Source organism: Azospirillum sp. TSO5, from assembly GCF_003116065.1.
In the GTDB taxonomy this organism is placed as follows: domain Bacteria; phylum Pseudomonadota; class Alphaproteobacteria; order Azospirillales; family Azospirillaceae; genus Azospirillum.
This window is the reverse complement of record NZ_LGQY01000029.1, coordinates 1-92,947: the sequence shown is the minus strand read 5'-3', so window position 1 is coordinate 92,947 and position 92,947 is coordinate 1. Positions and strand designations below refer to the sequence as shown.

The 92,947-nt window shown below is 67.4% G+C and carries 85 protein-coding genes, 1 other RNA gene and 1 pseudogene; 40 read left to right on the top strand and 47 right to left on the bottom strand.

Features of this window, described 5'->3' with window-relative positions; translation table 11 throughout:
- Window positions 1-183: 183 nt before the first annotated feature.
- Complete coding sequence (locus TSO5_RS08840; RefSeq protein ID WP_109151238.1) at window positions 184-3,879, bottom strand: hydantoinase B/oxoprolinase family protein; 3,696 nt, start codon at window positions 3,877-3,879, stop codon at window positions 184-186.
- A gap of 159 nt (window positions 3,880-4,038) precedes the next feature.
- A complete protein-coding gene (locus tag TSO5_RS08835) occupies window positions 4,039-4,620 on the bottom strand; it encodes a GNAT family N-acetyltransferase (RefSeq protein ID WP_109151237.1) in 582 nt (193 codons plus the stop codon).
- Window positions 4,621-4,906: 286 nt separating this feature from the next.
- Here TSO5_RS08835 and TSO5_RS08830 point away from each other — a divergent pair, with 286 nt between their 5' ends.
- The 24 genes from TSO5_RS08830 (at window position 4,907) to lpxC (ending at window position 32,967) form a co-directional block, all read left to right on the top strand.
- On the top strand, window positions 4,907-5,689 hold the full coding sequence (locus TSO5_RS08830) for a TerB family tellurite resistance protein (RefSeq protein ID WP_109151236.1): 783 nt from the start codon (window positions 4,907-4,909) through the stop codon (window positions 5,687-5,689).
- 124 nt (window positions 5,690-5,813) lie between these two features.
- The gene (locus TSO5_RS08825) at window positions 5,814-6,980 is read left to right on the top strand and encodes a hypothetical protein (protein ID WP_109151235.1); all 1,167 of its coding nucleotides are present in this window, start codon (window positions 5,814-5,816) and stop codon (window positions 6,978-6,980) included.
- 117 nt (window positions 6,981-7,097) lie between these two features.
- Complete coding sequence (locus TSO5_RS08820) at window positions 7,098-8,927, top strand: ATP-binding cassette domain-containing protein (protein ID WP_109151234.1); 1,830 nt, start codon at window positions 7,098-7,100, stop codon at window positions 8,925-8,927.
- On the top strand, window positions 8,924-9,802 hold the full coding sequence (locus TSO5_RS08815; RefSeq protein ID WP_109151233.1) for an EamA family transporter: 879 nt from the start codon (window positions 8,924-8,926) through the stop codon (window positions 9,800-9,802). Before TSO5_RS08820 ends, TSO5_RS08815 begins: the two co-directional genes overlap by 4 nt.
- Window positions 9,803-9,829: 27 nt before the next feature.
- On the top strand, window positions 9,830-10,522 hold the full coding sequence (locus tag TSO5_RS08810; protein ID WP_109151232.1) for an N-acetylmuramoyl-L-alanine amidase: 693 nt from the start codon (window positions 9,830-9,832) through the stop codon (window positions 10,520-10,522).
- A 61-nt stretch (window positions 10,523-10,583) separates the two neighbouring features.
- Window positions 10,584-10,985: RNase P RNA component class A (gene rnpB, locus TSO5_RS08805), an RNA gene on the top strand.
- Window positions 10,986-11,754: 769 nt separating this feature from the next.
- Window positions 11,755-12,201: an MraZ family transcriptional regulator gene (locus tag TSO5_RS08800; protein WP_014248340.1), complete on the top strand. Its 447-nt coding sequence runs from the start codon at window positions 11,755-11,757 to the stop codon at window positions 12,199-12,201.
- Complete coding sequence (gene rsmH, locus TSO5_RS08795) at window positions 12,201-13,175, top strand: 16S rRNA (cytosine(1402)-N(4))-methyltransferase RsmH (RefSeq protein ID WP_109151231.1); 975 nt, start codon at window positions 12,201-12,203, stop codon at window positions 13,173-13,175. Before TSO5_RS08800 ends, rsmH begins: the two co-directional genes overlap by 1 nt.
- On the top strand, window positions 13,172-13,963 hold the full coding sequence (locus TSO5_RS08790; RefSeq protein WP_109151230.1) for a hypothetical protein: 792 nt from the start codon (window positions 13,172-13,174) through the stop codon (window positions 13,961-13,963). The genes rsmH and TSO5_RS08790 overlap by 4 nt, the downstream gene beginning before the upstream one ends.
- The gene (locus TSO5_RS08785; RefSeq protein ID WP_109151229.1) at window positions 13,960-15,831 is read left to right on the top strand and encodes a penicillin-binding protein 2; all 1,872 of its coding nucleotides are present in this window, start codon (window positions 13,960-13,962) and stop codon (window positions 15,829-15,831) included. Before TSO5_RS08790 ends, TSO5_RS08785 begins: the two co-directional genes overlap by 4 nt.
- Entirely contained in the window at window positions 15,797-17,284 is a 1,488-nt protein-coding gene (locus TSO5_RS08780) for a UDP-N-acetylmuramoyl-L-alanyl-D-glutamate--2,6-diaminopimelate ligase (RefSeq protein WP_109151228.1), read from the top strand. The genes TSO5_RS08785 and TSO5_RS08780 overlap by 35 nt, the downstream gene beginning before the upstream one ends.
- Window positions 17,281-18,780, top strand: a complete 1,500-nt coding sequence (locus TSO5_RS08775; protein WP_109151227.1) for a UDP-N-acetylmuramoylalanyl-D-glutamyl-2,6-diaminopimelate--D-alanyl-D-alanine ligase — start codon at window positions 17,281-17,283, stop codon at window positions 18,778-18,780. The genes TSO5_RS08780 and TSO5_RS08775 overlap by 4 nt, the downstream gene beginning before the upstream one ends.
- Before the next feature lie 9 nt (window positions 18,781-18,789).
- A complete protein-coding gene (mraY, locus tag TSO5_RS08770; protein WP_109073941.1) occupies window positions 18,790-19,875 on the top strand; it encodes a phospho-N-acetylmuramoyl-pentapeptide-transferase in 1,086 nt (361 codons plus the stop codon).
- A 13-nt stretch (window positions 19,876-19,888) separates the two neighbouring features.
- Entirely contained in the window at window positions 19,889-21,310 is a 1,422-nt protein-coding gene (gene murD / locus TSO5_RS08765) for a UDP-N-acetylmuramoyl-L-alanine--D-glutamate ligase (RefSeq protein ID WP_109151226.1), read from the top strand.
- Window positions 21,307-22,428, top strand: a complete 1,122-nt coding sequence (locus TSO5_RS08760; RefSeq protein ID WP_109073943.1) for a putative peptidoglycan glycosyltransferase FtsW — start codon at window positions 21,307-21,309, stop codon at window positions 22,426-22,428. The genes murD and TSO5_RS08760 overlap by 4 nt, the downstream gene beginning before the upstream one ends.
- Window positions 22,425-23,678 carry an undecaprenyldiphospho-muramoylpentapeptide beta-N-acetylglucosaminyltransferase gene (gene murG, locus TSO5_RS08755; RefSeq protein WP_109151225.1) on the top strand — a complete coding sequence of 418 codons (1,254 nt, stop codon included), beginning with the start codon at window positions 22,425-22,427 and terminating at the stop codon, window positions 23,676-23,678. Before TSO5_RS08760 ends, murG begins: the two co-directional genes overlap by 4 nt.
- Before the next feature lie 59 nt (window positions 23,679-23,737).
- Complete coding sequence (locus TSO5_RS08750; RefSeq protein WP_247870655.1) at window positions 23,738-23,923, top strand: hypothetical protein; 186 nt, start codon at window positions 23,738-23,740, stop codon at window positions 23,921-23,923.
- A gap of 7 nt (window positions 23,924-23,930) precedes the next feature.
- Complete coding sequence (murC, locus tag TSO5_RS08745) at window positions 23,931-25,349, top strand: UDP-N-acetylmuramate--L-alanine ligase (RefSeq protein WP_109151224.1); 1,419 nt, start codon at window positions 23,931-23,933, stop codon at window positions 25,347-25,349.
- A complete protein-coding gene (gene murB / locus TSO5_RS08740) occupies window positions 25,346-26,308 on the top strand; it encodes a UDP-N-acetylmuramate dehydrogenase (protein WP_109151223.1) in 963 nt (320 codons plus the stop codon). Before murC ends, murB begins: the two co-directional genes overlap by 4 nt.
- The gene (locus tag TSO5_RS08735) at window positions 26,305-27,252 is read left to right on the top strand and encodes a D-alanine--D-alanine ligase (RefSeq protein ID WP_109151222.1); all 948 of its coding nucleotides are present in this window, start codon (window positions 26,305-26,307) and stop codon (window positions 27,250-27,252) included. Before murB ends, TSO5_RS08735 begins: the two co-directional genes overlap by 4 nt.
- Entirely contained in the window at window positions 27,237-28,199 is a 963-nt protein-coding gene (locus tag TSO5_RS08730; RefSeq protein WP_109151221.1) for a cell division protein FtsQ/DivIB, read from the top strand. Before TSO5_RS08735 ends, TSO5_RS08730 begins: the two co-directional genes overlap by 16 nt.
- An 85-nt stretch (window positions 28,200-28,284) precedes the next feature.
- Window positions 28,285-29,559 carry a cell division protein FtsA gene (gene ftsA / locus TSO5_RS08725; protein WP_109151242.1) on the top strand — a complete coding sequence of 425 codons (1,275 nt, stop codon included), beginning with the start codon at window positions 28,285-28,287 and terminating at the stop codon, window positions 29,557-29,559.
- 125 nt (window positions 29,560-29,684) lie between these two features.
- Window positions 29,685-31,625: a cell division protein FtsZ gene (gene ftsZ / locus TSO5_RS08720; RefSeq protein ID WP_109151220.1), complete on the top strand. Its 1,941-nt coding sequence runs from the start codon at window positions 29,685-29,687 to the stop codon at window positions 31,623-31,625.
- Window positions 31,626-32,031: 406 nt separating this feature from the next.
- Entirely contained in the window at window positions 32,032-32,967 is a 936-nt protein-coding gene (gene lpxC, locus TSO5_RS08715; RefSeq protein ID WP_109151219.1) for a UDP-3-O-acyl-N-acetylglucosamine deacetylase, read from the top strand.
- 242 nt (window positions 32,968-33,209) lie between these two features.
- Here lpxC and TSO5_RS08710 read toward each other — a convergent pair whose 3' ends face one another.
- Window positions 33,210-33,629: a bacteriohemerythrin gene (locus TSO5_RS08710; protein ID WP_109151218.1), complete on the bottom strand. Its 420-nt coding sequence runs from the start codon at window positions 33,627-33,629 to the stop codon at window positions 33,210-33,212.
- 216 nt (window positions 33,630-33,845) lie between these two features.
- Window positions 33,846-36,227: an NAD-dependent DNA ligase LigA gene (gene ligA, locus TSO5_RS08705; protein WP_109151217.1), complete on the bottom strand. Its 2,382-nt coding sequence runs from the start codon at window positions 36,225-36,227 to the stop codon at window positions 33,846-33,848.
- A 121-nt stretch (window positions 36,228-36,348) separates the two neighbouring features.
- Between ligA and TSO5_RS08700 the strand changes: the two genes are divergently transcribed.
- Complete coding sequence (locus TSO5_RS08700; protein ID WP_109151216.1) at window positions 36,349-36,885, top strand: hypothetical protein; 537 nt, start codon at window positions 36,349-36,351, stop codon at window positions 36,883-36,885.
- 174 nt (window positions 36,886-37,059) lie between these two features.
- Here TSO5_RS08700 and guaB read toward each other — a convergent pair whose 3' ends face one another.
- From guaB to TSO5_RS08680, 4 genes are all read right to left on the bottom strand, one after another.
- A complete protein-coding gene (gene guaB, locus TSO5_RS08695) occupies window positions 37,060-38,538 on the bottom strand; it encodes an IMP dehydrogenase (RefSeq protein WP_109151215.1) in 1,479 nt (492 codons plus the stop codon).
- A gap of 132 nt (window positions 38,539-38,670) precedes the next feature.
- Complete coding sequence (locus tag TSO5_RS08690; protein ID WP_109073956.1) at window positions 38,671-39,378, bottom strand: RlmE family RNA methyltransferase; 708 nt, start codon at window positions 39,376-39,378, stop codon at window positions 38,671-38,673.
- Window positions 39,379-39,463: 85 nt separating this feature from the next.
- Complete coding sequence (locus TSO5_RS08685) at window positions 39,464-40,474, bottom strand: Ppx/GppA phosphatase family protein (RefSeq protein ID WP_247870654.1); 1,011 nt, start codon at window positions 40,472-40,474, stop codon at window positions 39,464-39,466.
- A gap of 145 nt (window positions 40,475-40,619) precedes the next feature.
- Window positions 40,620-41,843 (bottom strand): ABC transporter substrate-binding protein, encoded by a 1,224-nt coding sequence (locus TSO5_RS08680; protein WP_109151213.1) that lies wholly within the window; start codon window positions 41,841-41,843, stop codon window positions 40,620-40,622.
- A gap of 565 nt (window positions 41,844-42,408) precedes the next feature.
- Here TSO5_RS08680 and TSO5_RS08675 point away from each other — a divergent pair.
- The 9 genes and pseudogenes from TSO5_RS08675 (at window position 42,409) to TSO5_RS08640 (ending at window position 51,876) form a co-directional block, all read left to right on the top strand.
- Entirely contained in the window at window positions 42,409-43,755 is a 1,347-nt protein-coding gene (locus TSO5_RS08675; protein WP_109151212.1) for an AarF/UbiB family protein, read from the top strand.
- Window positions 43,756-43,948: 193 nt separating this feature from the next.
- Entirely contained in the window at window positions 43,949-44,977 is a 1,029-nt protein-coding gene (queA, locus tag TSO5_RS08670; RefSeq protein WP_109151211.1) for a tRNA preQ1(34) S-adenosylmethionine ribosyltransferase-isomerase QueA, read from the top strand.
- Window positions 44,974-46,215, top strand: a complete 1,242-nt coding sequence (gene tgt / locus TSO5_RS08665) for a tRNA guanosine(34) transglycosylase Tgt (RefSeq protein WP_109151210.1) — start codon at window positions 44,974-44,976, stop codon at window positions 46,213-46,215. The genes queA and tgt overlap by 4 nt, the downstream gene beginning before the upstream one ends.
- Window positions 46,208-46,672 (top strand): preQ(1) synthase, encoded by a 465-nt coding sequence (gene queF / locus TSO5_RS08660; RefSeq protein ID WP_109073962.1) that lies wholly within the window; start codon window positions 46,208-46,210, stop codon window positions 46,670-46,672. The genes tgt and queF overlap by 8 nt, the downstream gene beginning before the upstream one ends.
- Complete coding sequence (queG, locus tag TSO5_RS08655; RefSeq protein ID WP_247870653.1) at window positions 46,659-47,747, top strand: tRNA epoxyqueuosine(34) reductase QueG; 1,089 nt, start codon at window positions 46,659-46,661, stop codon at window positions 47,745-47,747. Before queF ends, queG begins: the two co-directional genes overlap by 14 nt.
- 84 nt (window positions 47,748-47,831) lie before the next feature.
- The gene (locus TSO5_RS08650; protein ID WP_109151209.1) at window positions 47,832-48,158 is read left to right on the top strand and encodes a hypothetical protein; all 327 of its coding nucleotides are present in this window, start codon (window positions 47,832-47,834) and stop codon (window positions 48,156-48,158) included.
- A 58-nt stretch (window positions 48,159-48,216) separates the two neighbouring features.
- Window positions 48,217-48,561, top strand: a pseudogene (locus tag TSO5_RS33635) (GNAT family N-acetyltransferase); the annotation flags it as partial.
- A gap of 48 nt (window positions 48,562-48,609) precedes the next feature.
- Window positions 48,610-49,350 (top strand): sterol carrier protein domain-containing protein, encoded by a 741-nt coding sequence (locus TSO5_RS33780; RefSeq protein WP_348981053.1) that lies wholly within the window; start codon window positions 48,610-48,612, stop codon window positions 49,348-49,350.
- 120 nt (window positions 49,351-49,470) lie between these two features.
- Window positions 49,471-51,876, top strand: a complete 2,406-nt coding sequence (locus TSO5_RS08640; RefSeq protein WP_109151208.1) for a HAMP domain-containing methyl-accepting chemotaxis protein — start codon at window positions 49,471-49,473, stop codon at window positions 51,874-51,876.
- 65 nt (window positions 51,877-51,941) lie between these two features.
- Here the strand turns inward: TSO5_RS08640 and TSO5_RS08635 are convergent, their stop codons facing one another.
- On the bottom strand, window positions 51,942-52,421 hold the full coding sequence (locus TSO5_RS08635; RefSeq protein WP_109151207.1) for a CYTH domain-containing protein: 480 nt from the start codon (window positions 52,419-52,421) through the stop codon (window positions 51,942-51,944).
- Between the two features lie 160 nt (window positions 52,422-52,581).
- Here TSO5_RS08635 and TSO5_RS08630 point away from each other — a divergent pair, with 160 nt between their 5' ends.
- Window positions 52,582-52,827: a hypothetical protein gene (locus tag TSO5_RS08630; protein WP_109151206.1), complete on the top strand. Its 246-nt coding sequence runs from the start codon at window positions 52,582-52,584 to the stop codon at window positions 52,825-52,827.
- Window positions 52,828-52,849: 22 nt separating this feature from the next.
- Here the strand turns inward: TSO5_RS08630 and TSO5_RS08625 are convergent, their stop codons facing one another.
- Complete coding sequence (locus TSO5_RS08625; protein WP_109151205.1) at window positions 52,850-53,005, bottom strand: DUF3309 family protein; 156 nt, start codon at window positions 53,003-53,005, stop codon at window positions 52,850-52,852.
- A 325-nt stretch (window positions 53,006-53,330) separates the two neighbouring features.
- Between TSO5_RS08625 and TSO5_RS08620 the strand changes: the two genes are divergently transcribed.
- Complete coding sequence (locus tag TSO5_RS08620; RefSeq protein ID WP_109151204.1) at window positions 53,331-53,678, top strand: hypothetical protein; 348 nt, start codon at window positions 53,331-53,333, stop codon at window positions 53,676-53,678.
- A gap of 16 nt (window positions 53,679-53,694) precedes the next feature.
- Here TSO5_RS08620 and TSO5_RS08615 read toward each other — a convergent pair whose 3' ends face one another.
- Window positions 53,695-54,615: a phosphatidylcholine/phosphatidylserine synthase gene (locus TSO5_RS08615; protein WP_109151203.1), complete on the bottom strand. Its 921-nt coding sequence runs from the start codon at window positions 54,613-54,615 to the stop codon at window positions 53,695-53,697.
- On the bottom strand, window positions 54,612-55,310 hold the full coding sequence (locus TSO5_RS08610) for a phosphatidylserine decarboxylase (protein ID WP_244560841.1): 699 nt from the start codon (window positions 55,308-55,310) through the stop codon (window positions 54,612-54,614). The genes TSO5_RS08615 and TSO5_RS08610 overlap by 4 nt, the downstream gene beginning before the upstream one ends.
- 131 nt (window positions 55,311-55,441) lie before the next feature.
- Between TSO5_RS08610 and TSO5_RS08605 the strand changes: the two genes are divergently transcribed.
- On the top strand, window positions 55,442-55,927 hold the full coding sequence (locus TSO5_RS08605) for a hypothetical protein (protein ID WP_109151202.1): 486 nt from the start codon (window positions 55,442-55,444) through the stop codon (window positions 55,925-55,927).
- A gap of 26 nt (window positions 55,928-55,953) precedes the next feature.
- Here TSO5_RS08605 and TSO5_RS08600 read toward each other — a convergent pair whose 3' ends face one another.
- The 5 genes from TSO5_RS08600 to TSO5_RS08580 form a co-directional block, all read right to left on the bottom strand.
- Window positions 55,954-56,394: a DUF29 domain-containing protein gene (locus TSO5_RS08600; protein WP_109151201.1), complete on the bottom strand. Its 441-nt coding sequence runs from the start codon at window positions 56,392-56,394 to the stop codon at window positions 55,954-55,956.
- A gap of 80 nt (window positions 56,395-56,474) precedes the next feature.
- A complete protein-coding gene (locus TSO5_RS08595; protein ID WP_109151200.1) occupies window positions 56,475-57,551 on the bottom strand; it encodes a BMP family ABC transporter substrate-binding protein in 1,077 nt (358 codons plus the stop codon).
- 79 nt (window positions 57,552-57,630) lie between these two features.
- Window positions 57,631-58,560 (bottom strand): ABC transporter permease, encoded by a 930-nt coding sequence (locus TSO5_RS08590; RefSeq protein WP_109151199.1) that lies wholly within the window; start codon window positions 58,558-58,560, stop codon window positions 57,631-57,633.
- A complete protein-coding gene (locus TSO5_RS08585) occupies window positions 58,557-59,633 on the bottom strand; it encodes an ABC transporter permease (protein WP_109151198.1) in 1,077 nt (358 codons plus the stop codon). Before TSO5_RS08585 ends, TSO5_RS08590 begins: the two co-directional genes overlap by 4 nt.
- A gap of 27 nt (window positions 59,634-59,660) precedes the next feature.
- Window positions 59,661-61,238 (bottom strand): ABC transporter ATP-binding protein, encoded by a 1,578-nt coding sequence (locus TSO5_RS08580; protein WP_109151197.1) that lies wholly within the window; start codon window positions 61,236-61,238, stop codon window positions 59,661-59,663.
- 251 nt (window positions 61,239-61,489) lie between these two features.
- On the opposite strand from TSO5_RS08580, the gene TSO5_RS08575 reads away from it, so the two are divergent.
- Window positions 61,490-62,404 (top strand): folate-binding protein YgfZ, encoded by a 915-nt coding sequence (locus TSO5_RS08575; RefSeq protein WP_109151196.1) that lies wholly within the window; start codon window positions 61,490-61,492, stop codon window positions 62,402-62,404.
- 117 nt (window positions 62,405-62,521) lie between these two features.
- Entirely contained in the window at window positions 62,522-63,151 is a 630-nt protein-coding gene (locus TSO5_RS08570; protein ID WP_109151195.1) for a PRC-barrel domain-containing protein, read from the top strand.
- Window positions 63,152-63,190: 39 nt separating this feature from the next.
- Here TSO5_RS08570 and TSO5_RS08565 read toward each other — a convergent pair whose 3' ends face one another.
- The 4 genes from TSO5_RS08565 to crcB are packed head-to-tail and all read right to left on the bottom strand — an operon-like array spanning window position 63,191 to window position 66,029.
- Complete coding sequence (locus TSO5_RS08565; protein ID WP_109151194.1) at window positions 63,191-63,886, bottom strand: ATP12 family protein; 696 nt, start codon at window positions 63,884-63,886, stop codon at window positions 63,191-63,193.
- A 3-nt stretch (window positions 63,887-63,889) separates the two neighbouring features.
- Entirely contained in the window at window positions 63,890-64,576 is a 687-nt protein-coding gene (locus TSO5_RS08560) for an HAD-IA family hydrolase (RefSeq protein ID WP_109151193.1), read from the bottom strand.
- Window positions 64,576-65,628, bottom strand: coding sequence for an RluA family pseudouridine synthase (locus TSO5_RS08555; protein ID WP_109151192.1), 1,053 nt, complete (start codon window positions 65,626-65,628; stop codon window positions 64,576-64,578). Before TSO5_RS08555 ends, TSO5_RS08560 begins: the two co-directional genes overlap by 1 nt.
- Window positions 65,628-66,029 (bottom strand): fluoride efflux transporter CrcB, encoded by a 402-nt coding sequence (gene crcB, locus TSO5_RS08550; protein ID WP_109151191.1) that lies wholly within the window; start codon window positions 66,027-66,029, stop codon window positions 65,628-65,630. The genes TSO5_RS08555 and crcB overlap by 1 nt, the downstream gene beginning before the upstream one ends.
- Before the next feature lie 109 nt (window positions 66,030-66,138).
- Here crcB and TSO5_RS08545 point away from each other — a divergent pair, with 109 nt between their 5' ends.
- Window positions 66,139-66,714, top strand: coding sequence for a cysteine hydrolase family protein (locus TSO5_RS08545; RefSeq protein ID WP_109151240.1), 576 nt, complete (start codon window positions 66,139-66,141; stop codon window positions 66,712-66,714).
- 116 nt (window positions 66,715-66,830) lie between these two features.
- Here the strand turns inward: TSO5_RS08545 and TSO5_RS08540 are convergent, their stop codons facing one another.
- The 26 genes from TSO5_RS08540 to TSO5_RS08415 all read right to left on the bottom strand — a co-directional run bounded on the left by TSO5_RS08540 (window position 66,831) and on the right by TSO5_RS08415 (window position 92,557).
- Window positions 66,831-67,688, bottom strand: a complete 858-nt coding sequence (locus TSO5_RS08540) for a dienelactone hydrolase family protein (RefSeq protein WP_109151190.1) — start codon at window positions 67,686-67,688, stop codon at window positions 66,831-66,833.
- Between the two features lie 120 nt (window positions 67,689-67,808).
- The gene (locus TSO5_RS08535) at window positions 67,809-68,549 is read right to left on the bottom strand and encodes an ABC transporter ATP-binding protein (protein ID WP_109151189.1); all 741 of its coding nucleotides are present in this window, start codon (window positions 68,547-68,549) and stop codon (window positions 67,809-67,811) included.
- Complete coding sequence (locus TSO5_RS08530; RefSeq protein ID WP_109151188.1) at window positions 68,542-69,789, bottom strand: lipoprotein-releasing ABC transporter permease subunit; 1,248 nt, start codon at window positions 69,787-69,789, stop codon at window positions 68,542-68,544. The genes TSO5_RS08535 and TSO5_RS08530 overlap by 8 nt, the downstream gene beginning before the upstream one ends.
- Before the next feature lie 137 nt (window positions 69,790-69,926).
- Entirely contained in the window at window positions 69,927-71,240 is a 1,314-nt protein-coding gene (proS, locus tag TSO5_RS08525) for a proline--tRNA ligase (RefSeq protein ID WP_109151187.1), read from the bottom strand.
- A 145-nt stretch (window positions 71,241-71,385) separates the two neighbouring features.
- A complete protein-coding gene (locus TSO5_RS08520) occupies window positions 71,386-71,853 on the bottom strand; it encodes a hypothetical protein (RefSeq protein ID WP_109151186.1) in 468 nt (155 codons plus the stop codon).
- On the bottom strand, window positions 71,850-72,770 hold the full coding sequence (locus TSO5_RS08515; RefSeq protein WP_109151185.1) for a hypothetical protein: 921 nt from the start codon (window positions 72,768-72,770) through the stop codon (window positions 71,850-71,852). Before TSO5_RS08515 ends, TSO5_RS08520 begins: the two co-directional genes overlap by 4 nt.
- 481 nt (window positions 72,771-73,251) lie before the next feature.
- A complete protein-coding gene (locus TSO5_RS08510; RefSeq protein WP_109151184.1) occupies window positions 73,252-73,827 on the bottom strand; it encodes a DNA-3-methyladenine glycosylase I in 576 nt (191 codons plus the stop codon).
- A gap of 37 nt (window positions 73,828-73,864) precedes the next feature.
- On the bottom strand, window positions 73,865-74,119 hold the full coding sequence (locus tag TSO5_RS08505) for a DUF1467 family protein (protein WP_109151183.1): 255 nt from the start codon (window positions 74,117-74,119) through the stop codon (window positions 73,865-73,867).
- Between the two features lie 24 nt (window positions 74,120-74,143).
- Window positions 74,144-74,548 carry a methylmalonyl-CoA epimerase gene (gene mce, locus TSO5_RS08500; protein ID WP_085089939.1) on the bottom strand — a complete coding sequence of 135 codons (405 nt, stop codon included), beginning with the start codon at window positions 74,546-74,548 and terminating at the stop codon, window positions 74,144-74,146.
- Between the two features lie 82 nt (window positions 74,549-74,630).
- The gene (locus TSO5_RS08495) at window positions 74,631-76,346 is read right to left on the bottom strand and encodes a ribonuclease J (protein WP_109151182.1); all 1,716 of its coding nucleotides are present in this window, start codon (window positions 76,344-76,346) and stop codon (window positions 74,631-74,633) included.
- The gene (locus tag TSO5_RS08490) at window positions 76,343-77,116 is read right to left on the bottom strand and encodes a type III pantothenate kinase (RefSeq protein ID WP_109151181.1); all 774 of its coding nucleotides are present in this window, start codon (window positions 77,114-77,116) and stop codon (window positions 76,343-76,345) included. Before TSO5_RS08490 ends, TSO5_RS08495 begins: the two co-directional genes overlap by 4 nt.
- Before the next feature lie 45 nt (window positions 77,117-77,161).
- Entirely contained in the window at window positions 77,162-77,956 is a 795-nt protein-coding gene (locus TSO5_RS08485) for a biotin--[acetyl-CoA-carboxylase] ligase (protein ID WP_109151239.1), read from the bottom strand.
- A 10-nt stretch (window positions 77,957-77,966) separates the two neighbouring features.
- Complete coding sequence (gene nuoN / locus TSO5_RS08480; RefSeq protein ID WP_109151180.1) at window positions 77,967-79,415, bottom strand: NADH-quinone oxidoreductase subunit NuoN; 1,449 nt, start codon at window positions 79,413-79,415, stop codon at window positions 77,967-77,969.
- Window positions 79,416-79,428: 13 nt separating this feature from the next.
- Window positions 79,429-80,955, bottom strand: coding sequence for an NADH-quinone oxidoreductase subunit M (locus tag TSO5_RS08475; RefSeq protein WP_109073993.1), 1,527 nt, complete (start codon window positions 80,953-80,955; stop codon window positions 79,429-79,431).
- Window positions 80,956-80,980: 25 nt separating this feature from the next.
- Window positions 80,981-83,095 (bottom strand): NADH-quinone oxidoreductase subunit L, encoded by a 2,115-nt coding sequence (gene nuoL / locus TSO5_RS08470; RefSeq protein WP_109151179.1) that lies wholly within the window; start codon window positions 83,093-83,095, stop codon window positions 80,981-80,983.
- Between the two features lie 9 nt (window positions 83,096-83,104).
- Window positions 83,105-83,413: an NADH-quinone oxidoreductase subunit NuoK gene (nuoK, locus tag TSO5_RS08465; RefSeq protein ID WP_014248409.1), complete on the bottom strand. Its 309-nt coding sequence runs from the start codon at window positions 83,411-83,413 to the stop codon at window positions 83,105-83,107.
- A gap of 2 nt (window positions 83,414-83,415) precedes the next feature.
- Entirely contained in the window at window positions 83,416-84,030 is a 615-nt protein-coding gene (locus TSO5_RS08460; RefSeq protein ID WP_109151178.1) for an NADH-quinone oxidoreductase subunit J, read from the bottom strand.
- Window positions 84,031-84,048: 18 nt separating this feature from the next.
- Window positions 84,049-84,537, bottom strand: a complete 489-nt coding sequence (gene nuoI / locus TSO5_RS08455; protein ID WP_014248411.1) for an NADH-quinone oxidoreductase subunit NuoI — start codon at window positions 84,535-84,537, stop codon at window positions 84,049-84,051.
- Between the two features lie 107 nt (window positions 84,538-84,644).
- Window positions 84,645-85,655: an NADH-quinone oxidoreductase subunit NuoH gene (gene nuoH / locus TSO5_RS08450; protein WP_109073996.1), complete on the bottom strand. Its 1,011-nt coding sequence runs from the start codon at window positions 85,653-85,655 to the stop codon at window positions 84,645-84,647.
- On the bottom strand, window positions 85,648-87,711 hold the full coding sequence (gene nuoG, locus TSO5_RS08445; protein WP_109151177.1) for an NADH-quinone oxidoreductase subunit NuoG: 2,064 nt from the start codon (window positions 87,709-87,711) through the stop codon (window positions 85,648-85,650). Before nuoG ends, nuoH begins: the two co-directional genes overlap by 8 nt.
- A gap of 15 nt (window positions 87,712-87,726) precedes the next feature.
- Entirely contained in the window at window positions 87,727-89,016 is a 1,290-nt protein-coding gene (gene nuoF / locus TSO5_RS08440) for an NADH-quinone oxidoreductase subunit NuoF (RefSeq protein ID WP_109151176.1), read from the bottom strand.
- A gap of 16 nt (window positions 89,017-89,032) precedes the next feature.
- Window positions 89,033-89,659 carry an NADH-quinone oxidoreductase subunit NuoE gene (gene nuoE / locus TSO5_RS08435; protein WP_109151175.1) on the bottom strand — a complete coding sequence of 209 codons (627 nt, stop codon included), beginning with the start codon at window positions 89,657-89,659 and terminating at the stop codon, window positions 89,033-89,035.
- Window positions 89,656-90,873, bottom strand: coding sequence for an NADH-quinone oxidoreductase subunit D (locus tag TSO5_RS08430; protein ID WP_174757381.1), 1,218 nt, complete (start codon window positions 90,871-90,873; stop codon window positions 89,656-89,658). Before TSO5_RS08430 ends, nuoE begins: the two co-directional genes overlap by 4 nt.
- Window positions 90,874-90,926: 53 nt before the next feature.
- Window positions 90,927-91,556, bottom strand: coding sequence for an NADH-quinone oxidoreductase subunit C (locus TSO5_RS08425; RefSeq protein WP_109074000.1), 630 nt, complete (start codon window positions 91,554-91,556; stop codon window positions 90,927-90,929).
- Between the two features lie 96 nt (window positions 91,557-91,652).
- The gene (locus TSO5_RS08420; protein WP_174470176.1) at window positions 91,653-92,198 is read right to left on the bottom strand and encodes an NADH-quinone oxidoreductase subunit B; all 546 of its coding nucleotides are present in this window, start codon (window positions 92,196-92,198) and stop codon (window positions 91,653-91,655) included.
- Window positions 92,189-92,557, bottom strand: coding sequence for an NADH-quinone oxidoreductase subunit A (locus TSO5_RS08415; RefSeq protein ID WP_045580751.1), 369 nt, complete (start codon window positions 92,555-92,557; stop codon window positions 92,189-92,191). The genes TSO5_RS08420 and TSO5_RS08415 overlap by 10 nt, the downstream gene beginning before the upstream one ends.
- Window positions 92,558-92,947 lie beyond the last annotated feature (390 nt).

Sequence of the window (92,947 nt, the reverse complement as noted above, 5' to 3'; positions counted from 1 at the left end):
CCCGCTCTCAGCGGACCTATGGTCCGCCTGTCGCGTCAGCACAAAGCAAAGCTTTGTGCGAGAGCTTCGCGGGAGAGGGGGGTAGGAGCTTTGCGAAAGTGTTGCAAAGGAGCGGCGGCAGTCCCCTCTCCCGCCATAGCGGGGGAGGGTTAGGGAGGGGGCATCACGCCCAAAAACGCCCCCTTACCCCACAGCCCCGAATCCGCCGCCGCCCGGCGTCTCAACCACCAGGGCATCGCCCGGCCGCATCGCCGTGCTGTCCTGGGAGGCCAGTTCCTGAACGCTGCCGTCGGTGCGCTGGACCCAGGTGCGGCCTACCGCACCGTCCGCACCGCCCTTCAGGCCGAACGGGGCGATCTTGCGGTGGTTGGCGAGGATGGCGGCGGTCATCGGCTCCAGGAAGCGCAGGCGGCGGATCACGCCGTCGCCGCCGCGCCAGCGCCCTGCCCCGCCGGAACCGCGGCGGATGCGGAAGCTCTCCACCAGCACCGGGAAGCGCCATTCCAGCACCTCCGGATCGGTCAGGCGCGAGTTGGTCATGTGGGTCTGCACCGCGTCGGTGCCGTCGAAGCCGTTGCCGGCACCGGACCCGCCGCAGACCGTCTCGTAATACTGGTGCCACTCGTTGCCGAAGGTGGTGTTGTTCATCGTCCCCTGGGCCGACGCCATCACCCCCAGCGCGCCGAACAGCGCATCGACGATGCATTGGCTGGTCTCCACGTTGCCGGCCACCACCGCGGCCGGCGGGTTGGGCGACAGCATGGAACCGGGCGGAATGACGATCTCGATCGGGCGCAGGCAGCCCTCGTTCATCGGGATCTCGTCGTCCACCAGACAGCGGAAGACATAGAGCACCGCCGCCCGGCAGACCGCCGACGGGGCGTTGAAGTTGTTGGTCAGTTGCGTGCTGGTGCCTGAGAAATCGACGATCGCCGAGCGGGCGGCATGGTCGATCGACACCCGCAGCTTGATGACCGCGCCATTGTCCAACGTCACCGCGAAATCGCCGTCGCTCAGCACGCCGATGGCGCGGCGGACCTGCTCCTCGGCATTGTCCTGAACGTGGCGCATATAGGCGATGACGGTGGACAGGCCGTGCAGGCGGACGACGCGGTGCAACTCGCGGGTGCCCTGCTCGTTGGCGGCAACCTGCGCCTTGAGGTCGCCGATGTTCTGCGCCGGGTTGCGCGCCGGATGCGGGCCGGAGCGCAGAAGCTCCACCATGGCCTCCTCGCGGAACTGGCCGTTCTCCACCACCGGCACGCAATCCAGCAGCACGCCCTCGTCGGCGATGGTCTTGCTGTCCGGCGGCATCGAGCCGGGGGTGATGCCGCCGACATCGGCGTGATGCCCGCGCGAGGCGACGAAGAACAGCAGGTCCTTGCCGGCCTCGTCGAACACCGGCGAGACGACGGTGATGTCCGGCAGATGGGTGCCGCCATGGTAGGGATCGTTCAGCGCAAAGCTCTCGCCGGCGGTGAAGCTGCCGCCACGCCGCTCAATGACCGCGCGCACGCTCTCGCCCATCGATCCCAGATGAACCGGCATGTGCGGGGCGTTGGCGATCAGCCCGCCTTCGCGGTCGAACAGGGCGCAGGAGAAGTCCAGCCGCTCCTTGATGTTCACCGAGCGGGCGGTCTTCTCCAAGGTCACGCCCATCCGCTCGGCGATGGACATGAACAGGTTGTTGAAGACCTCCAGCGTCACCGGATCGACCTTCGCCCCGCCCTTGACCCCGCCCTTCACCCCGATGGCCTGACGCTGGGTCGCCGGCTCCAGCCGGGTCAGCACCAGATGGTTCTTGCGGGTGACCTCCGCCATCCAGCCGGGCTCGACCACGGTGGTGGAGACGGCTTCGGCCAGGATCGCCGGGCCGACGACGCGGTTGCCGGGCTGAAGCTGGCGGCGGTCGTAGAGCGGCGCCTCGCGGCGCTGGCCGCCGATATGCATCGCGACGGTGGCGAGCCGGCGCGGCAGCACCGCGGTGGTGACGGGAAGCTCCGGGTCCTCCAGAACGTCGGTCAGGCCGACGGCCTCCAGCGTCACCGACTCAACCTCCAGCGCGGTGCCGGGGGTGAGGAAGCCGTAGCGGCGGCGGTGCGCCTCCTCGAAGGACTTGGTCATCGCCACCTTCGACCCGAAGGCGACGGTCAGCGTGGTGTCGGAGCCGGCGGCCTTCAGGTGGACGCGGCGGTTGATCGCCTGCCGGTCGGCGGCGACGCCCTGGCGGGTCAGCTCCGCCCGCCCCTCGGTCTCCAGGTCGGTGAACAGCATGGTCAGGCGATCGACCACGGCGTCGCTCAGCGGACCTTCCACCGCGCGCTCGCGGATGGCGACGGTGTCGGCCAGCCCGATGCCGTAGGCCGACAGCACACCGGCCTGCGGATGCAGGAACACCCGCGTCATGCCCAGAGCATCGGCGACGGCGCAGACATGCTGGCCCGCCGCCCCGCCGAAGCCGTTCAGCGTGTAGCCGGTGACGTCATAGCCGCGTTCAACGGAAATCTTCTTGATGGCGTTGGCCATGTTGTCGACGGCGATGCGCAGGAAACCTTCGGCGACCTCCTGCGGGGTCATCGTCGTGCCGAGCTTGGCGTTGACGGTGGCGGCCAGTTCGGTGAAGCGGGCCTTCACCACCTCGGCATCCAGCGGCTGGTCGCCGTTCGGGCCGAAGACATGCGGGAAGAAGCGCGGCTGGATCTTGCCGACCATGACGTTGCAGTCGGTGACGGTCAGCGGCCCGCCGCGGCGGTAGCAGGCAGGACCCGGATTGGCGCCGGCACTGTCCGGCCCGACACGGAAGCGGGTGCCGTCGAAGACGCAGAGCGAGCCGCCGCCGGCCGCCACCGTGTGGATGTGCATCATCGGCGCGCGCACCCGCACGCCGGCCACCACCGCGTCGAAGGCGCGCTCATACTCGCCGGCATAATGCGACACGTCGGTGGAGGTGCCGCCCATGTCGAAGCCGATGACACGGTCGAAGCCGGCCATCCCGGCGGTGCGCACCGCACCGACCACGCCGCCGGCCGGGCCGGACAGGATGGCGTCCTTGCCCTGGAAGCGGCGGGCGTCGGTCAGGCCGCCGTTGGACTGCATGAACATCAGCGGCACCGGCATGCCGTCGACGCTGAGGTCGTTGGCGACCCGGTCGACATAGCGTCGCAGCACGGGGGAGAGATAGGCGTCGGCCACCGTGGTGTCGCCGCGGCCGACCAGCTTCATCAGCGGGCTGACCAGATGGCTGACGGAGACCTGGGTGAAGCCGACCGCGCGGGCCAGCGAGGCGACCTGCCGCTCATGCTCCGGATAGCGGTAGCCGTGCATCAGCGCGATGGCGGCGGCGCGGAAGCCCTGGCGGTAGGCCTCCTCCAGCCCGCGGCGGACGGCGTGCAGGTCGACCGGCTTCAGCACCCGGCCGTCGGCCATCACCCGCTCCGGCACCTCCACCACATGGGAATAGAGCTGGTCGGGCAGATGGATGTGGCGGGCGAAGATCTTCGGCCGGGCCTGATGGCCGATGCGCAGCTGGTCGCCCAGACCTTCGGTGATCAACAGGACGGTCGGCTCGCCCTTGCGTTCCAGCAGGGCGTTGGTGGCGACGGTGGTGCCCATCTTCACCACCTCCACCGTGTCCGGCGGAATCGGCTGTCCCGGCTTCAGGCCCAGCAGCTCGCGGATGCCCTGGACGGCGGCGTCGGCATAGCGCTCCGGATTTTCCGACAGCAGCTTGTGGGTCACGACCGACCCGTCCGGCCGGCGGCCGACGATGTCGGTGAAGGTGCCGCCGCGATCCACCCAGAACTGCCACCGGGCCGGCTTGGTTTCCGCCGCTCCGGCCACCGTCCCTCCGGCCACCGTCGCGTTCTCCGTCTCACCCATCGTCGCACCCGCCGATTTCCATGCGCGGCAACCGCACCGCGCGTGGGCCGGAGTTTCGCGATCCGGCAGCGAATTTCAACCGCTTGAGTGGCCCGTCCCCATCAGGAGGCAGGGAAGCGGCGGAAAGAACACAGGATCACCGATGAAGAGCCCTGCCGCTCAGGCGGCCAGCCGCTGCGGCGACGGGGTGGGCAGACGGCCAAGAATGGCGTTGCCGGACAGGATGCTGTTGAAGGCGCCGGTGCCATCCTCCAGCGCTTCCAGGGCGAGGGAGAACTGGTTGGGCGGCGGCAGCTCGAACCGCGAGGTGATCTCGCCGCTGTCCAGCGCCAGCCGGCCACCGAAGCGGCGGGCCAGCGCACGCATGCGGACATTCTCCGACAGGCACATCATGTGGACATGGCGGATGCCGCGGTTGCGGGCGACATTCAGGATGCGGCGGACCAGCGTGCTGCCGACCCCCTTGCCCTGCAGCACCGATTCGACGCTGATGCCGAACTCCGCCTGTTGCGGCCAGAGGATGCGGTCGCCGCACAGTTCCACCGCGCCGCGCAGCACGCCGTCCTCGAACGCGCCGAGGATGACCGTCCGGCCCCAGTCGATGGCCGCGCAATGCCGCTCGACCGCCTCGTCCGACAGGGTGCCGGTGAAGCGGGCATAGCGGTCCGTCCGGTCAAGGCGGAGAAGATGTGCCCGGTACTGGGGCAGTTCGGTCGGCAGGATCTTGCGGATGATAGGCATGGCTCTGCTCACGGTTCTCGAAAATCCGAAAACGCATTCGCGCAGAACGTTTTTCCCCAGGCTCCGGCGCCGCCACCGGCGGACACCGCTTTTGTCACGGCCGGCGCTCTCTGCGGCGCCCTTTGTTGCATTGCAACATGGCGTGGCTGATGGGAATCGCAAGCGCTTATTAGAACTTTGCAATGCGAACAATGCTGGCCTGTTGCCGGTGCGCCACAGTTGGCCCGCCCTGTTCCGGCCGCTATGCTGCCCCCGGTTGGGGAGCCTGCGGACATAAGGGCGTAGCATGAGCATTTGGGGCAAGATCCTGGGCGGCGCGGCCGGCCTGTTCACCGGCGGGCCGATCGGCGCCCTGCTGGGCGGTCTGGCCGGGCATGCGGTCGACCTGTGGTCGCCCTGCGGCCCGGACGACCAGCCGCGCCGGGGCATGAGCGATGCCGATGCCGAAGCGGCCAAGCAGACCGTCGCCTTCACCATCGGCGTGATCGCGCTGGCCGCCAAGATGGCGCGGGCCGACGGCGTGGTGAAGCGGGTGGAGGTCGATACCTTCAAGCGGCTGTTCCGCGTCCCGCCGGAGGAGTTGGGCAATGTCGGCCGCGTCTTCGACCTCGCCCGCCGCGACACCCGCGGGTTCGAGGAATATGCCCGCCAGATCGCCAAGCTGTTCGAGGACAAGCATGCGGTGCTGGAGGAGTTGCTCGACAGCCTGCTGATGATCGCCGAAGCCGACGATGAGCTGCACGAGACGGAGGTGGAGTATCTGCATGCCGTCGCCACGATCTTCGGCTTCGACGAGGCCGACTTCCGCCGCATCGTCGCCGGTCACCATCTGGCCGGCAGCCCGACGGAGACCGACCCCTACGCCGTGCTGGGCGTGTCGCGCCACGCGGATGACGACGCGGTGAAAACCGCCCACCGGGCGCTGGTGCGCGAACACCACCCGGATCGGCTGATCGCCCAGGGCATGCCGCAGGAGTTCATCGACCTCGCCACCCAGAAGCTCGCGCTGATCAATGCCGCCTACGACCGCATTCGCCGGCAACGGGAGGGAGCCGCGGCCTTGTCCTGACATGTCGCGATTCGTCACAGCTTTTGATGATTTGAAATTGCTTTGCCATAGGCTTTATCCCGTTTCCTGACGTATCGTTCCCGGCGGGGCGGGCGATCGGTTGCCCGCGCGCTTTGGGGGCGACATGACGATGCAACGCACGATCATCCGGACGATCTTCGCTGCGGTTTTGGGAACGACGATTGCAACGGGCGGCGCCGCGCAGGCGCAGATACCGGCGGCAGCCGCCGACGCGACGGTGGTGCCGGGGGTGGTGCCGGGGGTGGTGCCGGGGGTGGTGCTGGGACAGCCGCTGACGCTGAACCTGGGAGTGCCGCCGGCCGGCACCGACTGCGCCACGCAGGCCGCGACGCTGAACGCGCAAGCCCTGGTCCTGGTCGCCAACGGCCAGACCATCCCCGGCGCCCGCGCCAGCTTCGGCTGCTCGGCCAAGGGTGAGCTGGTGGGCACCGCTTCCACCTCCATCTCCGGCAACGGCGACGACGCGGCCCAACGGCGGGCGTCATGGCAGACCGCCTTCAGCGGCTTCTTCAACCTCGCCGGCGCCAAGACCCTGCCGGTCGCCTTCGGCCCGGCCACAGGCGGCATGACCACCGCGCCGAAGATGGTCTCCATCCAGGGCGCCAGCGACCGCGACCTGGGACTGGCCGCCGTCTGGTTCGCCCTGGTGGCGGCGCTGTTCCTGTTCGCCTTCTTCCGCCATTTCGGCCGCACCGACGCCATCACGCCGATCGCCGGCGTGCCGATGCCGGCCAACTACCGGGCGCCCTACAGCCTCGCCCGCTTCCAGCTTCTGTGGTGGAGCGGGATCGTCACCGCCTCCTATGTCGCTATCCTGACCATCACCGGGTCAATGGACACCATCACCACCGGCACCATGGCGCTGATGGGGATCGTCGGCGGCACCTCCGTCCTGGCCGCCTTCCAGGATCGCCGGCCGAGCGACGACGACACCCGGCGCCACCAGCATGCCGCCGCCTACCTCGCCGCCGCCGCGGCCAACCCGCCCGACCAGACCGCGATGGCCGCCAGCCTGGCCGAGGTCTATCCGCCGTCCCAAGGGTTGCTGCCCGATCTGCTGAGCGACGCCGCCGGCTACAACATCCACCGCCTGCAGCTTCTGGCCTGGACCGGCGTGCTGGGCATCACCTTCCTCTACGAGGTCACCCGCACGCTGGGCATGCCGGAGATGTCGGCCAACCTGCTGGCGCTGACCGGCATCAGCAACGGCACCTATTTCGGCTTCAAGATGCAGGAACAGCAGGTACCGACGCCGACCGGGACCGCGTAACCGGCCGGCAATCGCGGGGGACGCAACCCGCCCAACCGTTTTTCCGGGTCGCGGCGGAGGGGGATGGCACGCTATAACCCATCCCCTCCCCTCGATTTTCCGGCGCACGAACGGTCCATGGCTCCTCCCGCACCCATCACGGCGCTCCAGGGCGTCACCGTCACCTTCGGCGGCCGTCCGCTGTTCGACGGCATCGACCTGTCCATCGGCCGCGGCGACCGCGCCTGTCTGGTCGGGCGCAACGGGTCGGGCAAGTCGACGCTGATGAAGGTGTTGGCCGGGATGATCCACCCCGACGGCGGCACCGTCTTCGTGCAGCCGGGCGCCCGCCTTGCCTATCTGCCGCAGGAGCCGGACTTCACGGGCTGCGCCACCGTCCACGACTATGTCGTGCAGGGCCTGCCCGCCGACGAGCAGGACGAGGCGCACCGCGTCGATGCGGTGCTCGACCGGCTGCAGGTGGACGGCAATCGCGATCCACGCACCCTGTCGGGCGGCGAATCGCGCCGCACCGCGCTGGCCCGCACGCTGGTCGGCAATCCCGACGTCATGCTGCTGGACGAGCCGACCAACCACCTCGACCTCCCCACCATCGAGTGGCTGGAGGAGGAGTTGCTGGCCTTCCGCGGCGGGCTGCTGCTGATCTCGCACGATCGCGCCTTCCTGAACCGGTTGGCCAAGCGGACGCTGTGGCTCGACCGCGGCACGGTGCGCGCCACCGACCGCGGCTTCGCCGAGTTCGAGACCTGGCAGGCCGAGGTGTTCGAGGCGGAGGAGGCCGCGGCCCACAAGCTGGACCGCAAGATCGAAAGCGAAATGAAGTGGCTGCGCGAGGGCATCTCCGCCCGGCGCACCCGCAACATGGGGCGCGTCCGCAACCTGCTGGACCTGCGCGCCGGTCGCGCGGAGCAGATCAAGGGCGGCCAGCAGGCCAAGCTCGCCATCGCGGAAGCCGAGCGCGGCGGCCGGCTGGTGATCGAGGCGACCGGCATCTCCAAGGGCTTCGACACGCCCGAGGGCCGCAAGACCATCGTGAAGAACTTCTCCACCCGCATCCTGCGCGGCGACCGGGTGGGGTTGATCGGGCCGAACGGCGCCGGCAAATCCACCCTGCTGAAGATGCTGACCGGCCAGTTGAACCCCGACGAGGGCACGGTGAAGCTGGGCACCAGCCTCGACACCGCCTATTTCGACCAGCGGCGCGAGGGGCTGGACCCGGAAGACACCATCCGCAAGGTGCTGTGCCCCTTCGGCGGCGACGCGGTGATGGTCAACGGCGTGTCGCGCCATGTCGCTGGCTATATCAAGGACTTCCTGTTCGACACCCGGCAGCTGGACAGCCCGGTCAAGGCACTGTCGGGCGGCGAGCGCAACCGGCTGCTGCTGGCCCGGCTGTTCGCCAAGCCCAGCAACATGATGATCCTCGACGAGCCGACCAACGACCTCGACATGGACACGCTGGACCTGCTGGAGGACGTGCTGGGCGACTATCAGGGCACGCTGCTGCTGGTCAGCCACGACCGTGACTTCCTCGACCGGCTGGTGACCGCCACCATCGCGCTGGAGGGCGACGGCACCGCCACCGAATATGCCGGCGGCTATTCCGACTATCTGGTGCAGCGCCCGGCCAAGGCGGCGCCCGCCGCTGCCGCCAAGCCAAAGCCGGCGGCCGTGGCCCCGGCCGCAGCAGCCAAGCCGCGCGGCAAACTGAGCTACAAGGATCAGCGCGAACTGGACGAGCTGCCGGCCCGCATGGACGGGCTCGGCACCGAGATCGCCAAGCTGGAGAAGGCGCTGACCGACCCCGACCTGTTCAGCCGCGACCCCGCCAAGTTCCAGAAGACCAGCGAACAGTTGCACGCCAAGCAGGCGGCGCTCGCCGCGGCGGAGGAGCGCTGGCTGGAGTTGGAGGCGATGCGCGAGGAACTGGAAGGTGGGCGGGCATGACATTCGCCCACACGCTCCAGGCGCTGGTGGTGATGGCGCTTTGGGGTCTGAACTTCGTCGTGGCGAAATGGGCGCTGGCCGAATTCCCGCCGCTGTTCGTGATGTTCCTGCGCTTCGCCCTGGTGGCGGTGCTGATCATCCCCTTCTTCCGCGTGCCGCGCGACAAGCTGTGGAAGATCGCGCTTCTGTCGGTGACGTTGGGCAGCATCCATTTCCCGATGATGTTCAGCGGGCTCAACGGGATCGACGCCGCCACCGCTTCGCTGGCGGCACAGGTGCAGGTGCCCTTCTCCTCCTTGCTGGCGGCGCTGGTGTTCAAGGACAAGCTGGGCTGGCGCCGCGGCATCGGCATGGCCGCCGCCTTCGCCGGCGTGGCGGTGATCGCGGGCGAGCCACGGCTGGGCGAGTCGCTCTATTCGCTGCTGCTGATCCTGGCGGCGAGCTTCGCCTTCGCGGTGGCGAGCGTGCAGATGAAGCTGATCGGGGCGGTGAACGGCTTCGCCGTCAACGGCTGGATGGCGCTGTTCGCCATGCCGCAATTGCTGGTCCTGTCGCTGCTGCTGGAGCATGGGCAGATGGCGGCACTGGCGAACTCGACCTGGGTCGGCTGGGCATCCATCGCCTATATGGCCGTCGCCGTCACCATCATCGCCTATGGGCTGTGGTATCCCTTGCTGGGACGCTATTCCGTCAACCAGACCATGCCCTATCTGCTGACCGTGCCGGTCTTCGGCGTCGCCAGCGGCGTGCTGCTGATGGGCGACCCGGTGACGATCAACCTCGCCATCGGCGGGCTGCTGACCATCGGCGGAGTCGCGGTGATCGTCCGGCGCGGGCCGAAGGCGGTCAACCAGACGGTCACCAATCCAACCTGATCCGGCCCGACCTGATAAGATGCCGACATGAGCGCCTTCCGCCGGATCGACCGCCCCTCCCCCAACCACGGCCCACGGGCCGATGGTTCACGGGTGGAGTTGCTGATCCTGCACTATACCGGCATGCCCACCGCCGCCCATGCGCTGGAGCGGCTGTGCGACCCGGCGGCCCAGGTCAGCGCCCATTACACGGTGGACGAGGACGGCACCATCTACGCCCACGTTCCGGAGGACCGGCGCGCCTGGCATGCCGGCCGGTCGGGCTGGCGCGGCGCCGGGGACGTCAACAGCCGCTCCATCGGCGTCGAGATCGTCAATCCGGGCCACGAGTTCGGCTATCGCCCTTTTCCGCCGGCGCAGATGGCGGCGGTGGCCGAGCTATGCCAGGGCATCGTGAAGCGCCACGGGATCGCCCCCGCCGACGTGCTGGGCCATAGCGACGTGGCTCCCGCCCGCAAGGAGGATCCGGGCGAGCTGTTCGACTGGCCGGGCCTCGCCGCCCAGGGAATCGGGATTTGGCCCACGCCGTCCCAGGCCGACTATGGCCCCTTCACCGATGCGGAGGTCGCCGCCCTGCTGGGACGCTATGGGTACGACCCGGCCGAACCGCGGGCTCTGCTGGCCTTCCAGCGCCATTTCCATCCCGAATGCCTGACCGGCATCCCGAATGCCGAATCGGTGCGGCGCCTGCGCGCGCTGCTGCAGCTGACCGGACGGTAAGGGCTTGAACCGGCGATTTGGGATTTGCCCCCACGGCCGCTTCCCTATATGAACGACCGCGCCAGATGGCCGGATGGCCGCCTTCGGTTTCGACCGGGGGAGGAAAGTCCGGGCTCCACGGAAACACGGTGCCGGCTAACGGCCGGCGGGGGCGACCCTAGGGAAAGTGCCACAGAAAGCAAACCGCCGGCGTTTCGACGCAGGTAAGGGTGAAAGGGTGCGGTAAGAGCGCACCGCGGACCCGGCAACGGGGACGGCACGGTAAACCCCACCGGGAGCAAGACCGAATAGGAGCGGCCCGACCACCGTCCCCGCAACGGGATGGGCGTGGGTCAAGCGCGTTTCCGCGCCGCCGCTCGGGTTGGTCGCGCGAGGCGTCCGGGCAACCGGCGTCCCAGACGAATGGCCATCGCCTGCCCTTCGGGGCGGGATACAGAACCCGGCTTACAGGCCATCTGGCGCTTTTCCCATACCTTTTGCCCATTCCATCCCAGAACGGATCCCCCGTCAGGGCGCTCAATCCCATGACGCCCCATGGTGGCACCCGTTTGCCCCCGCCCCGCCCGATCGGATGGTCCGGCCTGGGACGGCATGGGCGGCTGTCCGCGTCATCCACAGGGCGGACGCCCCTTCTCCCCACGCTCCCCCCGCGGTTCGCCGGGCTTTTCCGCGGCCATCCCCAGGATGTGCACGGTCCCATCCACATTTTCCCCAGACTAATCCACAGCCGGTGGATAACTGTGGGGCGATTTCCCATGCCGTCCCATGCCGGACCCGCCTTTCCCACCCAAGGTCCTATGCCGTCCGAGGGGGTCGATTCGGCCGGATGACAAACCATGGATGGATCACATTTTCTTAAAACTTTGGAACGTTCGACGAACGCATGTGGATAACTTTATCCACATCGCAGGAGTCCAGCGAAATACTGCGAAGATTCTGAAAATTCGTACACCAACTTGCCCGGATGCCACAGCCTGACCCAAAAGTCTTGACACCCCCGTCTGAATACTCGGGGGGCCGTTGACGCCCATGCCGTCCCATGCTATCCCAAGAATGCCCATTTAAGGGGGGCTTCTACCCATTTTGGTTAACACCTGGGGGCGGGAGCTGAATGGGCCAAGCGGGGCTAGCGCGGGGCACCCGACCGCGAATGGGGGATAGCAGGGGGGACCACCGGGCCTATGGCCGTTTTCCTGTCCACATACGTCAACAAAGTTGACAGGAAAGGGCGTGTGTCCATCCCGGCACAGTTCAGGCAGTCGCTTGCCAAGACGTCGGCTCCCAGCACCGTCTACCTCTGGCCTTCGCTGAACCACCAGGCGCTGGAAGGCGCCGACCAGGACTATCTCGACGTCCTCTCCGAGAGCCTCGAATCCCCTGACCTCGATGCCGACGAGCGCGACATGATCGAGACCTTCATCTTCGGAAAGCTGATCCCCGTCTCCTCCGACGCCGAAGGCCGCATCGTCCTGCCCAAGGAGCTGGCGGAGTTCGCCGGCATCACCGAGGAGGCCGCCTTCATCGGCCGCCGCAAGACCTTCCAGATCTGGGAACCCGACGCGCTGAAGGCCCACGAGGCCGCGCTTCGCGAGCAGGTCGTGCGCAAGGACATCTCGCTCAGCCAGATCGTCGCCAAGGCCTCCCGCGGCGCCGCCAGCCGGAGCGGGGAGGGCGCCTGATGACCGACACCCGCATCCATATTCCCGTCCTGCTGGACGAGGTGATCGCCGCGCTGTCCCCGCGCGACGGCGGTCTCTATGTCGACGGCACCTTCGGCGCCGGCGGCTACAGCCGCGCCCTGCTGCGGTCGGCCTCCTGCCGCGTGATCGGCATCGACCGCGACCCCGCGGCGATCGAGCGCGGCCGTGCCCTGGCCCAGGAATTCCCCGGCCGGCTCGAGGTGATCGAGGGCCGCTTCGGCGACATGGACACGCTGCTGGCGGACCATGGCGTCGACAAGGTCGACGGCGTGGCGCTCGACGTCGGCGTCTCCTCCCCCCAGATCGACGAGCCGGAGCGCGGATTCTCCTTCCGCTTCGACGGCCCGCTCGACATGCGGATGGGACGGAATGGGCCGACCGCCGCCGACGTGGTCAACAGCGCCGACGAGGCCGAACTGGCCGACATCATCTATCACCTGGGTGAGGAACGGATGGCGCGCCGCGTCGCCCGCGCCATCGTCGCCGCCCGCCGCGAGGCGCCGATCGAGCGCACGGCGCGGCTGGCCGACATCATCCGCTCGGTGGTGCCGAAGGGGAAGGGCGACGGAATCGACCCGGCGACCAGGACCTTCCAGGCGCTACGCATCCATGTGAACGACGAATTGGGCGAGTTGCGGCGCGGCCTGTCCGCCGCCGAGTCGCTGCTGGCGCCCGGCGGGCGTCTGGCCGTCGTCTCCTTCCATTCGCTGGAGGACCGCGAGGTCAAGTCGTTCCTGCGGGAACGCTCCTCGCCGCCGCCCTCCCCGTCCCGCCATACGCCCGTGACCGCGGTCGCGGCGCATCATCCATCCTTCCGCCTGCTCTCCCGGAAACCCGTGGACCCGAGCGAGGCCGAAGCCCGCAACAACCCCCGCGCCCGGTCCGCCCGGCTGCGCGCGGCTGAACGTACCGAGGCGGCCGCGTTCCCGGCGCCCGGCAAGGAGGCAGCATGAAAGGCAAGACCTGGCTGTTCTGGGGCGGCCTGATCGCGGCCGCCGGTGGCGTGCTGTTCCAGACCAGCTACGACGTCCAGGATCTTGAGGAGAAGCTCGCCGGGCTGAACCGCAAGATCATTCAGGAACAGGAGTCCATCCAGGTCCTGAAGGCCGAGTGGAGCTATCTGAACGACCCCACCAAGCTGGAACAGATGGCGCAGGCCTATCTGGCGCTGCAGCCGAGCGAGCCGCGCCAGTACATGGCGATGGACATGATCCCCATGCGTCCGGGCGATGCCGTCCAACCGCCTGCCCAGACCAACCCTGCCCCGCTGCCGCCGATGGTGCGCGCGCCCGGCACCGGCGCCCCGCAGGTCGCCGCCGCCCGCATCCCCGCCGCTCCCAACAACAATGCCGCCGGCGGAATTGTTCCGGTCAGCCTGCCGGCCGGTGCGGCGCTGGCGAAGCCGCTGCCGATGGACAAGGCGCTGGAACGCGCGCCGGTCGTCGTGCCCGCCTCCCTGCCCTCCTCCGGCGGTCTGGCCGACCCGTTGCGCGGCGCCCGGATCAAGCCCGCCGCCCTGGTGCCCGGCTCCGCCCGCGCGCCGGCGGAGAAGGCGCCCGACCGCGCCGCCGGCAAGCTTGCGCCCAACGCGCCGACCGCGCGCCCGACCGAACTCGCGGCCCGCCCGACTCCGCCGGCACCGGCCCCTAAGGCTGCGGCGGTTGCGGCCCAGCAGCCCTACCAGCCCAAGCCGACCGACAGCCTCGGGCTGCTCGTTGCGCGCCTGGGGGCCAATCGATGAACGGTCACGACCACGGCGGCCCGGCCGGCTACGGCCAGCCCGGCGCCAGCACCGGCAGCACCTATGTGCCGCCGCCGGCGCCCTCGCCCTTTCCGCCGTCGCCCCAGCAGCAGTCCGCCAAGCCGCGGACCTCGCTGGCGGTTGCGCTGGAACAGAGCCGTTACCGCCTGATGGTGACGGCTGCCGTGGTCACGACCGTCTTCACCGCGATCAGCGTCAAGCTGGCGATGGCCACCCTGTTCGCGGGCGGCGGCGAGCCGCGCCAGCATGTGGCGCTGGAACTGGACAACACCACCACCAACCGTGCCGACATCCTCGACCGCAACGGCACACTGCTGGCAACCTCGCTGGTCACCCAGTCGCTCTACGCCGACCCCAAGCTGGTGTCGCGCCCGGAAGAGGCCGCGCAGAAGCTGGTCAGCGCCCTGCCGGAGTTGGACTACAAGGATGTCCTCGGCAAGCTGGTCGGTGACCGCCGGTTCGTCTGGCTGAAGCGCAACCTGACCCCGAAGCAGCAGGCCGCCGTCCATCGGCTCGGCATTCCCGGCATCGCCTTCGAGCGGGAGGAGCGCCGCTTCTACCCCGCCGGCCCACTGACCTCGCATGTCGTCGGCTTCACCGGCATCGACAACAACGGCCTCGCCGGCATGGAGCAGGGCTTCAACAAGCGGCTGACCGAGGATCCAGGAACGCCGCTGCAGCTCTCTATCGATCTGCGGCTGCAGCATGTCCTGAAGAAGGAATTGGCCGCCACGGTGCAGGAGTTCAGCGCCATCGGCGCCGCCGGCATCGTCTTCGACGTGCGCAACGGCGAAGTGCTGGCGATGGTTTCGCTGCCCGATTTCGACCCGCAGGACCCGACCGGCCTGAACCCCGACACGCTGTTCAACCGGGCGACCCTCGGCGTCTACGAAATGGGTTCGACCTTCAAGATTTTCAACTCCGCGTTGGCCTTCGACAGCGGCAAGATCCGGGTGTCGGACATGTTCGACGCGGCCCATCCGATCAAGATCGGCCGCTTCACCATCAACGACTACCACAACCTGCACCGCGCCCTGACGGTGGCGGAAGTGTTCCAGCACTCCTCCAACCTCGGCTCCGTGCGCATGGTGCAGCAAGTGGGCGTGGCGGCGCAGAAGGCCTTCATGACCAAGATGGGCTTCACCAAGCCCACCGGTCTGGAGCTGCCGGAAAACGGCTGGCCGCTGGTGCCGAATCCTTGGCGCGAGGTCAACAGCTACACCATCTCCTTCGGCCACGGCATCTCGGTCAGCCCGATGCACACGGTGGCCGCCGCGGCGTCCGTCATCAACGGCGGTCTCTTCCACAAGCCGACGCTGCTGAAGCGCAAGGCGGGCGACGAGATTCCGACCGAACAGGTGGTGTCGCGCCAGACCTCCGACATGATGCGGCGCATGTTCCGCTTCGTGGTCACCGAAGGCACCGGCAAGTCGGCGGAAGTCAAAGGCTATGTCGTCGGCGGAAAAACCGGCACCGCCGACAAGCAGAAGGGGCGGCATTACCAGAAGAACTCGCGCATGTCGTCGTTCCTGGGCGCCTTCCCGATGAATGATCCGCGCTACATCGTCTATGTGCTGGTGGATGAACCCAAGGCCACGGCCAAGACCTACGGCTACGCCACCGGCGGCTGGGTCGCCGCCCCGGCGGTGGGCCGCATCGTCAAGCAGATCGGCCCGCTGCTGAACACGCCGATGGTGGACGAGAACGCACCGGAAATCCTGAACTCCACCTACCTGAACGCCGCCGGTTCCACCAACTGGCAGCAGACCATGCCCTCCGTTACCGCCCCACCCCCGTCGAAGGGAAGCACCGTTGCGTCTTTCCCAACTCAGACCAAACCACGCTGACGCCACCGCCGGCGCCGCCGATCCCGACATCGCCGGGCTGACCGCCGACAGCCGCGTGGTCAGGCCCGGCTTTGTCTTTGCCGCCCTGCCCGGCGTGAAGGCCGACGGCCGCGCCTTCATCGCCGACGCGCTCGCCAAGGGCGCCGTCGCCGTGCTGGCGCCCGAGGGCGCCGAGCTGCCCACCGGCTCCACCGCCGTCCTGCTGACCGACCCCCAACCCCGCCTCGCCTTCGCGCGCATGGCCGCCGCCTTCCATGGCGGGCGCCAGCCGGAGACGGTGGTGGCGGTGACCGGCACCAACGGCAAGACCTCCACCGTTCAGTTCGCCGCCCAGATCTGGACCAGGCTCGGCCTGCCCGCCGGCAGCCTGGGCACGCTGGGCCTGCTCGGCCCCGGCCTGCACGGTTATGGCGGGATGACGACTCCGGACCCGGTGTCGCTGCACCGCGACCTCGCCGCCGCCAAGGATGCCGGCATCGACCATCTGGCGATGGAGGCGTCGAGCCACGGGCTGGAGCAGTTCCGGCTGGACGGCGTGGCGATCAAGGCCGCCGGCTTCACCAACCTGACGCTCGACCATCTGGACTATCACGGCACGATGGAGGCGTATCGCGACGCCAAGGCGATGCTGTTCGACCGCGTCCTGCCGCCGGGCGCCGTCGCGGTGCTGAACGCCGACTCTCCGGAATTTCAACATTTTGCCACCATTTGTAACCACCGTGGACACCGCGTCCTGTCCTATGGTCTGGCCGGAACCGAGCTTCGGGTGACCGGGGTGGAGCCGCTGGCCCATGGCCAGCGGCTCGCCCTGTCCGTGCTCGGCCGCGACGTGACGGTGGACCTGCCGCTGGCGGGTCGTTTCCAGGCCTGGAACGTGCTCTGCGCGCTGGGTCTGGTCATCGGATCCTGTGGCGGTTCCGGCTTTGAGGCCGGGCGGGCGCTGGCCACGCTTTCCTCCCTGGAAGGCGTGCCGGGCCGGCTGCAGCATGTCGCGACCCACCCCAACGGGGCGACGGTCTACGTCGATTACGCCCACACGCCCGACGCGCTGGAAACGGTGCTGCGGGCGCTGAAGCCGCATGCCGCGCGCCATTTGGTGACGGCGTTCGGCTGCGGCGGCGACCGCGACCGCAGCAAGCGGCCGGTGATGGGGGCGTTGGCGGCCAGACTGGCCGACCGCGCCATCGTCACCGACGACAACCCGCGCACCGAGGATCCCGCCTTCGTGCGGAGCGAGGTGCTGGCCGGGGCCACCGGGGAACTGGCCGGCCGGCTGGAGGAGATCGGCGACCGGGCCGAGGCGATCCGCACCGCGGTGCGGCAGCTTCAGCCCGGCGACGTGCTGGTCATCGCCGGCAAAGGCCACGAACAGGGACAAACGATCGGCACCGAGGTGCGTCCGTTCGACGATGCGGACGAGGCCCGGAAAGCCGTAGCGGAGGTTGGAGCATGAGTGCGGAGAAGACGGTCCTCTGGACTGCGGCGGACGCGGCGGACGCCACCGGCGGGCGTCTGGCCGGCCCGTCCGCCTGGACCGCCACCGGCGTCACCATCGACAGCCGCAAGGTGGCGCCGGGCGACCTGTTCGTCGCCATCCGCGGACCGAACTTCGACGGCCACGCCTTCGTCGGCGCCGCGCTGGCCGCCGGGGCCGCTGCGGCGCTGGTCGACCATCTGCCCGACGGTTTGCCGGCGGACGCGCCGCTGCTGATCGCCCCGGTCGATACGCTGGAGGCGATGGCGGCGCTGGGTCAGGTCGCGCGGGCGCGCTGCGGCGCGCGCTTCGTCGGCGTCACCGGCTCGGTCGGCAAGACCGGCACCAAGGAGACGCTACGCCACGTCCTGTCAGCGCAAGGGTCGACCTATGCCACCGAAGGCAGCCTGAACAACCATTGGGGCGTGCCGTTGTCGCTCGCCCGCCTGCCCGCCGATTGCGCCTATGGCGTGTTCGAGTTGGGGATGAACCACGCCGGCGAACTCGGGCCCTTGTCCCAACAGGTCAAGCCGCATGTCGCCATCATCACCACGGTCGAGGCGGCGCATCTGGAATTCTTCTCCGGCGTCGAGGCCATCGCCGACGCCAAGGCCGAGATCTTCGAAGGGCTGGACGCGGACGGCGTCGCCGTGCTGAACCGCGACAATGGACAATATGCCCGGCTGGCCGCCGCCGCCCGCCGCCACGGCCTGACCAATATCTGGAGCTTCGGCGCCCATGAGGAGGCCGACGCCCGGCTGGTCGACTGTTCGCTGCACGCCACCTGCAGCGCGGTGACCGCGGTCATCCGCGGCGAGCGGCTGCAATATTGCCTGTCGCTGCCGGGCAAGCATTGGGTGATGAACAGCTTGGCGGTGCTGCTGGCGGTGAAGGCGCTGGGCGCCGATGTGGCCGCCGCCGCCCGGTCGCTGTCCAGCCTGCAGCCGGTCAAGGGCCGCGGCACCCGCAAGCGCATCCAGCTGCCGCAGGGCGCCTTCACCCTGATCGACGAAAGCTACAACGCCAGCCCGGCCGCCATTACCGCGACGCTGGAGGTGCTGGGCAAGATCGACCCCGGCGCCGGCGGCCGGCGCATTGCCGTGCTGGGTGACATGCGCGAGCTGGGCGACCGCGCCGACGCGCTGCACATCGCGCTGGCCGAGCCGCTGCGCGCCGCGCAGGTGGATGCCGTCTATGCCTGCGGGCCGCACATGAAGGCGCTGTTCGACCGACTGCCGGCGGCGATGCGCGGCGCCTGGACCGAGACCAGCGTGGAGCTGGCCCCCATCGTGACCGGGACCGTAAAAGGCGGCGACGTTATCATGGTCAAGGGGTCCTTGGGCAGTCGTACAGGTCTGATCGTCGATGCGCTCGCGGCACTCGACAGCGGGCGCGAAAGCGAGGACAAAGCCGCCTCCCGAACCACCAACCAGCCACAGGCGGCGGCGCAGTCCGCGCAGGCGCCGCGAGGCTGACGGACCCAAATGCTCTACAACCTCCTCTTCGGTCTGGCCGACGTCTTCACGCCGTTCAACCTGTTCCGGTATCTCACCTTCCGGACCGGCGGCGCCGTGCTGACGTCGCTGGTCATGAGTTTCGTGTTCTTTCCGCGCCTGATCGCCTGGCTGAAGCGCAAACAGGGCGAAGGCCAGCCCATCCGCGCCGATGGTCCGGAGACCCACTTCAAGAAGAAGGGCACGCCCACCATGGGCGGCCTGATGATCCTGATCGCGATGACGGTCAGCACCCTGCTGTGGGCCGACCTGACCAACGCCTACATCTGGATCGTCCTGCTGGTGACCATCGGCTATGGCCTGATTGGTTTCGGCGACGATTACCTGAAGCTGACCAAGCGCAACACCAAGGGCCTGTCGGGCCGTTTCCGCCTGGGCTGGGAGATCACCATCGGGCTGGTCGCCTCGGCGCTGATCATGTGGGTGTCGGCCCCGCCGCTGTCGGGCGGCGTCGCGGTGCCCTTCGTCAAGGATTTCCTGATCCAGCTGTCCTGGTTCTTCGTGCCTTTCGGTGCCTTCATCATGGTCGGCGCCTCGAACTCGGTGAACCTGACCGACGGCCTGGACGGGCTGGCCATCGTGCCGACAATGATCGCGGCCGGCTGCTTCGCCCTGATCTCCTACCTTTCCGGCAACGCCATCTTCGCCAACTACCTGCAGATCCATCATGTGCCGGGCTCCGGCGAACTGACGATCTTCTGCGGCGCGTTGATCGGCGCCGGCATCGGCTTCCTCTGGTACAACGCCCCGCCGGCGATGGTCTTCATGGGCGACACCGGGTCGCTGTCGCTGGGCGGTGCGCTGGGTGCGGTCAGCGTGGTGACCAAGCACGAGATCGTTCTCGCCATCATCGGCGGCCTGTTCGTGCTGGAGACGGTGTCGGTGATCGTGCAGGTCGCCTCCTTCAAGCTGACCGGCAAGCGGGTCTTCCGCATGGCCCCGCTGCACCATCACTTCGAGAAGAAAGGCTGGGCCGAACCGACGGTGGTGATCCGCTTCTGGATCATCGCCTCGATTCTGGCGCTGGTCGGCCTGTCCACGCTGAAGCTGCGCTGAGGGGGGACCGGCGATGATCGACCTGTTCTATATGCAGGAGTTGCCCGTCGCGGTGATGGGGCTGGGCAAGTCCGGTCTCGCCACCGCCCGCGCATTGCGCGACAGCGGCGCCGAGGTGCGGGTATGGGACGACAATCCCGCTTCCCGCGCCGCGGCGGAGGCGGAGGGCTTCGCCGTCGTCGATCTCGCCACCGCCGACCTGTCGGACCTGACCACCATCGTCTGGTCGCCCGGCATCCCCCACACCTTCCCCAAGCCGCACCCGGTGGCGGAGCGCGCCCGCGCGCTGGGGATCGAGCTGATCTGCGACATCGAGCTGCTGGGCCGGGCGGAGCGTGACTGCGCCTTCATCGGCATCACCGGCACCAACGGCAAATCGACCACCACCACGCTGGTCGGCCACATCCTGGCCGCCGCCGGGCGCAAGGCCGCCGTGGGCGGCAACCTCGGCACGCCGGTGCTGACCTTCGACCCCATCGGGTCGGGCAACACCTGCGTGCTGGAGATGTCGAGCTACCAGCTGGAGCTGACCCACTCCATCACCTTCGACATTGCGGTCCTGCTGAATATCACGCCCGACCATCTCGCCCGCCATGGCGGGATGGAGGGCTATGTCGCCGCCAAGAAGCTGATCTTCCACCGCCAGACCTGGCCGCGCACCGCAGTGATCGGGGTGGACGACGAGCATTGCCGGACGATCCACGCCGGCCTCGTCGCCGCTGGCGACCAGCGCGTGTGGCCGATCTCGGCCCGGGGGCCGGTGGCGGGCGGCGTCTATGCCGCCGACGGCTGGCTGGTCGACGATACCGATGGCGAGGCGGTGCGCGTGGCGGAACTGTCGGCGCTGCCGACCCTGCTGGGCGCCCACAACTGGCAGAATGCCGCCGCCGCCTTCGCCACCTGCAAGGCCGCCGGCCTGCCGGTGCCGGCCATCGTCGCGGCGATGGCGACCTTCCCCGGCCTCGCCCACCGGCAGCAGCTGGTCGGCACGCTGGAGGGTGTGCGCTTCGTCAACGACAGCAAGGCGACCAACGCCGACGCCACGGAAAAGGCGCTGGCGACCTTCGATCCGATCTATTGGATCCTCGGCGGACAGGCCAAGGACACCGGGCTGAACGGGCTGGAGGGCTATATGGGCCGCGTGCGCCACGCCTTCCTGATCGGCGAGGCGCAGGAACAATTCGCCGCATGGCTCGATGCGCAGGGCGTTGCCTATACACGCTGCGGAACGCTGGATGTAGCGACCGCGAAGGCGGCCGGAATGGCGCTGGCGGAGCGGCTGGCGGGCGCCTGCGTGCTGCTGTCGCCGGCCTGCGCGTCGTGGGACCAGTTCGCCAATTTCGAGAAGCGCGGCGACGCCTTCGCGACCTATGTCGCGAACATCGTTTCCGCGCATGAGAACACCGGGACCGGTACCAGCGGAGGCGTTGCATGATCACCTTCGACCGCACCGACCAATCGATCTTCGGCCGCTGGTGGTGGACCGTCGACCGCTGGCAGCTGGGCGCCGTCGCCCTGCTGATGTTCCTCGGCACGGTCTTGATCACCGCGGCCAGCCCGCCGGTGGCCGAGCGCATCGGCATCCAGGACACCTTCTATTTCGTCGAACGCCACGTGATGATGCTGATCCCGGCGATCATCATCATGGTCGGCGTCTCGCTGCTCAGCCCGCGCGGTGTGCGGCGGGTGGCGCTGGGGGTGTTCCTGATCTCGGTGGTGCTGGTCTACGCCACCCTGGTGGTCGGCGTGGAGATCAAGGGCGCCCGCCGCTGGATCCATGTCCCCGGCCTGTCGATCCAGCCGTCGGAGTTCGTGAAGCCGGCCTTCGCGGTGGTCGCGGCCTGGCTGTTCTCGCTGTCGCGCACCAATCCGGGCTTCCCCGGCGCGCTGGTGTCGATGGTGCTGTACGGCGTCACCATGGTCGGCCTGATCCTGCAGCCCGATTTGGGCATGACCTTCGTCGTCTCCGCCGTCTGGTTCACCCAGTTCTTCCTGGCGGGGCTGAACCTCGTGCTGGTGATGGGGCTGGGCGGCTTGGGTATCGTCGGGCTCGTCGGCGCCTATTACACGCTGCCGCACGTCACCAGCCGCATCGACCGCTTCCTCGACCCGCATGCCGGCGACAATTACCAAGTCAACCGCTCGCTGGAGGCCTTCGCCAACGGCGGTCTGATGGGGACCGGCCCCGGCCAGGGCACGGTCAAGTTCTACCTGCCCGACAGCCACGCCGACTTCATCTTCGCCGTCGCAGGCGAAGAGCTGGGGTTGATTTTCTGCTTAGGCTTGGTGGTGCTGTTCGCCTTTGTCGTGCTGCGTGGATTCGCCCGCATCTTCAACGACAACAACTACTTCGTCCTGCTGGCCGCCGCCGGTCTTCTGATCCAGTTCGGGCTTCAGGCGGCGATCAACATGGGTTCGTCCTTGCATCTTATGCCGACCAAGGGCATGACCCTGCCGTTCATCTCTTACGGCGGCTCCTCGCTGCTCGCTCTCGGGTTCGGCATGGGCATGGTTCTGGCTTTGACACGCAAACGCTTCGGCCCCCTGGAATGAGGAGGCCGACGGACTTGAGCGCGACGACCCTCGACGCGAACGCCAACAAAGTGATCGTGCTGGCCGCCGGCGGCACCGGCGGACACATGTTCCCGGCCGAAGCGCTGGCGCGCGAGCTGCTGTCCCGCGGCCGCGCCGTGACGCTGGTCACCGACAAGCGCGGCCATGCCTTCGGCGAGAATCTGCCGGAGGTGCCGGTTCACCGCATCCGCGCCGCCTCGCCCGGCGCCGGCATCGTCGGCAAGCTGAAGGCCGCCCTGCAGATGGGTCTCGGCCTGCTGGAAGCGCGGGCGCTGATGCGCCGGCTCGACCCCGCCGCGGTTGTCGGCTTCGGCGGCTACCCGTCCGTGCCCACCGTCTATGCCGCCATCCAGTCGAAGCTGCCGGCCCTGCTGCACGAACAGAACGCCGTGCTGGGCCGCGCCAACCGGATGCTGATCGCCGGGGCCAGCCGCATCGCCGTCGCCTTTTCCGACATCGAGAAGCTGGGCGAGGCGCAGCGCGCCAAGATCGTCCGCACCGGCAACCCCGTCCGTCCGGCGGTCGCCGCCCGCCGCCTCTCCCCCTACGAGGCGCCCGGCGCCGCCGGCCCGATCCGCCTGCTGGTGATGGGCGGCAGCCAGGGTGCCCGCGTCTTTTCCGAGGTGATCCCCGCGGCGCTCGCCCTGCTGCCGGAGGAGATGCGCGCCCGCATCCATCTGGCGCAGCAGTGCCGCCCGGAAGACCTGGAAGCCACCCGCGACGCGCTGGAACCGCTGGGCCTCGCCCGGCTGGAGCTGCAGACCTTCTTCCGCGACGTGCCGGAACGGCTGGCCGCCTGCCACCTCGCCGTCACCCGCGCCGGCGCCTCCACGATTGCCGAGCTGACCTGCGTCGGCCGTCCGGCGATCCTGGTGCCCTACCCGCACGCCACCGACGACCACCAGACCGCCAACGCCCGCCATCTGGCCGAGGCCGGCGCCGCCTGGCTGGTGCCGCAGCCCTCCTTCACCGCCCAGGCCCTGGCCGAGCGGCTGTCCTCCCTGCTGGCCGACCCGCAGGCGCTCGCAGCATCGGCGCGGGCCGCCCACGGCTGGGGCACCGCCGACGCCGCCACCGCGCTGGCTGACGCCGTGCTGGCGATGCTGGACGGCGGCCCGGCCGGCCGCACCAATTCCTTCAACACCGATCCAAGCCTGACCGACCACGACCAATCCCACAACGCCCGGCGGTCCGCCGCCGGCGCCAGCGCCAAGGGGGCCGCGGAATGATCAAAGCCAGGACTCTGACCCGACCGACGCCCCGTCCGCTGCAGGACTGGCCGGCGGACATGACTCGGACCGAGGGCGGCTGGTACAACCGTCCGGGCTGCCCGCTGGTGCCGCGCTTCCTCGCCGAAGGCGGCTTCCTGCGTGACCGCCTGTCGATGATCCACGGATCGCAGCCCCTCCCCGACGACCTGTCCGATGAGGCGGTCGACGCCACCCTTCGCCTGATGCTTCGCCGCGGAAAGTAAGCCTGACATGCGCGCCCTCCCCCTCTCGATCGGCACCATCCACTTCGTCGGCATCGGCGGCATCGGCATGAGCGGCATCGCCGAGGTGCTGCGGAACCTGGGCTATACCGTCCAGGGCTCCGACCTCGCCGAGAACGCCAACGTCAAGCGCCTGCGCGAGCTGGGCATCAAGGTGTTCGTCGGCCATCGCGGCGAGAACATCGCCGGCGCCGCCGTGGTCGTCGTCTCCTCCGCCGTTAAGCGCGACAATCCGGAGGTGGTGGCCGCCCGCGCCGCCCTGGTGCCGGTGGTCCGCCGCGCCGAGATGCTGGGCGAGCTGATGCGCCTGAAATGGGCCATCGCCATCGGCGGCACCCATGGCAAGACCACGACCACCTCGATGGTCGGCCATATGCTGGAGCACGCCAACCTCGACCCCACGGTCATCAACGGCGGCATCATCAACGCCTACGGCTCCAACACCCGGCTCGGCACCGGCGACTGGATGGTGGTGGAGGCGGACGAGAGCGACGGCACCTTCGTGAAGCTGCCGGCCTGCATCGCCGTCGTCACCAACATGGATCCGGAGCATCTGGACTTCTACGGCACCTTCGACAACGCGCGGGCCGCCTTCGACAGCTTCGTCCAGAACATCCCCTTCTACGGCTTCGCCGCGCTCTGCATCGACCATCCCGAGGTGCAGGCGATGATCCCCCGCGTGTCGGATCGCCGCATCGTCACTTACGGCTTCTCGCCGCAGGCCGACATCCGCGCGGTCAACGTGGAGCTGGGTCCCGACGGCGCCAAGTACGACGTGCTGATCTATGACCGCCACACCGGAGAGAGCCGCGCCATCGCCGGCGTGCGCCTGCCGATGTACGGGCCGCACAATGTCCAGAACTCGCTGGCCTGCTTCGCGGTCGGCAACGAGATGGGCCTGCCCGACGTGGTGATGCGCGACAGCATGGCCAAGTTCCAGGGCGTGAAGCGCCGCTTCACCAAGACCGGCGAGGCCAACGGCATCACCGTCATCGACGATTACGGCCACCACCCGGTGGAGATCGCCGCAGTGCTGAAGGCCGCGCGCACCGCCGGCACCGGCCGCACCATCGCCGTGGTCCAGCCGCACCGCTATTCCCGCCTCGCCGCCCTGTTCGAGGAGTTCTGCACCTGCTTCAACGACGCCGACGCCGTGATCGTCGCCGACGTCTATGCCGCCGGTGAGACGCCGATCGAAGGCGTCAGCCGCGACAGCCTGGTGGAGGGCCTGCGCATGCACGGCCACCGCCATGTCGTCGCCCTGCAGAACCAGCAGGAACTGGCGCAGGTCGTGCGCGAGATGGCGCGGCCCGGCGACTTCGTCGTCTGCCTGGGCGCCGGCAACATCACCCAGTGGGCGAACGCCCTGCCGGGCGAGCTGTCGTCGCTCTATGGCGCGACCCGATGACGGCAGCGCCCCGCATGAGCCCGGCTGACGGCCACCTGCCCAACGGCCATCTGATGTCACGGATGCCCGCCGTGCGCGGCCGGCTGACCGCCGACGCTTCGCTGGCGCCGGTGACGTGGTTCCGCGTCGGCGGCCCGGCCGAGGTGATGTTCCGCCCGGCCGACGCCGACGACCTCGCCGACTTCCTGGCCGCCCTGCCGGCCGAGGTGCCGGTGACGGTGATCGGCGTCGCCTCCAACCTGCTGGTGCGGGACGGCGGCGTGCCGGGCGTCACCATCCGGCTCGGTCGGGGCTTCACCGACATCGCGGCAAATGAGATGACGCTGACCGCCGGTGCGGCGGCGCTCGACCTGAATGTCGCCATGGTCGCCCGCGACGCCGGGATCGCCGGGCTGGAGTTCCTCTCCGGCATTCCCGGCACCATCGGCGGCGCCCTGCGCATGAACGGCGGCGCCTATGGCCGCGAGCTGGCCGACGTGCTGGTCTCCGCCACCGCTGTGGCGCACGACGGCCGGCGGCTGGAGTTCAGCCATGCCGGCATGGGCTTCACCTACCGCCACAGCGCGGTACCGGAAGACTGCATCTTCACCGGCGCCGTCCTGCGCGGCGAGCCCGGCAACCCGCTGGAGATCGCGCGCCGCATGGCCGAGATCTCCGACAAGCGCGCCGACAGCCAGCCCGTCCGCTCCCGCACCGGCGGTTCGACCTTCAAGAATCCGGAAGGCCATAAAGCCTGGGAGTTGATCGACAGGGCCGGCTGCCGAGGTCTGTCCATCGGCGACGCCCAGGTGTCGGAAAAGCACTGCAACTTCCTGATCAACAACGGCACGGCCACCGCCGCCCAGCTGGAAGCGCTGGGCGAGGAGGTCCGCCGCCGCGTGTTCGAGACCAGCGGCGTGACGCTGGAGTGGGAAATCAAGCGCATCGGCGTTCCCGCCGCCGAAGGAGCCGCCCAATGACCGAAGCCCTGCTCCACGCCCACAAGAAGCATGTCGCCGTCCTGATGGGCGGCTGGTCGGCCGAGCGCGAGGTGTCGCTGGTCAGCGGGGCCGGCGTCGCCAGGGCGCTGGAGGAGGAAGGCTACCGCGTCACCGCCGTCGACGTGCAGCGCGACCTGGGCGGGTTGATGCAGGCCCTGAGCAACCCGCGCCCCGACGTGGTGTTCAACGCCCTGCACGGCCGCGGCGGCGAGGACGGGACGATCCAGGGCGTGCTGGAGTTCCTCGGCCTGCCCTACACCCATTCGGGCGTCCAGGCCGCCGCCATCGCCATGGACAAGGCGATGACCAAGCGGGTGCTGGACACCGTCGGCATCCGCTCCCCCAAAGGCATGGTCCTGTCCCGCGGGGAGATCACCGGCGGCACCCACCCCATGCCGGCGCCCTATATCGTCAAGCCTGTGGACGAAGGCTCGACCGTTGGCGTAACCCTGGTCCGCGAGGGGCAGAACAGCCCGGTCGGTGATGCGTGGACCTTTGGCGAACGTGCACTGATCGAGGAGTTCATCCCCGGTCGCGAGCTGACCGTGGGCGTCATGGGTGACCGCGCTTTGGCGGTGACCGAGATCGTCTTTCAGGCTCAGGTCTACGACTACACCGCGAAATACAGCACCGGCCACGCCGTCCACACCATCCCCGCCGCGGTTCCCGAGGCGGTGGCGGAGGAGGCGAAGCGGCTGGCGGTGCTTGCGCACCACACCCTGGGCTGCCGGGGCGTGTCGCGCAGCGACTTCCGCTGGGATGACAGCCGGCCGGGAACGGACGGTCTGTACTTCCTGGAGATCAACAACCAGCCGGGCATGACGCCCCTGTCGCTGGTGCCCGAACAGGCCGCGCATGTGGGGATCACCTACGGCGCGCTGGTCGGCTGGCTCGTGGAGAACGCCGCATGTCAGCTCGCCTGATGGCCGACCCGGATTTTCGCGCCGCCGCCGCCGGTGCGCGCGCCCGGGACGAGATGCCGACCCCGCCGCGCGCCATGGCTGCGTCGGCGCAGAAAGGCAAGCGGCGCCGCGCCTGGCCGCGCTGGACCCGCTCCGCCGTCAAGGCGGCGCTGCTGCTGGTGCCGGTGCTGGGGCTGACCGCCGCCGCCGGCTCCGCCTGGAAGCGCGGCACTCTGGCCGACACGCTGGAGGCGGCGCAGGACAGCGTCATCCGGCTGACCGGCGACCTGGGCTTCCGCCTGTCGGAGATCCTGGTGGTCGGCCGCAGCGAGACGGAACGCGACGCCGTGCTCGACGCGCTGGGCATGCGCCGGGGCGAGCCGATCCTGTCGATCGATCTGGCCGACGCCAAGCAGCGGCTGGAGGAGCTGCCCTGGGTGTCGTCGGCCTCCATCGAGCGGCGTCTGCCCGGTTTCCTCTATATCCAGCTTTCCGAACGCCAGCCGATGGCGATCTGGCAGCATGACCGCCAGTTCACCGTCATCGACCGCGCCGGCCGCCCGCTGGCCGACGCGGCGGAACTGGCGCGCCGCGGCAACCAGCGGATCGAGACGCTGCCGCAGGTGATCGGCGCCAACGCCCCGCAGCAGGTCCACACCCTGCTGTCGGCGCTGGACGGTGCGCCGACCATCGCGCCGATGCTGTCCTCGGCCAGCTGGATCAGCGACCGCCGCTGGAACCTGCAGCTCAGCAACGGCGTGACGGTGAAGCTGCCGGAAGGCACCGCCGACTTGCGCCGCGCCCTGCGCCAGCTGGAGCAGATGCAGACGGCCAGCCGGGTGCTGGACCGCGACATCGTCGCCATCGACATGCGCCTGCAGGACCGCGCTGCGATCCAGACCTCGTCCACCGCCCAGCTTCCGGGCTGGGACGATGATACGAAGAAGAAGAACGGCAAGAAGTCATAAGGCCGGTCGGCGGCAAGCTCTTGTGGGGAAGTGCTTATCGCCGGCAGACAAGGGTAGAGGGTAAGTCTTGGGGGGCATGTTCGGGATGGGATTCAACGGTGCCAAGAAGCCGAAGCGGCCGGCCCGTGGCGGGATCGTCACGGCGCTGGACGTCGGCTCGACGAAGGTGTGCTGCGTCATCGCGCGGATGGAGGAACCCGGCTCCCTCCGCGTGATCGGCGTCGGCCACCAGATCGCCACGGGCATCCGCGCCGGGACCATCATCGACATGGAGGCGGCGGAGACCTCGATCGGCGCCGCCGTGCATGCCGCCGAACAGATGGCCGGCGAGACGGTGCACGACGTCGTCGTCAACCTGTCGATGGGCAACCCCCGCTCCCACGCCTTCACCGCCACCGTCCCCGTTTCGGGCCAGGAGGTGACGGAAGGCGACATCCGCCGTGCCATGGCCCACGCCCGCACCCTGCAGGCCGGCCCCGATCAGGCGCTGATCCACACCATCCCGCTGAGCTTCACCCTGGACGGCATCCGCGGCATCCGCGATCCCAAGGGGATGAGCGGCCATACGCTGGGCACCCAGCTGCATGTGGTCACGGCGGCCAAGGGCGCCATTCTCACGCTGGGCGCCTGCGTCGCCCGCTGCCACCTGAACATCGAATCCGTCGTGGTCAGCCCCTTCGCCTCGGGCCTCGCCTGTCTGGTGGAGGACGAGATGGAGATGGGAGCCGCCTGCGTCGACATCGGCGGCGGCGGCACCACAATCTCGATCTTCGCCGAGGGCAATCTGGTGTGGACCGGCTTCGTGCCGCTCGGCGGACGCCACGTCACCAACGACATCGCCCACGGCCTGACCACGCCGCTGTCCCATGCCGAACGGCTGAAGGTGCTCTACGGCAGCGCCCGGGTGAACCCGGCCGACGAGCGCGAGATGATCGAGGTGCCGCAGATCGGTGAGGACGAGCGCAGCGGCAGCGGCACCGCCAGCCACCCGCGCTCCTTCCTGGTCAGCATCATCCAGGCCCGGATGGAAGAGATCTTCGAAGAGGTGCGCAGCGCCATCGAGCAGTCGGGCCATTCCAAGCTGGTCGGTCGGCGCGTCGTGCTGACCGGCGGCGCCAGCCAGCTGCCCAACACGCGCGACATGGCCGCCCCCATCCTGGACAAGCAGGTCCGCATCGCCCGTCCCACCCGGATCGCCGGCCTCAACGAGGCGCATGGCGGACCGGCCTTCTCGACGGTGGCGGGCCTTCTCCTACATGCCGTCCGCAATCCGACGGAGCTGATGGTGACCGGCCAAGAGGCGGTCGCGTCAACCGGGCTCCTCGGCCGCGTTGGCCTGTGGCTGCGGGAGAATCTGTAGATGACTCTCCCCGCCGCCGCCATTCACCGATTCCCGATCGGACAGACACCGGACACAACCGGGCGCCGGTCGCGGCATATCAAACATCAAACCCAACGAAAACAGGTTGTGGAGGCCTGAATAGAATGATCAACGTGACCATCCCCCAGATTGAGCCCGAGTTGAAGCCGCGCATCACCGTGTTCGGCGTCGGCGGCGCCGGCGGCAATGCCGTCAACAACATGATCAAGTCGAACCTGGAAGGCGTTGACTTCGTCGTCGGCAACACCGACGCGCAGGCGCTGAAGGGTTCCTTGTGCGAGAAGCGCATCCAGCTCGGCACCGGCACCACCCGCGGCCTGGGCGCCGGCTCCAAGCCGGATGTCGGCCGCGCGTCGGCCGAGGAGCAGATCGACGAGATCGTCCAGTATCTCGAAGGCTCCAACATGGTGTTCATCACCGCCGGCATGGGCGGCGGCACCGGCACCGGTGCGGCACCGGTCATCGCGCGCGCGGCCCGCGAGCGCGGCATCCTGACCGTCGGCGTCGTCACCAAGCCCTTCCATTTCGAGGGTGGTCACCGCATGCGGCTGGCGGAAGGCGGCATCGCCGAACTGCAGCAGTATGTCGACACCCTCATCATCATCCCGAACCAGAACCTGTTCCGCATCGCCAACGAGAAGACGACCTTCGCGGACGCCTTCAAGATGGCCGACGACGTTCTGCATTCGGGCGTGCGCGGCGTCACCGACCTGATGGTGATGCCCGGCCTGATCAACCTGGATTTCGCCGACATCCGGTCCGTGATGACCGAGATGGGCAAGGCGATGATGGGCACCGGCGAGGCCGGCGGCGAGCGCCGCGCCATCGAGGCCGCCGAGGCCGCCATCTCCAACCCGCTGCTGGACGACGTGTCGATGAAGGGTGCCCGCGGCGTCCTCATCAACATCACCGGCGGCTACGACATGACCCTGTTCGAGGTCGACGAGGCGGCCAACCGCGTCCGTGACGAGGTCGATCCCGACGCCAACATCATCTTCGGCTCGACCTTCGACAGCTCGCTGGACGGCGTGATGCGCGTGTCGGTCGTCGCCACCGGCATCGACGCCGCGGCGATGAGCAACCCGCGCACCCTGCATCCGGTCAACCTGTCGCTGGTCCCCGGCGACCGCGCCAAGAAGCCGGCCGCTCCCGGCAACCTGACCGGCGCCCCGGCTGCCCCGGCCGGCGCGCCCGGTTCGCCCATTCCCAGCGCCGCCATCGGTCTGCGCACCCCGCAGCCGGTCACCGCCGGTGCCGCCGCCATCCAGCACGACCCGGCCCAGCAGCAGCCGGCCCACCCGCAGGCCGCCCAGCAGCATGCGGAGGCGCCGAAGCCGTCGGCCGGTCCGCTGCATGGCGAGAACCAGGGCGGCCACTTCTTCGCCCCAAAGCCGGCCGATGCCCCGCGCCAGCCGATGACCGTCGGCGCCGCGCCGCTGTCGACCCCGCAGCAGCCGGCTCCCCAGCAGCACGCCCCCCAGGCGCCGCAGATGCAGGGTCACCAGCAGCCGCAGCAGCATCAGCCGCAGCAGCCCGCGCCGATGGCCGCGCCGCAGCACCACCATGCCCCGCAGGGTCATCAGCAGCACCCGGGTGGCCTGTCCGTCGGTCCGGCCCCGGCCCCCGCGCCGGAACCGGCGCCGGCCCGCAAGGGCAACTTCCTGTTCGGTCTGGTGACCGGCCTCGGCCGCAAGTCCGAACCGGCGCACCCGCCGGCGCCCCAGCCCGTGCATCAGCCGGCCCCCCAGGCCTACCAGCCGCAGCAGGCTCCGCAGGCCTATCAGCCCGCGCCCCAGAGCTATCCGCAGCAGCAGCCGGCCTATCCGCAGCAGCCGCAGGCTCCCCACCAGGGCTACCCGGCAGGCCAGTATCCCGCGGCCCCGCAGCAGCAGCCGGTCTACCCGCCGCAGCAGAGCGCTCCGCAGCAGGCTCCGGGCTATCCGGCCGCTCCGCAGCCGCAGGCTCCGGCCCCGCGTGTGGATGCCAAGCCGGGTGAGCAGGAGGAGCTGGACATCCCGGCCTTCCTGCGCCGTCAGGCCAACTGAGCGGACGGACCCGCCCGGACGTGAACCGATCTTGGCCGCCGGACCCTTTCCGGCGGCCGGCCGATCCCGGCGAAAGCCGGAGATAACCGCCGTCGCCGCAGTTTCCTAATCGCGGCGCCGGCGGCTCCACAACCTGACCGAACCTTTCGGACCCCGGCGGCGCCCTCGTGCGTCTCCGGGGATTTTTTGTTGCCTCTTTCACGTAGGGCCAAGCTGATTGCTTGTATTGCGCACCACTTTTGCCCTGCAACAAACGGTAACAATGAGTGATTTGCCGATTTCCAACCTCGGGTGTTACCTATCAGCATGGTCGAAAGCGAACGCCGCCGACGTGATGATCTTCAAAGATCTTGCGGCGCGGCATTGCTGGGAACCTCTCCTTCACGACCAAGATGGAAAAGACATCGTGGCCAACAATCGCAGCAACGCGGACGGAATGTTCCAGCAGACCCTGAAGAAGTCGGTGACCATCGCCGGCGTCGGGCTGCATTCGGGCGTCATCGTCACGCTGACGATTTCGCCGGCCGATGCGAATTCCGGGATCACCTTCCTGCGTACCGATCTTCGTGGCGCCGCCGCCGTCATTCCGGCGCGCTGGGACACGGTGGTCGACACCCGCCTGTGCACCGTGATCGGCAACGAGCATGGCACCACCGTCGGCACGATCGAGCATCTGATGTCCGCGCTGGCCGGCTGCGGCATCGACAACGCCATCGTGTCGCTGGACGGCATCGAGGTGCCGATCATGGACGGCAGTGCCGCCCCCTTCGTCGCCGCCATCGAGCAGGCCGGCATCGCCGTGCAGAAGTCGCCCCGCCGCATCATCCGCATCCTGAAGCCGGTCGTCATCGGCGACGGCGTCAAGAGCGCCTCCTTCACGCCCGACGACGCCACCAGCTACAGCTTCGAGATCGACTTCGACAGCGCCGCCATTTCCCGTCAGGCCCGCGCGCTGGAGATCGACCCGGAGAGCTTCAAGGACGAGATCAGCCGCGCCCGCACTTTCGGCTTCCTGCACGAGGTCGAGGGGCTGCGCAAGATGGGCCTCGCCCGCGGCGGCTCGCTGGACAACGCGGTGGTCATCTCCGGCGACACGGTGATGAACGCCGAGGGGCTGCGCTTCAAGGACGAGTTCGTCCGCCACAAGATCCTGGACGCCGTCGGCGACCTGTATCTGGCCGGTGCGCCGATCGTCGGTCATTTCCACGGCGTGCGCTCCGGCCACGCGCTGAACAACCAGCTGCTGCGCGCTCTGTTCGCCGACCGCAGCGCCTGGCGTTACGAGACGGCGGTGTCGCTGCCGGTCGCACGCCGCGGCCTGGAGCAACTGGCTGTCGCCTGATCGCCACCGTCTTTCCTGAATGTCTGCCCCTGCCCTCCCCCACCGGGGAGGGCTTTTTCTTTGCACGCAACTCCCCTCCCCTGCCGACATGGTGAGTCACGCAAAAGAAAAGCGCCCTCCCCTCTCGGAGCGGGCGCCGCGCGCAATTTCGGATGGCCTGCAGGAATTGTGAGTTGTTTCAGTATTTTAGGTAATTTTCTTTACCTAAAACCTTAGGCGGATGGGATACGGACCATTCTCCCCTACTCCGCCACCGCCATCTCCGCCTCATTGCCGGCATACTCGCCGAAGCGGGTGTCTTCCTTCAGGATGTGCTTGCCCAGCCAGTCGGAGCAGAACAGGAACACCTCCTCGCCACTGATCCGGCCGCCATCGGCGCGGAAATCGTCGCGGTAGCTTTCGACCTGTTGGGTCAGCCGGTCGTGCAGGGCCTTGTGCGCGGCGAAGGTCGGATAGTTCCGCCGCTCCATCTGCGCCTCCTCCTCCGCGAAATGATGACGGGTGTAGGCGATCAGTTCGTTGAGGATGGCTTCGATGAGGGCGGGGTCCTGGCGGTTGGCCTCGTCATACAGCTTGTTGACGATGGCGATCAGGACGCGGTGATCCTCGTCCAACGCGTCGTTGCCCACGCTCATCCAGCGCGACCACTGAATTGGCCCCATGGCGTTTCCTTCGTCCCCCGTTTGCTCGGCGCCGGGTGGGCGGGTGCGGGCGTTGACCGCCCGTCGGCACCGCCCTCCGCTGGAGGGTCGGGCCACCTGCCCGGCAGGTTTCGCTTTTCCTATAAGCGTTGTCTGATTTCACTCCCCCCATCCCCGTCCGTCAATCCGACCGAACGGGGATGCGACATTTTGGCGAACGTGGGACTCGGGATCAGGTCAGCCGCCGATCCTGGCCAGCCATTCGTCCTCGGTCAGGATCTCGACGCCCAGGTCCTTGGCCTTGGCCGCCTTGCTGCCGGCGTCGGCTCCGGCGACCAGATAGTCGGTCTTGCCGGAGACGGAGCCCGCCACCTTGGCGCCCAGCGACTCGGCGCGCGCCTTCGCCTCCGACCGGGTCATCCGCTCCAGCGTCCCGGTGAAGACCACCGTCTTGCCGGCGATGGGGGAGTTGCTGGCCTTCGGCACCTCGGCCTCCAGCACGGTCAGTCTTTCCATCAGGCCGTGGACGATGGCGAGGTTGCGCTCTTCGGCGAAGAAGCCGGCCAGTTCCTCCGCCGCGACCTCGCCCACATCGGGAGTGGCGACCAGATCGAGCCAGGGCTGACCCGGCGCCTGCCCGGCCGCACGCTCCATCGCCGCCCGCCACTCGGCCAAGGTGCCGTAGCGTTCAGCGAGCGCCTGTGCCGCCGGCTTCTTGACGCCCTTGATCCCCAACGAGGCGATGATGGTCTCCAGCCGAAGCGCATCGTTGCCGGCCCCATCTTTGCCAGCATAGAAGTCCAGCTTCGCGCCGCATTCCGGATCGGCAAACCAGCCGATGATGGCGTCGGCGGTGGCGCGGCCAACGCCCTTCAATTCGTGCAGGTCGCGCCAGTCCTGGCCGGGCATCGCCCGTTCCGCGGCCAGCATGCCATCGACCCAGCCTGGCATGGTCTTGTACTGGCGGGCCAGAGACTTGGCCGTTACTTCGCCGACATGGCGGATGCCGAGCGCGTAGATCAGCCGGTGCAGGTCGATGCCGTTTCGGCGCTGCTCGATCGCCTTGAACAGGTTCTGGACCGACTTCTCCTTCCAGCCCGGCCGGCCGATCAGTTCGACACGGCCCTCCAGGGTGAAAATATCCACCGGCGACTTGATGAAGCCCTCGTCCCAGAACTCCTCGATGATCTTTTCGCCCAACCCTTCGATGTCGAAGGCGTCGCGCGAGACGAAATGGCGGAGTCGCTCCTTGGCCTGGGCGGCACAGATCAGGCCGCCGGTGCAGCGGCGCACCACCTCACCCGCCTCGCGGATGGCGAGGCTGCCGCAGACCGGGCAGGTCTCCGGCGCGACATAGGGGACGGAGTCGGCCGGGCGCTGGGACAGCACCACCTCCACCACCTGCGGAATGACGTCGCCGGCCCGTTGGACCACCACGAGGTCGCCGACGCGGATGTCCTTGCGGGCGATCTCGTCCTCGTTGTGCAGGGTGGCGCGGCTGACGACGACGCCGCCGACGGTGATGTCCTCCAACTCGGCCACCGGAGTAAGCGCGCCGGTGCGACCGACCTGAATGGTGATGGCTTTCAGCCGGGTCTGAGCCTGCTCGGCCGGGAACTTGTGGGCGATGGCCCAGCGCGGCGCCCGGCTGACGAAGCCAAGCCGCTGCTGGAGTTCCAGGCTGTCGACCTTGTACACGACGCCGTCGATGTCGAAGGGAAGGCCGGCACGCCGCCGGCCGATGCCCTCGTAATAGGCCAGCAGCTTGTCCTTGCCGTCGCACAGCTCCGCCGGCCGGTTCAGCTGGAAGCCCCAGCCCTTCAGCCGCTCGCGAATGCCCCATTGAGTCTCTGCGATCGGTTCCGACACCTCGCCCAGCGCATAGCCGAAGAAGCAGAGCGGTCGGGACGCGGTGATGGAAGGGTCAAGCTGGCGCAGGCTGCCGGCCGCCGCGTTGCGCGGGTTGGCGAACAGCTGCTCGCCCTTCTCCGCACGGGCGGCGTTCATCGCCAGGAAGTCGTCGCGGCTCATATAGACCTCGCCGCGGACCTCCAGCACATCGGGGAAGGGCACCGGCAGGCGGTGCGGCACGTCGCGGATGGTGCGGACGTTGGCGGTGACGTTCTCGCCCTCCGCCCCGTCGCCGCGGGTGGCGGCCAGCACCAGTTCGCCCCTCTCGTAGCGCAGCGAGCAGGACAGGCCGTCGATCTTCGGTTCCGCGACGAAGGTCAGCGGCGCATCGTCGGACAGGCCGAGGAAGCGGCGGACGCGGGCATCGAACTCCGCCACATCCTCCGGCGCGAAGGCGTTTCCCAGCGACAGCATCGGGACAGCGTGACGGACCTTGCCGAAGCCGGCGGCCGGGGCGGCGCCGACGCGCAGGCTGGGCGAATCGGCACGCCGCAAGTCTGGAAAACGCGCTTCGACGGCGAGGTTGCGGCGGACCAGCGCGTCATAGTCGGCGTCGGAGATCTCCGGCTGGTCCTGCTGGTGGTAGAGCCGGTCATGATGGGCGATCTCGGCGGCCAGTGCCGCCAGCTCCGCCGCGGCCTGGTCCGGCGTCAGCGCATCGACGGCGATGCTGCGGGGATCGGGCGGCGTGTCGAACAGGTCCTGCATGGCGCGTCTCATGACGAATCGGGGTCTTCCGAAGAAGGGCCGCGCAGGATAGCGCATCGGGCGACTGCGAGGGCAAGTCCCTATATACTGACGGGCACACCCTTCGGAGTCCGCTGGCCTAATGAGCAAAGCCTATCTGCCGGACCTGCGCATCGACGACCGCATGATCGTCGCCGCCGCGCTGGACCGCATCCTCTACGACGACCCCGACCATTTCGCGGCCGAGGACGCGCGCACCGTGCGCCGGCTGATCCCGCACAGCCGCTCGGCGTGGCTGCGGCTGGGCTTCCGTGCCGAGCGGCAGGGGCCGTCGATGAAGGGCGAGGCCGCCGGGATCGGCGACGTGCGGATGGAGGGCGACAAGAAGGTGGTGGAGGGCAGCGTCGGCGAATCGGCGACCTGGCGCTGCGGCCAGTACAAGATCACCAACCACGGCAGCGACCTGGAAATCTGGCAGGTGATGAGCGACGAGTACGCGCCCGAGCCGAAGGGCGCCCGGCTGGAGTTCGACGAGAAGGGGGAGCCGGAACGGCTGACCTTCTTCCAGCCGCGGGATATCGAGCTACGGATTCCCTTCACCAGCCTCGCCGTCGGCGTGCGGCTGGGCGGGTGGCAGCCTTGGAAGCTGGTGGCGGAGGGAGTTGGCGCGGCAGGGTGAGTTGCTGCGTGGGTTGCCCCCTCCCCATCCCTCCCCCGCTTTTCAGCGGTGGAGGGGGTAGAACGCTTGTCAGCGTGATTTGATTCGCGAAGTCGCGGCAGTCCCCTCTCCCGCGAGGCGGGGGAGGGTTAGGGAGGGGGCATTCGTCAGCCGACGCCTACCCCCAACTTCACCTCACCCCTGCCGGTAGTTCGGCGACTCGTTGGTGATGGTGATGTCGTGGACGTGGCTTTCGCGCAGACCCGCGTTGGTGATGCGGACGAACTGGCACTTCTCGCGCATCTCGGCGATGGAGGCGCTGCCGGTGTAGCCCATGGCCGCGCGCAGGCCGCCGACCAGCTGGTGGATGACCGCCGACACCGGACCCTTGTAGGGAACGCGGCCTTCGACGCCTTCCGGCACCAGCTTCATGGTCGAAACCTCCTGCTGGAAGTAACGGTCCGCCGAACCGCGCGCCATGGCGCCGACCGAGCCCATGCCGCGATAGCTCTTGTAGGAGCGGCCCTGGAACAGGATGACCTCGCCCGGGCTTTCGTCGGTGCCGGCGAACAGGCTGCCCAGCATGGCGACGCTGGCGCCGCCGGCGATGGCCTTGGCCAGATCGCCCGAATACTTGATGCCGCCGTCGGCGATCACCGGGATGCCATGCTTCTCGCACTCGTCCACCACATCCATGACCGCGGTCAGCTGCGGCACTCCGACGCCGGCGATGATGCGGGTGGTGCAGATGGAGCCCGGACCGATGCCGACCTTGACGGCGTCCACACCGGCGTCGATCAGCGCCTTGGCCGCTTCCGCGGTGGCGACGTTGCCGGCGATGACCTGGGTGTAGCTCGACATGGCGCGGGCGGCGCGGACCTGCTCCAGCACCTTGGCGGAGTGGCCGTGCGCGGTGTCGACCACCAGCACGTCTACGCCGGCATCGAACAGAGCCTCCGCACGAGCCAGACCGTCATTGCCGGTACCGGTGGCGGCGGCGACGCGCAGGCGGCCCTTGCCGTCCTTGCAGGCGTTCGGATAGGCCTGCGCCTTCTCGATGTCCTTGACGGTGACGAGGCCGATGCAGCGGTAATCCTCGTCGACGACCAGCAGCTTCTCGATGCGGTGCTGGTGGAGCAGGCGCTTGCCTTCCTCCTGGCTGACGCCCTCGCGGACGGTCACCAGCTCCTTGGTCATCAGCTCGCTGACCGGCTGCTTGGGATCGGTGGCGAAGCGGACGTCGCGGTTGGTCAGCATGCCGACCAGCTTGCCGCTGCCGAGCTGGTCGCGGCTTTCCACCACCGGGATGCCGGAGATGCGATAGTCGGCCATCAGCTGCAGGGCGTCGGCCAGCGTCGCGTTCGGCGTGATGGTGATCGGGTTGACGACCATGCCCGACTCGAACCGCTTGACCTTGCGGACCTCTTCGGCCTGCTGCTCGATGGTCAGGTTGCGGTGGACGACGCCGATGCCGCCGGCCTGGGCCATGGCGATGGCGAGACGGCTCTCGGTCACCGTGTCCATCGCCGAGGACATCAGCGGGATGCCCAGCTCGATGGTCTTAGTCAATCTTGTCCGGGTGTCCACGTCGTTCGGCAGGACCGAGCTTTCGGCCGGAACCAGCAGCACGTCGTCGAAGGTCAGGGCTTCGCGGATTTTGGTGTCGCGCGCCATGTGTGAATCTCCCGGAAGATAAACGTGGCGCACTTATACACAAGACCATGGGCTTGTGAACCCGTGCGCACACAGCATCTGTTATGCAAGTGCGAAAAGAGGTCCCCTCCCGCTTCGGGAGGGTGAAATGGATCAGTCCTCGGCCTTGCCGCCGCGGAAGCCGGTGGCGACCACATAGGTCTCCGACGATTCGGCGCGGCTGGCCGGCGGCTTGGCGTGCTTGACCACGGCGAAGTCGCGCCGCAGCCGGTCGAGCAGCGAGCGTTCCGCCCCGCCCTGGAACAGCTTGGCGACGAAGGCGCCGCCGGGGGCCAGCACCTCCTCGGCGAAATCGTAAGCAGCCTCGGCCAGACCCATGATGCGAAGATGGTCGGTCTGCTGGTGCCCGGTGGTGGGGGCGGCCATGTCGCTCAACACCAGATCGGCCGGGCCGCCCAGCGCTTCCTTCAACGCCTCGGCGGCGCCTTCCTCCAGGAAGTCGGCCTGCATGGTGGTGGCGCCGGGGACCGGGTCCATCGGCAGGATGTCCAGCCCGACGACCTTCCAGCCATCCTTGGCGGTCTGCACCTTCTCCACCGCGATCTGGGTCCAGCCGCCGGGGGCGGCACCCAGATCGACCACACGCTTGCCGGGGCCGAGCAGGCGGAACTTCTCGTCCAGCTGCAGCAGCTTGAACGCAGCGCGCGAGCGGTAGCCGCGCTTGGTCGCTTCGGCCACATAGGGGTCGTTCAGGTGGCGCTCCAGCCAGCGCTTGGAGGATTCCGTGCGCTTGCCGGCGGTCTTCACACGGACCGTGGCACGGCGCCCACCCGGGCGCGTCGACGGAGTCTTTTCGGTCATGATCGCTGCAGTTCCTCGGTCATCCGGCGCAGGCGGGGAGCCTTTCCCCTCCTGCCCGATCATCTATCCGGTCGCGTCGACCGGTTTATTCGCCGGCGGCCCCGATCAGGTCCACCAGAATTCCTTCGCGCAAGCCGCGGTCGGCGATGCGCAGCCGCTCCACCGGCCAGACGTCGCACAGCGCGTCCAGAACGGCGCAGCCGGCGACCACCAGATCGGCGCGGTCCTGGCCGATGCAGGGATGGCGGGCGCGGCCGTCGAAATCCTGGGCGACCAGATGGTCGATCACCGCGCGGGCATGGTCCACCCGCAGATAGCTGCCGTCCACCGCCCGCCGGTCATAACGGCAGAGCCCCAGATGCACGCCGGCCAGCGTCGTCACCGTGCCGGAGGTGCCGAGCATCTGCACCTTGCCGGCGGCAACGCGGCTCTGGATGCGGTTGCGCGCCTCGAACGGGGCGATGGCGTCGGCCACCGCCTCCACCATCTGGGTGTAGTTGACGCGGGTGACGTCGGGGCCGCCATATTCCTCGGTCAGCCCGATGACGCCGCAGCGGATCGAGGTCTGGTCGAGCAGGCGCGGCGCCCTGCCCTTCTCCACCTGCAGCCACATCAGTTCGGTGGAGCCGCCGCCGATGTCGAAGACGATGGCATAGGGATGGGTCGGCTCCAGCAGCGCGGCGCAGCCGGCCAGCGCCAGCCGACCCTCTTCCTGGCTGGAGATGATTTCCAGCGGGATGCCGGTCTCGCGCTCCACCGCCTCGACGAAAGCGGCGCCGTTGGCGGCGCGGCGGCAGGCCTCGGTCCCGACGGCGCGCACGGCGGTGCAGCCGCGACGCTCGATCTTGGAGCCGCAGACGCGAAGCGCCGCGATGGTGCGCTCCATCGCAGGCTCCGACAGGTGGTCGTTGCGGCTCAGGCCTTCACCCAGGCGGACGATGCGGGAAAAGGCGTCGATGACGCGGAAGCCGCCCGGCGCCGATTTGGCGATCAGCAGGCGGCAATTGTTGGTGCCGAGGTCCAGCGCGGCGAAGACCGGGCGCACCAGCGCCGACGAACGCAACCGTCCGGTGTCGTTCTGCCGTTCGCTTTGCACCTGTAGATCCACGTACCGTCCCCGCCGTGCCTAAAGAGCGGAGTGTAACCCGGATCGCCGTCCGGCGGGAACCCTTCTCGACTCGGATTCCGCCGGCGGCGACCCGCAGGTCACATCTGCGCCAATCACTTGGCTTTCACAAACCTCACTTGGCCTTCACGAAGGGACAGGTGCTGGACTCGATCGGCAGGAAGGCCTCCGATGCCGGGATGCTGCGGACCTGCTTGTAATAGTCCCACGGCGCCTTGCTCTCCGCCGGGGCCTTCACCTGATACAACTCCAGATCGTACAGCACACGGCCGTCCTTACGGATGCTGCCGGGGGTGCCGAAATAATCGGTCGGCATCGCCTTCATAGCGGCGGTGACCGCCTCGGCATCGGTGGTGCCCGCCGCCTTGACGCCCTTCAGCCAATGCAGGGTGGCGAGGTAGGTATTGGCCTGCTCCTTGGTCGGCATCTTGCCGTGACGGTCGAAGAAGCGCTTGGCCCAGGCCCGCGTCTGGTCATTCTTGTCCCAATAGAAGCCGCTGGTGACATACAGCCCCTTGGCGAGGTCGAGACCCAGCGAGTGGATGTCGGTGATGAAGACGATGTAGCCGACCAGCCGCTGGCCGGACTGGGTCAGACCGAACTCGCCGGCCTGCTTGATGGTGCCGATGGTCTCCGCGCCGACATTGGCGAGCGCCACCACCTTGGCGCCGCTGCCCTGGGCGCTGAGCAGGTAGGAGCCGAAATCGCTGGTGCCCATCGGGTGACGCACGCCGCCGACCACGGTGCCGCCAGCCTGTTTGATCGCCTCGGTCGCCGCCTTCTCCATGGCGGATCCGAAGGCGAAATCGGCGGTGATGAAGTACCAGCTGGTGCCGCCCGACTGCACCACCGCCTTGGTGGTGCCGACCGCCAGCGACGCGGTATCGTCGGCCCAATGGATGCTGTAGGGGGAGCACTGGGCGTTGGTCAGCTCGGTCGTCGTCGCGGCGCTGATCATCAGCACCTTTTTCTTCTCGCGCGCGACAGCCTGCACCGCCAGCGCGACCGAGGAGACCGGGATGTCGGTCACCATGTCGACGCCTTCGCGGTCGAACCAGCTGCGCACGATGTTGGACGCCACGTCCGGCTTGTTCTGCATGTCGGCGGACAGCACCTCCACCGGCCGGCCGAGCACGCTGCCGCCGAAATCCTCCACCGCCATCCGGGTGGCGAGCACCGCGCCCGCGCCGCCGATGTCGGACGCGAAGCCCGCCTCATCCGCCAGCACGCCGATGCGCACCGGCTGGGTGGTCTGCGCCTGTGCGGAATGTGCCGCCGCTGACAACGCCGTCGTGGCAAGCAAGGCCGCCAGCGTGAAAGGCCTTAGAAAACGCCCCATGCGATCCTCCCCATCCCCGATTTTGCGTAACGGGTGCGTGCGCCGGGCTGCGACGTCCTGCCGCACCGTTCGTGTCCGTGGATAGCGGGATTTGGTTTCAGGCGCAAACAGTATCGTTTGCAACGTATTGCCCGGAGCTTGGCGAACCTCGCATCGGAAGACTCCGCGCAAAACAAAAGCCCTCGCTCCGAACTGGGGCGAGGGCTTTCGCATCGGGCATCAACGGCCCAAATGGTGTCGCCAATCAGGCGAGATAAAACTGAGCTATGTCGGCCGAATAGTTCGGCATTATCACGTAAGCGCCGGTGGAGTCATGATCTTACTCACCCTCCCTGGTATCGGTCTCTACTGTTCCGTCCAAGCCATCTGCTTGAACGGTAAGGCGTTTCCGATGCTCGCTCACTTCACCTCGGCGTTGATTACTGTAAGACGAAGCCTGCTCCCCTTTCACAGAGCTGTCAAGAAAATCGCATGCTGCGGCGCGGCACCATTTTGGGAGGTTCGATCGCCCGTCCAATCGGGGGAGGGCTGGCCTTTTGCCGGGGCCGAACCCACCTTGTGGGGCATGCCGGAACACGATGAGAACACATGGGGCGGGCGGGTCGCGCGATATGCGCGGGTCGGCACCGCCGTTGGCGGGCTGGCCGCGCGGCTGGCGGGTGAGCGCGTGCTGGGAATCCGCGTGGAGCGGGAACGCCACGCGGCCGAACTGCGGGCGGCGCTCGGCGGGCTGAAAGGGCCGCTGATGAAGGTGGCGCAGATCCTCTCCACCATCCCCGACGCCCTGCCGAAGGAATACACCCAGGAACTGGCCCAGCTACAGGCCGACGCGCCGTCGATGGGCTGGCCCTTCGTCAAGCGGCGGATGGCGAGCGAGCTTGGTCCCAACTGGCAGTCGCGGTTCCGCAGCTTCGAACACACGGCCGCCGCCGCCGCGTCGCTGGGGCAGGTCCACAAGGCCGTCGGCCTGGATGGGCGGGAGCTTGCCTGCAAACTGCAATATCCCGACATGGCCTCGGCGGTGGAGGCCGACCTGCGGCAGTTGGGCCTGATCTTCGCGATCTTCGAGCGCACCGACAGCGCCATCTCCACCCGCCAGATCCAGAAGGAGATCGGCGCCCGCCTGCGCGAGGAGCTGGATTACGAACGCGAGGCCAAGCACACCCGCCTGTATCAATCCATGCTGGCCGGCACGCCCGGCGTCCATGTGCCGGACGTGGTGCCGGAGCTGTCGAGCAAGCGGCTGCTGACCATGGGCTGGGTGCATGGCCGCAAGATCCTGGACTTCGTCGCCGAGCATCCGGAAGCGCGCGACGAGTTGGCGATGAACATGTTCCGCGCCTGGTACGTGCCCTTCTACAATTACGGGGTCATCCACGGCGACCCGCACCTGGGCAATTACACGGTCCGGCCCGACCGCTCGATCAACCTGCTGGATTTCGGCTGTATCCGCGTCTTCAAGCCCAGCTTCGTCAAGGGCGTGATCGACCTCTACAACGCCCTGCGCACCGAGAACCGCGAGCAGGCGGTGGAGGCCTACCGCACCTGGGGCTTCGTCAACCCGTCGAACGAGCTGGTCGACGTTCTGAACATCTGGGCGCGCTTCGTCTATGCCCCGATCATGGAGGATCGCCAGCGCAAGATCGAGGAGACCAACGGCGGCCATTACGGGCGCGAGACCGCCGGCAAGGTCCATGCGGAGTTGCGCCGCGTCGGCGGTGTCGAGATCCCGCGCGAGTTCGTCTTCATGGACCGCGCCGCGGTGGGGCTGGGCTCGGTCTTCCTGCATCTGAAGGCGGAGTTGAACTGGTACCAGATGTTCCAGGGGCTGATCCGCGACTTCGATGTGAACGAACTGGCGGCGCGGCAGAGCGCGGCGCTGGCGGCGCAGGGGTTGCCGCAGGCGGAGTGATGGGAGTGGGGGCGCCGATGCCCCCTCCCTAGCCCTCCCCCGCTAACGCGGGAGAGGGAACTGCCGCCGCACTCCTGCAAAGCTCCTGCCCCCTCTCCCGCGCAGCGGGGGAGGGATGGGGAGGGGGCATAGGATTGGCACACCCCAAACCCTTCCCATCCGCCCGCACTTCAGTCTATAGCTTGCCCCTCCCATGAAGACCGCCGATTTCGACTTCGACCTGCCGCCCGACCGGATCGCCGAGCATCCCGTCCGGCCGCGTGACGCCGCCCGCCTGCTGGAGGTGGGTTCGACCTTGCGCGACTTCATCGTGCGGGACCTGCCGACGCTGTTGCAGCCGGGCGACCTGATGGTCGTCAACGACACCCGCGTGATTCCCGCCCGGCTCGACGGCCGGCGCGGCGAGGTGGCGGTGGAGATCACGCTGCACAAACGGCTGGGCGAGCGGGAATGGGCGACCTTCTCCAAACCCGGCAAGCGGCTTAAGCCCGGCGACACCATCGTCATAGCGGATGATTTCAGCGCCGAGGTCACCGCCAAGGACGGCATGGAGGTGCGGCTGCGCTTCTCCGCCGGCGGGGCGGAACTGATGGAGGCGCTGCACCGCCATGGCCGGATGCCGCTGCCGCCCTACATCCGCCGCAAGGCCGACGAGGGCGACAACGCCGACTACCAGACCGTCTTCGCCGCCCGCGAGGGCGCCGTCGCCGCCCCCACCGCCGGGTTGCATTTCACGCCGGAGTTGCTGGCGGCGCTGGACGAACGCGGGGTGCGGCGGGTGCCGGTCACCCTGCATGTCGGCGCCGGCACCTTCCTGCCGGTGAAGGTCGACGACATCGCCGACCACAAGATGCACAGCGAGTGGGGCGAGATCTCTCCGGAGACCGCTGCCGCGGTAAACGAGACGCGCAAGGCCGGTGGCCGCATCGTCTCGGTCGGCACCACGGCGCTACGCATCCTGGAGACGGCCGGGCGGCCTGACGGGACGCTGGTCCCCTTCAGCGGCGATACCGACATCTTCATCACCCCCGGCTACCGCTTCCGCATCGTCGATCTCTTGTGGACCAACTTCCACCTGCCGAAATCGACCCTGTTCATGTTGGTCTGCGCCTTCGCCGGCTATGACCGCATGCGGGCGGCCTATCAACATGCCATCAACACCAACTATCGCTTCTTCAGCTACGGCGACGCCTCGCTGCTGCACAGGACGGACCCATCATGACCGGCATCGGCTTTGACCTTCTGGCGACCGACGGGCGGGCGCGGCGCGGCCGCGTGACCACCGCCCACGGCACCATCGAGACGCCGGCCTTCATGCCGGTCGGTACCGCGGCGACGGTGAAGGCGATGACCACCGACGCGGTGGCCTCGACCGGCGCGGAAATCCTGCTCGGCAACACCTATCACCTGATGCTGCGCCCGACGGCGGAGCGGGTGGCGCAACTGGGCGGCCTGCACCGCTTCATGAACTGGAACAAGCCGATCCTGACCGACAGCGGCGGCTTCCAGGTGATGAGCCTGTCCGACCTGCGCACCATGTCGGAGGAAGGCGTCACCTTCAAATCGCACCTGGACGGCAGCCTCCACCATCTGACGCCGGAACGCTCGATCCAGATCCAGCACATGCTGGACAGCAACATCACCATGTGCCTGGACGAATGCACGCCCTTCCCGGCGACCGAGGCGCAGGCCGAATCCTCCATGCGCCTGTCGATGCGCTGGGCACGCCGCAGCAAGGACGCCTTCGTCGAGCGGCCGGGCTACGGCCTGTTCGGCATTGTCCAGGGCAGCGTCTATCCGGAGCAGCGGGCGGAGAGCGTCGCCGCCCTGAGCGACATCGGCTTCGACGGCTACGCCATCGGCGGGCTGGCGGTCGGCGAGGGCCAGGAGACGATGTTCCGCGTGCTGGACTTCACCGAACCGCTGATGGTCAAGGACCGCCCGCGCTACCTGATGGGCGTCGGCCGGCCGAGCGACCTGATCGGCGCGGTGCGGCGCGGTGTCGACATGTTCGACTGCGTGATGCCGACCCGCTCGGGCCGCACCGGACAGGCCTTCGTCCGCCGCGGCACCATCAACATCCGCAACGCCCGGCACGCCCATGACGAGCGCCCGCTCGACGCCGACTGCACCTGCCCCGCTTGCCGCAGCTACAGCCGGGGCTATCTGCATCATCTGTTCAAGGCGGACGAGATGCTGGGGCCGATGCTGCTGACCTGGCACAACCTGCATTACTACCAGGACGTGATGCGGACGATGCGGCAGGCCATCGAGGACGGCAACTTCGAGGAGGTCGCCAGCGCGATGGAAGCCCGCATGAACGAGGGCGACATCGAGGCGACCGTCGATCCCATCGCCAAGCCCGGCAAGCCGCCGAAGCAAGGCCGCCAGCCGAAGGCGGGCAAAGACAGCGATCCGCCCAAGAAGGACCGGGTGGAAGAGGAAAAGACCGATGACTGAGAACATCTATGCCGGCCTGACCCAGCTCGGCGGCTCCACCGTCCAGCCCAAGACCCCGGAGGAGGCGGTGCTGGAGCGGGTGCCGAACCCTAATCCAGGCACCCCCTACTGCGTGCGCTTCACCGCGCCGGAGTTCACCTCGCTCTGCCCGATCACCGGCCAGCCCGATTTCGCCCATCTGGTCATCGACTATGTGCCCGGTGACTGGCTGGTGGAATCGAAGTCGCTGAAACTGTTCCTGACCAGCTTCCGCAACCACGGCGCCTTCCACGAGGCCTGCACGGTGGGCATCGGCAAGCGTCTGGTGGACGAACTGTCGCCGGTGTGGCTGCGCATCGGCGGCTATTGGTATCCGCGCGGCGGCATCCCCATCGACGTCTTCTTCCAGACCGGCGAACCGCCGAAGGGCGTCTGGATCCCGTCGCAGGACGTCCAGACCTATCGTGGCCGCGGCTAAGCCCGCCCCGCTGGCGTCCGCCGACCCGGCGCGGCTGCGCGACGCCATCCGCGACCGTGCGCTGGCGGTGGGATTCGACGCGGTGGGATTCGCCCCCGCCGCGCTGGGACCGGAGGCGCGCGAGCGTCTCGCCCAGTTCGTTGCCGAGGGGCGGCACGGCGACATGGGATGGATGGACGAACGCAGCGACCAGCGCAGCCATCCGCAATCGCTGTGGGACGAAGCGCGCACCGTCATCGCGCTGGGCACCAGCTACGCCCCGCACGACGATCCGCGCCGGTTGGCGGACCATCCCGACCGCGGCGTCGTCTCCGTCTATGCCCGCAACCGGGACTATCATGACTTGGTCAAGGGGCGGCTGAAGACGCTGGCCCAATGGCTCGCCCACCAGACCAAGGCGGGGGTTAAGGTGTTCGTCGACACCGCCCCGGTGATGGAAAAGCCGTTGGCGGCGCAGGCCGGGCTCGGCTGGCAGGGCAAGCACACCAATCTGGTGTCGCGCGACCATGGCTCCTGGCTGTTCCTGGGCGAGATCTACACGACGCTGGAGTTGCCGCCGGACCCGCCGGCCCGCGACCGCTGCGGCTCCTGCGACCGTTGCCAGACCGCCTGCCCGACCGCCGCCTTCCCGGCGCCCTACCAGATCGACGCCCGGCGCTGCATCAGCTATCTGACCATCGAGCATAAGGGGCCGATCCCCGACGATCTCAAGCCGCTGATGGGCAACCGCATCTATGGCTGTGACGATTGCCTCGCCGCCTGCCCCTGGAACAAGTTCGCCCGCGCGACCAGCGAACCCGCCTTCCTGCCGCGGGCCGAGTTGACCGCGCCGCGGCTGGCCGACTTGGCGCAACTGGACGATGCCGGTTTCCGGCAGGTGTTCAGCGGCTCCCCCATCAAGCGCATCGGCCGCGACCGCTTTGTCCGCAACGTGCTGGTCGCCATCGGCAACAGCGGCGATCCGGCGTTGCGACCGGTGGCCGAGGCTCTGCGGGAGGACGCCAGCGATGTGGTGAGCGAAGCCGCCGGATGGGCAGCGGCAAGGTTGAGCAGCGCGGAAAATTCGCACGCTTGAGTGACGTTTCTTCCATGCGTCGGCACTCTCCGCTTACCTTGTCGCCGCCCGCGCTGTTGCGCTATCATTCCTGCGGAGGCGTGCATGTCGAACAATGCCGAAATTCTGAACGCGATCCTGGATCTGAAGACCCACTTCGACGGGAAGTTCGAGCGGGTGGAACAGCGCCTTGATCGTGTAGAACAGCGTCTCGACAAGGTGGAACAGCGCCTCGACCGGGTAGAGCAGCGGCTTGATGGCGTCGACCAGCGCCTTGATGGCATGGACCACCGCCTCAAAGACCTGCAGGTCACCGTCCACAATCAGGGCGAACGCATCAGCCGTATGGAAGGCCGCCTGGACGAGCAGTCGCGCATCCTCGCCGCGCTGATCCCGACCCGCGTCGCCGCGGTCCCGCCCGCCGCCGAATGATCGGAGGACGGCCGTCTCCCTCCCCGCTCCACATCACGGGTATGGCCCGGCCCATCCGGACGAACTGAGCGACGTCGCACGCCTCGCGCGGCTCGGTTTCGGGCTGTCGCGCGATCTGTTCGACCGCTATGCCGGGCTGTTCGGCATCGACAGCATCCGCGTTCTGAGAGTTCCACGAGCCACGGGAACCGTACTGGCCGCCTGTGCCGCGCACTGGATGATGGACCAGTGGTTCGGCGGACGCCCGGTTCCGGTGCAGGCCATCGCCATGGTGGCGGTCGACCCGTCCCTGCGCGGCGCCGGTCATGGCAGCGCATTGATGCGGGCCCTGATGATGGAAGGGCGGAATGCCGGGGCGGCGCTTTCGGTCCTCTGCCCGGCAACCCTACCCTTTTACCAGCGACTCGGCTTCGGCCGCGGCGGCGTTACCTGCCGCTGGAGCGCCCCGCCGATGGCCTTCGCACAAGCCGGGACGACCGCAGCCTCCATCCTGCCCGCGGATCCGCTCGATGCCGCGCCATTGGCGATGCTCCGCCGGCCGATGCTGGCGGAGCAGAACGGCCTGCCGGAACGGACGGAGGCACTGTGGACGCTCGCCCTCTGCCCCGATGGCGAACCGGCCGACCTCTTCCGCAACGACGACGGCTATATCGCGGTGACGCCGCCGCAGGACCGGCGGCTTGCCGTCGCTGATGCCTGCCTGCCCTCGCCGCGGGCGCTGGAGCCCGCCATGGCACTGCTGGCCGGATTCCGCGCCCAGGTCGACCGGGTGACCTGGCGCGGCGGCCCCGATGACACGCTGGCGCTGATGGCCGGAGACGGCGTGACGCTGGAAATGCGCGAGGAGTGGCTGATCCGCCCGCTCGATATAGCGCTGTCGCTGGAGGCCCGGGGCTATCCCGCCGGCCTGTCGGAATCTGCCACTTTTGAGATAAAAGATAATTTAAATCACGGTAACCGCAGGAAGTATCACCTTGAGGTTGCTCAATGCAGGGGAAATATCTCCGAAATGGAGCAAGTCATTGAACCGCCGATCCGCCTGGGGGGCGCCGCCTTCGCCAGTCTGTTCACAGGCCATACAAGCGCTCGTTCATTGTGGAGAGCCGGTTTGCTTCATGGTGAAGAAAAGATGATCGACCGGTTGCAGCGCATATTTTGCGGCGCACCCTCGTGGATGCCCGACCGCTTCTGAAATAAGTGGGTTTCCTGACCTGAATCAAACCGGACGTTAACCGAGCTGTGGTTCAATCGTCCCAATGATCGGGAGAAAAGGGTCGCCGCACAGGCGATGCCATCGGGGAGTCCAAAATCCATGACGATCGGAACGCGGATCGCGCTTGGCTTCGCCGCCGTGCTGCTGCTGACCGTGGGCGTGGCGTTCGTCGGCTGGAACAGCCTGAGCACCTATGCCGAGCGGGTCGATTTGGCGTCACACACCGCCGACCTCGACACCCGGCTGAAGTCGGTCCGGCTGGAGGAGGCGCGCTTCGTCACCGAACGCGATGCCAAGGCCGCGGCCAATGTTCCGGGAATGCTGGACGCCCTGCAGAGCGAAGCGCAGGAAACCCGCGCCGCCCTGACCGAGGGCGAGGGCCGGCGTCTGCTGGACGAGGTTCTGTCCGGCATCGACGGCTACCGTGGCGCCTTCGCCAATTTCGTCGCACAGGACGGCGAGGCGCACGCCCGCACCGCCAGCATGGAAACGCGCGCCCGCGCGCTGCGTGAGATCGCCGAAAAGATCGGCAAGCAGCAGTCCGAACGCTATGACCTGAACATGGCCAGCAAGCGCGGCGCCGATACCGAGCTGCGCCACAGCATGGACACGGCCGAGCGCGCGAACCGTGTGATCGAACGGGTTCTGGAAGTCCGGCGCCAGCAGAGCGAACTCCGCCGCAACACCGACGAGGCGCTGGCCGACCGCATCGTGGCGGCGCTGGACGAACTGGTGGAGACCACCGACACCGTCGCCAAGGACCTCGTCGGCACCAATGACGAGGAACTCGCCGCCCGGATCGCCGGCGATGCCCGCGCCTATCACGATACCGTCAAGGCCCTGCGCGGCAAGGGCGTCGCGGCGCTCACCGAGGCGGGGGTGGCCACCGGGCTCGACGAGGCCGCGCGCGGCGTGCAGGAGCGCGCGGTGGAGTTGCAGCAGAATCAGGCGATGGTGACCGAGGCCCTGAGCGAGGCCTCCAAATACGCCCAGAGCGAGGTGAACGAGGCGGTGATGCTGCGCGGTCTGGCGATGCGGCTGGTGCAGGGCGCCCAATCCGCGATGCTGGGCCAGCGCGATTTCCTGCTGACCGGCACGGCCGACGCCAAGGCCATGGTCGACACCGCGGTGAAGGAGATCCTGGGGCTTGCAGAACAGGCCGGCGCCGTTCTGGTCGACCAGGAAGGGCGTGCGCTGATCGCCGCCATCACCGAGGCCGCGCGGGCCTTCGACTCGGAATTCGCCTCGCTGTCGTCCGCCGTCGCCAAGCAGCACGAGGCATCGGCGGCGATGGCCAAGGCGTCCGCCACGGTTAGCGGCCAGGTCGGCCGGCTGGTCAGCCTGCAGCGCGACGACCGCGAAGCCGGACGCGCAAGCGCCGGGATGGTGATCGCCGTGGGGGCCGCCGTGGCGCTGATCCTCGGCGTGCTGATGGCCTGGATCATCGACCGTGCCATCACCCACCCGTTGCACGCCATGACCGGCGCCATGGGCCGGCTGGCCGAAGGAGACCTGACGGTCGACGTCCCCGGCAGCGACCGCAAGGACGAGCTGCGCAACATGGCCGCCGCCATGACCATCTTCAAGGACAACGCCCTGGAGATGCGGCGGATGGAACGAGAGCGGGAGGAGATGCGCATCCAGATCGACGCCGACCGCCGCCGCACGATGAACGAGTTCGCCAACGGCTTCGAACAGGCGGTGTCGGGCGTGGTCATGTCGCTGACCGAATCGGCCAACTCGCTGGGCCGGGATGCGCAGGAGATGTCGTCCGACGCGGCGCTGACCACCGCGAAGTCCACCGCGGTCGCCACGGCCTCGCAGCAGGCCACCGCCAACGTACAGACGGTCGCGGCGGCGGCGGAGGAGCTGTCTGCGTCCATCGCCGAGATCTCCCGCCAGCTCAACGCCAGTTCCGCCACCGCGTCGGGTGCCGCCGACAAGGCGGTGCAGACCAACAGCATCGTCGAAGGGCTGTCGCTCGCCGCCGAGCGGATCGGTCAGGTCGTCGGCCTGATCGGCGAGATCGCCGAGCAGACCAACCTGCTGGCGCTCAACGCGACCATCGAGGCGGCCCGCGCCGGTGAAGCCGGCAAGGGTTTCGCCGTGGTGGCGACCGAGGTGAAGAACCTCGCCGGCCAGACCGCCAAGGCGACCGAGGAGATCTCCGCCCAGGTCGCGGAGATGCAGACCGCCACCACCAGCGCGGTGGACGCCATCCGCACCATCTCCGAAGCCGTGACCGCCATCAGCGGAACCGTCACTGACATCGCTCATGAGATGGAGCAGCAGGGCAGCGCAACCCGCGAAATCGCCCAGAATGTCCAGCAGGCGGCCGAAGGCACCCAGCAGGTGATGCGCAACATCGCCGAGGTGACCACCGCCGCCACCAAGACCGGCGGCGCCGCCGATGCGGTCCTGACCGCCAGCCGCACGCTGGCCACCCAGGCCGACCGCCTGCGCGGCGAGGTCCAGGGCTTCCTGAACAAGGTACGGACAGCCTGATTTTTCGATCCTGATTTTTTGAGGAGGCGTGCGGCAGCGGAGCCGCACGCCCGACCTCCACGCCGTCAGGCCGCAGCGGCCGACCAGCGCCGGATCGGTGCGCGGGACAGGGCGGAGTTGCCGTAGGCGCGCAGGGTGGTGACCTCCGCACCGATCCAGTCCGGCAGCGGCACCATCTGGTCGGGAGAGTCCAACTCGACCTCCGCGATCACCAGCCCGGCATTATCCCCATGGAAGACGTCGATCTCCCAGCACAGCCCGTCCTGGCAGTGGCGGTAGCGCGTCTTTTCGATCACCCGCCCTTCGCAGCCATGGAGCAGGAGCTGACAGGCGAAATCCAGTGCCAGCGGGTGTTCCACCTCATCCCGGCAAGCGCCCCGCTTCAGCGATTTGATGGTCAGTGTGGCGCGGTCCTCCGCAATGCGGACGCGGACCGTGCTGGCGCCGTCGGACGGCAGGTATCCCTGGAGGATTCGGACGCCATCCCGGCAGAGATGCCGGACATCCTTGCGGACCAGAAAGCGCCGCTCGATTTCCAGTGCCATGGCTAGGCCCTTCGGACGAACTCGCCGACGACCCTAGCGGAAAGTCCCTGTCGGCTTCAACCTCGTTGCTCTGTGCAGAACGCAACCGAGACTGCATGCGCCCGTATCATGACGTGACGATCGGTCGCAACAGGTCTGGGAATGATGCTATCGTCGGTCGATGAACGCCGATCTCTCCGCCTGGACTCCTGGGGCCTGGATTCCCTGGCTGGTCCTGTTCGCCCTCTATGGGCTGCCGCTTCTGCATGTGGCGCTGTCGCGCCGTGGCGGCGGCTGGCGTCCGCCGGCCGGCTCGCGATGCCCCTTCGGGCCACGCGCCGGCTGGTTGGTGATGGTGCTGATGCTGGGGCCGGTCGGATGGCTGATGTTTGCGCTCCGCCGGCCCCGCCGCACATCTGGCAAATAGCATCAGACAGACAGGCTGGGGATCAGATCCGGCCCATCAGCAGCAGAACGATCAGGACGATCAGCAGCACGCCGAGGATGCCGCTGGGACCATAGCCCCAACCGCGGCTGTGCGGCCAGGCCGGAACGGCACCGAGAAGCAGCAGAATCAGAACGATGAGCAGAATAGTGCCGAGCATGGCCTTCTCCCTTCTGGTGGAGCATTTGTGACGGACAAGCGTGACCGGAACGGCGTCCCGTGGACTTTGTTCCTGTCCGGCTCGAACGTGACCGCTTGCCACCACCAAGGGGGAATGGTGCTCCTCCGGCACTCCCCGAACGCGACGCGCCCAACCGTTCGGCGAGTTCACCCCTGTTGACTGTCGGCGACAGGCCGCTTAGGCTCCTGTCCATGATCGTGCATCGCTTCGACGGCATTCTGCGAATTAGCGGCCCGGTTCTCCTTTGAGAGCCGGGGATTTCGCTCGTCCACTCCGCAGAACCGTCTGAAGGCCCGATCACGCCATGTCTAAGACCATGAACACCACTGTCGCATCCGCTTCGGATGCCCGCGTTACCGCGCCCGGTCGCCGCGTCGCCTTTTCCCTGGTCGCCGACGCCGATCCCGGCACCCTGCCTCGCATCCTCGAATATGTCGCCAAGCGCGGGCTGGTCCCGCTGGCCCTGCACAGCCGGCTGACCGACGATACGCTCGCCATCGCCATGGAGGTCGGCGACCTGCCGCAGGCGGAGACCGACCACATCGGCCGCTGCCTGGGACAGATCCCGATGGTGGCGCGGGTTACCGTAGCCGAACTGGCCGCCACCGGATCGGCGGCCGAACTGGTGGCGGAACTGGCTGCGGCGGAATGAGAAAACGGGAAGCCGGTCAGACCGGCTTCCCTGGCTCACTCCCGGGGGCCGTGGCTTCGGTGGCCTGCGACTCCGGCGGCTCGGGATACTGCGACTCGGGAGCCGGTTCCTCGATCTCCGTTCGCATCAGTTCCGCGGCACGCTGCAGCTTGCGGAACTGGACGATGGAGAATGGCAGGCTGACCAGATAGACGGTGCCGACGATGGACAGCGTCCACCAGGGCTGGCTGACCATCATCGCGGCCAGCAGGCCAACGCCAGCCAGCGCCGGTACCACCCAATGGGCCGGAACCCGCGCGCCCTTGAAGGAAAAGGTCGGCAGGGTGCTGACCATCAGCCCGCCGATCAGCAGCGTCCACGGCACGATGACCGCCGGATGGCCGGGATATTGCGGCCCGATCTCGAACCCCAGGATCATCGGCAGCAGCACGAGGCCGGCACCGGCCGGCGCCGGTACGCCGGTGAAGTAGTTGTAGGCCCAGGGCGGCAGATCGACCACGCCGAGACGCGAGTTGAAGCGCGCCAGACGCAACGCACAGCACACGGCATAGGCCATGGCGGCGATCCAGCCCAGGCTGCCCGCCCCGTTCAGCCCCCACAGATACATCATGAAGGCCGGGGCGACGCCGAAGCTGATGGCGTCGGACAGGCTGTCCAACTCCGCCCCGAATTTGCTCTGTCCGTTCAGCAGACGGGCGATGCGGCCGTCCAGCGCGTCCAGGATGGCTGCAATGACGATGGCGATGACCGCCGGCTCCCACCGCCCCTGCATGGCGAATCGGATCGCCGTCAGGCCGGAGCAGAGCGCCAGCACCGTCAGGACGTTCGGCAACAGGTGGTTGATCGACAGCCCTTTCAGCCGTGGATGCGGCCGGCCGGGACGGCGGGCCCGGTGCGGGCGGAAGATTTGCTGGCGGAAGACGGGCGGTCGTTTCATCGCCGCACGTCCCCCTGCCGTTGCGGTTCGGTGCCGTTCAGGTCGGCCAGGATCGTCTCGCCGCCGATGGCGGTCTGGCCGACGCAGACCAGCGGGGCGACGCCGTCGGGAAGATAGATGTCGGTGCGGCTGCCGAAGCGGATAAGGCCGAAGCGCTCGCCTGCCTTCACCTCCTGCCCGGCCTTCACCCACCACAGGATGCGGCGCGCCACCAGCCCGGCGATCTGGACATAGGCGATCTCGCGCCCGTCCGGCAGGCGATGGCGGAAGGCCATGCGTTCATTCTCGTCGCTCGCCTTGTCCAGCGCGGCGTTGACGAAGGTGCCCTTGTGGTATTCCGCCGCCACGATGGTGCCGTCGGCCGGCACGCGGTTGACGTGGACGTTGAAGACGTTGAGGAAGACGCTGATCCGGGTCAGCGCCTTGTCGCCCATGCCCAACTCCTTCGGCGGCACGGCCTGGACGATCATGGTGACGCGTCCGTCGGCCGGACTGACCAACAGGCCGGGCCGCGTCGGCGTCACCCGGTCGGGATCGCGGAAGAAATAGGCGCACCACAGGGTGAGCACCAGGCCGATCCAGCCGAGCGGCGCCCAGACGGCGAGACCGAGGATCAGGGAAACCACGGCGAATCCGGCGATGAAGGGCCAGCCGGCACGGTGGATGGGGACGACGACGGTATCGATGGCGGACATCGCCTGCTTTCTTCGTATTTTCAGACCACAGCGAACAGCCATTCTAGCCGTGCGTTCCGAGCCTTTACAGAATTTTAGCGGCCAGCGCCCATGCTGTCGTTTCCGTCGACCCAGAAGCCGAGCGTGCCGCCTTGTCCGTTCCCGATCTGAAGACCATTCAATCGCTGGCCGAAGTGCCGGACGGCGCCCTGCCGATCAACCCCGGTTCGATCGAGGTGACGCCGGAAGGCGTGCTGGGCATCGCCAAGCCGCCCCGCCCCTGCAAGCTGACCTTCATGGCCGACGGCCTACCCTTCAACGTCGCCGTCCGTCATGAGGGGCCAGAGGAAGGGGGACCGGAGGACGGCGGCGGGTCGATCTGCCAGATCTGGGCCGATGTGGGTCATGTGCCCTACACCGCCCAGGCCCCGGAGCGCCGCCGCGCCCTGCTGGCGGTCCTGCGCGGGATCGAAGGGCTGCCGCATGTCCGCTTCATCGTCCAGGGCGGGCAGAAGATCATCCTGTTCTCGGAAATCCGCCTGGAACACCACGCCTCGCCTGAGGACCTGTTCCACCAGACCACCCTGGTCCTGCAGGAAGCCCGACCGTTCCTGCGGCTGCTGGGCGAGTATCTGTAGAGCGAGACGGCGTCGGGAGACGCCGCTCAGGCGTCCGGCCAGAACGACTCGTCCATCATGTCGGCGAAGCTCCACGGGCATTCCGCCGGAAAGACTCGGCGCGAAATGCCGGTTTCGCGTTCGGCCGCAATCAACGAAAGCCGGTATGCGTCCTCGACGGACTCCCCAAGCGATGACTTGAGGCTCGGATTGTCGCGCAAATGGGCGGCAAGCCGATAGCGCTGCTCCTCAATGCTGAGGCGCCAGCTGTTGCCACGCAACGGCGCCTGATAGCGCCATTTCAGCAGGTGAAGGAGCAGAACGACCAAGCGGTTGACCAGTTCACGCTTCTCGCTCCGCCCCATGCTCTCGATCTCCTCGGCGATGTGCTCGATGTCCGCCGCGTCGAGCTTGCCGGCCCGCAGCAGGGCGGCCTGTTCGTTCGCCCAGGCGTAGAAATCGCGGTCGTAGAGGCTGCTTCCGTCCATCGCCCACCTCCCCACATCGCCGATCCCCACGGGCGGACCGGAGGCTTCCACCCCCGGTCCGCCGCATGGGATCGCAGCGCTTACTTCGGAACCTTGCCCTGCACGCCTTCGACGTACCAGTCCATCTTCAGGATCTGCTCGTCGGTGGCGGACTTGCCTTCCGGGATCACGACCTTGCCGGACTGATCCTTGACCGGGCCCTGGAAGGAGTGGCGCTTGCCCGACACGATGTCGGCCTTGATCTGGTCGGCCAGCTTCACGACATCGGCCGGGATGGCCGGGTTGTAGGGAGCCAGTTCGACCATGCCGGACTTGATGCCGCCCCAGGTGTCGATCGGCTTCCAGGTGCCGTCCAGCACCGCCTTGACGCGGTCGACATAATAGCCGTTCCAGTCCTCGACGATCGCGGTCAGGTGCGACTTCGGACCGAAGCGGGTCATGTCCGACGACTGGCCGACCGACCACAGCCCGCGCTCCTGCGCGGTCTGGATCGGGGCCGGGCTGTCGGTGTGCTGGACGATGATGTCGGCACCCTGGTCGGCCAGAGCCTTGGCGGCCTCGGCTTCCTTGCCGGGATCGTACCAGCTGTTGACCCAGACCACGCGAACCTCGGCCTTCGGGTTTTGCTCGCGCAGCGCGATGGTGAAGGCGTTGATGCCGCTGACCACCTCGGGAATCGGGTAGGAGCCGATATAGCCGATGATGTTCGACTTGGTCATCTTGCCGGCGATGGCGCCGACCACCGTGCGGGCCTCATAGAAGCGGCCCGAATAGGTGGCGACGTTCTCGGCGCGCTTGTAGCCGGTGGCGTGCTCGAACTTCACGTCGGGATGGCGCTTGGCCACCTTCAGCGTCGGGTTCATGAAGCCGAAGGACGTGGTGAAGATCAGCTTGTGGCCGCTGGAGGCCAGTTGCTCGATCACGCGCTCCGCGTCGGCGCCTTCCGGCACATTCTCGACGAAGGTGGTGGTGACCTTATCGCCCAGCGCCTTCTCCACGGCCAGACGGCCCTGATCGTGCTGGTAGCTGTAGCCGTGGTCGCTGACCGGGCCGACATAGACGAATCCGACCTTCAGCTTCTCCTGCGCGAAGGCGGACCCCATGCCCACGCTCAGCGCGACCGCGGCACCGGCCAGGCCCAGCACCGCCTTGCCCATCGTCCTTCTGTTCACGTCGACGCTCCTTGTTCTTCAGTGTCTTTAGATATAGGGGTTGTTTCGATTTCAAAACGACGCGTCAAGCATCGGGATGAAACAGTTTTCCCAGACAGGCCGGCGCGTTCAGGCGGATGCGGGCGACGTCCCGCGAAATCAGCACCAGAACCAGAACGGTAGCGAGATACGGCAGCATCGCCAAGAGCTGCGACGGCACGTCGATGCCCAGCCCCTGAATGTGCAGTTGCAGGATGGTGACGCCGCCGAACAGCCAGGCGCCCAGCATGGCGCGCGCCGGCTTCCAGGTGGCGAAGACCACCAGCGCCAGCGCGATCCAGCCGCGTCCCGACGTCATATTCTCCGCCCACATCGGCGTGTAGTCCATCGACAGGAAGGCGCCGCCCAGCCCGGCCATGGCCCCGCCGAACAGCACCGCCAGGAAGCGGATGCGCAGCACTTTATAACCCAGCGCGTGGGCGGCCGTGTGGTTCTCCCCGACCGCGCGCAGCACCAGACCGGCGCGGGTGCGGTAGAGGAACAGATGCACCAGCGGCACGGCGGCCACCGCCAGATAGACCATGACGTCCTGGCCGAACACCGCCTGTCCCACCACCGGCAGGTCGGTCAGGCCGGGGATGTAAAGCTTCGGCAGCCCGTCCAGCGGGATGCCGACGAAACCCTGGCCGATCAGCGCCGACAAGCCGACGCCGAACAGGGTGAGCGCGAGGCCGGTCGCAACCTGATTGGCCAGCAGGAACAGGGTCAGCACGGCGAACAGCGAGGCGGTGGCGGCACCGGCCAGCGCGGCGACGAGGAAGCCGGCGGTGGCGCTGCCGGTCTGCACCGTCACGGCAAAGCCGCAAACCGCGCCGACCAGCATCATGCCCTCCACACCCAGGTTGAGGACGCCCGACTTCTCGACCACCAGCTCGCCCAATGCTGCGAACAGCAGCGGCGTCGCGGCGGCGAACATGGCGGCCAGGATCGGGCCGATCAGGGCGAGGTCGTTCATGCCGCGGCCCTCCGCGCACCGAAGCGGACCCGGTAGCGGATCAGCACGTCGCTTGCCAGCAGGAAGAACAGAAGCATGCCCTGGAACACTCCGGTGATGGCCTTGGGCAGGCCCATGGCGATCTGCGCCGCCTCGCCGCCGATGAAGGACAGTGCCATCAGCAACGCCGCCAGCAGGATGCCGACCGGATGCAACCGGCCCAGGAAGGCGACGATGATGGCGGTATAGCCGTAGCCGGGCGAGATGCTGGCGGTGATCTGGCCGATCGGGCCAGCGATCTCGCCCATGCCGGCGATGCCGGCGAGCGCGCCGGACAGCAGCAGAGTCAGCCAGACGATGCGCTTCTGGTCGAAACCGGCATAGCCGGCGGCGGCCGGGGTCAGGCCGATCACCTTGATCTGGAAGCCGATGAAGGTGCGCGCGATCAGCAGCCAGCCGCCGGCCACGGCCAGCAGGGCGAAGAGCGCCCCCAGATGGACGCGCGTCCCCGCCCACAGGATCGGCAGCGTGGCATCGGCCTCGAACAGCCGCGATTCGGGGAAGGCGAAGCCGTCCGGGTCGCGGAAGGGGCCATGGACCAGATAGTTCAGCAGCAGCAGAGCCACATAGTTCAGCATCAGGCTGGTCAGGATCTCGCTGGCGTTGAAGCGCAGCCGCAGATAGGCCGGCACCGCAGCCCACACCGCCCCGCCGATGGCCCCGCCTATCACCATCAGCGGCAGCAGCCACCAGCCGCCCTCGCCATAGAAGGCAAGCGCCAGCCCGCCGCCGGTGATTGCGCCCAGCGTCAGCTGTCCTTCGGCACCGATGTTCCAGACATTGGCGCGGAAGCCGATGGCGAGCCCGACGGCGCAGAGCACCAGCGGCGTCGCCTTCACCACCAGCTCGCCCAGCCCACGAACAGAGGTCAGCGGCGCGATGAAGAAGGAATAGAGCGCCTTCAGCGGGTCGAAGCCCATCGCCATGAACAGGATGAAGCCGCTGAACAGGGTCAGCGCCACCGCCAGCAGCGGCGTGGCATAGACCATGGTCTTCGACGCCTGCCCGCGCGGTTCCAGACGGATAAAGCTCATGCGGCGTCTCCGGCGCTCAAAAAACCATCAGACCGCACGCGTGATCTCCCCGTCTTCGTCCGGCGGCGTGCCGAACAGGCCGCCCATCAGCAGGCCGATGCGTTCCACCGTCGTCTCGTGCGTCGGCCGGCTGTCGGACAGGCGACCGTGGAACAGCACGGAAATCCGGTCGCTCAGCACGAACAACTCGTCCAGATCCTGGCTGATGACCAGCACCGCCGCACCCGAGCGCGCCAGATCGATCAGCGCCTTGTGGATCGCCGCCGCGGCACCGGCATCGACGCCCCAGGTCGGCTGGCCGACGACCAAAAGCTTCGGCTTTTGCAAGATTTCGCGGCCGATGATGAATTTCTGCAGATTGCCGCCGGACAGCGACCGCGCTTCCGCCCGATGGCCATGGGCGACGACGTTGAATCCGCGGATGATGGTCTCGGCATAGGCACGGGCGCGGGCGAAATGGACCATGCCGCCGCGCACCAGAGGCTCGCGGGCATAGCCGGACAGCAGCGCGTTCTCCGACAGGCTCAGTTCCGGCACGGCGCCACGGCCCAGCCGCTCCTCCGGCACGAAGGCGAGGCCGAGTTCCCGGCGTGCCCGCGGCCCCATATGCCCGGCAGACGTGCCCTCGATCACCACGGCGTCGGCGTCGGCCAGCAGCACTTCGCCGCTCAGCGCCGCCATCAGCTCCGCCTGACCATTGCCGGCGACACCGGCGATGCCCAGGATCTCGCCCGCCCGCACCTCGAAGCTGACATCCTTCAGGTTGGTGGCGAAGGGATTGTCGGAGGTGGTGGACAGATGGCGCACCGTCAGACGGGCGGCCCCGGCGGCGCCCTGCGGCGGCCGTTCCGGGGTGGACAGCTCCGCCCCCATCATCATCTCGGCGAGGCTGCGTGCGGTCTCCTGCCGCGGATCGGCGGCACCCACCACCTTGCCGGCGCGCAGAACGGTGGCGCGGCTGCACAGCGCGCGGATTTCCTCCAGCTTGTGCGAGATGTAGAGGATCGTGCAGCCTTCGGCGGCCAGGACGCGCAGCGTCTCGAACAGCTTGGCGGCCTCCTGCGGCGTCAGGACCGAGGTCGGCTCGTCCATGATCAGCAGCTTCGGGTCCTGCAACAGGCAGCGCACGATCTCCACCCGCTGCCGCTCGCCCACCGACAGGTGGAAGACATGGCGGCCGGGGTCGAGCGCCAGCCCATAGCGTTCGGACACGGTGCGGATGCGGTCGGCGAGCTGGTCCATCGGCCCGGCATTGTCGAGGCCGAGCGCGATGTTCTCCGTCACCGTCAGGGTGTCGAACAGCGAGAAATGCTGGAACACCATGCCGATGCCGAGCCGGCGGGCGCCGGCCGGATCGGGCACCGTCGTCTCCACCCCCTGCCACAGCATCGTGCCGGAATCGGGGTGCAGCACCCCGTAGATCATCTTGACCAGGGTGGACTTGCCGGCCCCGTTCTCGCCCAGCAGCGCATGGATCTCGCCCGGCTGCAGCACGAGGTCGACATGGTCGTTGGCCAGGCAGCCCGGGAATCGCTTGGTGATGCCGCGCAGCTCCAAACGGGGCGGCGGAGCGTCCGGGGGTGAGGTCTCGGCGTGCGAAGGCAAGGGGGAGCAATCCGGGAAAAGGTCAAACCTGCATGGCATTGCCAAAGCCATGCCACCGCTACCAACAGAGTAATCCGGCGGCACCACCGGCCGTCAACAACCGATCCTCTGCCCAACGGTGATGCATCTGCCGCTTTGGTCATCATGCCACAGTCGGCAGCCGCAACCCAGCCTTCCGCAACGCGGCAGACTCTTGCCAGCGGACCCGTTCGGCCCAACACTTCAGGCTATCGAGTGATGGGGAGGCGAGGATGTCGGCGGGTTACGCAGTGCTGGACCAGCGGAGCGTGGTGGCGGTTTCGGGCGAGGACCGCAAGGCCTTCCTGCAGGGGCTGGTGTCCAACGACGTGCTGCGGGTCACGCCCGACCATGCCGCCTATGCCCTGTTCCTGACCCCGCAGGGCAAGTTCCTGCATGATTTCAGCATCGTCGAGTCGGATGGCGGCGAGGACGCCGTCCTGCTGCTGGATCCGGAAACGGACCGGCGCGCCGATCTGCTGCGGCGGCTGAAGATGTACAAGCTGCGGTCGAAGATCGCCCTGGAAGACCGGGCGGACCGGCTGCGCGTGGTCGCGGCCTTCGGGGACGGGGCGCTGGAGGCGCTGGGTCTGCCGGCCGAACCGGGCGCGGCGCGGCCCTTCGCCGGCGGCGTCGCCTTCACCGATCCGCGGCTGCCGGCCTTGGGCGCCCGCCTGTTCCTGCCTGCCGACGGGCTGGCGGTACTGGAGTCGGCCGGATTGGCGCGACGGGACGTTGCGGACTACGACCGGCTGCGCCTGTCGCTCGGCGTGCCCGACGGCACGCTGGACCTGATCCCGGAGAAGTCGATCCCGCTGGAAAGCCGGATGGACGCGCTGAACGCCATTTCCTGGGACAAGGGCTGCTACATGGGGCAGGAGCTGACCGCCCGCACCAAATACCGCGCCCTCATCAAGAAGAAGCTGTTCCCCGTCACCTTCGACGGCACGGCGCCGGAATCGGGAACTCCGGTGACGCTGGACGGCAAGGATGCCGGCGAGATCCGCAGTGCCCGCGATGGTGCCGCGCTCGCCCTGCTGCGGCTGGAGGATGTGCAGCGCGCGGCCGAAAATGGTCTGACCTTCCAGGCCGGTCCGGTGACGCTGATTCCGCACGAACCGGACTGGGACCACACCTCAAAGGGGTAGTCCCTCACCAAAAGAATTCCCGGAAGGTGAAATAAAACGGGCTCCGTCGCTGTTGTTCCGATGTCTCTCGACACACGAACCTCGTGTTCTCGACACAACGACAAAGGAGCCACCCCCATGCGTCGCATCCTGATCGCTACCGCCGCTTCGCTGGCTCTCATGACCGGAGCCGCCGTCGCACAGACCACTTCGCCGACCGTGGGCAATCCGTCTTCCTCCACCTCCAGCATGTCCAACACCGCAGCCCCGGACGGCACCAAGACCGGCACGACGAAGTCGGATACGATGAAGTCGGACGCCACCAAGTCTGACAGCATGACGTCCGGCAGCGCCGCCACGTCCGGCGGCCTGGGCGGCCAGCTGGCCAGTGCCGACGAGCTGATCGGCAAGAACGTCTACGGCCGCGACAACAACAAGATCGGCGAAATCGAGGACGTCATCCTCGACGCCAACGGCAAGGCCAAGCAGCTGGTCATCAGCTCGGGCGGCTTCCTCGGCATCGGCGAGAAGCAGGTCGCCGTCGATTACAGCGCCGCCAACTGGGATTCGCAGAACAACCGCCTGAACCTGGCCGGCATGAGCCGCGACGACGTGAAGGCGATGCCGGAGTTCAAGTACGACGACACCATGACGTCGCTGAACAAGAGCCGCAAGCCGGCGGAGACCGAGAAGGTCGCGCCGGGCGCCGCCCCGACCGCCGGTTCGACCACCAGCGGTTCGACGACCGGCACCACCACCACGAAGTAAGGGGTTCCAAACGGTGTGGGGGTCTGACACCCCCACACCTCACCCCCGCAGCAAATCCACGAACCGTCTGCAGGCCACGATCTCCGCGCGCACGTTTGCGCGGCGCTTCGTGGCCTCGGCGTCTTCGCCCCATTGCTCGATCTGATAGGTTTCGTCCAGCTGCGAAACCTCGAACGCCTCTTCGGCGCTGAGGCGGCCTTCCAGCAGGGCCAGCGCCACGACGATCGACCCGCAGACGCCGGTCGCGGTCTGCAGCGCCGACAGGTACCAGTCGTCGGTCCGCTCCACCACCCGGCGCAGGGCGCCCAGCGCCTCCTCCGGCTGCGGCTTCGGCATCAGCCCGGCGCAGACATGCAGCGGCGCGTCATAGGTCAGCGCCGCCCAATCCAGCAGCGGCTGCCAGAGCTGTGCCTGCCGTTCCACCAGCGGCTGGGGGTGTTCGGCGCGATAGCACAGCAGGTCGGTGCCGGCATAGGCGCTGATGGCCTGGACGATGTCCGGCCGCTTGGCCGGGATCAGGTCAACGGCGGTGCTCGACAGCTGCATCAGCGGCATGGAATGGGCGTCGATCTGGTCGCCCTGCGCCGCCCATTCGTCGGCCACGCCCTGGGCCAGCGGCCGGCTGGAGAAGACCAGCGGCGCCTTGGCCGGGCTGCGCACCGGACGGCCATCCAGCTCGACCTGAAAGCCGCTCTCGGTCTCGCCGACGCCCGCCGCCTTGTAGAAACGCTTCATCGCTTACCCTTCCAAAAGCTCCAGCACCGCGGTGGCGACGTCACGCCCGCGGTGGACGATGCGGTCGGCCCCGGCCCGCTCCAGCTCCGGCACCGCATGGTACCCCCAGGAGACGCCGACCGACCGCACCCGCGCGTTGCGGGCCATTTGTATGTCGTAGGTCGTGTCGCCGATCACAACCGTCGCCGCCTCGTCCGCACCGGTCTCCGCCAGCGCACGCTGCACCATGTGCGGGTTCGGTTTGCCGGGACCGACATCGGCGGTCTGCAGCGTCACGAAACGACCGGTCAGCCCGTGCCCCTTCAGCACCGCGTCCAACCCGCGCCTAGACTTGCCGGTAGCGACGCCCAGCAGCACGCCCGCTTCCTCCAGAACCGCCAGCGTGTCGACGATGCCGGGAAAGAGCGGCTCGTCCACCTCGCCGCGGCTGCGGGCGGATGAGAAGGCGCGCTTGTAGCTCTCCGCCACCGCGACATGCAGGTCAGCGTCACGTTGCGGCAGCAGCAGGGCCACCGCCTCCACCAGCGACAGGCCGACCATGCGGCGGACATCGGCCGGGTCGGGTTCGCCCAGTCCATGCTCGGCCCAGGCCTGGGTCATGGCGTCGATGATGGCGAACTGGCTGTCGACCAGCGTGCCGTCGCAATCGAACAGCGCGAGACGCAGTGGCGATTTCCCCAAGGGGGCCATCACTCGAAATCCTCGAACGGGTCGTCGCGCAGGTTGGGGCTGAAACCGAAATACTTCCAGGTCGCCTGCATGTGGTCGGGCAGCGGCGCCGTCACGTCGATGGTCTTGCCGCCGCGCGGGTGCGGCAGGATCAGTCGGCGGGCATGCAGGTGCAGCTTCTTCGCCACCTCCGCCCCGGCCAGGAAGGCGCCCTGCCCGGCATATTTGCCGTCGCCCAGAATCGGCGTGCCGACGGCGGCCATGTGGACGCGCAGCTGGTGGGTGCGGCCGGTCAGCGGCCACATGGCGACGAAGGCCGCCTGCTTGCCGACATTCTCCTGCACCGAATAGACGGTGACGGCGCGCTTGCCCTCTTCCTTGTTCTCGGCCACGCGCTCGCCATGCGGGCCGCCTTCCTTGGCCAGCGCGAGGTCGATCTTGCCCTGGTAGGGCGTCGGCACGCCGACGGTGACGGCCCAATAGATCTTGCGCACGGCACTGCCGCGGAACAGCTCCGTCAGCTTGCTGGCGGCGAAGGTGGTGCGGGCCAGCAACAGCACGCCCGAGGTGTCCTTGTCCAGCCGGTGGACCAGCTTCGGCCGCTCGTTGCCGTCGAAGCGCAGGGCGTCCAGCATGGCGTCCAGATGCTTGGAGGTGCCGGTGCCGCCCTGCACCGCCAGACCGGCCGGCTTGTTGATGGCGATGACATCGGCGTCACGGTAGAGCACCAGTGCCTGCAGCTCGGCGATCTGCTTGTCCGACATGCCCTTGGGCTTGCTGGCCCCCTGACTCGGCCCCCTGACCGGCGCGGCCCAGGCGGCCAGCGGCGGGATGCGCACGCCCTGCTTGGCGACCAACCGCGTCGACGTCTCCGCCCGCTTGCCGTCGACACGGACCTGACCGGTGCGCAGCAGCTTTTGCAGGTAGCTGTGGTTCACGTCGGGGAAATGCCGCTTGAACCAGCGGTCGAGCCGCATGTCGGCCTCGTCGGCCGTGACGATGCGGGTTTCGACCTTGCTGTCGCTTTTGGCTTCAGTCGACGTGGTATCAGCGTGATCGGGAGAGTCAGTCATCAGATGGACACCGAAACAAGAGAACGCACGGCCCACAGGCCGGCAAAGAAGCCCACCACGCTGAACAGCGTCGAGGCGAGGAAGTATCCCGCCGCCGCGGCGATCTCGTCACGGGCGACGAGGACGCCGATGTCCAGCGTGAAGGAGGAGAAGGTGGTGAAGCCGCCGAGCACACCCACCAGCAGCAGGGCGCGGATTTCCGGCGACGGCGACCATGTCAGACTCGCCAGTTCCGACAGCACCCCCATCACCGTGCAGCCGATCACGTTGACGATGATCGTCCCCATCGGAAAACGGGTGCCGACCCACTGCGCGATCAGCAGCAGCGTCAGATAACGCGCCACCGATCCGGCGGCACCTCCGGCGGCAACGGCGAGCAATGACAGGGGGGATGCGAGCACGGCGCCTCCGGACGAGCGCTTGAAACGGGAAACGAGGGTCGAGCGCCGGATTAGAGCCAGAAACCGGCGGACTTGTCACGCGATGGACTATCGCGGCAGGATCGTCGGCATGGAAACCCTCCCCATTCCCCTGCCCACCAACACCGCTTTGCTGCTCGTCGACCTGCAAAAGGCCATCGACGACCCGCGCTGGAGCCATCTCGGCCCGCGCAACAACCCGCAAGCCGAAGCCAGCGTCGCGGCCTTGCTGGCCGCGTGGCGGCGCGAGGGACGGCCCATCGTCCATATCCGCCACGATTCGACGGAGCCCGACTCCACCTACCGCCCCGGCAGCCCTGGCCACGCCTTCAAGGACGAGGCGATGCCGCTGCCCGGCGAGACGGTGATCGGCAAGCGGGTGAACAGCGCCTTCATCGGCACCGGCCTGGACGACTGGCTGCGCGCCCGCGGCATCGGCACGCTGGTGGTGGCCGGAGTCATCACCAACAACAGCGTCGAAGCGACGGTGCGGATGGCCGGCAACCTCGGCTACGACGTGCGTCTGGCGGCCGACGCCTGCTTCACCTTCGCCAGGAAAGACCGATCGGGGAGGCTGCGCACGGCCGAAGAGGTCCATGACCTGTCGCTCGCCAACATGGACGGAGAGTATGCGACGGTGGTGGAGACGGCGGAACTGTTGGAGTGATTGCCCTCTCCCCGACCCTCCCCCGCTTCGCGGGAGAGGGAGTTAAGCGCAAGAGCGGCGGAGTTCCCTCTCCCGCCAGAGGCGGGGGAGGGCTAGGGAGGGGGCAAGAGCACCCCCTACGCCAGCTTCGCCTTCAAAAACTCCACCGTCCGCTTCCAGGCCAGATCGGCGGCATCCTTGTTGTAGCGTTCGGCCGAGGTGTCGTTATGGAAGGCGTGGTTGACGCCCTCGTACACGTAAATCTGATGCTCGACGCCGGCTTTCTTCAGCGCCTCGTCGTAAGCGGGGATGCCGGCGTTCACGCGCTGGTCCAGCCCGGCATAGTGCAGAAGCAGCGGCGACTTCACCGTACCGACCAGCGCCGGGTCGGGAGTCGGGCCGTAGAAGGCGACGCCGGCCTTCAGGTCGGGCGCTTTGATCGCCAGCCGGTTGATCATGCCGCCGCCCCAGCAGAAGCCGACCGCCCCGACCTTGGCCGAGGAATAGCGGTAGGCCATCAGATAACTCATGGCCGCGACGAGGTTGTTGACCGTCTTGTCGGCGTCGAGCTGGCCGATCAGGTCGCGGGCCTTGTCGGCATCCTGCGGCGTACCGCCCAGCGGCGACAGCAGGTCCGGCGCCATCGCCACGAAGCCTTCGGTGGCAAGGCGGCGGGTGACATCCTCGACATAGGCGTTCAGGCCGCGATTCTCGTGGATGACCAGCACCGCCGGAGCCTTGTCGATCAGCTTCGGCCGGGCGAGATAGCCGGACACGTCGCCGGTCGCCCCCTGGAAGCTGATCTTTTCCGCGGCCAGACGGGTGTCGTCCTCACCGACGATGGCGGCGCGGGCATAGTTCGGCTCGATCGCCGCCAGGATCGCGGGGATCGCCGCCACACCGCCAGCCATTGCTGCCAGCCGTTCCAAAAAGACCCGACGCGGCAACGGCGCGTGGGTGTATTCGTCGTAGAGGTCGATGATCCGCTGGTCCATCCCCGATGCCCCCTGTCTTGTCGGTGCCGCAGCTCAGCCGGTGCGGTCGCGCATGAGAGTGGGGGCGCCGCGCCGGCTTGGCAACCAGGGGGAGGTTCCGCTTTCGGTCTATGACGCTTCTTATGATGCTTCCGGCGCGACCTCGCTCAGCGGCACCAGTTCCGACGGCTGATATTCCACCAGATGCCCGTCGCGCATCTCCAGAACCCGGTCCATGCGGCGGGCGAGGTCCAGATTGTGGGTCGCCACCAGGGCGCCGACCTTGGCCTGCCGGACGATGGCCGACAGCATGGCGAAGACATGCTCCGCCGTGTGGGGATCGAGGTTGCCGGTCGGCTCGTCGGCGATCAGCAGCGACGGGGCGTTGGCCAGCGCACGGGCGATGGCGACGCGCTGCTGCTCGCCACCGGACAGGCGGGCCGGCCGGTGGGTGCCGCGCTGCTCCAGCCCGACCATGCGCAGAAGCTCGTCCGCGCGCTGCCGGGCGACCGACTTCGACACGCCGGCGATCATCTGCGGCAGGACGATGTTCTCCCGCGCCGAAAACTCCGGCAACAGGTGGTGGAACTGGTAGACGAAGCCGATGGAGCGGCGCCGCACCTCGGTCCGCTTGCCGTCGTCCAGGTTGGACACGTCGGTGCCGGCGATGCGCACGACGCCGTCGGTCGGCCGTTCCAGCAGGCCGGCGATGTGCAGCAGCGTCGATTTGCCGGCACCCGACGGGCCGACCAGCGCCACCAGCTCGCCGGCGCCGACGGTCAGGTCGACCCCGCGCAGCACCTCCAGCGTCTCGCCCGCCTGTTCGAAGCGGCGGACGATGCCCTTCAGTTCCAGCATCGGCTGCATAACCGCGTCACTCATAGCGCAGGGCCTCCACCGGGTCGAGCCGGGCGGCGCGCCAGGACGGGTAGATGGTGGCGGCGAAGGACAGGCCCAGCGCCATCAGCGTCACCTGAATGACCTCGCTCCAGTCGATCTTCGCAGGCAGGTGGGACAGGAAATAGATCTCGGCATTGAACAGGTTGGTGCCGGTCAGCCCCTGGATGACCTGCCGGATGCTCTCGATGTTCAGCGCGAAGGACACGCCGAGCGCGAGACCCAGCAAGGTCCCCGTCACCCCGACGCTGGCGCCGGACAGGAAGAAGATGCGCATGATCATGCCGCGCGTCGCCCCCATGGTGCGCAGGATCGCGATGTCGCGCCCCTTGTCCTTCACCAGCATGATCAGACTGGAGATGATGTTGAAGGCGGCGACCATGATGATCAGCGACAGGATCAGGAACATCACGTTGCGTTCGACCTGCAGCGCCGTGAAGAAGCTGGCGTTCGACTGCTGCCAGTCGACCACCCTGCCCTCCCCGGCGACCGCCGATTGAACGGCGGCGCGGGCGGACGCGATCTGCATCGGGTCGCTCACGAAGACCTCCAGCGAGGTCACGGCGTCGCCGGTGCGGAAGAAGGCCTGCGCCTCCTCCAGCGGCAGGAAGATGAAGCTGTTGTCGTATTCGAACATGCCGACGTCGAAGATTGCGCCGATCGGGTAGCTGCGCATCCGCGGCACGGTGCCAAAAGCGGTGACGTTGCCCTGGGGTGCGATCAGCGTGATCTGGTCGCCGACCGACAGCCCCAGCCGTTGGGCCATGCGCACGCCGATGGCGACGCGGTCCTCGCCGAACTCATCGACCGAACCGCGGATGACGTTGTTGGCGAGCGTCGGTCGCACCTTGAAATCCTCCGCCCGCACGCCGCGGATGACGGCACCCGACGCCGCGCCGCGCACCGACACCAGCGCCTGCCCCTCGACCGTCGGGGTGACGTTGACCACGCCCGGCGTGTTGCGCAGCTTGCCGGCCAGAATGTCGAAGTCCGGCAGCGGCCCGCCTCGTGAACTGTAGACGTTGAGATGCCCGTTCAGACCGAGCACCCGGCCCAGCAGCTCTGCCCGGAAGCCGTTCATCACCGCCATGACAATGATGAGCGTCGCCACGCCGAGCGCGATGCCCAGCAACGAGAACCCCGCGATGACCGAGATGAACCCTTCCTGGCGGCGCGCCCGAAGGTAACGCATCGCGACCATGCGTTCGAAGGCGTTGAAGATCATGCGGCTGGGATCCTGTGGGGAGGCCCTGTGGGCGGGCGGAAACGATGCCCTAGATAAGAACGTGAGCGTGGCGGGAAAAGGGCAAAGCCCGGATCGCCGACTTGGGCGATCCGGGCTTCCTCTTCGAGCTAAGCCGATCAGCCCAGCAGCTTCGCCAGCGCCGCCTTGACCGGCAGCTCTTCCTTCTCGCCGGTGGCGCGGCGCTTCAGTTCGACGACACCGTTCTTCAGGCCGCGCGGGCCGACGACCAGCTGCCAAGGAACGCCGATCAGGTCCATGTCGGCGAACTTGGCGCCGGGACGCTCGTCGCGGTCGTCATAGGCGACCTCCAGGCCGGCCGATTCCAGCTTCGCATACAGCTCGGCGCAGACGCGGTCGGTCTCGGCGTCGCCGGACTTCAGGTTGATCAGGCCGACGTTGAAGGGCGCGACGGCGTCCGGCCAGATGATGCCGTTGTCATCGTGGCTGGCCTCGATGATCGCACCCATCAGACGCGACACGCCGATGCCGTAGCTGCCCATCTCCACCGGGATCGATTCGCCGTTCGGGCCGGCGACCACCGCGTTCATCGGCTTGGAGTATTTGGTGCCGAAGTTGAAGATGTGGCCGACCTCGATGCCGCGGGCCGACACCAGATCCGACTCCGGCACCGGGCTGTTGGCCGGGTCGTGCTTCTCGTCGGTCGCCGCATAGATGCCGGTGACGCGGTCGAAGAAGGGCTGCAGGTCGTCCTCGATGCCGGGGGCGTCCTTCAGCACGTCCAGGGTCATCCAGTCCTTGTGGCAGAAGACGCCGCTCTCGCCGGTCTCGGCCAGGATGATGAATTCGTGGCTCAGGTCGCCGCCGATCGGGCCGGTGTCGGCACGCATCGGGATCGCCTTCAGCCCGATGCGGGCGAAGGTGCGCAGATAGGCCAGGAACATCTTCTGATACGAACGGCGCGCGCTGTCCGCATCGATGTCGAAGGAATAGGCGTCCTTCATCAGGAATTCGCGGCCGCGCATCACGCCGAAGCGCGGGCGGATCTCGTCACGGAACTTCCACTGGATATGGTAGAGGTTCAGCGGCAACTGGCGGTAGCTCTTGACGAAGGAGCGGAAGATGTCGGTGATCATCTCCTCGTTCGTCGGGCCGAACAGCATCTCGCGATCGTGACGGTCGGTGATGCGCAGCATCTCCTTGCCGTAATCGTCGTAACGACCGCTCTCGCGCCACAGATCGGCCGACTGGATGGTCGGCATCAGCAGTTCCTGCGCACCGGCGGCGTCCTGCTCTTCGCGGACGATCTGCTCGATCTTGCGCAGAACCCGATAGCCCAGCGGCAGCCAGGCATAGATGCCGGCGCTGGTCTGGCGGATCATCCCGGCCCGCAGCATCAGGCGGTGCGAGACGATCTGCGCCTCGGTCGGGGTCTCGTTGAGGGTCGGCATGAAGAAGCTGGACAGCCGCATGGCTCTGCTCTCGTGTGCGAGGTGTTCGACAAGGCCGCGCACACATGGCTCCTGCGGACAGGAACGGACACGGGCGGCGGCGGGTGAGCGACTTTAGGAAGGTCGCCCGCACTTGTCCACTGTAAGCCCCCCGCTTGGCCGCCGGCTACCGGGAGCGGCAGTAGACGTAGAGGCGTTCCTCGGCACCCGGATCGATCGGCTGGCCGTTGAGATAGAGTTGGTTGCCGACGACGGTCAGCCACACCGCGGTGATATCGTTGGGCAGAAACGGCACCGACGGCAGGGCGATGCCCATGCGCCGGGCGAGATCGATCGACAGCGGCAGGTCGATGGGGATCGGCGGCTGCGCGCCTGCACTGCCGGCCAAGTCGGCCGGGGCGACCGCACGGCCATGCACATCCACGCCCGGCCGGTATTCCACGTCGGCGGCCGGCACATGGCGGGTCAGCCGTTGGCACAAGGACAGATCCACCACCGGGCGGTCGCGGGCGGCATCGGGGGTCAGCGGGACCGGACCGGGACGCGGCGGCTGGGTTTGCGCCGATGCCGGTGCGGTCGCCAGGGACAGCGCCGCCGCCGTCAGCCCGGCGTACAAGATGCCGCGCGGGCTCACAGCGTGTGCCGCTCGGCCACCGGGGCCGGGTTGCGCATGGATTTCCAGTAGATCGACAGGTAGGGCATTCCTTTTTCCGCCTCCTCCTGGGTCCGCGCCGACTGGCGGATGTATTTGCCGATGAAGGGCTTGTTCACATGCTCCAGGTCCACCGCGGCCTTCAGCACCAGGAACTCGCCGATCTTGTCCGGCAGATTGTAATGCCATTTCTGCAGACACTCGGAGGTCACACCCGGCTTCGCCTGTTCGGGCTCGGGCAGGTAGAATTCCTGGTGGTGGTACTGCGAGATCTCCTTCCACGCCTGCGCCACCCGGCCGGGCTTCAGGCGCGGCAACGCCTTCAGGATGCGGACATCGTCATGGAACAGCGGCAGGAAGCCCCGCTTTTCCCCCAGTTCGGTCAGCATCGTATGCAGGCCGGCCATGACACCGCCCTCACCGCCCTCACCGCCCTCGCCGCCGCCCTCGCCGCCACCGCTGTCCGCCTTCTGCTCGCGCTTGCGGCCGAACAGCGCGCTGAAGAACCCCTTCTTCGGCTTGGTCTGGCTTCCGCCGCCGCTGTCCTGCCCGACCTTGCGCTCGTCCCACAACGAGTCCCAGGCATATTCCCAGGCGGTGAAGACGGCGTTGGAGCGGTCGTCGAGGACTGTCAGCAGATATTCGCGCCCCTCCCGCGCCCAATCGACGTCACCGACGATGGCGCGCACCGGACGGCGGCTGAGCACCACCGGCAGGATGCCGACGCGCACCAGCTCCTGATAGAACTCTACGAAGGACGGTGTCTGGATGAAGGGCAGGATCGAGCATGGCTGAAGCTCCGGCGCCAGCAGCTCCATGCTTTTCTTTGTCCGCTCCAACAGTTCAATCGACAGAACCGCGGCGAACTGATCGAACCGTTCGTTTTCATTCGCGGCCATCGGCGCCTCGACTGTCGTCCTTTTTCCTGCCACCCGCCGAAGCGGGAAAAGGCTCAACCGGTAAACGGGCAAAGCGCAATCGCCCCGGCGGACTGGCCCCCGGTGGTGATGGTTCAGCCCAGCTGATAGCCCTGATTGGGGAAAACCCGATGCGAGCTAATCCAAGCAACGCTACCAAGTAAACCGTTAACGTTTTCTGGAGCAGCGCGGAAATTTTCTATCCGCGACCCTGCCCTGTCTCCTCCCGTACGCCGGATAAAGAAAGGCCGCGCGGCAAAAGCGGCGCGGCCTGTCGAGTTTAGGGAGGAATCGCCACCAGGCGTCGGAAAGGGAGGAATATCCTCCCTCATCACTCCAAAAGAGTGAACCCGAGCCACGGCGATGGCAAGCCCAAAACAGAGGCAGTAGCGCCTCATGCACAAAATTTTTGCAATTTTGCCCAGCACTTCGGCGATTGCCGTCGTTCTGGGCGGGCGATTGCCTATTCCATGGGCGCGTACCCGCGATACCCGGCGTCCACCGCCGCCTTCCAGGGCGGACTCTGGGCAAGCACGACGGTCTGGACTGGACAGTCGGGCTGATGAGCGCCCGGCAGATAGCCCAGGCTCATCAGGAACTCCCCGACGATCTCGCCACCGGTGAAACGGAAGGTCCGGCCGAACAGCTTCACCCATTCCGGCTTGGTCAGCGGATGATGGGCGCTCAGCCAGCCGTCGAAGGAGCCGTGGGTTTCCCGCAGCGCGACGATGCGGCGGGCGTTCTCGATCACCGCGTCCACCTTCAGGCGGTTGCGGATGATGCCAGCGTCGGCCAGCAGCCGCGCCCGCTCCGCCTCGCCATAAGCCGCGACCCGGTCGATGTCGAACCCGTCGAAGGCGGCGCGGAAAGCGTCGCGCTTCTTCAGGATGGTCAGCCAGGACAGGCCGGCCTGATTGATCTCCAGCACCAGACGCTCGAACAGCACCCGGTCGTCGCTGCTGGGAAAGCCGTACTCGCCGTCGTGGTAGGGGCCATGATGGGGATGGCCGGGTGCGGCCGCGCAATAGGTCAGGCTCACCCGCCTCGCTCCTCTCTATCGTCAGAGCAATCTGGCGTCAGAACATGTCCCGCGCCATGTCCCGGAAGGAGATGATGCCGGACCGCTCGATGCCGAAGATCACCAGCCACACCAGCAGGGCGACCAGCGACGTGATCATGAATTTGCGCAGGATGCGCGGCTCGACCGGCGCGGAGGAGGCCATGCCCGGCTCCGGGCTCTCCGGAGTCCGAACGCCCCAGGGCAGCACCGCGAACAGCACCACCCACCAGACGACGATGTAAACGAAGGCTCCTGTCACCCAGTTGTTCATCGTCCCCTCCGCGTGTCAGCCGTCTCAGGCCTGTTCCAGTTCCACCAGCGTCCCGCAGAAATCCTTCGGGTGCAGGAACAGGACCGGCTTGTCGTGAGCGCCGATCTTCGGCTCGCCGTCGCCCAGCACGCGGGCGCCCTGCTCCTTCAGCCGGTCGCGGGCGGCCAGGATGTCCTCCACCTCATAGCAGATATGGTGGATGCCGCCCGACGGGTTCTTCTCCAGGAAGCCGGCGATCGGCGACTTCTCGCCGAACGGATGCAGCAGTTCGATCTTGGTGTTTGGCAGGGTGACGAAGACCACGGTGACGCCGTGCGGCGGCAGGTCCACCGGCTGCGAGACTGCGGCGCCCAGCGTGTCGCGATAGAGCGCGGTCGCCGCCGGAAGGTCCGGAACGACGATGGCGACGTGGTTGAGCTTCCCGATCATGCGTGTCCTCTCGCTGGCTGTTCCTGGCCCGTTAGCGGGCTCTGATAAGCCTGTTATACATCAAATCCGTTCTTGGGTTCGGTCAGACGCGGACCAGATGGACCTCCGTCACCGGCTTCTTGCCGTGGGTCGCGTTGAAGCAGCGGCGCACGGCGATCCGTGCCGCCTCCTTCACCTGGGCGTCGTCGCCCCGTGCCGATTTGGGCAGCATCGCCACCGACTCGCGCACGGCATCCACCACGTCCAGCAACAGGTCGCGGTCGGTCGCCTCGTCGATCAGCCCCATCACCGCCAGCTGCGGAGCGGTCAGCAACTCGCCCGTTCCGGTCATCACCAGCGTCACCACGGCGGCGCCGTTGTTCACCATGCGGTTACGCGCGCGCATCATGCCGGTGTCGAGCGGCACCAGACGCTTGCCGTCCACCGCCATGCGTCCGGCGCGCACGTTGGCCACCACCCGCGCACCCTCCGGCCCGTCGAGCCGGAGGACTTCGCCGTTGGCCGGAACGATGCTGTGGGCGACCTGACACTCCTCCGCCAGGGCGGCATGGGCCTGCTGATGGCGCTGCTCGCCATGGACCGGGACGGCGATGCGTGGACGCACCCATTGGTACATGCGCACCAGCTCGTCACGCGCCGGGTGGCCGGAGACATGGACCGGCGCCTCGTCCGCCGTCACCAGTTCGACTCCCTGTGCGACCAGCTGGTTCTGCATGCGGCCGATGGCGCGCTCGTTGCCGGGAATCTCGCGGGAGGAGAAGATCACCACGTCGCCGCGCGACAGCGTGACCTGCGGATGATCGTTGGCGGCGATACGGGCAAGGGCCGAGCGCGGCTCGCCCTGACTGCCGGTGCAGATCAGCACCAGCTTCTCGCGCGGCAGATAGCTGGCGTCATGCTCCGACAGGAACTTCGGCACGTCGGCGAGATAGCCGGTGGCCCGCGCCGCCTCGTTGATGCGCCACAGCGAGCGGCCGACCAACGCCACATGGCGGTCATGGGCGGCGGCGGCGGCGGCAATGCTCTCCAGCCGCGCCACATTGGTGGCAAAGCAGCTGACGGCGATGCGGCGGTCGCGATAGCGGCCGAACAACTCCATCAGGGCATCGCGGACGGTCGCCTCCGACCCGGCGGCGCCGGGCACCAGCGCGTTGGTGCTGTCGCCGACCAGCGCCAGCACCCCTTCGTCGCCGATGGCACGCAGCCGTTCCTCATCGGCCGTCTCGCCGACCAGCGGATCGGGGTCCAGCTTCCAGTCGCCGGTGTGCAGGATGGTCCCGGCCGAGGTGCGGATGGCGAGCGCGTTCGGCTCCGGGATCGAATGCGTCATGGTGACGTATTCGACGGAGAAGGGACCGGCCTCCACCGTGCCACCCAGCGGGATTTCGTGGATCGGCACCGTGCTGCTCAGGCCCTTCTCATGCAGCTTGGCGCGCAGGAAGGCCGCGGTGAAGGGCGTGCAATAGACCGGACAGCGCAGCTCCGGCCACAGATACTGCACCGCGCCCAGATGGTCCTCATGCGCATGGGTCAGTACCAGACCGACCAGATCGTCGCGACGCTCGGCGATGAAGGTCGGGTCCGGCATGATGACGTCCAGCCCGGGCATGGTGTCGTCGGCAAACGAGATGCCGAGGTCCACCATCAACCACTTGCCCTGATGGCCGTAGAGATTGAGGTTCATCCCAATCTCGCCGGAACCGCCGAGCGGGACGAAATACAGTGCGCCATCCTCCGGAACGAAGGTGTCCGCCGGGGCTTCGGACGTTCCGGCGGCTGTCTTGGAGGATTGTGTCATTGGACCGTGTTGCGCTTGTGGATCAGGAGGAGACCGCGGAGCGTCAGCTCGTTGTCGGTGTGTTCGATCACATGGGTAGCCTTGGCGAAAAGAACAGCCAATCCGCCAGTGGCGACCACCCGCATCGGTTCGCCGTACTCCGCCCGGATGCGGGAGACCAGCCCTTCAATCAGGCCGACATACCCCCAGAAGATGCCGGACTGCATGCAGGCGATGGTGTTCTTGCCGATCACCTCGGACGGCGGCTGAATCTCGACCCGCGGCAGCTTGGACGCGGCCCTCTGCAGTGCCTCCAGCGACAGGTTCAGCCCCGGCGCGATCACGCCACCGCAGTAATTGCCATCGGCATCCACCACGTCGAAAGTCGTCGCCGTACCGAAATCGATGACGATCAGCGGGGTCTTGTAGGTCGCCGCGGCGGCCACGGTGTTGACCAGACGATCGGCGCCCACCTCCTCCGGCCGGTCGACCAGGGCCTTCGCACCAAGATCGACTCCGGGCTGGCCGACGATCACCGGCTCGCAGCCGAAATGATCCTTGCACAGCCGCTTCAGGTTGAAGGTGGCGCCGGGCACCACGCTGGCGATGATCGCGCCATGGATGTCGACCGGCTTCAGCCCCTTCAACGCCATCAGGTGGGTCAGCCACACCATGTATTCGTCGGAGGTGCGTTTGGGATCGGTCGCCGTTCGCCAGATGCCGCGCTGGCGGTCGCCGTCATAGATGGCGAACACCACATTCGTGTTTCCGGCGTCGATGGCAAGCAGCATGGCAAGGTCCTGAAGGCGGTGGGCGTTTGAACTCGGCTGGCGAACTCAGCTCGCTGGAGGCGGCGCGAAGAACACGTCGCCGGCGGCGATCCGCTGCCGCGGCCCGCCGTCCGTTGGATCAAGCAACAGAACGCCGTCGCTGTCCAGATCGGCGAAAGTGCCGGGGATCGTCCGATCGGCCAGCCTGACCAGGATCGGCCCGCCAAGCCCCTTGGCCCGCGCCAGCCACGCCTCGCGCACGGGCGCGAAACCATGCGCGCGCCAGCGGCCGTACCAGGTCGCCAGATGCTCCGCGTAGACCTCGAGAAGCGCGCCCGGCCCCATCGGCGGAGCGCCCTCGGCAACCAAGGAGGTGGCGCCATAATCGGCGGTCGCGGGAAAATGCCGCAGGTTGATGCCGACCCCCAGCACGACCCAGGCGACCTTGCCGTCGGCCGTCGGCTCCGACTCGAGCAGGATGCCCGATAGCTTGCGGTCATGCACCAGAACGTCGTTGGGCCATTTGCAGCGAACACCGCTCGGGTCTGGCAGGACCGACTCGGCTGTTTCCGCAATTGCGAGCGCCGCGACGAAGGAGATCTGCGCCGCCTCCGCCGGTGGCAGGCCGGGCCGCAGGATGGTCGTGCTGTAGAGATTTCCTTCAGGGGACGTCCAGGCCCGGCCGCGGCGGCCACGGCCGCTGTCCTGACGGCGCGCCCAGACGACGGTGCCTTCGGGCGCCCCTGAACGCGACAAGGCCTTCGCTTCGTCGTTCGTACTGCCGACGGAGTCGAAGGCCTTGATCTGGAAGCCCGGAGGCAGGCGCAGACGCGCCGCCTCCGCTTCGAGCGATGCTGTCATCGGTCGGATGTCACCCGGCGAACAGGGCCGCCGCGGCAGCCGCCGCACCGTTCAGGATCGGCGCCGGAGCGACGAAGAACAGCAGGGTGAACAGGCTGGTCAGCACCAGGACGCCGGTCATGCTGTCGTCGTCGACCTTGTCGACCACCACTGCGGGCTCATCGAAATACATGATCTTGATGATGCGCAGATAGTAGAAGGCACCCACGACGCTGGTCAGCACACCGACGACGGCCAGGGTGTATTCCTGCGCGGCGACGGCGGCCAGGAAGACATAGAGCTTGCCGAAGAAGCCCGCCATCGGAGGGATGCCAGCCATGGAGAACATAAAGATCGCCATGGTCGCGGCCAGCATCGGATTGGTCTTGGACAGGCCGGAGAAGTCCTTGATCTCCTCCAGCATCTGGCCCTTGGCCTTCATGCTGAGGATGACCGCGAAGGCGCCGATGTTCATGGCGATGTAGAGCGCCATGTAGATCAGCACGCCGCGCACGCCGTCCTGCGTACCGGTCGTCAGGCCCACCAGCGCGTAACCGACATGGCCGATGGAGCTGTAAGCCATCAGGCGCTTGATGTTGGTCTGCATGATGGCGACGAAGGAACCGATCACCATCGACAGGATGGCGGTCGCCACCAGCACCTGATGCCACTGGGCGGCGAGGTGGCCGAACGGCTCCATCACCACGCGGGTCAGCAGGGCGATGGCCGCCACCTTCGGCGCCGCCGCGAAGAAGGCGGTCACCGGGGTCGGCGCCCCCTCATAGACGTCCGGCGTCCACATGTGGAACGGAGCGGCCGAGATCTTGAAGGCCAGACCGGCCATCACGAACACCAGACCGATCACCAGACCCGGCGACACATGGGCGCCACCGGCGAACAGCGCCGCCACCTTGTCGAACGAAGTCGTGCCGGCGAAGCCGTAAACCAGCGAAGCACCGTACAGCAGCATGCCCGACGAGAGCGAGCCGAGGACGAAATACTTCAGGCCGGCTTCCGAGGACTTGCCGCTGTCGCGGCGGAAGGCCGCGATGACGTAGAGCGCCAGGCTCTGGGTCTCCAGGCCGACATACAGCGAGATGAAATCGTTGGCCGAGATCATCATCAGCATGCCGAGCGTGGCGAAGACCATCAGCACCGGGAACTCGAAGCGGGCCATCTGCTCCCGCTCGTTGAAGCCGAGAGAGAGGACCACCGCAAAGGCCGCGGAGACCAGCACCAGCACCTTCATGAAGACGCCGAAGGCATCCATCACGAACATGCCGTTGAAGGTGACGACGCGGCCGCTGCCGTAGCCCATCGCCAGGACGGCGGCGAGCAGCATGCAGACGATCGCCAGATAGGAGACGGGACGGGTGAAGCCGTCGCCGCGGAACACGCCCAGCATCAGCAGGGCAACGCCCGAGAGTGCCAGGAAGATCTCCGGCAGGGCCGGCCAGATGTCGGGAAACACTGCGGTCATGTCGAAGAACCCCTTACCGAGCGGCGACCGAGACACCGGACGCGGCGTGCGACGCGGCCAGCTTGGTCTGGTAGGTCTGGATCAGCTGCTCGACCGATGCCGAGGTGACGTTCAGGAAGCTGCTGGGATAGACGCCCATCCACAGGACGACGACGATCAGCGGCACGAACACCGCGATTTCGCGCGGGGTTATGTCGAACATCGCCTTGACGTCCGGCTTGGTCAGCTTGCCGTAGACAACGCGGCGGTACAGCCACAGCGCGTAGGCGGCGCCAAGAACCATGCCGGTAGCGGCGAGGGCGGCGACCCACGTGTTGTCGCGGAAGACGCCCATCAGCACCAGGAACTCGCCGACGAAACCGGCGGTACCCGGCAGACCGACCGAGGCCATGGTCATGAACAGGAAGACCACCGCGTATTTCGGCATGTTCTTCACGAGGCCGCCGTAACGGGCGATCTCGCGGGTGTGCAGCCGGTCATAGACGACGCCGACGCACAGGAACAGCGCACCCGACACGACGCCGTGCGACAGCATCTGGAACACCGAGCCTTCGATGCCCTGCTGGTTCAGCGCGAACATGCCGATGGTGACGAAGCCCATGTGGGCGACCGACGAGTAGGCGATCAGCTTCTTCATGTCCTCCTGGGCGAGAGCGACCAGCGAGGTGTAGATCACGGCGACGACCGACAGGGTGTAGATCAGCGGCGCGAAATACTCGGTCGCTTCCGGCAGGATCGGAATGTTGAAGCGCAGGAAGCCGTACCCGCCCATCTTCAGCAGCACGCCGGCCAGGATCACCGAACCGGCGGTCGGCGCCTCGACGTGGGCATCCGGCAGCCAGGTGTGGACCGGCCACATCGGCACCTTCACCGCGAAGGAGGCGAAGAAGGCCAGCCACAGCCACAGCTGCATGTTGCGCGGGAACTGGGTGGCGGTGATGGTCGGGATGTCGGTGGTGCCGGCCACATAATACATGGCCAGGATCGCCAACAGCATCAGGACCGAGCCGAGCAGCGTGTAGAGGAAGAACTTGAAGGCGGCATAGACGCGGCGCGGGCCGCCCCAGACACCGATGATGAGGAACATCGGGATCAGGACGCCTTCGAAGAACATGTAGAACAGGATGAAGTCCAGCGCGCAGAACATCCCGATCATCAGGGTTTCCAGCACGAGGAATGCGATCATGTATTCCTTCAGGCGGACCTGCACCGACTCCCAGCTCGCCAGGATGCACAGCGGCATCAGGAAGCCGGACAGGACGACGAACAGCACCGAAATGCCGTCGACGCCCATGTGGTAGTTGATGCCGAACTCGGGGATCCAGCCCGCCTTCTCGACCATCTGGTAGCCGGGATTGCGCGGATCGAAGTTGGCCCAGACCAGCAGGGTCAGGACGAAGGTGACGAGGGTCGTCCACAGCGAGATGTACCGCACGTTCCGCAGCACGTCCGGGGAATTGCCCCGGCAGAACAGCAGGATCAGCGCGACGCCCACGAGCGGCAGGAAGGTCGCGAACGACAGGATCGGCCAGCTAGCCATTGTTGTTGTTCTCCTTCGAAACCGCTCAGCCGAAGACCGACAGCCAGGCGACGAGCAGGACGACCCCGATCACCATGGCAAAGGCGTAGTGATAGACGTACCCCGACTGCAGCCGGCTGGCGCGTGCCGCGACGTCGCGGGTGGCGGCGGCGATGCCGTCCGGTCCCACGCCGTCGATCACCGCCCCGTCGCCCGACTTCCACAGGCCGTAGCCCAGGGCCTTGGCCGGACGGGTGAACAGCGCGTCATACAGCTCGTCGAAATACCACTTGTTGTAGAGGAACTGGTGGATGCCGCGGAAGGTGGAGGCGATCCGGCCCGGCAGCCGCGGCATCATCACATAGCCGATGTAGGCCATGGCGATACCGATCAGGCCGACCACCAGCGGGGCGATGGCGACCCAGCCCGGGGTGTGGTGGTGCGCGGCCTCGATGGCGTCATGCTCGTGCAGGGTCATGATGGCCTTGCCCCAGAATTCCATCCGGTCGTGACCGATGAACCACTGGTGGAAACCGAAGCCGGCGAACAGCGCGCCAAGCGTCAGGACCGCCAGCGGGATCAGCATGACGATCGGCGATTCGTGGGCGTGGTCGTAGACTTCCTTGTCCATCCGCGGCGTGCCGTGGAAGGTCATGAACAGCAGGCGCCAGGAGTAGAAGGCGGTCAGCAGAGCGGCCGCAATACCCAGGGCGAAGGCGAAGCGCCCCACCCCGCTGCCCGAGGCGAAGGCCGCCTCGAGGATCATGTCCTTGGAATAGTAGCCGGCGAAGAAGGGCAGACCGGCGAGAGCCAGATTGCCGATCCACATCACCGCGTAGGTGAAGGGAATCTTGCGCCAGACGCCGCCCATCTTCCGCATGTCCTGCTCATGGTGCAGGGCATGGATGACCGAGCCGGCGCCAAGGAACAGCAGGGCCTTGAAGAAGGCGTGCGTGAACAGATGGAACATGGCCGCGCCGTAGGCGGAGACGCCGGCGGCGAAGAACATGTATCCGGGCTGCGACATCGTCGAATAGGCGATGACGCGCTTGATGTCGAACTGGGTGAAACCGATGGTCGCCGCGACGAAGGCGGTCAGGCCGCCGACCACCGTCACCACCTCGAGCGCCGTCGGGGCGTATTCGAAGACGGGCGACAGGCGGCAGACCATGAAGACGCCGGCGGTGACCATGGTGGCCGCGTGGATGAGCGCCGACACCGGGGTCGGGCCTTCCATCGCGTCCGGCAGCCAGGTGTGCAGACCAAGCTGCGCCGACTTGCCCATGGCGCCCATGAACAGCAACAGGCAGGCGACGGTCAGACCGTTGAAGTCCCAGCTGAGGAAATGCAGCGTCTCGCCGGTCAGCGTCGGAGCCTTGGCGAAGATCGTGTCGAACTGGACCGAACCGGTCAGCACGAAGATCGCGAAGATGCCGAGCGCGAAGCCGAAGTCGCCGACGCGGTTGACCAGGAAGGCCTTCATGGCGGCGGCGTTCGCCGAGGGCTTCTCGTACCAGAAGTTGATCAGCAGGTAGGAGGCCAGACCGACGCCCTCCCAGCCGAAGAACAGCTGGACCAGGTTGTCCGCCGTCACCAGCATCAGCATGGCGAAGGTGAACAGCGACAGGTAGCCCATGAAGCGCGGCTTCTGCGGATCCTCGGCCATGTAGCCGATGGAGTAGACGTGCACGCAGGCCGACACGGTGTTGACGACGATCAGCATCACCGCGGTGAGCTGGTCGACGCGCAACGCCCACTTCACGTCCAGCGTGCCGCTCTGGATCCAGGTCATCAGCTCGATCGTGCGCGGGTTGCCGTGCACGGCGACGTCGAAGAACAGGATCCAGGACAGGATCGCCGAGACGATGACTGCACCCGCGGTCACGAACTGCGAGACGCGGTCGCCCACCGTCGGCGGCCCGGCGACGACATGGTGGTCGTCGTGGGCGTCGTCGTGTGCGTGGTCCAGCTCGTCATGCGAGATGTGATGGGAATGATCGTCATGAGCATGGGCGATCTGGGCGTGCCCGTGATCGTCATGGCCATGACCGTGGCTTCCGTGACCCGCAGCAGCCGGCTCGGCCTTCGGCCCGCCGAACAGCGCGATCGATCCGGCGACGAGGAACGCCAGGAGCGGAAGGAATACGACTAGCACTTCCATGGCGCCGCCTCAGCCCTTCATCATGTTGATGTCTTCGACTCGGATCGAGCCGCGGTTGCGGAAGTAGACCACCAGGATGGCGAGGCCGATGGCCGCCTCGGCGGCGGCGACGGTCAGGATGATCATGGCGAAGATCTGGCCGACCAGATCGTGCAGGAAGGTCGAGAAGGCGACGAGGTTCAGGTTCACCGCCAGCAGCATCATCTCGATCGACATCAGGATGATGATGACGTTCTTCCGGTTCAGGAAGATGCCCAGCACACCCAGCGTGAAGATGATTGCCGAGACCGTCAGGTAATGTCCGAGACCGATCTCCATGATCACACGCCCTCCCCGGTCGTAACCTTGCGAATGACGACCACGTCTTCCCGGCGACGGGAAATCTGGGCGCCGACATTCTGTTTGCGCACGCCCGGACGGTGCCGCAGCGTCAGCACGATCGCGCCGATCATGGCGATCAGCAGGACGATGCCCGACGCCTGGAACAGGTAGACGTACTGCGTGTACATCAGCCGGCCCAGCGCCTGGGTGTTCGACACCTGATCAAAGGCCGGAGTCGGCGCGCCGGCGATGGCGGCGACGTTGGGAGCCACGATCCAGCCGCCGAGCACGGCGGCCAGTTCGGCCAGCAGGATCAGCCCGACCAGCGCACCCAACGGCAGCGCTTCCATCGCACCCTTGCGCAGCTCGCGGAAGTTGATGTCGAGCATCATGACCACGAACAGGAACAGCACGGCGACGGCACCGACATAGACGATGATGAGGATCATCGCGATGAACTCGGCCCCCATCAGGAGGCAGAGACCGGCCGCCTGGAAAAAGGCGAGGATCAGGAAAAGGACAGAATGAACGGGGTTCCGCGCCGAGATGACCATCACACCGGAGGCCACCAGCAGCGCGGCGAACACGTAGAAGGCGATGCCTTGGAGTATCATCGTTTTTCTCGCTTCCGCTTACCGGTAAGGAGCCTCGGCCGCGAGGTTCTGGGCGATTTCCGCCTCCCAGCGGTCGCCGTTCGCCAGCAGCTTCTGCTTGTTGTAGAAGAGCTCTTCACGGGATTCGGTGGAGAACTCGAAGTTCGGCCCCATGACCACCGCATCGACCGGGCAGGCTTCCTGGCACAGGCCGCAGTAGATGCACTTGGTCATGTCGATGTCGTAACGCGTGGTGCGGCGGCTGCCGTCGTCGCGCGGTTCGGCCTCGATGGTGATGGCGAGAGCCGGGCACACCGCTTCGCACAGCTTGCACGCGATGCAGCGCTCCTCGCCATTCGCATAACGGCGGAGCACATGCTCGCCGCGGAAGCGGGAGCTGATGGGGCCCTTCTCATAGGGGTAGTTGATCGTGACCTTGGGCTTGAACATGTAGCGCAAGGTCAGCGCCATGCCGCCCAGCAGCTCGGTCAGGAACAGGCTGCGCGCCGCGCGGTCGAGGAACGCCATGGCCTCTTCGTCTCCTTCCTCGCCGGTGGCCGCCCTTTGGTCGGGCGGCTCGCCGGCACTCAAATCGACATGTCGATGGTGGGTTCGGTGCAGGCTTTCGCCGTTGCTTACTTCGGCAGCCAGCCGAAGGTCACCAGGACGCCGGCGGTCAGCACGACCCAGAACAGCGACAGGGGCAGGAAGACCTTCCAACCCAGCCGCATCAGCTGGTCGTAGCGGTAACGCGGCACGGTGGCGCGAACCCAGACATAGGTGAACAGGCAGAACGCGATCTTCAGGGCGAACCACACGATGCCCGGCACCCAGGTGAAGGGCGCGAAGGGCAGCGGGGGCAGCCAGCCACCGAGGAACAGGATGCTCGTCATCGCGCTCATCAGGATCATGTTGGCGTATTCGCCAAGGAAGAAGAGCGCGAAGGGAGCCGAGCTATACTCGACCATGAAGCCGGCGACCAGCTCCGACTCGCCTTCCGGCAGGTCGAAGGGGGCGCGGTTGGTTTCCGCCAGCGCCGAGATGAAGAACATCACGAACATCGGCAGCAGCGGGATACAGAACCAGACCGTCTCCTGGGCCCGCACGATGTCGGTCAGGTTCAGCGAACCGACGCACAGAAGCACGGTGATGATGATGAGGCCCATCGAGACCTCGTAGGACACCATCTGCGCCGCGGAACGGAGCGCACCGAGGAAGGCATAGCGCGAGTTCGAGGCCCAGCCGGCCATCACGATGCCATACACGCCCAGCGAGGAGATCGCGAACAGGTACAGCACGCCGACGTTGATGTTGGACAGCACCACCCCGTAGTCGAACGGGATAACCGCCCAGGCGATCAGCGCCAGGAAGAAGGTCAGCATCGGGGCGACGTAGAACACGACGCGGTTGGCGCCTTCCGGCAGGATCTGCTCCTTGGCGAACAGCTTCAGGCCGTCGGCGAAGGGCTGCATCAGGCCGAACGGCCCGACGATCGCCGGGCCCTGGCGAAGCTGCATCGCGCCCATGATCTTGCGCTCTGCATAGGTCATGAAGGCGACGGCCACCAGCAGCGGCACGGTGATCGCCAGGATCTCCAGAACCATAATGATCAGCGGCAGGAGGAAGCCGCTCCAGAACTCAGCCATGGGTGCCAGTCCTCTCCTGAGCAGGGCCCACCAGCGCTTCCGTGCAGTTGGCCATCGTCACCGAGGCCCGGCTGATCGGGTCGGTCATGTAGAAGTTGGTGATCGGCGTCACGAAGGGGGCGGCATCGACCGGGCCCTGCGCGCCGAACGGCGCCCAGCTGGCCGGGGTCATCTCGCCGACCGCACCGAAGATCGGGTTCGCCGCCATCAGCCGCTGGCGCAGCTGGCCGTGGGTGTCGAAGGGGAGCGTGGCGCCCAGGACTTCCGACAGGGCGCGGACGATCTTCCAGTCCTCGCGAGCCTCGCCCGGCGGGAAGACCGCGAGGCGGGCGAGCTGCGGACGGCCCTCGGTGTTGACGTAGACCGCGTTCTTCTCGGTGTAGGCGGCACCCGGCAGGATGACGTCGGCGCGGTGGGCGCCGGCATCGCCATGGTGGCCCTGGTAGACGACGAAGGCGTTGCCGAGCTTGGCCATGTCGATCTCGTCGGCACCCAGCAGGTAGACGAAATCGATCTCGCCCTTCGACGCGCCGTCGAGGATGCCGTGGACGTCGCGACCGCCCTCGCCCGGCAGGAAGCCGGCTTCGATACCGCCGACACGCGCCGCGGCGGTGTGCAGGACGTTGAAGCCGTTCCAGTCGTCGCGGAACATGCCGTAGGCCTCGCCGACCAGACGGGCGGCGGCCTGGACCGCGAGGCCGTCGACGCGCTGGAAGGCGCCCATGCCGACGATGATCATCGGGTTCTTGGCGGCGCGCAGCGTCTCGGCGAACGGATGGCTGCCATCGACCAGCTGCTGCAGCGTGTCCGGACCGGAGCCGATCACGCTGTAGGGATAGGTCAGGTCACGCTGTTCGCCGATGGAGGCGATGGTGACGCCACCGGCCAGATAGCGCTTGCGGATGCGGGCGTTGACCAGCGTGCCTTCCCAGCGCGGGTTGGTGCCGACCAGCAGGATCACGTCGGCCTTCTCGATGCCGGCGATGCCCGAATTGAACAGGTAGCCGGCGCGAACCGAGGTGTCGAACCGCGCACCGTCCTGGCGGCAATCCAGGTTCGTCGAACCCAGACGCGACAGCAGCTCCTTCAGCGCGAACTGCGCCTCGACATCGACCAGATCACCGGAGATGGCGGCGATGCGGTTGCCGGACAGGCCCTTCAGACGCGCCGCGACGGCGGTGAAGGCCTCGGCCCAGCTGGCGGGGACCAGCTTGCCGTTCTGGCGGATGTAGGGGCGGTCGAGGCGCTGGCGCTTCAGACCGTCGTACGAGTAGCGGCTCTTGTCGTTCAGCCACTCCTCATTGATGTCGTCGTTGACGCGCGGCAGGACGCGCATCACTTCGGCGCCACGGGCGTCGACGCGGATGTTCGAGCCGACGGCGTCGAGGACGTCGATGGTTTCGGTCTTGCGCAGCTCCCACGGACGCGCCGTGAAGGCGTAGGGCTTGTGGGTCAGCGCACCCACCGGGCAGACGTCGGCGAGGTTGCCCGACAGCTCCGAACCGATCGCCTTCTCGACGAAGGTGGTGATCTCCATGTGCTCGCCGCGGTAAACGGCGCCGACATCAGGAACACCGGCCACTTCATTGATGAAGCGGATGCAGCGGGTGCAGTGGATGCAACGGGTCATGATGGTCTTGATGACCGGACCCATATACTTGTCCTTGACCGCCCGCTTGTTCTCGCCGTAGCGGCCGCGGTCGAAGCCATAGGCCATGGCCTGGTCCTGCAGATCGCACTCGCCGCCCTGATCGCAGATCGGGCAATCCAGCGGGTGGTTGATCAGCAGGAATTCCATGACGCCCTTGCGGGCCTTCAGGACGGTCTCGCTGTTGGTGCGGACGACCATTCCGTCGCCGCAGGGCATGGCGCAGGACGCGACCGGCTTGGGCGCGCGCTCCATCTCCACGAGGCACATGCGGCAGTTGGCCGGCACGCTGAGGCGCTCATGGTAGCAGAAGCGCGGAATCTCGATCCCCAGCTGCTCGCAAGCCTGGAGAATCGAGGTGCCCGGCTCGACCTCGATCTCGATCCCGTCGATGGTCAGTTTCGGCATGGGAACGGGAACTCCTTACTCGGCCGCCAGCGGGGCGCTGTTGCGGTAGGCCTGGATGCGCCGTTCCACTTCCGGGCGGAAGTGGCGGAACAGGCCCTGGATCGGCCAGGCGGCAGCGTCGCCGAGCGCGCAGATGGTGTGGCCTTCGACCTGCTTGGTGACCTGCAGCAGCATGTCGATCTCTTCCATGCGGGCGTTGCCGGTGACCATGCGCTGCATGACGCGGCTCATCCAGCCGGTGCCTTCGCGGCAGGGCGTGCACTGGCCGCAGGACTCATGGGCGTAGAACTGCGACAGGCGGGCGATGGCCTTCACGATGTCGGTGGACTTGTCCATCACGATCACCGCGGCGGTGCCGAGGCCCGACTGCACTTCGCGCAAGGAGTCGAAATCCATCAGGACGGTGTCGCAGATCGACTTCGGCAAGACCGGAACCGACGAGCCGCCGGGGATGATGCCCAGCAAATTGTCCCAGCCGCCGCGCACGCCGCCGGCATGCTTCTCGATCAGCTCCTTCAGCGGGATGCCCATCTCCTCTTCCACGTTGCACGGGTTGTTCACGTGCCCGGAGATGCAGAAGAGCTTGGTGCCCGAGTTCTTCGGACGGCCGAGGCCGGCGAACCAGGAGGCGCCGCGGCGCAGGATGGTGGGAACAACCGCGATGGATTCGACGTTGTTCACCGTGGTCGGGCAGGAATAGAGACCGGCCTGGGCGGGGAACGGCGGCTTGTTGCGCGGCTGCCCCTTCTTGCCTTCGATCGACTCGATGAGCGCGGTTTCCTCGCCACAGATGTACGCGCCCGCACCGCGGTGGATGTAGACGTCGTAGCTGTAGCCGGTGCCGCAGGCGTTCTTGCCGATCAGGCCCGCCGCATACGCCTCGTCGATGGCGCGCTGGACGTTGGAGCCCTCATTGTAGAACTCGCCGCGGATGTAGATGTAGCAGGCGCTGGCACCGATTGCGAAACCGGCGATCAGGCAGCCTTCGATCAGCTTGTGCGGATCGTGGCGCAGGATGTCGCGGTCCTTGCAGGTGCCGGGCTCGCCCTCGTCGGCGTTGATGACGAGATAGACGGGCTTGTCGGTCACGTTCTTCGGCATGAAGGACCACTTCATGCCGGTCGAGAAGCCGGCGCCGCCGCGACCGCGCAGCCCCGATTCCTTCACCTGATCGATGATCCAGTCCCGGCCATTGGCCAGGAAGGATGCCGTGTTGTCCCAGTCACCGCGCTTGCGGGCCGCCTCGAGACCGAAGTCCTGGTAGCCGTAGAGGTTGGTGAAGATGCGGTCCTCATCGCGAAGCATCGCTGTCCCCTCCCCCTCAATCGTCCGCTTGCGCGGTGGTGAAAGCCTTCAGCGTCGTCGGGCCGCCGACCGGCTCCGAGGACTGACGGCCGATCTGCGAACCGGGCTTCGGCGTCTCGCCGCGGGCCAGCGCGTCGAGGATGCGCTCCATATGCTCCGGCGCCACGTCTTCGTAGTAATCGTCGCCGATCTGCACAACCGGCGCGTTGACGCAGGCGCCCGAGCACTCGACTTCGCCCAGCGTGAACTGGCCGTCGGCCGTGGTCTCGCCCACGTCGATGCCGAGCTTGCTCTTGCAGGTGTGGACGATCTCGTCCGACCCGCGCAGCCAGCAGGGGGTGGTGGTGCAGACCTGGATGTGGTGCTTACCGATCGGGTTCTTGTTGTACATCGTGTAGAAGGTCGCGACCTCGTACACGCGGATGCGCGGCATGCCGAGCAGGTCGGCCACGGCGTCCATGGCGACGCGCGGCAGCCAGCCGCCGTTCTGCCGCTGAGCGACGTCCAGCAGCGGCATGCAGGCGCTGGCCTGCTTGCCCTGCGGGTACTTGGCGATGATGCGCTTCGCCAGCTCCAGGTTTTCCGGAGTGAAGGTGAAGCTGGTCGGCTCGGCGTGGCCGTGATCGGAAGCGGGCGCGCTCATCGATCGATTTCTCCGAAAACGATGTCCATCGAGGCGATGTTGGCGACGGCGTCGGCCAGCATGTGACCCTTCGACATGAAGTCCAGGCCCTGAAGATGGGCGAAGCCCGGCGCGCGGATCTTGCAGCGGTAGGGCTTGTTGGTGCCGTCGGACACCAGATACACGCCGAACTCGCCCTTGGGCGCCTCGATGGCGGTGTAGGTCTCGCCGGCGGGAACGTGGAAGCCCTCGGTGAAGAGCTTGAAGTGGTGGATCAGCGCTTCCATCGAACGCTTCATCTCGCCGCGCGGCGGCGGGGACACCTTGCGGTCCTCGATCTTGTAAGGACCGGCCGGCATCTCCTTGCAGCACTGGCGGATGATGCGCAGCGACTGCTTCATCTCCTCCATGCGGACCAGATAGCGCGCCCAGCAGTCGCCGGTCAGGCCGACCGGAACGTCGAACTCCATGCGGTCATAGACTTCGTAGGGCTGCGACTTGCGCAGATCCCAGGCGACGCCGGAGCCGCGCAGCATCGGGCCGGTGAAGGCCCAGTCGAGCGCCTGCTCCTTGGTGACGATGCCGATGTCGACCGTGCGCTGCTTGAAGATGCGGTTCTCGGTCAGCAGGCCCTCGAGGTCGTCCATGAACTTCGGAAAACGCTCGGTGAAGGCCCAGATGTCGTCCAGCAGGCCGTCCGGAATGTCCCAGGCGACGCCGCCCGGCCGGAAATAGTTGGCGTGCAGGCGGGCACCCGACACGCGCTCGTAGAACTCCATGAGGATTTCGCGTTCCTCGAAGCCCCACAGCGCCGGGGTGATCGCGCCGACGTCCAGCGCACCGGTCGTGATCGACAGGATGTGGTTCAGGATGCGCGTGATTTCCGAGAACAGCACGCGGATGTACTGGGCACGCAGCGGCGCCTTGATCTGCAGCAGGTTCTCGATGCCGAGCACATAGGCGTGCTCCATGCACATCGGGCTGACATAGTCCAGGCGGTCGAAATACGGCACGGCCTGGATGTAGGTCTTGTACTCGATCAGCTTTTCGGTGCCGCGGTGCAGCAGGCCGATGTGCGGATCGCAACGCTCCACCACCTCGCCGTTCAGCTCCATCACCAGACGGAGCACGCCGTGGGCGGCCGGGTGCTGCGGCCCGAAATTCATCGTGTAGGGCTTGATCTGCGTCTTGGTCTCCGGACCGGAGGCGCTGATCGCCCCGCCCAGACCAGTCATTGCCGGACCAGTCGAGACGACGCCGGTCGCCGATTCGGTCGAAACGGTCATGCTCACGGCTTCTTGCTCCCGTCCTGGAGGGCCGCCTTCTCATCGCCGGGCAGCATGACGTTGGTCATGCCTTCCCACGGGCTGAGGAAGTCGAAGGCGCGGAAATCCTGGGTCAGACGGACCGGCTCGTAGATCACGCGCTTCTGGTCTTCGTCGTAGCGGGCTTCGACGTAGCCGGTCAGCGGGAAGTCCTTGCGGAAGGGGTGCCCCTCGAACCCGTAGTCGGTGAGGATGCGGCGCAGGTCCGGATGGTTCTCGAAGAAGATGCCGAACAGGTCCCACACCTCGCGCTCGAACCAGTTCGCGGCGCTGAAGACGGCAACCGCCGACGGGACGGGCGTGTCCTCATCGGTGGCCAGCTTCACGCGCATACGCCGGTTGTGGGTGTAGCTGAGCAGCTGGTAGACGACCTCGAACCGCTCCGCGCGGTCCGGGTAATCGACCGCGGTGATGTCGGTCAGCTGCTCGAACCGGGTGGCCGGATCGTCGCGCAGCGCGGTCAGCACCGCCAGGATGGCCGGCCGTTTGACCGTCACCATCAGTTCGCCGAGCCTCACCTCGACCTTCAGGACGTCGCCGCCGATCTTGGCGGCGATGACGTCCCCGAGTTCCTTCAACGCCTGTTCGGACATGGGTGGGACCCTGCCTTCCTACTTGTCTTCAGCGCGCTTCTCTTCCGGCCGCGGGACCGGAGCCTTGTCGGCCCCGGCCGGTCCGGTCCGCTGGGATCAGCGGGCGATGCGGTTGCCGCGCTTGATCTTCTTCTGGAGCTGGAGGATGCCGTAAATCAGCGCCTCCGCCGTCGGCGGGCAGCCGGGCACATAGATGTCCACCGGCACGATCCGGTCGCAGCCACGCACCACCGCGTAGGAATAGTGGTAGTAGCCGCCGCCGTTGGCGCAGGAGCCCATCGAGATGACCCAGCGCGGCTCCGGCATCTGGTCGTAGACCTTGCGGAGCGCCGGGGCCATCTTGTTGGTCAGGGTGCCGGCGACGATCATGCAGTCGGACTGGCGCGGGCTGGGACGCGGAATCACGCCGAAACGGTCCAGGTCATACCGGCTCATATAGGCGTGGATCATCTCCACCGCGCAGCAGGCCAGACCGAAGGTCATCGGCCACAGCGAGCCGGTCCGGGCCCAGGCCAGCAGGTCCTCGTACTTCGCCAGCACGAAGCCCTTGTCCTGGATCTCGTCCGAGACCGCGCGGATGTAGGCGTCCTGTTCCGGTCCGGGCGGAATCGGCGCCAGCGGCTTGGCGACCTCTACTCCCATTCCAGAGCTCCTTTCTTCCACTCATAAATGAAGCCGATGGTCAGGATGCCCAGGAACAGCATCATCGACCAGAAGCCGAACAGTCCGATGTCACCCAGGGCGACCGCCCACGGGAACAGGAAGGCGACTTCCAGGTCGAAGATGATGAACAGGATCGAGACCAGGTAGAACCGCACGTCGAACTTGGTGCGCGCGTCCTCGAACGGCTCGAAGCCGCATTCGTAGGGGGAGACCTTCTCGGCGTCCGGGTTCTTCGGGCTGATGACGTAGGATGCCCCCACCATCACCGCGGCCAGCGCGATGCCGATCAGCAGAAACACCAGGATCGGAAGATACTCAATGATCAGCGGAGTCGACACCGCGTTCCTCCCATAAGCCCACGACCACGGGCGCCGTTCCGGCCGGGAAATCGGCGGAAGCGCAAAGCCGTGGCAGCCATGCCTTGGATTAGCCCATCAGACGGGCCGGAATATATGCCGAGACCGTGGGCAAGGAAAGCGCTTTGAATCGCTTTTCACCACGCGGAAGGACAAGCCGGCCCCCGCGAGAGAGCTTGGTAATACCACGTTTTTAAAACGGGGAAAAGGAAAGACAATACGCATGCGAAAAAGGACCCGCAGTTTGCGAGTCCTTTGGACATACTGGCGCGTTACGCGCAATTTGAAAAAGAAAGTGGCGCGAGTGACGGGACTTGAACCCGCGGCCTCCGGCGTGACAGGCCGGCGCTCTAACCAACTGAGCTACACCCG

What these genes read in the sequence shown, in the direction of transcription:
- TSO5_RS08840 (WP_109151238.1), bottom strand. Translation starts at nt 3,879, where the DNA reads ATGGGTGAGACGGAGAACGCGACGGTGGCCGGAGGGACGGTGGCCGGA.
- TSO5_RS08835 (WP_109151237.1), bottom strand. Translation starts at nt 4,620, where the DNA reads ATGCCTATCATCCGCAAGATCCTGCCGACCGAACTGCCCCAGTACCGG.
- TSO5_RS08830 (WP_109151236.1), top strand. Translation starts at nt 4,907, where the DNA reads ATGAGCATTTGGGGCAAGATCCTGGGCGGCGCGGCCGGCCTGTTCACC.
- TSO5_RS08825 (WP_109151235.1), top strand. Translation starts at nt 5,814, where the DNA reads ATGACGATGCAACGCACGATCATCCGGACGATCTTCGCTGCGGTTTTG.
- TSO5_RS08820 (WP_109151234.1), top strand. Translation starts at nt 7,098, where the DNA reads ATGGCTCCTCCCGCACCCATCACGGCGCTCCAGGGCGTCACCGTCACC.
- TSO5_RS08815 (WP_109151233.1), top strand. Translation starts at nt 8,924, where the DNA reads ATGACATTCGCCCACACGCTCCAGGCGCTGGTGGTGATGGCGCTTTGG.
- TSO5_RS08810 (WP_109151232.1), top strand. Translation starts at nt 9,830, where the DNA reads ATGAGCGCCTTCCGCCGGATCGACCGCCCCTCCCCCAACCACGGCCCA.
- rsmH (WP_109151231.1), top strand. Translation starts at nt 12,201, where the DNA reads ATGACCGACACCCGCATCCATATTCCCGTCCTGCTGGACGAGGTGATC.
- TSO5_RS08790 (WP_109151230.1), top strand. Translation starts at nt 13,172, where the DNA reads ATGAAAGGCAAGACCTGGCTGTTCTGGGGCGGCCTGATCGCGGCCGCC.
- TSO5_RS08785 (WP_109151229.1), top strand. Translation starts at nt 13,960, where the DNA reads ATGAACGGTCACGACCACGGCGGCCCGGCCGGCTACGGCCAGCCCGGC.
- TSO5_RS08775 (WP_109151227.1), top strand. Translation starts at nt 17,281, where the DNA reads ATGAGTGCGGAGAAGACGGTCCTCTGGACTGCGGCGGACGCGGCGGAC.
- mraY (WP_109073941.1), top strand. Translation starts at nt 18,790, where the DNA reads ATGCTCTACAACCTCCTCTTCGGTCTGGCCGACGTCTTCACGCCGTTC.
- murD (WP_109151226.1), top strand. Translation starts at nt 19,889, where the DNA reads ATGATCGACCTGTTCTATATGCAGGAGTTGCCCGTCGCGGTGATGGGG.
- TSO5_RS08760 (WP_109073943.1), top strand. Translation starts at nt 21,307, where the DNA reads ATGATCACCTTCGACCGCACCGACCAATCGATCTTCGGCCGCTGGTGG.
- murG (WP_109151225.1), top strand. Translation starts at nt 22,425, where the DNA reads ATGAGGAGGCCGACGGACTTGAGCGCGACGACCCTCGACGCGAACGCC.
- TSO5_RS08750 (WP_247870655.1), top strand. Translation starts at nt 23,738, where the DNA reads ATGACTCGGACCGAGGGCGGCTGGTACAACCGTCCGGGCTGCCCGCTG.
- murC (WP_109151224.1), top strand. Translation starts at nt 23,931, where the DNA reads ATGCGCGCCCTCCCCCTCTCGATCGGCACCATCCACTTCGTCGGCATC.
- murB (WP_109151223.1), top strand. Translation starts at nt 25,346, where the DNA reads ATGACGGCAGCGCCCCGCATGAGCCCGGCTGACGGCCACCTGCCCAAC.
- TSO5_RS08735 (WP_109151222.1), top strand. Translation starts at nt 26,305, where the DNA reads ATGACCGAAGCCCTGCTCCACGCCCACAAGAAGCATGTCGCCGTCCTG.
- TSO5_RS08730 (WP_109151221.1), top strand. Translation starts at nt 27,237, where the DNA reads ATGTCAGCTCGCCTGATGGCCGACCCGGATTTTCGCGCCGCCGCCGCC.
- ftsA (WP_109151242.1), top strand. Translation starts at nt 28,285, where the DNA reads ATGGGATTCAACGGTGCCAAGAAGCCGAAGCGGCCGGCCCGTGGCGGG.
- ftsZ (WP_109151220.1), top strand. Translation starts at nt 29,685, where the DNA reads ATGATCAACGTGACCATCCCCCAGATTGAGCCCGAGTTGAAGCCGCGC.
- TSO5_RS08710 (WP_109151218.1), bottom strand. Translation starts at nt 33,629, where the DNA reads ATGGGGCCAATTCAGTGGTCGCGCTGGATGAGCGTGGGCAACGACGCG.
- ligA (WP_109151217.1), bottom strand. Translation starts at nt 36,227, where the DNA reads ATGCAGGACCTGTTCGACACGCCGCCCGATCCCCGCAGCATCGCCGTC.
- TSO5_RS08700 (WP_109151216.1), top strand. Translation starts at nt 36,349, where the DNA reads ATGAGCAAAGCCTATCTGCCGGACCTGCGCATCGACGACCGCATGATC.
- guaB (WP_109151215.1), bottom strand. Translation starts at nt 38,538, where the DNA reads ATGGCGCGCGACACCAAAATCCGCGAAGCCCTGACCTTCGACGACGTG.
- TSO5_RS08690 (WP_109073956.1), bottom strand. Translation starts at nt 39,378, where the DNA reads ATGACCGAAAAGACTCCGTCGACGCGCCCGGGTGGGCGCCGTGCCACG.
- TSO5_RS08680 (WP_109151213.1), bottom strand. Translation starts at nt 41,843, where the DNA reads ATGGGGCGTTTTCTAAGGCCTTTCACGCTGGCGGCCTTGCTTGCCACG.
- TSO5_RS08675 (WP_109151212.1), top strand. Translation starts at nt 42,409, where the DNA reads ATGCCGGAACACGATGAGAACACATGGGGCGGGCGGGTCGCGCGATAT.
- queA (WP_109151211.1), top strand. Translation starts at nt 43,949, where the DNA reads ATGAAGACCGCCGATTTCGACTTCGACCTGCCGCCCGACCGGATCGCC.
- tgt (WP_109151210.1), top strand. Translation starts at nt 44,974, where the DNA reads ATGACCGGCATCGGCTTTGACCTTCTGGCGACCGACGGGCGGGCGCGG.
- queF (WP_109073962.1), top strand. Translation starts at nt 46,208, where the DNA reads ATGACTGAGAACATCTATGCCGGCCTGACCCAGCTCGGCGGCTCCACC.
- TSO5_RS08650 (WP_109151209.1), top strand. Translation starts at nt 47,832, where the DNA reads ATGTCGAACAATGCCGAAATTCTGAACGCGATCCTGGATCTGAAGACC.
- TSO5_RS33780 (WP_348981053.1), top strand. Translation starts at nt 48,610, where the DNA reads ATGGCCTTCGCACAAGCCGGGACGACCGCAGCCTCCATCCTGCCCGCG.
- TSO5_RS08640 (WP_109151208.1), top strand. Translation starts at nt 49,471, where the DNA reads ATGACGATCGGAACGCGGATCGCGCTTGGCTTCGCCGCCGTGCTGCTG.
- TSO5_RS08635 (WP_109151207.1), bottom strand. Translation starts at nt 52,421, where the DNA reads ATGGCACTGGAAATCGAGCGGCGCTTTCTGGTCCGCAAGGATGTCCGG.
- TSO5_RS08630 (WP_109151206.1), top strand. Translation starts at nt 52,582, where the DNA reads ATGAACGCCGATCTCTCCGCCTGGACTCCTGGGGCCTGGATTCCCTGG.
- TSO5_RS08625 (WP_109151205.1), bottom strand. Translation starts at nt 53,005, where the DNA reads ATGCTCGGCACTATTCTGCTCATCGTTCTGATTCTGCTGCTTCTCGGT.
- TSO5_RS08620 (WP_109151204.1), top strand. Translation starts at nt 53,331, where the DNA reads ATGTCTAAGACCATGAACACCACTGTCGCATCCGCTTCGGATGCCCGC.
- TSO5_RS08615 (WP_109151203.1), bottom strand. Translation starts at nt 54,615, where the DNA reads ATGAAACGACCGCCCGTCTTCCGCCAGCAAATCTTCCGCCCGCACCGG.
- TSO5_RS08610 (WP_244560841.1), bottom strand. Translation starts at nt 55,310, where the DNA reads ATGTCCGCCATCGATACCGTCGTCGTCCCCATCCACCGTGCCGGCTGG.
- TSO5_RS08600 (WP_109151201.1), bottom strand. Translation starts at nt 56,394, where the DNA reads ATGGACGGAAGCAGCCTCTACGACCGCGATTTCTACGCCTGGGCGAAC.
- TSO5_RS08595 (WP_109151200.1), bottom strand. Translation starts at nt 57,551, where the DNA reads ATGGGCAAGGCGGTGCTGGGCCTGGCCGGTGCCGCGGTCGCGCTGAGC.
- TSO5_RS08590 (WP_109151199.1), bottom strand. Translation starts at nt 58,560, where the DNA reads ATGAACGACCTCGCCCTGATCGGCCCGATCCTGGCCGCCATGTTCGCC.
- TSO5_RS08585 (WP_109151198.1), bottom strand. Translation starts at nt 59,633, where the DNA reads ATGAGCTTTATCCGTCTGGAACCGCGCGGGCAGGCGTCGAAGACCATG.
- TSO5_RS08575 (WP_109151196.1), top strand. Translation starts at nt 61,490, where the DNA reads ATGTCGGCGGGTTACGCAGTGCTGGACCAGCGGAGCGTGGTGGCGGTT.
- TSO5_RS08570 (WP_109151195.1), top strand. Translation starts at nt 62,522, where the DNA reads ATGCGTCGCATCCTGATCGCTACCGCCGCTTCGCTGGCTCTCATGACC.
- TSO5_RS08565 (WP_109151194.1), bottom strand. Translation starts at nt 63,886, where the DNA reads ATGAAGCGTTTCTACAAGGCGGCGGGCGTCGGCGAGACCGAGAGCGGC.
- TSO5_RS08560 (WP_109151193.1), bottom strand. Translation starts at nt 64,576, where the DNA reads ATGGCCCCCTTGGGGAAATCGCCACTGCGTCTCGCGCTGTTCGATTGC.
- TSO5_RS08555 (WP_109151192.1), bottom strand. Translation starts at nt 65,628, where the DNA reads ATGACTGACTCTCCCGATCACGCTGATACCACGTCGACTGAAGCCAAA.
- TSO5_RS08545 (WP_109151240.1), top strand. Translation starts at nt 66,139, where the DNA reads ATGGAAACCCTCCCCATTCCCCTGCCCACCAACACCGCTTTGCTGCTC.
- TSO5_RS08540 (WP_109151190.1), bottom strand. Translation starts at nt 67,688, where the DNA reads ATGGACCAGCGGATCATCGACCTCTACGACGAATACACCCACGCGCCG.
- TSO5_RS08535 (WP_109151189.1), bottom strand. Translation starts at nt 68,549, where the DNA reads ATGAGTGACGCGGTTATGCAGCCGATGCTGGAACTGAAGGGCATCGTC.
- TSO5_RS08530 (WP_109151188.1), bottom strand. Translation starts at nt 69,789, where the DNA reads ATGATCTTCAACGCCTTCGAACGCATGGTCGCGATGCGTTACCTTCGG.
- proS (WP_109151187.1), bottom strand. Translation starts at nt 71,240, where the DNA reads ATGCGGCTGTCCAGCTTCTTCATGCCGACCCTCAACGAGACCCCGACC.
- TSO5_RS08515 (WP_109151185.1), bottom strand. Translation starts at nt 72,770, where the DNA reads ATGGCCGCGAATGAAAACGAACGGTTCGATCAGTTCGCCGCGGTTCTG.
- TSO5_RS08505 (WP_109151183.1), bottom strand. Translation starts at nt 74,119, where the DNA reads ATGAACAACTGGGTGACAGGAGCCTTCGTTTACATCGTCGTCTGGTGG.
- mce (WP_085089939.1), bottom strand. Translation starts at nt 74,548, where the DNA reads ATGATCGGGAAGCTCAACCACGTCGCCATCGTCGTTCCGGACCTTCCG.
- TSO5_RS08495 (WP_109151182.1), bottom strand. Translation starts at nt 76,346, where the DNA reads ATGACACAATCCTCCAAGACAGCCGCCGGAACGTCCGAAGCCCCGGCG.
- TSO5_RS08490 (WP_109151181.1), bottom strand. Translation starts at nt 77,116, where the DNA reads ATGCTGCTTGCCATCGACGCCGGAAACACGAATGTGGTGTTCGCCATC.
- TSO5_RS08485 (WP_109151239.1), bottom strand. Translation starts at nt 77,956, where the DNA reads ATGACAGCATCGCTCGAAGCGGAGGCGGCGCGTCTGCGCCTGCCTCCG.
- nuoN (WP_109151180.1), bottom strand. Translation starts at nt 79,415, where the DNA reads ATGACCGCAGTGTTTCCCGACATCTGGCCGGCCCTGCCGGAGATCTTC.
- TSO5_RS08475 (WP_109073993.1), bottom strand. Translation starts at nt 80,955, where the DNA reads ATGGCTAGCTGGCCGATCCTGTCGTTCGCGACCTTCCTGCCGCTCGTG.
- nuoL (WP_109151179.1), bottom strand. Translation starts at nt 83,095, where the DNA reads ATGGAAGTGCTAGTCGTATTCCTTCCGCTCCTGGCGTTCCTCGTCGCC.
- nuoK (WP_014248409.1), bottom strand. Translation starts at nt 83,413, where the DNA reads ATGGAGATCGGTCTCGGACATTACCTGACGGTCTCGGCAATCATCTTC.
- TSO5_RS08460 (WP_109151178.1), bottom strand. Translation starts at nt 84,030, where the DNA reads ATGATACTCCAAGGCATCGCCTTCTACGTGTTCGCCGCGCTGCTGGTG.
- nuoI (WP_014248411.1), bottom strand. Translation starts at nt 84,537, where the DNA reads ATGGCGTTCCTCGACCGCGCGGCGCGCAGCCTGTTCCTGACCGAGCTG.
- nuoH (WP_109073996.1), bottom strand. Translation starts at nt 85,655, where the DNA reads ATGGCTGAGTTCTGGAGCGGCTTCCTCCTGCCGCTGATCATTATGGTT.
- nuoG (WP_109151177.1), bottom strand. Translation starts at nt 87,711, where the DNA reads ATGCCGAAACTGACCATCGACGGGATCGAGATCGAGGTCGAGCCGGGC.
- nuoF (WP_109151176.1), bottom strand. Translation starts at nt 89,016, where the DNA reads ATGCTTCGCGATGAGGACCGCATCTTCACCAACCTCTACGGCTACCAG.
- nuoE (WP_109151175.1), bottom strand. Translation starts at nt 89,659, where the DNA reads ATGAGCGCGCCCGCTTCCGATCACGGCCACGCCGAGCCGACCAGCTTC.
- TSO5_RS08430 (WP_174757381.1), bottom strand. Translation starts at nt 90,873, where the DNA reads ATGACTGGTCTGGGCGGGGCGATCAGCGCCTCCGGTCCGGAGACCAAG.
- TSO5_RS08425 (WP_109074000.1), bottom strand. Translation starts at nt 91,556, where the DNA reads ATGTCCGAACAGGCGTTGAAGGAACTCGGGGACGTCATCGCCGCCAAG.
- TSO5_RS08420 (WP_174470176.1), bottom strand. Translation starts at nt 92,198, where the DNA reads ATGGGAGTAGAGGTCGCCAAGCCGCTGGCGCCGATTCCGCCCGGACCG.